Genomic DNA, 100,849 nt, shown 5'->3' with positions numbered 1-100,849 from the left:
TTTTGCCTCTTTGCCGGAGCGCCCGTAGCTCAGCTGGATAGAGTACCTGGCTACGAACCAGGGGGTCGTAGGTTCGAATCCTGCCGGGCGCGCCACTAACCGCAAAGAAAATAAAAAGGCCTTTGATCTTGCATCGAAGGCCTTTTTGTTTTGCCGCGCAGATTCACCCGCGCAGATTCACTTATGCGCGATTCGGTTTCAGTGGGCTGCCTCTTCTTTTGTCGATTGCGGCTTTTCGTCGGCGTCGTCGAATCCCCAGTCTCCAAACAAATACCAATCTTCCCCCAGCGACTCCGCCGGATGCATCGTGCGCCCGGAGCCATTGCCGCAGGCCATGGAATCGGTTGAGCAGTAGCGGTCGCAGCCCCAGCAGATGCGTTCGGGGTGCTTGGGGTGCAGGGGAAACTTCTTGGCCATGCTGTCTGCCTGACGTGTTCTTCTTGCGTTCAGGGTACTGCGCGGCGCCCATGCGTTTCATTGACCTGGCGCAAGCGCGGGGTCGTGATGCGCCGCAAGGGCCGATTCAGGTGGGGCGATTTGCATGGCTTGGTTTTTTCGTGTTATAAACACGCCTCTTTCGGGGCGCCCGTAGCTCAGCTGGATAGAGTACCTGGCTACGAACCAGGGGGTCGTAGGTTCGAATCCTGCCGGGCGCGCCAACTTATTCGAGATCACGCCAATACCGCGTGGTGTCAAAAAATCGCAGTCATGCGTACATGAATAGCGGCTTGATGAATTTCATCAAGCCGCTTTTCTTTTGTCCGGCAACCATCAAATGCGTCGTCGGTCCACCGCCGTCAGGGAAGTGCCGGATTTGAGGAGCTGGTAGGTCTGTCCGCCCAGCCACGTGACTTTTTCGCCGGAACTGGTGCGGCAGATGCAATGCGTTTTTGGGTCGAAGCGTGGCGTTCCCAGGGCGGAATACGCGCATGGGTCGGAAACGAAGCGTTCAATGCGATACAACGTGCCATCCGGCGATGTGGCGAGCACGTCGGTCAATCGTCTTGCGGTGCCGAGCATATTCAATACCTCCATGCGCGGGCCGTCAGGTGTCGGCGCCAAAGTCGTTTGAACAATTCATGGCACAGGCGCGATGGCATGCGTTGCGCGCTGCGCTAATGAAAGTGTCCTCCAAACAATGAATCATCGAGCTGGTCTGGCGATACGCCCAGGGCCTCCGACACGCGGTCAAGGATGACCTGCCGGGGCCGCGGGCGCGGCCGTTCCAATTCGATATAGATGGAGTGATCCACGCCCAGCCGCGCCGCCATGTCCGCGGTGCTGATGTTCAGATGCTCACGCCAGGCTCGTATCAGGCTCCAATCGTTGCCGGTTTTCAGATTGACTACAGCAGGCGGCAGATGCGCTTGCGCCCCGGCAAGCTTCTTGCGCAAGGGGGGCGGCGCGCTCGCCGGCTTTTCTTGGCCCAAGGCGTCGCCGCGCTTGCGCGCGTCGCCCCGGGGTGTCGTGTTTGCCGAAACGGCAATGAAAATCGCGCCGCCGTTCAATTGGCGGTATCTGTCATTGCCTATCCAGCAAAGGGTTTCGCCGTTGTCGAGCTTGCATTCGCAATCCAGGTGAGTATTGCTGGGCATGCCTTCAAGCTGGGCGATGGTTTCCGTCGTCGTGGCATGGCGCACAACACGGTGCAGCACCCCATCCGGCGAACGTACGAAGACGTCAGGAAGTCTCCAGGAAAACGGAATGATCATCTCCACAATCGAAACCCATTACACCACTGTATCGCCCTGGTGCGATGGTGAGATTTGGGGTTTCCCCTCGACTGTCGCGCCGTGTCATCAGACGGTGCCAGTGCCTGGCCGGATCCTCACGAATCCTCGCCTTGGCCGGACGCCGGCGGCGCCATCCCCGCGGAGAACGCGGCCGCGAGCACCCGGGGCATCACGTCGGCGGCGGCGCCGCGCAGGTTGTGATGCGCCAGCGCGTCCAGCGGCGTGGCGGCGGGGGTTGACCTGCACGATCTTGGCGCCGCCGGCCAGCGCCAGGCGGGGCAGTTCGGCGGCGGGGTACACCAGGGACGAGGTGCCTATGCTGAACAGCAGGTCGCACTGCTGCGCGGCAAGCGTGGCGTCGCGCCATGCCTGGGCAGGCAGGCTTTCTCCGAACCACACGACGCCCGGCCGCACGGGCGCGCCGCATGCGGCGCACAGGGGCGGGGCGATGCGCCGGCCGGCGTCGGGCTCGTCGGGCGTGGGCGAGGCGAAGGCCTGGGGCGCGGCGCAGCGCGAACAGCGGGGCGCATGCAGGCTGCCATGCAGATGCGTGACGTCCTGGCTGCCGGCGCGTTCGTGCAGGTCGTCCACGTTCTGGGTGATGACGGCCAGTTCCGGCACGTGGTGCGCGAGGGCCGCGATGGCATGGTGGGCGGCGTTGGGCGCGGCGCGCAGGACCTGCGCGCGGCGCCATTCGTACCAGCCCCACACGATGTCGGGATGCTCGCGGAAGGCCTCGGGCGTGGCCAGCGCCTGGGCGTCGAAGCGCGACCACAGGCCCGTCAGGGCGTCGCGGAAGGTGGCGATGCCGCTTTCGGCGGACACCCCCGCGCCCGTGAAGACGACGACGCGCCGCGCGGCGCGCAGCGCCTGCGCCAACGCGGGAGCAATATCGTGATGCGTGTTTTTCATTTCCAACCTTGCAGACAGTCCACTACGCTGCCCGTCCCGCCAAGGACCTGTCAAGGGCGGCGTGTGGCCATTACCCGGGTCATGAGTGGGGCGGCGCGTGCGCCTGCGTCCTGAATGGTGGATACTGCTTTTTCAATCTGGGATTTCAATCTGGGATTTCAATTCGCCTTGGAGATGTGCAATGCCCGAATCGATCACCGGCCTGGAACGGCTGCGCAGCTTTATCGCCATCGCGACGCGCTTGGCCTCGCCGCAGGCGCTGGCGCAGACCCCCGAGCTTGCCGCCGCCTTCGCCGACCTGGTGGGCCACGATGACTGGCTGCCCGAGGCCTGTACCGTGCCGCACCCGCAGTACTACCAGCAATACCTACTGCATTGCGATCCGCTGGAGCGTTTTTCGCTGGTGAGCTTCGTCTGGGGGCCGGGCCAGTTCACGCCGGTGCACGATCACGAAGTCTGGGGCTACGTGGGCATGCTGCGCGGGGCCGAGATCAATCAGCGTTACATGCGCGCCGCCGACGGCCGGCTGGCCCCCGCAGGAGAGCCCACGACCTTGCGGCCCGGCGACGTCGAGCGCCTGTCTCCGGCCGAGGGCGACATCCATCGCGTTTCCAATGCCTATCCCGACCGAGTCTCCATCAGCGTGCATCTGTATGGCGGCAATATCGGGGCCGTGTCGCGCCACGTCTTCGATGTGGAAACCGGACAGGCCAAGCCCTTTGTCTCCGGCTACTCGTCGGCCACGCTGCCCAATTTGTGGGACAGGTCCGCCGCGGTCCGCGCCGCGCTGGGGTAGCGTCGCCGACGCCATGAAACGCTGTTCCCGCGCCGCGTCTCATGCTATGTTCGCGTCCTAAATATTAGGAAAAATCACGAATGGACAAGACGCTGCTCAAAGGCCTGATGGTGTTGGAAGCGGTGACCGATGTGGACAATCCGCCGCGCACCATCGATGCGCTGGCCGCGCGGGTGGGGCTGACGCGCAGCAATACGCATCGCACCTTGCAGACGCTGATCCACGCGGGCTACGTCATCAAGGACGATGACGGCGGCGGCTATCGCGGCGCCGTGCGCCTATTCGAACTGGCGGCGCGGCAACTGGCGCAACTGGACGTGCGCAAGCTGGCCGCGCCGCACATGCGCACGCTGGCGGACCAGACCGGCGAAACCGTGCACCTGTCGGTGCTGGACGGCTTTGATGTGGTCTACGTGGACAAGATCGACAGCCCGCAGCCCATCCGCGCGTATTCCATGGTGGGCGGACGGGCGCCGGCCTACGCGGTCGCCACCGGCAAGGCGCTGCTGGCCTATCAGGTCGAAGGCTACGTCGAGCGCTATGAGGACCAGCTGGTCCGCCACACGCCGTCCACCATCGTGTCCATGGCCTTGTTGAAGGACGAACTGCGCAAGATTGCCCGCGCGGGCTACGCGGTCAATCGCGGCGAATGGCGCGAAGGGGTGGGCGGGCTGGCCGTGACCGTGTTCAACAGCCTGGACCAGCCCGTGGCGGCGGTCGGCATCTCGGGCCCGCTGGACCGCCTGAGCGCCGCTAGGATGAAGCAGCTTGCGCCGGATGTGGCGGCCTGTGCGCAGTCCATTTCGCAGGGGATGGGATATCGCCGGGGCTTTCTGGATCAGTAGCGGGCGCGGCGCGCAGGTCGGCCGCGATACGCACGGCCTGGTCGCGCGCCAGGCGGGCATTCACGTCCATGGACGTGGTCCAGAAGTAGGTGCCGCCTGCCAGGCTGCCCAATACGGAAAGGCCCGCCAGGACCCGGCCGCTGGCATTTTTGACGCAGCCGGTGCCGTAGTCGAGCGCCAGCCCGCCGTGAGGATCGGCCTGGGCATGCCCCTCGCGTAGCAGGCCGGACACGAGCGGATCTTGCGTACGCTGCGCATCCACTGAGAAGCTGGTCGCGTTGATGAGATATCGGCTGCGATGTTCGATCTGGCCGCGCGGCGTGCGCAGGCGCGTGACGAAAAGGCCGCTGGCGGCGTCGTGGACGCTGTCGCAATAGCCCGCGGCAACAGCGAGCTGACCCGTGCCGAACAAGGCCTGCAGCTTGAGCGCGTTGCGCATCGGGAAGGTCGCACGGCGCGCCATCCAGAGCGATCGCCACTGCGACTGGAAACGGCGCCGTTCGCCATCCGGGATCAGATGCCAGATCTGGTCCACCGCAGCATTGGTGGCCGCCGCCACCGCCTGCCACGGCCGCGGCGCCGCGGCCGAGCGCTGAATTTCCTCTTCGAGCGCGGACCGCGCATCGCGGTCCGGTCCGAGCAGGTCATCGTCTTCCAGCGATCCGTTCAGCGCCAGCACCTCGTCCCGCAGCGCCTGCCAGACGACGTCCAGGGTCAGCGCGCCGCCGTGGCGGGCGGCCAGCGCCACCGCGCCGTCGCGGCTCAGGCGCTGCAGGGCGTCGGGCGCGCGGTTGTGCGGGCTGCGCACCGAAGGCAGGCGCCCATTGCGCGAGGCGCACAGAATGGGGCCGCGGTGGCCGGCCTGCTGCAGGGCCGCCACGGCGTCCACCGCGCTCAGGCTGGTGCCGACGACGCACACCGACGCATCGGGCGCGATGCCGGCCGTCAGGGTGCAAACCGGATACGGGCTGTTGAAATAGCCGGGCGCGTCTTCCAGCGAGGGGAACGCCTGCGACGGCAGATTGCCGTTGCACAGCACGACGCGGCGCGCCAGCAGCGGTTCGCCGGCGTCGGGTTCGACGCGCACGCGTCCGTCGGCCAGGGGCGCCACGCGGCCGACACGGCTGGGCACGTGCGCCAGGGTCGCGCCCAGCGCCTGCGCAAGCTGGCGGCAGCGCGCGTAAACCGCGCGCATGTAGGCGCCGAACAGCGGCCGGGGCAGGAAGTCCGCAGGGTCGATGGACCCGACGCCGTACCCCGCCAGCCAGCCCGGATCCTGTTCACGCAGCCAGTCGACGAAGTCCAGCCTGCGGTCCGCGCGCGCCGACATGTTGCCGGCCGGGATGTTGAGCAGGTTGCTGCGCAGGTCGTCCTGGTAGGCAGCGCCCGGCCCGGGCTCGGGCTGGGGCTCGAAAAGGTGGATCGTCAACGCGCCCGCGCCCGGCGCCGCCTGGAGCGCCAGCAGGAACTGATACAGGAAGCTGACGCCGACCGAGCCGCCGCCCACGATGGCCAGGTCGGTTGCGGCCTGCCGGCCCGCCGAGGGGGGCGGCATCATTTCGCCGCCGACAGGCGCACCACGTCCGCCCATCGCGCGACCTCCTGCTTGAGCATGCGGCTGGTGTCGGCGGGCGAGGTGGCGATGGCGTCCGCACCCAGCTTCAACGCGGCCTGCTGTACGGAATCCATCGCGGCGGCCTTGCGCATGCCGGCCGACAACTTCTCGACGACCGCGGGCGGCGTGCCCGCCGGCGCGAGCAAGGCGTAGGTGGTGGCAACCGAGTAATCCTTTACGCCCTGTTCCATCAGCGTGGGGAGGTCGGGCAGGGCCGTGGCGCGCTTGGCGGTCGTGACGCCCAGCAGGCGGATCTTGCCGCTGGCCACCTGCGGCAGCAGCGCGGGCAGCGTTTCGATGACCATATCGATCTGGCCGCCCAAAAGATCCGTGATGGCCGGCCCGCTGCCGCGATACGGCACGTGCATGAGCCGTGTGCCGGTCACCGCCTGGAAGAGTTCCCCCGCCATGTGCTGCGAGGTGCCGGGGCCGGCCGATCCGAACGTGATCGACCCGGGCTTGCTCTTGGCGAGCGCGATCAGCTCCTGCACGTTCTTGGCCGGGATTTTGCTGCTGTTCACCGCCACGGCCATCGGCATGCTGGTGGCCATCGACACGCCGACAAAGGCGGTGCCGAAATCGTAGCCTGGCTTGTCGGGCATGGCCGCGTGGATGGCATGACTGCCCACCGCGCCCATCAGCAGCGTGTAGCCGTCGCCGGCCGACTTGGCGACGAACTCCGCGCCGATTTCGCCGCCCGCGCCCGCCTTGTTTTCCACCACGACGCTCTGGCCCAGATAGTCACCCAGGTGCTGCGCGTAGATGCGCGCCGCGGCGTCGGTCGCGCCGCCCGGCGGAAACGGGACCACCATGCGCACCGGTTTCGTGGGCCAGGTGTCGGCGGCCGCCGGTTGGGCTCCCAGCGCCAGCACCGTGCTGGCCAGGGCAATACGCCAAAACAGTTTCATGCAAGTCTCCTCGGTGGGGCGGGCCGGCATGCGTGGGCCTTTCCCTGGGACGGGGAGGCCGTGCTGCGGTCCTTTTTATAAATCCTAAAATATAGGATTGAAATTTCAATAAATGGTTTACCTAGAATTCCACACGGTGCTATGCTGGTCAACAATTAACCGATGGACTAAGGGATTGCACTAGGAACACGCCAGGAAATGCCGGTTTTCGCCCTCACAGGGCTGGATCATGCCATCCTTCATCGTCGATACTTAGATTGTTTTTCGCATCCCAAATATTGAATTTTCATAACGAGAGGTCAGACATGACACCCAGTTCGGCGCTGGCCGGCATCACGGTGCTGGAGATTTGCAACGTTGCAGCGGGACCCTTTTGCGGCATGTTGTTGGCGGACATGGGCGCGGACGTGATCAAGGTGGAAAACCCGGAGGGCGGCGACACGCTGCGCAGCTGGCCGCCCATTTCCGACGGCTACAGCGAAAACTTCGCCTCGCTCAACCGCAACAAGCGGTCCGTGACGTTGAACCTGAAAGACCCCGGCGATCTCGCCCTCGCGCGTGAACTGGCGCTGCGCGCCGACGTGCTCATCGAGAACAACCGCCCGGGCGTGATGGACCGCCTGGGCCTGGGCTATGTCCAGTTGCGCGAGGCCAATCCCAGGCTGGTGTACTGCTCGATCTCGGCCTACGGCCAGTCGGGTCCGCGCGCGCAGGAAGGCGGCTTCGACCTCACCATCCAGGCCATGAGCGGCATCATGAGCGTGACTGGCGAGCCCGGCGGAGAGCCCGTCAAATGCGGCGTGCCGCTGGCGGATTTCTCGGCGGGCCTGTACGGCGCCTTCGCCATCGCGTCGGCGCTGCGCGCGGCCCAGGCCAGCGGCCAGGGCACGCACATCGACGTGCCGATGCTGGGCGCCACGCTGGGCATCGCGGCCTTGCAGACGTCCGAGTTCTTCGGCAGCGGCAAGGACCCGGTCAAGCTGGGTTCGGCGCATCCGCGCAACGCGCCGTACCAGGCGTTTCGCTGCAAGAACGGCTACTTCGGCATGGCCGCGGGCAACCAGGCGCTATGGAAGGCCGTATGCGCGACGGTGGGACGCGATGACCTGCTGGCGGATCCGCGCTTCACGGACACCAGCGCGCGCGCCCGCAATCAGACCGCGCTGCGCGACATCCTGGAGGCCATCTTTGCCGAACACGATGCGCAAGCGTGGCTGGCGCGCTTTCGCGCGGCCGGCGTGCCTTGCGCGCCGATCAATACCTATTCGGAAGTGCTGGCCGATCCGCAGGTCGAGCACATGGGCTGGGTGCAGCCGCTGGAATTGCCCAATGGCGTGCAGACCCGCACGTTCGGGCTGCCGGTGCGATTCGATGGCGAAACCACGGCGTTGCGGCGCCGTCCCCCCGCGCTGGGCGAGCACAACGACGACGTGCTGGGACCGCTGCGCGCCGCTGCCAAGGGAGCGGCGGCATGAGCGGCGTCCTGCGTATCGACCGCCAGGGGCCGCGGCATGTGTTGACGCTGGCGCGGCCCGAGAAAATGAACGCGCTGTCGGCGGACCTGGTCGAGGCCCTGATCGCGGCGCTGGACGAGGCCGAGGCGCAGCGCGCCAAAGTCATCGTGCTGCAGGGCGAAGGCAAGAACTTCAGCGCGGGCTTTGACTTCGGCGACTGGCAGTCACAGAGCGAAGGCGACCTGCTGCTGCGGTTCGTGCGCATCGAAACCTTGCTGCAGCGGCTGGCGGCATCGCCGTGCCTTACGGTGGCGCTCGCGCACGGCCGCAATTTCGGCGCGGGCGTCGACGTGTTCGGCGCCTGCAAGTGGCGCATCGGCGCGCCGGACGCGACCTTCCGCATGCCAGGCCTGAAATTCGGCCTGGTGCTGGGCACGCGTCGCTTCGCGGCGCTGGTCGGCGCGGAGCGTGCGCGCACGATTCTTGAACAGGCCGCGACGTTCAACGCCGAAGACGCCTTGCGCGACGGATTCGCCAGCCGGCTTGCGCCGCCCCAGGAATGGGCGCAGATCGGCGAGCAGGCGCTGGAGACGGCCGCCGCCCTGACGGACGAGAGCCGCGCGCAGCTTTATGCGGCCCTGTCGCAGGAAGCGCCGGATACCGACCTGGCGCGGCTGGTGCGCTCGGCATCGGCGCCCGGTTTGAAAGACCGCGTGGCGGCATATCTGCAGGCGCGCTAGCCGCGCCCCATGGAGCAGGAGGGAAGACAATGGCTTCAGGATTCAACCAAAAGAACAAGCAATGCTCGCTGCAGGAACTGGCTGCGCTGGTGCCCGACGGCGCATCGATCGCGCTGGGGGGCAGCTTCCTGCATCGCGGACCGTTCGCCTTCGTGCGCGAGCTCATCCGCCAGGAAAAGCGCAACCTCGAACTCATCAAGCAATCGCCCGGTTATGACGTGGACATCCTGTGCCGCGCGGGCGTGCTGCGCCGCGTGCGCGCGGGCATCGTCGCAATGGAAGGCAACTTCGGCCTCGCGCCCTGGTATCGGCGCGCCGTGGAACGCCATGAGATCGAACTGGAAGAACACGCCTGCGCCAGCCTCACGGCGGGATTGCGAGCGGCCGCCTTCGGCGTGCCGTTCCAGCCCTGCGGGGGCCTGCACGGCAGCGGCCTGCCGGAACTCAATGGCTGGAAATGCCTGGACGATCCGTATGGCAGCGGCGAGAAGACCTGGGTGGTCCCGGCCATACGGCCGGATTTCGCCGTGATCCAGGCCTCCGAAGTCGACGCGCAGGGCAACGTGCGCGTGGCGGGCACGGCGCACTGGGATCGCATCATGTCGCGCGCCGCGGGCAGCGTGCTGGTGGTGGCCGAGAAGGTCGTGGACAGCGCGGTGTTCGAGGCCCAGCCCGAATCCACGCTGGTGCCGTATTTCATGGTGCAGGCCTACGCGGTGGTGCCGGGCGGCGCCTGGCCGGGGTCGTGCTGGCCCGCCTACGCCATCGACTATCCGGCGGTGGAGACCTACATGGACAAGAACAGCGATCTGCGGGCGCACATGGCCGCGGCGCCTGAAGCGCGGGAGGGGAATCATGGCTGAACAATGGTCGGGCTTTTCATACATCGTCACCAATCTGGCGCGCTTCATCCGCCCGGACGAGATCACCTTCAGCGGCGTGAATTCCACCATGCCCATGCTGGCCTGCCTGCTGGCCAAGCGTGCCTACGACTGGGACTTCGTCTACATCAACGTGGCCGGGGGCGTGAACCCGCGGCCCTCGCATATTCCGCTTTCCAGTTCGGATCCGGTGCTGGCCGAGCACACGGCCTCGATCTTCTCGAACGAAGACTTCTACGACCTGTGCACGCGGGGACGCATGGACCTGACGTTTCTTGGGGCCGCGCAGATCGACGGCGCGGGCTGCGCCAACAATTCCTGCATCGGCGACTGGCATGAACCCAAGGTGCGCCTGCCGGGCGGCGGGGGCGGGGCGGTGATGCTGCCCACGGCCCGGCGCGCCTGCACCTGGCGCACCGAGCATTCGCGCCGCACCTTCGTGCCCAAGCTGGACTTCATGACCTCCTGGGGCGGCTTTCATGGCGTGGTGACCCCGATCGCGGTGTTCGTCAAGCGCGAGGGCCGGCTGGCGCTGCAGTCCTGGCATCCGGAATCCAGCCTGTCCGAGGTGCGCGAGCGCACGGGTTTCGAGTTCGACGCCACGGGCGCCGGTCCGACTGAACCGCCCACGGAAAGCGAAGCCCGCGCCTTGCGCGAGCTGGACGCCGACGGGCAGTTCGAGCGCGACGCCGCCGTCGCGCTGCGCTGACGCCGCTTCCAGACCTAAGGGGAAACTTCATGACGAAAGCCGATGCCACGGTCGTGGCGGCGTTTGCACGCCTGTGGATGCAGCCGGACCGGGCGGCGCTGCCCGCCATCGTGACCGCCGAGGAAACGTTGACCTATGCGGACTTGCATCGCCGCGTGGGACAGGTGGCGGGCGGCCTGCGCGCCGCCGGCGTTGCCCAGGGCGATTACGTCGGCGTGGCGATGGAGCGGTCGCTGGCGCAGGTGGTTGCCATCCTGGGCGCGATGGCCGCGGGGGCGTGCCCGTGTCCGTTGGAACCCCGCCTGTCGGCCGACGAAACCGCCCGGCGGGTGGCCGCCGTGGGCCTGACCTGGATGCTGGCCGACGAATCCAATACGGCGGTCGTCCAGGCCTGCGGGCTGCCTGCCGCGCGCCTGCTGGACGCGGCCCAGACCGCGCAGGGCGAGTGTGACTGGACCGGGGCCGGCGTGGCCGCCGATGTGCCGGGCCTGCTGCTGTTCACGTCGGGCAGCACCGGCAACCCGAAGGGCGTGCTGCTCAGCCATCGGGGCCTGGCAAACAATGCGCGCGGCGTGCTGGCGCACACGGAACTGACGCCCGCCGACCGCCTGCTGCACGTCATGCCGCTGCACCACACCAACGCGCTGAACAACCAGATCTTCGCGCCGCTGCTGGCGGGCGCCAGCGTGGCGCTGGCCGGCCGATTCCGCGCCGAAGACATGCCCGGACTGCTGACCGCCTTCCGGCCCACCATCATCACCGGCGTGCCGACCATGTATGCGCGCATGCTGGACCTCGCCTTCGATCCGGACAGCCTCGCCGGGCTGCGTTTTGCGCGCTGCGGTTCGGCGCCCATCACCGAGGCCCTGCACCGGCGCATCGAAGCCTTCCTGGGCTGCCCGCTGGTCGTGTCCTACGGGTTGTCCGAGGCCACCTGCACGTCCACCATGAATCCGCCCGCGGCGCGGCGCGTCGGCTCGGTGGGCACGGTGCTGCAAGGGCAGGACGTCAGCCTGCGCCTGCCCGACGGCAGCCTTGCCCCGCCAGGCGCGGAGGGCGAGATCTGCATCGCGGGGGATAGCCTGATGCTGGGCTACCTGGGCGTGGACAGCGCCGACGCGGGGACGCCCACGTTGCTGCGCACCGGCGACCTGGGACGATTCGACGCGCAGGGATACCTGGCCATCACCGGCCGCATCAAGGACGTGATTATCCGGGGCGGCGAGAACCTCTCGCCTGCCCTGATCGAAGGCGTCGTGACGGGCCTGGCGGGCGTGGCCGCGTGCTGCGTGGTGGGCGCGCCCGACGAGGACCTGGGCGAGACCCCCGTGATCTTCGTGCAACGCAAGGGGGATGCCGCGCCCGACGCGGCGGGCATCCAGGCCGAGGTGCTGGCGCGGTTGGGCCGCATCTACGTGCCGCGCGAGGTGTTCTTTGTGGACCGCCTGCCCGAGAACGCGGTGGGCAAGGTGGACCGCAAGGCGCTGGCGCGGCAGGCGGCGGCGCGGGAAACGGTGTGACGCGGGGGGATGCCCGGCCCGGCGGGTGCGCGCGGGGCCGGGCGTCTTACTCGACCTTGCCGATCCGCTGGACCGCCACCTCCAGCGATGCAGAGTCCTTTTTCCAGTACGCGTCGAAGTCCGGCGCGTCCAGGTATTGCACGGGACTGCCGGTGCCGGCGATGCGGGCCTGCAGCGTGGGGTCATCCGCGATCTGCTTGACGGCCCGGCGCAGCGTGTCGATCACGGCGGGCGGCGTGCCCGCCAGCGCGAAGACGCCGGACCACTGCACGAAGCTCGCGTCATACCCGCGCGATTTCAGCGAGGGCACCTGCGGCAGGCTGTCCAGCTTGCCCTCGCCCCAATGCGCCAGCGGCCTGACACGCCCGGCCTGGATGAGCGGCATGACGCTGGACGGCCCGGTGGCCAGCGCATCGACCTGGCCGCCCACCAGCGCCTGCACCGCCGGCCCCGCGCCCGTGAACGGCACGTGCATCATCTTGATGCCGGCCGCGTTCTGCAGCATCTCCATCGGCACGTGCATCGTGCCGTAGATGCCCGAACTCCCATAGCTCAGCTTGCCGCCTTGTTTCCTGGCCGCCTCGATGAATTCGTCCAAGGTCTTGTAGGGCGCATCCGCGCGCACCACCAGCACGGTGGGATCGGCCGTGATGCGGGCGATGGGTACGAACTGGTCCAGTTGATAGGCCGGCTTGCGTTCCAGCAGGCGGTCGGCGGCCGGCAGGATGGAAATCGACGAGAGGCTCATCAGCAGCGTGTAGCCGTCGGGCTTGGCGCGGCCCGCCTGGCCGATGCCGATGGCTCCACCGGCGCCGCCCTTGTTCTCGATCACGATGGGCTGGCCCAGTTTGTCGCCCAGGGCCTGGGCGAGCGGACGGGCGATGGTGTCGGCGACGCCGCCGGGCGGGAAGGGCACCACCAGGGTCACGGGACGCTCGGGATAGCCGGCAGCCGATGCGGTCGCCGTCCCGAGGCATAGCAGGGCGGCCGCGGCCACCTGTTTGCAGCGCAGATTCATGTCTCACTCCTGTTGATATGCGGTGTGCTGCGCGGCGCCGGTTTCTTGTGACCGGCGCTCTTTCTACCCCGCTTCAGACGAACCGGTTTTCGATCCTGCCGATGCCGTCGATCTCGATCCGAACCGTGTCGCCGCTTTTCAGAAACTGCGGCGGATTCAGGCCCTGGCCCACGCCAGCCGGCGTGCCGGTGGCGATGACGTCGCCCGGATACAGGGTGATGCCGCGCGAGCAGGTTTCGATCAGCGTCGGGATGTCGAAGATCAGGTCTTCCGTGTTGCCGTCCTGGCGCAACTCGCCGTTCACCCAGCAGCGCACGCGTGTTTTCTGGCCGTCCAGCTCGTCGGCCGTGACCAGCCACGGGCCCATCGGGCAGAACGTGTCGAAGGACTTGCCCAGGTCCCATTGCTGATGGCGCATCTGCACGTCGCGCGCCGTGACGTCGTTGACGACGGTGTATGCGACCACATGGCTCATTGCCTCGGCGCGCGAGATGTTGCGCCCGCCCTTGCCGATGACCACCGCCAGTTCGGCTTCGTAGTCGATCTTGTCGGAGATGCCGGTGGGCAGCGTCACATCAGCCCACGGGCCGACCACGGTTTGCGGCACTTTGGTGAAGACGATGGGCCAGGATTCCGGGTTGGCGTCGTTGTCCTTGAATACGGAATCGCGCAGTTCCTTGGCATGCGCGTGGTAATTGCGGCCCACGCAGAACAGGTTGCGCGGCTGCGCCGGCAGCGGGGCTTCGTGTTGGACCTGGTCCCAGCGATAGGACGGACCCGTCTGCGCGGGCAGGGCGCGGCCCTCGGCCAGCCATTGCACGGCCGTCAGCGCGCCGGCGGCCGCCAGCGCCGGGGGAAAGTCCAGCGCGGTCACCGCGCTGCCGTCGTCCGTGACCACGCCCACGCGCCGCTCGCCGTTGACTCGAAATACCGCGATTTTCATGCTTGCTCCTATGGCAGCCGCGGCCGCCCTTGATGGTGTACCAAAAGATACCAATTTGACCTAATGATCGGCCCAATTGCGGGTTGTTGGGCAGGATAAACCAAAAATTGCCCTTGGCGAATGGGTTGTTTCCAGGCTGACGCGCCTATATTGGACTGATTTGGTATCATCGCGCGGTGATCCCACCCCGGAGTCCCCATGGACAAAGCCTCCGCCATGCGCGCGGTCATCATCGAAAACCTTCAATCCGGCGCGTGGCCGGCCGGCCATCGCCTGCCGACCGAGCGCGCGCTGAGCGAGCAGTTCGGCCTGAGCCGGTCCACCGTGCGCCGCACGCTCTCGCAATTGAAGGAAGAAGGCCTCATTTCGCAGCGCGTGGGCAGCGGCACCTATGCCAATCCGCCTTCCACGCTGGCGCAGACCGAGGCCCTGTTGCGCGGCGAGGTGCTGTCCACCAGCCCGGCCGAACTGATGGCCGCGCGCCTGGTGCTGGAGCCGGCCATCGCCGCGCTGGTGGTGCAGCACGGCACGCCCGCCGACTTCGCCGCGATGCAGCACGCGTGCGAGCAAGCCGAGGCCGCGACCAGCTTCGAGGCGTTCGAAGTGTGGGATGCCAAGCTGCACGCGCTGATGGCCACGGCCACCCACAATCTGTTCATTGAAAAGGTCTTTGCGCTGATGACCGCGGCGCGCTCGCAGGCCACGTGGGGCGCGCTCAAGCGCAAGAGCCTTACGCCCGAGCGGCGCGCGGCGTATCAGGCAGAACATCGCGAGATCGTCGAGGCGCTGCACGACCGCGACGCCGACCGCGCCATGGCGGCCGTGCGCCGGCACCTGCTGCACGTCCGGGACAACCTGCTGGGATAGGGCGCCGGCGGGCGCGCAGCAGGGGTCAGTTCACCTGCAGATGGCGCTGCAGCGTATCGATGAACACCTTTGCCCGCGCTGGCGTGAAGCGGTTGTCCGATAGCGCGTAGATGGTGGCCGGCGGCAGTTTCCAGTCCGGCAGGATCTGCTCCAGGGCCAGCTCCCGCAGGGTCTGCGACAACGCCAGATGGCTCGGCATCCAGGCAATGCCGAGCCCGGCCGTGGCCAGTTGCACGCCCAGCGCCGAACTGTTGGTGCCGATGTGGGCGGGGCCCCGGACGTTGAGCAGGCCCTCGCCTTCGCCCAGCGTCCAGTCAGGCAGGTCGCCCGTAATGATGCGCTCGTGCAGGCCCAGGTCTTCGGGGCAGGTCGGGCGCCCGAAGCGGTCCAGGTAGCTGCTGGCCGCGACGAGCACCCAGTGGACCTGGGCCACGTGCTTCTGGATCAGCGCGGAATCCTCGAGGTCGCCGGTGCGCAGCATGAGGTCGAACTGCTGGCCATTGCGCGCGATGTCGGACGTGCCCAACTCCACCTCGAACGAGATCTGCGGATAGGTGGCGCGCAGTTCCTTCAGCACGGCCGGCAGGATCGTCGTGAGCCCGGGCATGACCGACACGCGCAGCGTCCCGGCCAGGTGATTCAGGCTGGCATTGATGACCTCGTGCGCGGACAGGGCGCCTTGGACATGCGCGGCGCATTCGTCGAAGTATCGCTGGCCGATCGCCGTCAGGCTGACACTGCGCGTGGTGCGGTTCAGCAGTTTGTAGCCGAGCGTCTGTTCCAGCTGCGTGAGGCGGCGGGACAGGGTGGCCACCGGGATGCCGAGGCCGGCGGCGGTGGCGGACAGCTTCCCGCGCTTGGCGACTTCGACGAAGTAGTGGAGGTCCTGCATCGAGATATCGTTTCTGTTCATGGTGTGTTCCGGGCGCGAGCCGTCAGTGCCCGTTCATTGTCGGCGCGTTCGTCCCGGGCGATTGTTGCCATTGCGGCAACATCGTGCTCCCTCGCCAGGATCTACTGCCGCCGTTCGAGCCGACCTACGATTTGGGCGTCGTTCAAGCCTGCGCAGTCCCGGCGGATCCGCCGGGAAGCGCCCACCCCCAGAGGAGCCATCATGACCCAACGCATCAACGCCTTTGCCCAATCGCCCGAACTGTTCAAGAAGCTGGTCGAATTCACCATGCTGGCCAAGTCGGGCGCCATCGAAAAGTCGATCCTGACCCTGGTCGACATCCGCGCGTCGCAGATCAACGGCTGCGGCTTCTGCCTGGACATGCACGTCAAGGAGGCCAAGATCGCCGGCGAACGCGAACTGCGCCTGCACCACGTCGCCATCTGGCGCGAATCCAACCAGTTCTCGGCGCGCGAACGCGCGTGCCTCGCGTGGACCGAAGCCCTGACCACGCTGGGCGCGCACGGCGTGCCCACCGAGGTGTACGAGCGCGTGCGCGGCGAACTGTCGGAAAAGGAACTGTCGGACCTCAGCTTCGCGATCATGGCCATCAATGGCTGGAACCGCCTGAACGTGGGCTTCCAGACCGTTCCCGGCTCCGCGGACAAGGCCTACGGCCTGGACAAGGCCCAATTCAGCTAAGCAACCCAGCAACCCAGCAATCCAGCAACCAAGCAATCAAGGATCGATCATGAAAATCCTCGTCATCGGCGGCACGGGCCTGATCGGCGCCAAGCTCGTCAAACTGCTTACCGGGCGCGGCCATGAGGCCGTCGCTGCGTCCCCCGCGACCGGCGTGAACACCGTCACGGGCGAAGGCCTGGATGCCGCGCTGACCGGCGTGGATGTGGTGGTGGACGTCGCCAACTCGCCGTCCTTCGAAGACCAGGCTGTGCTCGATTTCTTCCAGGCCGCCGGCCGCAACCTGCTGGCCGCCGAGAAGCGCGCGGGCGTGCGCCATCACGTCGCGCTGTCGGTGGTGGGCACGCGCCGCCTGGCCGAAAGCGGCTACTTCCGCGGCAAGATCGTGCAGGAAGACCTGATCGAGGCCGGTGGCATTCCGTACACCATCGTCCACAGCACGCAGTTCTTCGAGTTCCTGGGCGGCATCGTGCAGTCGGGCGCGCAGGGCGACGACGTACGGCTGCCGTCTGCGTATGTGCAGCCCATCGCCTCTGACGACGTGGCCCTGGCCATGGCCGACGCGGCGCTGGGCGCGCCGGTGAACGGCATCGTGGAGATCGCCGGTCCGCAGAAGGTGCGCCTGGCCGAACTGGCCCAGCGCTACATGGGTAAAATCGGCGACGCCCGCACCGTGCACGCGGACGCCGGCGTGCGCTATTTCGGCGCGCTGCTGGACGACGATACGCTGGTGCCGGGACCCGGCGCGCGCCTGGGCGAGATCGACTTCGAAACCTGGTTCAGCCGTTCGGGCACAAGAAAGTAGCGGCGGGCACAAGGACCCTCATGAGCAAACTGCGGCCTCCTTCCCAGACCCTTTTGGACAAGTACCGGGGCGGCGACTTCCGTCCCCTGTACACCACCAGCGTGACGGTGCGCGGCGGGGAGGCGGCGCACGGTCGCGCCTCGGGCATCGCCATCTCGGACGACGGCGAACTGGTCGTGGAACTGCGCCTGCCAGTCGAACTGGGCGGCACGGGCGGAGGCACCAACCCCGAGCAGCTCTTTGCCGCGGGCTATGCCGCATGCTTCCATGGCGCCCTCAGCATGCTGGCTGAGCGGTCCGGCCTGTCGATTCCCGAGGCGTCGGTCACGGCCACCATCTCGTTCGGGCGCGATCCCGTGGACGGACTCTTCGCGCTGACCGCCGACATCAACATCCACCTGCCGGGGCTGGACAAGGCCATCGCCGAGGAACTGGTGCGCAACACCGAACGCCTCTGCCCCTATTCCAAGATGGCGCAGGGCGGCATCGAAAGCGTGGTGGCGCTGACGCAGTAGGGCGGCGGCGCAGGCCCGGCATCCTGTCGCGCCGTTGCGCGATGCACCGGCTCAAATGGGCATCAAACCGGCTTCAACCCGGCTTCAACCCGGCTTCAACCCGGCTTCACCAGCAGGCTGTCCAGGATCTGCAGATCCATCGCGCGGATCTGTTCGGTCATGTAGTCGATGAACACGCGCATGCGCACCGGCAAATGCTGGCGGCTCAGGAAGCACAGGTAATGCCCGCGGTCGTCGGGCGCGTATTGCGGCAGGCAGGCGACCAGCCTGCCGGCGCGCAGGTGGTCGCAGACCTGGTAGGCGGCCATCTGCGCGATGCCATGGCCGTCCAGCACCGATTGCAGCACCAGGTCGGCGTCGTTGAAGGTCAGCATGGCGGCCGGGGCGACCTTGCGCAGATGGCCCGACACCTTGAACTCCCATTCGTAGACCCGTCCCGACGCGAGCTTGAAGTTCACGCAGCGATGGCGGTCGATGTCGTCGACGGTGGCCGGCAGCCCGTGGCGCGCGGCATAGGCGGGCGAGGCGCACAGCAGCATCTGCATCGGGATCACCTTCTTGGCGATCACCTGGCTGTCTTCCATGCGTCCGTTGCGAAAGGACACGTCGACCCGGTCCGTCGTGAAGTCGGTGGGACCGTCGTCCAGCAGCAGCTCGACCGAGATGCCGGGATTGGCCTCGCAAAACCCTTTCAGCAGCGGCGCGACGATCTTGCGGCCGAAGCCCACGGTGGCGCACACGCGCAGCTGCCCCGAGGGCGGGCCTTCGCGCAGTTCGCGCATGTCGTCCAGGGCCTGGATGATGCGCTCGACGCCGGGATGGCACTGTTCGTAGAAACGCTGGCCCTCGGGTGTCAGCGACGTGCTGCGCGTCGTGCGCACGAACAGGCGCGTGCCGAGCTGGTCTTCCAGCTTCTGCACGCTGCGGCTGACGGCCGAGCGGCCGATGCCGAGCCGGTCGCCGGCCTTCGCGAAGTTGCCTTCGGCGGCGACGGCGATGAAGGCCATGACACCGGCGTAGCTGGTGGCAAAGCTGTCAGCCAGGGAATCCGGTCCGTTCGAAGAAGGGAGATCCGCGGGGGCGGGGGAGGGTGTCGACATGGTGGCGGCGCGGCAAGTAAGTTGATCCTACTGCTAAGACGTTGCGCCGGGCAATCCTGTGACATCGCGCGTAAAAAAAGGCCTTCCCGTGGGGGAAGGCCTGCTGGCGGGCCGGGATCCGGCCCGGGTGCACCATCCTTCGGCGCGCCCCTATTGGACCGGAGTCAGGGCGGGCGCCCCTCTTTTCTTGATCAGCACGACCAGGAACTTGGCGGGCCGGGTCTGGCTGGCGTTGCGCCCCACGGTGTGGATGTCGTCCGGGCCTTCGTAAAAGGTCTGGCCGGGCGTCAAGGTGACTTCCTTGCCGCCCTTGACCTGCATGACGATGCTGCCTTCCAGCACATAGACGAAGCCGTGGGCGTCGTGGCGATGGATCGGGTCGGCCGCGCCGGGCGGATAGTCCACGATGAGCATCACGGCATCCTTGCCGGCGATGTCCGGCAGGTCCTTGGCCATCAGCTCGGAGACGATGGGATCGGCTGGCCTGGCGGAGGGCGACGCGGGATGGGACGCGGCATCGTGGGATGCGGCATGGGCGGGCTGGCCGAGCAGCGCGGCGGCGGCGATAAAGGGCAATCCGAACTTCGTGATCTTTGACATGACCTGTCCTTGGCTGGAAGTGATGACGGGTCCATCGTAGAAGCGAGGAAGTCGGGGCGGTAGCACCGCGCAGGGGATCACCGTGTTGCCTGCCACGCACCAAAAGGACCGATGCGCCAGCGCGCCGCGTGTTACTGCCGCATGTCACTGCCGCATGTCACTGCCGCGCGAGGGCGGCGGCGATGCCGGCGAGCTTGTCCGGGTTGCGTTGCACCAGCACCCGGGTCAACTGCTTGCCATCGGTTTCGTAGGACTGCACGGATTCCAGCTCGCCGTCGATGAAGCGCAGCAGCGTCCATTGGCCGTTGACCTGGACGACCCTGACATCCAGGGCGTCGCGATAGCGGCGCTTGCCGGCGTAGAAAAGCTGCGCCAGCCGCTTGCCGCCCACCAGGCGGGCAAACGCGGAGACCTTGTCGCCGCCGTCCCCGATGAGCTCGGCGTCATCGCTCAGGAGCGCGAGCAGGCCATGGAAGTCGCTGCGCTGCATCGCGTCGGCGAATGCCTGCAGCAGCCGCTGCAGCGTTGCGCGCGGCACGGCTTCGCGCGGCGCGCCCTGGCGCAACTGCTGCCGGGCGCGGCGCACCATCTGGCGGACGGCGGCCGGGGTCTTGTCCAGCGTCTGCGCGATGTCTTCGTAGTCCGCGTCGAACACATCGCGCATGAGAAACGCCGCGCGCGCCTCGGGCGACAGGCGCTCCAGCATGAAAAGGAACGCGACCGACACGTCGTCGGCCTGTTCGTGGATCTGTTCCGGCGTGGCGGGGGCGGCCATCAGCATGGGCTCCGGCAGCCACACGCCCACGTATTTGTCGCGCTCGGCCTTGGCGGCGCGCAGATGGTCGATGGACAGCCGCGTGGTGGCGGTGACGAGCCACGCCTCCGGGTTGGCGATGACGCCGCGGTCGGCGCCGTGCCAGCGCAGCCACGCCTCCTGCACCACGTCTTCGGCCTCGGCCACGGCGCCCAGCATGCGGTAGGCGATCGCGTAGAGGCGGGGACGGTGCTGGTCGAAGAGGGCGACGGAGTCGGACATGGGGAGGGCCAGCGCCGAGGCAAGGGGGGGAAGGCAGGTATTTTGCCGCAGGGACCTAGCTGGGACAACCACGCGGGACCGCCCGGCCCGTCTCCAATGCCGTCCCGAGAGGGCTACAGCACGGTGTCATTCGAGCACAGGGGCGGCAGCGCCGGGTCCACTACGCGCTGTCGCGGGCCACGATGCGAAAGCCGATTTCCACCACCGATTGCGCGGGGCGCTGGCCGTTGGCGCGCAGGCCGATCATCTCGGCGGCCTGCGCGCCGATGGCGGCGCCGTCCACGTGCACCGAGGTGATGGCAGGCGACATCGAGGCGGCGATGTCCATGTCGCCGAAGCCGACCACGGCCAGTTGCCGGGGGACGTCCAGGCCCTGCACGGCCGCCTCGGTCAATACGCCGGCGGCCATCAGGTCCGAGCTGCAGAACACGGCGTCGATGCCCTGTCCCGAACGCTGCAGGGCGCGCAGTCCTTCGCGGCCCTGCGCGTGTGTCGTGGGCGCGGGCAGGTAGTGCACCAGCGGTTTGGGCAGGCCGGATTCCAGGGCGGCGCGCACCAGGCTTTCGGCGCGCAGCCGGGCGCGCGGGTCGTCGCCGCTCAGCACGGCCTGCCGGGTCTTGCCCGCATCGCGCAGGTAATGGCTTACGGCGGCGCCGATCGCCTCGTGCGACAGGCTCAGCAGCATGTCGATCGGCGCGTCGGTGGTGTCCCAGGTTTCGACGATGGGGATGCCGGATGCCTTGAGCAACTGCCGGCCCTGCGGCGAATGCATCACGCCCGTCAGCACGATGCCGTCGGGACGGCGTCCGATGATGGCGCGCAGCAGCGCGTCTTCGCGCGGCGAGTCGTACCCGCTCTGGCCGACCATGAGCTGAAAGCCCTTGGCGTCGAGGGACCGGGTCAGCTCGGTCAGCATGCCGCCAAAGAGCGACCCGGTGATCGAGGGCACCAGCACCATCACCAGGTTGCTGCGCGACAGGCGCAGGCTGCCGGCCATGAGGTTGGGCACGTAGCCCAGCGCCTGGATCGCGGCGGTGACTTTGTCCAGCGTGGCGGGAGACACCTGCTGCGGGGTGTTGATCGCGCGCGACACCGTGATCATCGAAACGCCGGCCGCCTGCGCGACCTCCCGCACGGTGACGCTGGCGCGTTCGGAGGATCGGGCAGGGGAGCCGGCAGAGGGGATTCGGGACGCGCGCATCGGGTAACGGGGAGAGGAAAAAAACCGGGTGAAACAAGCATCAAGCCTAACCGCTGTCCCCCGTTTTGCGGGGCGGGCTAGATCAGGGTTTATCCGGATGGTGACGGCGGTCGGCCAGGAAATATTCTAAAAAAGCCGTGATGTTAACGTTAACAGGAAAAAATGGTAACGTTAACGTAGACGTCCAAAATACAAACCAGACCGGAGACAAGCAATGACTCGCAACGCGCGCAAGTGGATAGTTGGATTGAGCCTGATGGCGGCGGCCGGCGTGGCGCACGCCTGGCCCGACAAGCCCGTCACCATGGTGGTGCCGTTCCCGCCCGGGGGCGCGACCGATTCGGTGGCGCGCGCGCTGGCCAACAAGCTGGGAGAGCAGCTCAAGCAGTCCTTCGTCGTGGAAAACAAGGCTGGCGCCACCGGCACCATCGGCGCCTCGCAGGTGGCCCGCGCCGCGCCGGACGGCTACACGCTGTTGGTCACGTCGCTGGCGCCCCTGGTCGTGGCGCCGCACCTCATGAAAGGCATTCCCTACGATCCGGCCAAGGACTTCACGTACCTCACCGTGGCCGTGCAGACGCCCAACGTGCTGGTGGTCAGCCCGCAGCTCGCCTCCAAGGTCAATAGCGTGCAGGACGTGCTGGCGCTCCTGAAGTCCAAGCCCGGCGGCATCAGCTTCGCCACGTCGGGCGCGGGCTCGTCGGATCATCTGACCGCGGAGCTGTTCTGGCAGAAGACCGGCACCAAGGGCCTGCACGTGCCCTACAAGGGCGGCGCCCCGGCCATCTCCGATCTGCTCGGCAACCAGGTGAACATGTCGTTCCAGAACGTGAACGCCGTGCTGCCGCACATCAAGGCCGGCAAGCTCAAGGCCATTGCGGTCACGGGCTCCAAGCGCTCGCCCGTGCTGCCCGACGTGCCCACGTTTGCCGAGGTCTCCGTCCCGGGCGTCGATGTCTACGCGTGGCAGGCGGTCGTGGCGCCGAAGAACCTGCCGGCCGACGTGCGCGACAAGCTGTCCGCCGCGCTCACCACCGCGCTGAAGGATCCGTCGCTCAGCAAGCCCTTTACCGACATCGGCCTGGAAATCGTCGCCAACTCGCCGGACGCATTCACCAAGTTCCAGCAGCAGGAAAGCGCGCGCTGGAAGCAGGTCATCGAGACCGGCGGCATCTCCGTGCAATGACGCAACGCGCCCGGCCGCCCCGGCCGGGCTATTTCAAGAAGCAATCATGACTCTCCACGCATCGCAAGCCTCACGCCAGACGCCCACGATTACCGACATGCGGGTCGTGCCCGTCGCCGGCCAGGACTCCATGCTGCTCAATCTGAGCGGCGCCCACGCGCCTTACTTCACGCGCAACCTCGTCATCCTGACCGACAGCGCCGGCAACACCGGCGTGGGCGAAGTCCCCGGCGGCGAGAAGATCCGCGCCACGCTGGAAGACGCGCGCGCGCTCGTCGCGGGCAGCTCCATCGGCAACTACCAGCACACGCTGAACCGCATGCGCCAGGCGTTCGCCGGGCTGGACAGCGCGGGTCGCGGGGCCCAGACCTTCGACCTGCGCGTGGCCATCCATGCCGTGACGGCGGTGGAATCGGCGCTGCTCGATCTGCTGGGCCAGCATCTGGGCGTGCCTGTCGCCGCGCTGCTGGGCGAGGGGGTGCAGCGCACGTCCGTGCAGATGCTGGGGTATCTGTTCTACGTGGGCGATGCCGCGCAGACGCCGCTGCCCTACCAGACGGCGCCCGACGCCGACGGCTGGCTGCGGGTGCGGCACGAGAAGGCGATGACGCCCGAGGCCATCGTGCGCCTGGCCGAGGCCGCGTATGACCGCTATGGCTTCCAGGATTTCAAGCTCAAGGGCGGCGTGCTGCGCGGCGAGGAAGAGGTCGAGGCGATCCGCGCGCTGCACGAGCGTTTCCCCGAGGCGCGCATCACGCTCGATCCGAATGGCGGCTGGCTGCTGAAAGACGCGGTGCGCCTGTGCCGCGATCTGCATGGCGTGATGGCCTACGCCGAAGACCCCTGCGGCGCCGAAGGCGTGTTCTCCGGCCGCGAGGTCATGGCCGAGTTCCGCCGCGCCACCGGCCTGCCCACCGCCACCAACATGGTGGCCACCGACTGGCGCGAGATGGCGCATGCGCTGTCGTTGCAATCGGTCGACATTCCGCTGGCCGACCCGCATTTCTGGACCCTGCAGGGCTCGGTGCGCGTTGCCCAGACCTGCCAGGCGTTCGGCCTGACCTGGGGTTCGCACTCCAACAACCATTTCGACGTGTCGCTGGCGATGTTCACGCACGTGGGCGCCGCGGCGCCGGGCAAGGTGACCGCGATCGACACGCACTGGATCTGGCAGGACGGCCAGCACCTGACCCGCAACCCGCTGCAGATCCGCGACGGCTACATCGACCTGCCGCAGACCGGCGGGCTGGGCATCGAACTGGACCTGGACGCCGTCGACAAGGCGCACCAGCTTTACCTGCAGCACGGCCTGGGCGCGCGCGACGACGCGACGGCGATGCAGTATCTGATCCCGGGCTGGCAGTTCGACAACAAGCGGCCCTGCATGGTGCGTTGAACGTCGGCGCGGCTCGCAAGCCTTGCGGGTCGGGTCGGGGCGGGGCCGGGAGGACGCTTACGTCGCCCGGGCCGCCTCCAGGGTGTGGGAGAGGCAATAGACTTCCGACCAGGCCGGCGCCTCGCCCGTGAACGCGCGCATCTGCGCCGAATTGAGGATTTCGCCGTCGCAGGCCGTCACGGCGTTGATCGCGTAGCCGTTGACGATGTAGATCCAGTCGGCCGCGCGGTCCTTTCCTCCGCGTATCTGCTGCTCGGCGGTGGCCGCCATGCGTGGCGTGTCCGTCACCAACAGATGCGCGCCGGTCAGTCCCGGCCGCGCCGCCGCGGCGGCCGCATGCGCCTTCAGGTACGCATGCAGCGCATCCTCCGACCCCGCCCGGGGCGACAGGCGCAGGGTCAGCGCATAGCGCGCCAGGCCGCCGCCGACGCTCTCCAGCACGCGGCACTGGCTGCGGATCATGTTGCGATGCTGCGGCATGAGCTTGGTGGACCAGGGGGTGGGCGCGTTGAGCCGGTCGAGGTAGCCGGGAGACACCAGCGTCGCGTAGGCGTCCAGTTCATACATGACGAAGAATCCCTCGCCTCCGTGCGCGCTGGTCCAGCGGGATCCGCGCAGGAATCCGGGGATCCCCATGCGCTCCGGAAAGTGCTCGTGGCTGTGCCAGTCTTCGAACTCCGCGCGCCAACCCGGCGACATGTCCCACCACATGGCGATGGCGGCTTTTCCAAGAATGGCCATGGTCACTTCTTGGTCCGCAAGGCGGCGATTTCCGCGGTGACCTGCTGCATGACGTCGGGACCGATTTCGCCCGCGAATTTGTCCACGACCGGTTTGACGGCGCCGCGCAGGCGGTCGACCGCTTCGGGCGTCAGGGCGTTGACCTGCATGACCTTGCGCAGGTCGTCGAGGGCGACTGCTTCCTTGGCTTGCGAGATGCGGCGTTCCTCGGCCTTGGCCTCGGCGGCCGCCTCCAGGATGATTTTGCGCTCCGCTTCCGACATGCCGTCCCACGTCTTGCGGCTCATCAGGAAGGGCATGCCCGTGTAGATGTGGCGCGTCAGCGACAGGTACTTCTGCACTTCGGCGAACTTGGCGGACAGGATCACGCCCACCGGGTTGTCCTGGCCGTCGATCGCCTTGGATTCCAGCGCGCCGTAGACTTCGCCAAACGTCATGGGCACCGGATTGGCGCCCAGGGTCTTGAACATGTCGATGTAGACGGGCGCGGCGATGACGCGCATTTTCAGGCCCTGCAGGTCCTGCACCTGCGCGATGGGGCGCTTGCTGTTGGTCATGTTGCGAAAGCCCAGGTCCCAGATTCCCAGTCCGACCAGACCGTGGTCGTACAGGCCTTTCAGGAGCCCCTGGGCGACGGGTCCGTCCGAGACCGCGTAGGCCTCGCGCGCGTCGTTGAACAGGAACGGCAGATCGAAGACCATGAACCGCTTGTCGATCCCGGCCAGCAGCCCCGTCGCCATCGACGTGAAGTCCAGCGTGCCGCCGCGCACCGCCGACAGATTCTGGGGGTCTCCGCCCAGCACCGCATTGGCGTAGATCGACACTTTCATCTTGCCGCCGCTTTTCTCCGCGACCAGATCGGCAAACTTCTGCGCGCCCTGGCCCAGGGGATGGTCCGCGGCCAGGCTGAAGGCGAACTTCATCGTGCGCGCCTTGATGTCCTGCGCAATCGCCGTTCCCGTCACGGCAAGGCAGGCCAGGATGGATGCGGCCGCATTCACGGCAATGCGCAGGGACATAGTCTTTGAAGTCATCACAAGCACCTTTCTCGGTTGTCGTTGGCAAAGGTCCGGTTGATGCGGCGGCGGAACCATGGGTTCAATATCCGGCTGCGAGCATAGGGCATAATTTTGAATCCCGTTCAAAATTTGAGCGAATTCAAAAATTGAACGATGAATTGAATGACGTCATGAGCGAAGCCGCGGGAGGGCGCGATGAGCGGGGCAATCGAAAAGACACTGGCGTTGCTGGAGTACCTGGCCGCTCACCCTGAAGGCGCGAACCTGGCCGATATCGCGGATGCCTTGCACCAGTTGCGCAGCGGATGCCATCGGACCCTGCACGAACTGATCAAATTCGGCTACGTGCGCCAGACGTCCGTGCGGGGCGAATATGCGTTGACGACGAAGCTTGCCTCGATGGGCCTCAGTTTCCTGAGCCGATCCGGCGTGATCGACATCGCTCAGCCGGTGATCGACCGCTTTGCCGCAACCACCGGAGAGCTGGTGCGCCTGGCCATCGTCGACGGCAAGCGCCTGACGCTGGTGGCCAAGGCCCAGGGCGCGAAATCCGGGCTTCTTTACGACCCGGACATGGGCATCGACCTTCGTCTGTCCTGCAGCGCCGCTGGCCACGCCTGGCTGATGACGCTGCCCGAAGACCAGGCCATCGCCTATGTCACCGAGCAGGGGCTGGGCAAGCCGCGCGATTTCGGTCCGAATGCGCCCACGTCGGTACGGGCGCTGCTGGCCAGCCTGGATACGCATCGCCGTCGGGGCTACAGCATCCTGCAGGATGTCTATGCCGCAGGCATGAGCGCGATGGCGGCGCCCGTCCGGCGTCCGGGGCAACAGACCACGGGCGTCCTGGTGGTGGCCGGCCCCTCGCAACGCCTGACCCTGAAGGCCATGGAGAAATCCGGGCCGGCGCTGCTGCGTGCGGCAAGCGAGCTGGCGCAGGCCGCGGATGCGTCGCCGCTGCTGCGCTCGGCGCGCGTGGGCACCTGGGGAAACGGCCCCGGCCCGGAGCCGGAAGGCGCGGCTTAAAGGGCCGGGGAGGCCGGGGCCTCGTCTCCGGAATTGCGCCCCTGCATCGGAAAGCGCGTCCTGAACATGGGCGAGGCCAGGCTGGCCAGCGCGAGCTCTTGCGCGGCCGCCAGGAGGTCCGGGCCCAGCGCCTCCATCCGCGCTTCCGTCAGCCGCATCGCGGGGCCCGCGATGCTCAACACGCCGATGGCGGGTTCGCCCTTGCGCTGCACGGGCGCGGCCATGGCGGTCATGCCGGGCGCAAACACTTCGTTGATCATGGCGTAGCCGCGCTTGCGGCCGGCCTGGAGCATCTTGGTCAGGGCGGCGATGGTGGTGGGGGCGTTGGGACCGTATTCCTCGGGTGACCCGAAGCCCTGCCGCGAGACGAGGTCCAGCGCGCGCTCGTCGCTCATCGTCAGCATCCAGGCGTGGCCCGAGGCGCTGCACGACAGCCTGGCTTCGGATCCCATCTCGGGGTCATAGCGCAAGCCATGGCGGGCGCCCTGCGCCTTGGCGACCCAGGTGAGGCGTTCGTCGTTGTCCACGATGGCCAGGCGCACCAGCTCTCCCGAGATCTCCGCGAGGCGGTCCACCAGCGGCTGGGCGATGTCGACGATGCCGGTGGCGGCCAGATAGCTCAGGCCGATCGATGCCACCCGCGCGGTGAGCGCGTAATCGCCGTGGTCCCGTATCTGGCGCACGTAGCCGCAGCGGCACAGATCGGTCAGCAGGCGGTGCGCGGCGCTCTGGGGAATTTCCAGTTGCTGGGCGAGGGAAGCGAGGGGCACGCCTTCGGGTCTGGAGGACAGGTACTCCATGACGGCGAGCGCGCGTTCAAGAACTCCGGCCATGTCATCTCAACAAGGTTGGGGGGGTGATGGGGTAATGGATGATAACCCTAGGTGGAAAACTATTCCACTCGGAATTACATTCCAGTACCGAGTCTTGCCAGACATCGAAAAAATTCCAATAAACACCGGAGACAACGATGAAGACCAGCATTTGCCGCATCGCATTGATGGCCGCGCTTGGCGCGACCGCCCTGACGGCCGCCGCGCAGGACATCCAGGAACGCACGATACGCTTCGGCCATCTGAACAACACCGATCATCCCGTAAGCGCGGGGGTGCAGAAGTTCACCGAACTGGTGGCTGCAAAGAGCGGCGGAAAGCTGAAGGTCAAGGAATTCCCGGCATCCCAGCTCGGCAATGAAATGCAGCAGCAGTCCGGGTTGCAAGGCGGGGTGCAGGAAATGTCCGCGCCGGCCTCGACGTCGCTGGCGGGCATCGTCAAGGAATTCGGGCTGATCGACCTGCCGTTTTCGGTCACCGACTTCGGCCAGGCCGACGCCTTGCTGGATGGGCCGCTGGGCCAGGCGCTGATCGCCAAGCTGCCTGAGAAAGGCCTGGTTGCGCTGGGCTTTTGGGACCTGGGCTTTCGCAACGTGACGAACTCGCGGCATCCCATCGGCAAGCCGGAGGACCTGGCGGGCCTGAAGATCCGGGTGATTCCCAACCCCGTGTTCCTGGAGACGTTCAAGGCCTTCAAGGCCAATCCGGTTCCCATGCCCTTCGCGGAACTGTACGGCGCGCTGGAATCCAAGGCGGTCGACGGCCAGGAGAATCCGTATTCGGTAATCCTGTCGAACAAGTTCTACGAGGTGCAGAAGTACGTCAGCGCGACCAACCATGTGTACGCGGCGAACATCGTGCTGGTCAGCAAGAAATTCTGGGACAAGCTGTCGCCCGCCGAGCAGAAGATCCTGCACGAAGCGGCCGACGAGGCCCGCGGCTACCAGCGCAAGGTCAGCCGGGCCGCCGCGCAGAAGGCCGTGGCGGAGCTCCAGGCCAAGGGCATCCAGTTCAACACCATCGAGCCCGGTGAAAAGGCCCGCATGCAGCAGGTCGTCAAGCCGGTCATCGAGCACTTCACCAGCAGCTATGACCCGGCGATCGTCAAGCTCTACAACGACGAACTCGCCCGCATCCGCAAGTAAACCGTACCCGGCCTCCCATCATGAAGATCCTTGTCCTGCACGGCCCCAACCTCAATCTGTTCGGCCGCCGCGAGCCGCACATCTACGGCACCACGACGCTGGCGGAGATCAACCAGCGCCTGGCGGCGCTGGCCGCGGAACTGGGCGTCCAGTTGGCCACGCTGCAATCGAACCATGAGGGCGCGCTGATCGATTTTCTGCACGAGAACATCGACGCCGCCCACGGCGCGCTGGTCAATCCCGCCGGGTTGACGCAGCACGGTGTGCCGCTGCACGACGCCATCAAGGCCATGCCGTTTCCGACGCTGGAAGTGCACATGTCGAACATCGCCGCGCGCGAGACCTGGCGCGCGCATTCGATCATTTCGCCCGCGGTGCGCGGCACGGTGCAGGGGCTGGGGCCGCTGTCCTACCTGATGGCGCTGCGCGGCCTGGTCGGTCTTTTGCAGGACGCCAAGGCATGAGCCGGCCCGCCCTGCATCCGCAATCGCGTCGAGGGGCCCGGACATGGTCGCCATAGACAGATTCATCGGCGCCATCTGCCGCGTGCTGGAATTTGCCATCGCCCTGCTGCTTGCGGCCATGGTCGTGCTGGTCTTCGGCAATGTCGTCGCGCGCTATGGCTTCAACTCGGGCATCACCCTGTCGGAGGAACTGTCCCGGTGGATGTTCATCTGGCTGACCTTCCTGGGCGCGGTGATCGCCCTGAAAGAACGCGGCCATCTCGGCATGGACATGGTCGTGGCCAAGCTGCCCACGGCCGGCAAGAAGATCTGTCTCGTGCTGGGGCAACTGCTCATGCTCTACATCGTCGGCCTCATGTTCAAGGGAAGCTGGGCGCAGGCGGTCATCAATGCGGACGTCAGCGCGCCCGTGAGCGGCTTGCCCATGGCCATCGTCTACGCGGCCGGGCTGGTGTTTTCCGTGATGGCGGGCCTCATCATCGCCGTGGATCTGTACCGAGTCCTGACCGGCAAGCTGCGTGATGCGGACCTGATCATGGTCCAGGAATCCGAGGAAGCCGTGCAGCTCAAGCAGATCCTGGACGATGCGGGCAAAGGCGCGCCAGGGAGAAGCGCATGACGATCGCTGTCTTCATCGGATCGCTGCTGGGCGTCATGGCGCTGGGCGTGCCCATTGCCTTCGCGCTGCTGGCAAGCGGCGTGGCGCTCATGTGGCATCTGGACATCTTCGATGCGCAGATCCTGGCGCAGAACGTCATCGGCGGGGCGGACAGCTTTCCGCTGCTGGCGGTGCCGTTCTTCATGCTGGCGGGAGAAATCATGAACGTCGGCGGGCTGTCCCGCCGTATCGTGGACCTGGCCCTCGCGCTGGTCGGACACGTGCGGGGCGGGCTGGGCTACGTCACGATCATGGCGGGCTGCCTGCTGTCGGCGCTGTCGGGATCGGCCGTGGCCGACGCCGCGGCCCTGACCGCGCTGCTGCTGCCCATGATGGTCAGCGCCGGACACAAGAAGCCGACCGCAGGCGGCCTGATCGCCGCCACCGGCGTGATCGGGCCGGTCATTCCCCCCAGCATCGGACTGGTCATCTTCGGCGTGGCGGCCAACGTGTCCATTTCCAAGCTGTTCATGGCGGCCATCGCGCCCGGCCTGATGATCGGGGGCGCCCTGTGGCTGACGTGGGCGTGGCTGGTCCGGCGCGAGAAGATCGTTCCGCCGCCGCGCAAGTCCGGCCGGGAGATCGTCGCCGCGTTGCGCAAGGCGGGGTGGGCGCTCATGCTGCCGGTCATCATCCTGGTCGGCCTGCGCATGGGCGTCTTCACCCCGACCGAAGCGGCGGTGGTCGCCGCCACGTATGCCTTGCTGGTGTCGACGCTGGTCTACCGTGAGCTCAAGCTCAATCAGCTGTTCGCGGTGTTCGTGTCCGCGGCCAAGACCAGCGCCATCGTCATGTTCCTGATCGCGGCGGCCATGGTCAGCGCCTGGCTGATCACTGTGGCGGACCTGCCCGCCAAGGTGGTGGACATGTTGCAGCCGTACATGGGCAACAAGATCCTGTTGATGGCCGCCATCATGGCGCTGGTCATGGTGGTGGGCACGGCCATGGACATGACGCCCACCATCCTGATCCTGACCCCCGTGCTGATGCCGGTGGTGCGCGCGGCGGGCATCGATCCGGTGTATTTCGGCGTGCTGTTCATCATCAACAACTCGATCGGCCTGGTGACGCCGCCCGTGGGCACCGTGCTCAACGTGGTGGCGGGGGTCGGAAAGATGAAGCTGGACGACGTGACGCGCGGCGTCCTGCCGTTCATGGCCGCGGAGTTCCTCGTCATGTTCCTGATGGTGGCCTTTCCTGCCCTGGTGATCGTTCCCGCGCGCTGGTTCGGCGGATAGCCGGCCAGGACACTCATGCTGCCCGGCGCGCCGGCCGCGCCGGCGGCGTCTCATAGGAGATTTGCCGCGATGTCCAATCTTGCCCAGTACCGGCGTCCTTTCTGGGACACCCAGCCCGGCTATCGCTTCGATCCGTACGGATCCACCCGTTTGCGCTCGCCGAACGAACCGCTGATCGTCGTGCCCCAGACGCTGTCCGAGATCACGGGGCCGGCGTTCGGCGCGGAGTTCGTCAAAAAGGGCGACAACGACCTGACGCGCGTGTCTTCGGCCGAAGCGATCGGCGAGCGCATTCTCGTGTCCGGCCGCGTGCTGGACGAGAACGGCAGGCCCGTGCCCGATGCGCTGATCGAGATTTGGCAGGCCAACGCCGCGGGCAGATACCTGCACAAGCGCGACCAGCACGACGCGCCGCTGGATCCGAATTTCAGCGGCGAAGGCCGGACCGTGACGGATGCGCTTGGCCGCTACCAGTTCAAGACGATCAGGCCGGGGGCGTACCCGTGGGGCAACCATTTCAACGGATGGCGGCCCCAGCATATCCATTTTTCGCTGTTCGGCCGCGCCTGCGCCACGCGTCTGGTCACCCAGATGTATTTCCCGGGCGATCCGCTGCTGGAGTTCGATCCCATATTCCAGTGCGTGCCCGATGCCAAGGCGCGCAACCGGCTGATTGCCGCGCTGGACTGGGAAACCACCGTGCCCGAGTACGCGCTGGGCTATCGCTTCGATATCGTCCTGCGCGGGCGCAACGCAACGCCCATGGAGTAACGCATGCTCTATCCCACCTGTTCGCAGACCGTCGGCCCCTATCTGCACATCGGACTGTCGGGGCTGAACCGCGATGACCTGACGCAAGGCCTCGGCGACCTGGGCGCGACGCCCGTCATCATCGAAGGACGCATCATCGATGGCGAGGGCAATCCCGTGTCCGACGGCATGATCGAAATATGGCAGGCCGATGCACGCGGCGTATACGGCCATCCGGACGACCCCAGGCATGTGCCGGGCGACGCCGGCCGGGCGGGATTCAGCGGTTTCGGACGCGTGCCTACGCAGGCGGACGGCGGATTCCGCATCACCACCATCAAGCCGGGGGGCGTGCCGGCGCCGGACGGCCAGACGCAGGCGCCGCATCTGGTCGTGTCCGTTTTCATGCGCGGCCTGCTCAAGCACCTTTCGACCCGCATGTACTTTCCGGACGAAGCGCGCGCCAACGAGCAGGACTGGATTCTTGCCAGGGTCCCGGCCAGCCGGCGCGCCACGCTGGTGGCGCAGCCGGCCGAAGGCGGCGCCCTGCGCTGGGACATCATCCTGCAGGGACCGGGCGAAACCGTGTTCTTCGACATCTGATCATTCCGCGCGCGCAGAGGCCTGTCGCATGAGCATCCCTTCCGGGCTGACCGAAGCCATCTACTCAGACAGCGTCATCCTGGCCCGGTTTTCGGGCGCCGGGACCGTCAGCCAGATGCTCGTCGTGGAGGCCGCCCTGGCGACGGCGCAGGCGCAGTGCGGCGTCATCCCGGCGGACGCGGCGCGGATCATCCATGGGGTCTGCCACAGTGGCGACGCGGCCGCGATGCTGGACCTGGACGCCATCGCCGCGGCCGCCGTGCAGGCCGGCAATATCGCGATCCCCTTCGTCAAGCAATTGACGGCCGCCGTCGCGCGCACTGATGCCGAGGCGGCCCGCTACGTGCATTGGGGCGCAACCAGCCAGGACATCCTGGACACCGCGCTGGTCCTGCAGCTGCTGCAGGTGGGCGCGAGGCTGGACCAGGGCCTGGCAAGCGCCACGCAGGCCTGCGCGCGCCTGACCGTCGCGCATCGCGACACCATCATGGTGGGGCGCACGTGGCTGCAGCATGCCTTGCCCACCACCTTTGGCGCCAAGACCGCGGGCTGGCTGGAGGCGCTGGCGCGCGGCCGGCAGCGGCTGCGGCAGGACACGTCGCAGATCGCGCTGCTGCAGTTCGGCGGCGCGGTGGGCACGCTGGCCAGCCTGGGGCCGGCGGCGGCCGACGTGTCGCGCGCCCTGGCCGCCGAATTGGGGCTGGGCGTGCCCGCGATGCCGTGGCATACGCATCGCGACCGTCTTGCAAACCTGGCGGCCTCGCTAGGGGTGTTGAGCGGCACGATGGGCAAGATCGCCCGGGATGTGTCGTTGATGGCGCAATCGGAGATCGCCGAGGTGAGCGAACCGTCGGCGCCCGGACGCGGCGGGTCCAGCACCATGCCGCACAAGCGCAATCCGGTGGGCTGCGCCGCCATCCTGGCGGCCGCGATCCGCGTGCCGCCGCTGGTGTCGACCATGCTGTCGGCGATGACCCAGGAACACGAGCGTGCGCTGGGCGGTTGGCAGGCCGAGTGGGACGCGCTGCCGCAGCTTGCCGCGTTGACCGGCGGCGCCTTGCGCCACCTGACCGGCGTGCTGGACGGCCTGGAAGTGGATCCGCGGCGGATGGCGCAGAATCTGGAGGCCACGGACGGTCTCATCCTGGCCGAGGCCTACATGCTGGCGCTGGGCGCTCGCCTGGGCCGCCTGCCCGCGCATGCCTTGGTCGAGCGCGCGTCGCGGGATGCGGTGGCCAGGGGGCTGGCCCTGCGCGACGCGCTGCGCGATGCCCTGGACAGCGATGCCGCGACGCGGGGTCTGCTGAGCGACGATGAATTGAACCGTCTTGCCGATCCGGCCAACTACGTCGGCCAGGCGCGCGCCATCTGCGACAGGGTGTTGGCGGATTGGCGCGCGGCAGGGGACGCGGGGCACGCGGCCTGAGCGCCGGCGGCCCGGTCCGCGCGGGGCGCGCTCAGGACTGCCGGCGCAACCGGGCCAGCTCGGCCGACAGCTCCGCCACCAGCGCCTGTGCGCGCGCCAGCGGGTCATGTTCCCGTGGATCGTGGCCCGGCGCGTCGTGTCCATTGGACGGCGCCGGCGATTCGCTGGCGGTGTCGTGCAAGCGGGGGTGCACGCTTTCATGTCCCATGCTGACGTCCACGTCGAACACGAGCTGTTCGGCGCGGTGCCAGGTGGTGAACCATTCCAGCGGCTTGCCATGCTGGTCCATGCCCTGGCCCTGCAGCATCAGAAGCGGCGTGCCCGCCTGCGTGTCGAGCAGGGCGGCGAGCTTGTCGTCGGCGGCGACGGCGCGGATCTGGTTGCGGCCGGCGCCGGGGCGCAGGCCGAATTGCCGCGTCAGCACGCCGTGCAGGGAGGCATCGACCAGATGCTCGGCGCGCAGGCCCGGCACGGCGTCGGCGGGAAGCCAGGTGCGCACGTAGGCCAGCGGCGCCTCGGCGACATGGCGCAGGCGTTCCAGCATCAGGAGGCGAGTGGTGCCGAAGAACTCGGCGACTTCGGCGGGGGGCGTTGCCGGCCCCAGGGCCAGCACGCGGGTCTGCAGCGATACGCCCGACTGGGCGAACTGTTCGTAGAGGCCGGTGGACCGCTGCACCAGCCGCCGGTGTTCCTGGGGCGCCGCCACGGTGGCGGGACGCCCGGATTCGCGCTGGATCAGTCCTTCGGCGGCCAGGGCCGCCAGGGCCTGGCGCACCACGCTGCGCGCCACGCCGAAGCGGTCGCACAGCGCGGCCTCGCTGGGCAGCACGGCGCCTGCGGCGAGCTTGTTCGAGCGGATGTATCCGCGCAACCGCGACGCCACCTGGGCGTGCAGCGGGATGTCTCCCGCGCGGTCAAGATCGGGCAATGCGTCGTGCGTGGCGGGCGCCATGGGAATCAACCTCCGGTTTGTGCCCGCGCAGTTTCCCATACATGCGTCCAGCCCGGGGCCAGATGCGCGGCGCGCTCGGCGGCCAGGATGAGGCTGTCTTCGCGCGCGATGCCCTTGCCCGCGATGTCGAAGGCGGTGCCGTGGTCCACGGACACGCGCACGACCGGCAGGCCGACGGTGATGTTGACGCCGTCGTCGCCGTACACGGACTTGAAGGGCGCATGGCCCTGGTCGTGGTAACAGGCGACCACGAACTTCCACTTGCCGCGCACGGCCTGCGGAAACAGCGCGTCGGCCGGGATGGGGCCGGCGGCCAGGATGCCGGCGGCGTTGGCTTCCGCCACGGCGGGCGCCAGGATGTCGGCGTCTTCGCTGCCGAAGATGCCGTTCTCGCCGGCGTGCGGGTTCAGCCCGGCGACGGCCACGGGCTCGTCGCCGCGTCCCAGGGCCGTGGCGAACGAACCGGCCAGGCGCAGGACGGCGCGCATGCGGGCCGGGTTCACGTCTTCGATGGCCTGGCGCAGCGAGACGTGCGTCGTGGCGTGGAAGATGTAGAGGTCGCCGGCGGACAGCACCAGCGAGAAGGTCTTGACGCCGAACTCATGGGCCAGCAGCTCGGTGTGGCCGGGCCACTTGTGGCCGGCGGCGTGCATGGCCGCCTTGTTCAGCGGGGCGGTGACGATACCGTCGATCTCGCCGGCGCGCGCCAGGGCGCAGGCCGTGGTGACGAAGCGCACCGAGCCGTCGCCGGCGTCGGCGCTGATTTCGCCCAGCTTGACGTGGGCCAGCGAGGGGCCGGCCTGCAGCACTTCGATCGTGCCCGGCGTGTTGGTGGCGTCGGCCGCGCGGTCCAGCTTGCGCACGATGGCGGGGTCGCCGCCCAGGTTGCGCACCGCGTTGGCCATGACGTCCACGTCGCCGACGACGAACAGGCGCGCCTTCTGGCGCAGTTCGTCGTGGCCCATGAGCATCTTGGCCGTGATTTCCGGCCCGATGCCTGCTACGTCGCCCAAGGTCACGGCCAGCAGGGGCAGCTTCGCGGTAGGGGTTTGTGTCATCGCTTGAATCTCCTGTCGCGGATCGCGCGCACCGCGCGAACCAGTACGTCTTCGGTGCCAAAGCCGCCGGCCTTGGTCACCACGGGCAGGCCTGCGGCCGTGCCTCCGGTCAGCGTGCCCAGGGGCACGCCGCCCATGACTTCATCCACCAGCGCAATGCCGTTGGCTTGCAGCGCCACCAGCACGCTGCGCGCGCCGTCGCCGCCGGTGGCGACCACGCCCGCGGCGCGGGAGGCGGCAATCAATTGCGCGGCGAGGCTCCCGAGGCGGTCGGCGACCTTATCGGAATCCAGCCCGTCGCGTTGGCCCTCGGGGGCCAGCAGCAGAATGGTGCCCGCCTCCAGCGGCGCCTGCCCGTGCGCCTGCAGCAGGGGCTGGCTCCAGGCCTGCCATTGCGCGTCGTCGGCAAGCTGCTCGAGCGACGGGCTCCAGGTGTCGGCACCGGCTGCCTGCAGCGCGGCGGCCTGCGCGCGCGCGGCGCTGTGCTGCGAGGTGACCACGACCACGACGGGCGCGGTCTGGTCGGCGCCGGCCCAGACGCGGGCCAGCGGCACGGCCAGGCCGCCCGCACCCACGGGCAGGGCGCGTTCGCCCAGCAGGCCGATGGCGCGCGCCAGCCGTTCCAGATCGGCGTCGGTGGCCGCGTCGACCACCACCGTATTGCCGGCCTGCGCGATGCGCGCGGCCAGCGATTCCGGCGTGTCGTCCGCCTCGGGCGCGACGTGGGCGCAGCCCAGCAGGGTGGGGATATGGCTTTCGGTCACCGGCGTGACCGGATCGGTGGCCGCCGACGTGTCGGTGACCGGCTTGCCGTTCACATACAGGATGCCTTGCTGGACGGTGCGGCCGGTGGCCGGGAACGCGGGGCAGATCACCGCGATCGCATTGTCGCGCCAGGCGTCGCGCGCGGCGTCGATCTCGGCCTTGAACGCGCCGCGCAGGGTCGAGTCGACCTTCTTGTACAGGCGCGACACGCCGGCCTCGCGCAGTTGGCGCACGTTGAGGCGGATCACCGCGGCCGCGTCGGACGCGGCCAGCGCGCGGCTGTGGGTGGTGACGGCCAGCACCTCGACGTCGTCGTGGGCCGGACCGGCCAGGGCCTCATCGGCGCCGCCGATCGACAGGTGCGTGTTCCAGCCGGCGCGCACAAATTGCACGGCGGTGTCTCCGGAGCCGGTCAGGTCGTCGGCGACGATGGCGATGGCAGGTTTCACAAGGCCTCTCCGCGCGCCTGGGTCAGGGGCGGGGCAACGGTGGCGTCGGCATCCTCGGACTTGAGCTCACCGGCGCGCTTGAGGAACCAGGAGGCCAGCACGGGCGCCAGGATGGAGCTGATCAGCACGCACGCGGCGACCTGCGCGGTGGCGGTGGACACGTACTGCTGGAAGTTGGGGTCGGCCGCCGCCACCACGGCGGGCGTGGCGATGGCGTTGCCGGCCGTGGTGCCGGCCGCGAAGCCCAGGCCGCTCTTGCCGCCGCGGCGCAGGATCATGCGATAGCCCAGGTAGACCAGGCCGCCGGTGATGGGGCTGATGATCAGGCCCAGGATCAGGCCGCTGACGCCGCCGCTGACGACCGCGCCCAGGTTGATGCCGGTGCCCAGCGCAAAGGCGAAGAACGGGATGACGATGTTGGGCACGGGCTTGAGCACGTCGCGCCACTTGGGATCGAGGTTGCCCACGACCACGCCCAGCAGGAAGGGCACCAGCGCCGCCACCAGGGCGATCATCGGGATGTCGGCCAGGCCCGAGGCGCCCAGGAACAGCAGGCTGAAGAAGGGGCCGTCGTTGACCGCGCTGGCCACATACGCGCCGCGGTCGCGGGCGTCGCCGTACTGGCCGGTGTAGGCCAGCCACAGGCCGCCGTTGCTGTTGTCGAACGCCGCGAGCAGCGCCAGGATGGACACGCCCCACACGCCGTCCAGGCCGACATAGCTGCCCAGGATGATGATGAGGGTGGCGGGCACCAGCGTCTTCATCAGCAGGATGGTGCCGGCGGTCGCGAGGATGGGGCCGCCGGTGCGGGCGTTGACGTGCGTGCCGGTTGCGAAGATCAGCAGCGCGATCAGCGGCAGCGCGCTGTTCTTGAACAGCGCCGTGGTGAAGCCGCCGATGGCCAGGGCCTCGGGGGCGAAGGTGCCGATCAGGGAACCCAGGATCAGCGGCACGAGCATCAATCCACCGGGGATTTTCTGCATGGTGCCAAAAAAGGGCGAGCGGGTAGTTGCGGTCGACACTATCGGGGTCTCCAGGACGATTTTTCTGGGGTGCAGACGTTCATGCGCGCGTCTGTCAGGCGGTTGAAAAAATCGTAGTGTACACCTGTACGTACATGCTGTACGTACAGGTGTTCGCCGTGCTGGAGTCCCGCATTCAGGGACGCAACGCCCTGTCAGAAGCGGTAGGCGCCGCTCAGCATCACGGTGCGGCGGGCGCCGTAGAAGCAGTCGCCGCGGTCCAGGCAGACGACTTCATACGTGCGGTCCGCGATGTTGTTGACGTTCAGTGCATAGCGCCACGGGCCGTTCGAATAGCTGACCATCGCGTCGAACAGGGTCACCGACGGCGTCTCGGGGGCGCCGCCGTCCCGGAACTTGGACAGGAAGCGCACGCCGGCCCCGACCGCGAAGCCCGGCTGGTTCGCGATGGCGAAGCGATACTTGCTCCACAGCGACACCATGTGCTTGGGCATCGCCTCCAACTGCGGATCGATGTCGGTGTAGATGTAGTTGGCGATCACGTCCACGTCCTTGGTGACGCGCCCACGCATTTCCAGTTCGACGCCGCGCGTGCGCGTCTTGCCGGCCTGGATCTGGTTGTTGGGATTGTCCGGATCGTTGGTCTGGCGGTTGCTTTCACGCAGGTCGTAGGCGGCCGCCGTGAATTCCAGGTCGGCGTCGACGGGCATGTACTTCAGGCCCACTTCCCATTGCTTGCCGCGCATGGGCTTCCAGCGCTGGTTGTAGAAGTCCGCGCCCGCGATCGGGGTGAAGGATTCGCTGTAGCTCACGTACGGCGACCAGCCGTTGTCGGCCGCGTACATCAGGCCGAAGCGCTTGGTGGTGGCCTGGTCGGTTTCCTTGTCCTGGCCGTCGGTCGTGCTTTCGACGCGGTCGCGGCGGATGCCGGCCAGCAGGATCCAGTTCTTGTCGAACGCGATCTGGTCCTGCGCGTAGAAGCCCAGTTGCTGCTGGCGCTGCTTGGGCGCGTCGGTCAGCGTGTAGTCCGGCGCATTGCCGTAGATCGGGTGGTACAGGTTGAGCGGCGAGCCCAGGCCGCTGTCCGCGCTGCTGGTTTCGCGGTAGCGCGAGTAGTCCATGCCCACGATCACGGTGTGCTGCGTGCGGCCCCAGTTCAGCTTGCCTTCCAGGTTCTGGTCGGCCAGCAGCGTGCGCATGCGGGGCTTGTTGATGTAGTAATAGCGGTCGACGGTGGTCTGTTCGGGGTCTATGTACGAGTCGCCGCGCCGGTCGCCATACACGTTCGGGTAGAGCGATTTGTAATCCACGCTGCTGACCGTATTGCGAAAGCTCTGGCGGAATTTCCAGGTGTCGTTGAACTGGTGCTCGAACAGCCAGCCCACGTTGAATTGCTCGGTGTCGTAGGCATCGAAGCCCGGCTCGCTGGCGAAGCGGCGCGTCGGAATGCGGCCGTTCGGATTGTGCGCGACGGTCCCGCTCCACGGCAGGAACGATTGCGTCGTGCCCGACTTGTCCTTCTGCCAGGAGGCCTGCAGCGTGAGCGACGTGGCCGCGCTGGGCTGCCAGGTGAGCGATGGCGCGAGGAACAGGCGGTCGTCCGGCGCGTATTGCACCTGCGTGTCGCTGTCGCGTCCCAGCGCGACGACACGGTACAGCCATTGGCCGTCTTCGGTCAGCGGGCCGGTGATGTCGGCCTGGATTTCACGGCGATTGAAGTTGCCCAGCTGTACGCCGATCTCGCCCTGCTGTTCGGCCTGCGGGCGCTTGCTGACCAGGTTGACGATGCCGCCGGTGCTGCCTTGGCCGTACAGCATCGACGAGGGGCCGCGCAGCACCTCGACCCGTTCCAGGCCATAGACCTCGGTGCGCGGGTTGTTGTAATTGAAGAACTGGCGCAGGCCATCCAGGTACTGCACCGGCTCCACGCCGCGCACGCGCACATAGTCGCCGCGGTTGTCCACGCCGTAGGCATTGGGGCGCACGCCGGCCGCATAGTTCATCGTGTCCTGCACGTTCTGGGCGCCCTGGTCGATGATCTGGTCGCGCGGGATCACCGTGATGGCCTGCGGCGTTTCCGACAGCGGCGTATCCGTCTTCGTGGCGGTCGCGCTGCGCCGGGCGACGTAGCCGTCCACCGGACCGGTGGCGGTTTCGCCAGTGCCCAGCACCTGCACGGCAGGCAGGGTGGCGGGCTGCTCGGGCTGGGCCTGCGCGGCGCCTGCGCTCAGGCAGGCGGCCAGCGCGGCGGCGGCGGGAACACGGGGGCGCAGCCGCGCACGCAATGCGGCTGGGGTGTGGTGGCGTTTCAACAGGATCTCCCCACTGGCGGCGTTCGGGTGCGGCCAGTTACGTATAGAAATAACAACGATAACTATTATTAATTGCGTCGATACGTCGAGCCAATAGGGCGGGCGGGACAAAATGTAAAAGAAGGCCCGGCGGCTGGGCGCCGCCGGGCGAATCGGCCTGGAAAGTCCCGTGAATTCAGGCGCTTGAGACGCCTGGCGTTGCGAGAGGCCGGTTGCGCGGGCTGTTGGCGGGACGCGACACTGCGGGACGCGCCGGGGCCGTGCAGGCCCCGCGCGCGGGGGTCAGGACTGGCCGGGGGAGGGGCTGACGGGTTGGGGTTGGGCCGCGCCGGGCGCGTCGGGCCGAAGTTCGCGCCGCAGGATCTTGCCCACGTTGGTGCGCGGCAGATCGTCGCGGAACTCGATGTAGCGCGGCACCTTGTAGCCGGTGAGCTGGCTGCGGCAATGCGCGATCAGCGTTTCGGCGTCCAGCGACGGGTCCTTGCGGATCACGAACAGCTTGACCGCCTCGCCGGAGCGTTCGTCCGGCACGCCGACCGCGGCGACTTCCCGCACGCCGGGATGCAGGGCCGCCACGTCCTCGACCTCGTTGGGGTACACGTTGAAGCCGGACACCAGAATCATGTCTTTCTTGCGGTCCACCAGGTACACGTAGCCCGATTCGTCGACGTAGCCGACGTCGCCCGTGCGCAGAAAGCCGTCCGGGTACATGACCAGCGCGGTCTCGTCGGGCCGGTTCCAGTAGCCCTGCGTGACCTGCGGGCCGCGCACGCAGATCTCGCCGGTGTCGCCGGCCGCCACTTCGCGGCCCGCGTCGTCGCGGATCGAGAGATCGGTCGAAGGCACGGGCAATCCGATCGAGCCGTTGAATATCTTGGTGTCCAACGGGTTGATGGTGACGGCGGGCGACGTTTCCGTCAGGCCATACGCTTGCGCGATGGACACGCCGGTCGCCGCGCGCCAACGGTCCGCGACCGACCGCTGCACCGCCATGCCGCCGCCCATGGTGAGCCGCAGGCGCGAAAAATCCAGGCTCGCGAACTCGGGGTGATTGAGCAGGGCGTTGAACAGCGTGTTCACGCCGGTAAAGGCCGAGAACGGCACCTTGCCCATTTCCTTGATCAAGCCCGCGATATCGCGGGGATTGACGATGAGGAGGTTGCTGGCGCCCAGCTTCATGAAGGTCAGGCAGTTCGCCGTGAGCGCGAAGATGTGATAGAGCGGCAGGGCCGTGACGATGCATTCCTCGCCGTCCTTGACCAGGGGCTTGACCCAGGCATGGGCCTGGCGCACGTTGGCGACGAGGTTGCCGTGCGACAGCATCGCGGCCTTGGCCACGCCGGTCGTGCCGCCCGTGTACTGCAGGAACGCCAGGTCGGCGGGGGCGAGGGCGGTAGGCGTGAATGGCATTGTGCGCGCGGCGCGCAAGGCGTCGCCCAGGCGCTGCGCACCGGGCAGGGACCACGCGGGCACCATGCGCTTGACGCGCCGGACGGCGAAGTCGACGAGCCGGCCCTTCACCGGGCCCAGCATCTCGCCGATGGAGGTGACCAGCACCCGTTCGACCCGCGTGGCGGGCAGGGCCTTTTGCAGGGTCGCCGCGAAGTTCTCCGCGACCACGATGGCGCGGGCGCCGGCGTCGGCAAGCTGGTGTTCGAGTTCGCGCGCGGTATAGAGCGGGTTGCAGTTCACCACGATGCAGCCGGCGCGCAGGGCGCCGAAGAGGCACACGGGATACTGCAGCAGATTGGGCATCATCAGCGCGACGCGGTCGCCGCGGCCCAGCCCGTTCGCGTGCAGCCATGCCGCGAAGCGGCGCGTCAGCGCGTCAAGCTCGGCGTAGGTGATCGACTTGCCCATGCTGATGTAGGCGGTCTTGTCCGGAAAGCGCCGGAAGCTATCCTCGATGACCGTCACCAGCGTCGTCTCGCCTTCGGTCTCGATCTCGGCGGGCACGCCGCTGGGGTAGCTCTTGTGCCAGATTCGTTCCATGTCTTGCGGCTCCGTTGGGGCGCCTGGCCCTAGTTGCCCAGCAGGGCTTTCTTGAGGGATGCCTGCGCGGGGCTGTCGCCCAGCCAGACGCGCAGCAGGGCGCGGGCGAAGGCCGGATCGTCGATGCGGCCGCGCGGCTTGCCGTTGCTGGCGATCGCAACGCCGCGGGCATCGAAGTCCAGGTCGATGACGTCGCCTTCGCGCGCGGCGCCGATGTCGGCCATCAGGCGCGACAGGCGCTCGGCGGATGCCCTGAGCGCGGCAAGGTCCTGCGGGGCCGTATTGTCGCGCAATCCGTCCTGCAGCGCGCCGTCCAGGCTTTTGCTGTCGACGTCCCGCAGCATCCGCAGGCGCATGCGGCGCGGCTCGGTGCTGTCGATGAGCGTGGCGGCGTCATGGGTCTTGGCCGTGACGTACAGCGCGGCCACGTAGACCTTCACGACGAAGCGGGTGCGCAGGCCCGCGCCGTTGAGCACCAGCGCAGGGCCTCCCTCGGCCAGTTGCTCGGGCACGCGCACGCCGGCGACCTCGGCGTCGGCCGCCACGGCGGGCGCGCCCGCCAGACTGGCCGCAAGAATCAGGCTCAGGGCGGCGGCGCGCCCTCCGGGGTTGAAACGCATTTGTCTCCTCCAGTGTTCTTCTGCTTGTAGAACTTCTTGTCTGCGATGTAGATCGTGCGTTCCACGACGGCGTAGACGACGTCGTCCTTGTCCTTCAGTTCGACCGTGTAGATGCGGGTCGTTTCGTGATGCGCGGCGAGCAGGCGGCGGATTTCGGCGATTTCCCCCGGCGGCAGCCGGAAATCGACGTACAGCGTGGTGTAGGCCGGCTTGCGAAAGCGGATGGACGCGGCCTTGTCCCACACGATGTGGTCGGGCCCCAGCGCCGACATCAGCATGGTGGGGTGGGCGCCGTCCGTCACGGCGAACAGCGAGCCGCCGTACATGGACCCCACGATGTTGCGGGTGCGGCGCAGCAGCGGCAGCTTGATGCGGATGTGCTGGAAGTCCGGCGACACGTGCATCACGCGGCCGCCGGTGGCGCGAAAGGCCGGATGCAGGTTGAAGCCCACCCGCATCAGGCGCGCGCGCCACTCGGGCGCCAGGTTTTTGAACCAGTAGGGCTTCACGCTGGCCGCCGCGCTGCTACATGGCTTCGAACAGGCCGGCGGCGCCCATGCCGGTGCCGATGCACATCGTGACCAGCCCGTACTTGCCGCCGGTGCGGCGCAGCCCGTGCGTGATCGTGGCGGTGCGGATCGCGCCCGTGGCGCCCAGCGGGTGGCCCAGCGCGATGGCGCCGCCCAGCGGATTGACCTTGGCGGGGTCGAGCTTCAGTTCCCGGATCACGGCGAGCGACTGGGCCGCGAAGGCCTCGTTGAGTTCGATCCAGTCCAGCGCGTCCTGCTTGATGCCGGCGCGCTCCAGCACCTTGGGAATGGCGGCGACGGGGCCGATGCCCATGACCTCGGGCGGCACGCCCGCGACGGCAAACCCGGCGAAGCGGGCGAGCGGGCTGAGGTTGAACTCGCGCAGGATGCGTTCGGACACCAGGATCACGGCCGCCGCGCCGTCGGACATCTGCGAGCTGTTGCCCGCCGTGACGCTGCCACGCGTCGAGAACACGGGCTTCAGGCGGGCCAGCGCCTCTGCGCTGCTGTCGGGGCGCGGGCCTTCGTCCACCTCGACGAGGCGGCGCGCGACGCGCACCGCGCCGCTGGCGCCGTCCGGCAGGTGCGAGACCACCTCGAAAGGCGTGGTCTCGGCGCGGAAATGGCCGGCGGCGATGGCGGCGCAGGCCTTCTGGTGCGAGGCCAGCGCGAACGCATCCTGGTCCTCGCGCGACACCTTCCAGCGCTCGGCGACCTTTTCGCCCGTCAGGCCCATGCCGAAGGCCATGCCGATGTTTTCTTCGTGGGCAAAGATGGCCGGGTTCATGGACACCTTGTTGCCCATGATCTGCGGCATGGCGCTCATGGATTCGGTGCCCGCGCCGATCATGATGTCGGCCTCGCCCGTGCGGATGCGGGCGGCGGCGTCGGCCACGGCCTGCAGGCCGGACGCGCAGAAGCGGTTGACGGTGACGCCCGCCACGCTCTGCGGCAGGCCCGCGAGCAGCAGGGCGATGCGGGCCACGTTCATGCCCTGCTCGGCCTCGGGCATGGCGCAGCCGGCGATCACGTCATCGATGCGCGCCGCATCCAGGCCGGGCACCTGCGCCAGCGCGCCGTTCAGCGCCGCGGCCAGCATGTCATCGGGACGGGTAGTGACGTAGGCGCCGTTGCGCTTGCCCACCGGCAGGCGCGTGGCGGCGACGATGTAGGCGTCTTGGATCTGCTTGCTCATATCCATTTCCTCATAGTTCAATTACGAGTATCAACGCGCCTCCCCGCGCACAACGGTCCCTCACAAGCGGGGCGGCGCGGATCCGGCTCCGCCGGTCCGCAGGCCGCGCCCCTGGGGGGAGCGCCGCAGGCGCACGGGGGGGCCTAATTTCTTAGAGGCTTGCCGGTTTCCAGAGTGTGGCGGATGCGCGCCTGCGTTTCAGGCGTGCGCAGCAGCGCCACGAATTCCTTGCGTTCCACCGCCAGCAGCCATTCCTCGTCGACCTTCGTGCCGGTCTCGATCTCGCCGCCGCACAGCGCGACCGCCGCGCTGCGCGCCACGCGGTAGTCATGCGCGCTGATCATGCCGCCTTCGCGCATGTTCACCAGCACCATTTCGAAGTTCGCAATGCCGTTGCGGCCCGCCACCGGAATGCCCTGCAGCCGCGCGGGCGGGGTGTAGCCCGCCTGCGCCGCGGCGCGCGCCTGGCCGATGGCCACGAACAGCAGTTCGCCCGGATGGAACAGCACGATGTCGTGCTCGCGGGCAAAGCCGGCCTCGATGGCTTCCAGGCCGCTCTTGGCCACCTGCGCCATGGCGATGGTCTGGAAGACCGGCTGCAGGTAGGGGAAGACCTCGCTCGGCGTGGAAGTCCTGGCCGCCAGCGCCGCGGCGCGCGCGGCGAATTCCTTGCTGCCGCCGCCTGCGGGGATGAGACCCACCCCCGCCTCGACCAGCCCGATGTAGCTTTCCAGCGCCAGCACGCGGTGCGAGGCGTGCATCAGGAATTCGCACCCGCCGCCCAGCGCCATGCCCTGCACGGCGGCGACGGTGGGGATCTGCGCGTACTTGAACGATTGCGAGGCGCGCTGGAATTTCTCGACCGTCGCCTCCAGCATGTCCCATTGGCCGGCCGCGCAGGCCTCGACCACCTGCTGCAGGTTGGCGCCCACGGCAAAGGGCGCGTCGTGCCAGATGACCAGGCCGTCGTACTCGCGCTCGGCGCGGGCCACCGCCTGCAAGACGCCTTCCAGCACTTCGGCGCCCAGCGTGTGGTTGCGCGAGGTGACCGACAGGATGGCGATGCCGGCATCGACCTTGGGCAGGTTCCACAGGCGCACGCCTTCGTTTTCCCAGATCGTGACGCCTCGGTCGTCCGGGGCTTCGCCGACGACGCGTTCCGGGAACAACTGACGCGCATACACGGGCAGCGTGGAGCGGGGGTGCAGCTTGCCGGTGCGCGCCGAATACGACCCCGCGGGCGCGTGCACGCCCTCGCGGCCGGGTTCCAGCACCCAGGCCGGCAGAGGCGCGTTGCTCATGGCGAGGCCCGCGGCGATGTCTTCGGCCACGGCGGCGGCGATGGCCTGCCAGCCGGCGGCCTGCCAGGTTTCGAAGGGGCCTTGCGACCAGCCAAAGCCCCAGCGCATGGCCAGGTCCAGGTCGCGCGCATTGTCGGCCACGTGTTCGAGCTGCACGGCGCTGTAATGGAAGATGTCGCGGAACAGGCTCCACAGGAACTGCGCCTGCGGGTGCGCGCTGGCGCGCAATGCCGCAAAGCGTTTGGCCGGGTCGCGTTCCTTGAGCAGCGCGGCGACCTCGTCGGCCAGCTTGCCCGTGCCAGGCGCGTAATTCTGCGTCTTCAGGTCCAGCACCTGGATCTCGCGGCCCTGCTTGCGGTAGACGCCCGCGCCGGTCTTCTGGCCGAGCGCGCCCTTGGCGATCAGCGCCGACAGCCATTCGGGCAGTGCGAAATACCTGTGCCAGGGATCGTCGGGCAGATTCTTTTCCATCGTGCCCACGACATGGGCCAGCGTGTCCAGCCCGACCACGTCGGCGGTGCGGTAGGTGGCGCTCTTGGGGCGGCCGATCTTGGGACCGGTCAGCGCGTCGACTTCGTCGAAGGCCAGGCCCAGGCGCGCGGTGTGGTGCATGGCGGCCAGGATGGAGAACACGCCGATGCGGTTGGCGACGAAGTTCGGCGTGTCCAGCGCGCGGATGACGCCCTTGCCCAGCGCCGACGTGAGCCAGGTTTCAAGCTGGTCCAGCACGGCCGGCTGCGTGTGCGAGGTGGCGATGATTTCCACCAGGCGCATGTAGCGCGGCGGATTGAAGAAGTGGATGCCGCAGAAGCGGGCGCGCAGCGATTCGGGCAGCGCGTTGGCCAGCGCATCGATGGACAGGCCGGACGTGTTGGACGCCACGATGGCGCCGGGCGCGACGTGGCCCGCGATGCGCTCGTACAGCGCCGTCTTCCAATCCATGCGTTCGGCGATGGCTTCGATGATGAGGTCGCAGCCGCGCAGGCGCTCCAGGTCGTCATCGTAGTTGGCCGGCGTGATCAGGGCCAGGCGCGCCGCGCCGGCCAGCGGCGCGGGTTCCAGTTTCTTCAGGCCGGCCAGCGCTTTCTTGACGGTGCCGTTGCGGTCGCCTTCGCGGGCGGCCAGGTCGAACAGCGTGACCGGCACGCCGGCATTGGCCAGGTGGGCGGCGATCTGCGCGCCCATGACGCCGGCACCCAGCACGGCGACGTGTTTGACGACGAACTTGCTCAAGGAAGTCTCCTGAAAAAGCGGGCAGGCGGCGTGCGGCCGCCCGCCCGTTCACGGCTAGAAGCGGGACGAGAGCTGCAGCCCGAAGATGTGGGCGTTGCTGTCGTACGTGCCCGCGACGAGGCCCTTGGTGGCCTGGTTGCCGGACGTGGTGTCGATGTCCGTCTTGCGCAGGTACAGGTAGGTGTAGCCGACGTCGATGGTGGTGTCTTTCGTGGCGGCCCATTGCACGCCGGTCGAGAACCAGTAGCGGTCGTTGTCGGGCAGGGAGGTAGGGCGGTCGGCGGCGTCATGCACCGGCGACTGGTCGAACGCCAGGCCGAACTTCCACTTCCAGGCGGGGGCGAACTTGTAGTTCGCGCCCACCGCGACGCGCCACGTATCGCGGAAGTTGAGCGGCAGCACGTCATCGCGCGCGCCCGTCCCCGAGTTCTTGATCTTCAGCTCGGGGATGCTGCTCCAGCCGGTCCACGACACGTCGCCCAACAGCTCCCATTTTTCATTGAGCTGGTGCGTGGCGCTCAGGATCAGCGTGTCGGGCAGGTCGACGTTGGCCTTGGCGTCGAACGACACCGACCGGCCGCCCGGGGCGATGTTGTCGATGTCGGTGTCGCCCGTGGCCGAGTGCTTGATCTTCGAGCGGTACGACAGGCCGATGCGCGTGTCTTCCGTGGGTTGCAGCATGAAGCCGACGTTCCAGCCCCAGGCATCGCCCTTCAGGTTCAGGTCCGCGTCGCCGGTCGTGGCCAGGGGCAGGCCGGCGATGGGCACCACGGTTTTCTTCTTGTAGTTGGCGTCGATGTGCTGCCAGTTCACGCCGAAGCCCATCGAGAACTTTTCGTTGACCTTGTAGGCGATGGACGGGTTGACGTTGATGGTCTTGATCTCGAACTTGTTGGAGTGGTATTGGCCCACCCAGCCGTCGTCGTACTCGGTCATCAGGCCGAAGGGCGCGCCGATGCCCAGGCCGACGTACCACTGCTCGTTCAGTTGCCAGGAGCCGTAGATGTTGGGCACGACACCCAGGTTGCCCGCGTCCCCGCCGTTGCCGCCGGTGGGCACCGAGCCGTTCAGGCCCGATCCTGGAATGCCGGGAACGCTGGGATTGCGGCTGTTGCCGTTGTCGGAAAACTTGAACGATGGCCTGACCAGGCTTACCCCGCCGGAGAAATTGAGACCCGGCAGATAGGTCAGGCCTGCCGGGTTGTAATACATGATGCTGGCATTCTCCGGGTTTGCCGCCGAGCCCGCATACGCGTTGCCCAGACCGCTGGCGTTCTGCTCCAAGAGCTGAAAGCCGGCGCCGTAGGACGTTGCGGACGCGCCCAAGCCGACCAATACGGCCGACAGAGTGCTCAGGGACAATGGACGTCTGCGCATGGTACTGCCTCCTCGAGTTGGATGTGTGTCTCTCTCTTCCACTGCCGAGTTGCCCCGGTCTAATCGGCGCTAGCCGCTGTGCTGCGGTGCTGCATGGTGCTGCTTTCCTGGTAATGCAAAGGGCCGCCCGTAAAAGGCGCAAAGCCCGTACCGAAAATCACGCCCGCGTCGGCCAGGTCGGCGTCGGCCACGATGCCGGCGGCAACGCGTTGCCGCGTGGCGTCGATGAGCGGCTGAATCAGGCGCTGCGCCAGGCCGGCCGGCGCGGCGGCGGGGTCCGCGCCGCGCTGCTTGACCGGCTTGCCGTCGCGCCAGGTGTAAAAGCCCTTTCCGCTCTTCTTGCCCAGTTCCTTGCGCGCCAGCCGGTCGGCCAGGCAGCGCGGCGGCTCGGCGCCGCCTGCAAGTTCCGCGCCCGCGGCGCGCGCGATGTCCAGCCCCACCGTGTCCGCCAGTTCCAGCGGTCCCATCGGCATGCCGAAGGCCACCATGGCGGCGTCCACGGTTTCCGGCGCGACGCCGTCGTCCACGCTGCGCATGGCGGCCAGCATGTAGGGCGCGAGCACGGCATTGACCAGGAAGCCCGGCGCGCTCTTGACCGGCAGCGCCAGCTTGTCGATCTGGCCGACGAAGGCGCAGGCGCGCGCCTGCTCGGCGGGATCGTCCCCGTCCGCGTGCACGACCTCGACCAGCGGCATCTTGGCGACGGGATTGAAGAAATGGATGCCCACCAGGCGCTGCGGCCGGGCCAGCCCCGCGCGCAGCGTTTCCAGCGACAGGCTGGATGTGTTGGTGGCCAGCAGCGCGCCGGGCTTCATGCGCGGTTCGAGCGACTGGTACAGGGCGCGCTTGGCCTCGGGCTGTTCGCTGATGGCCTCGATGACGACGTCCGCCAGCGGCACGCCGCGCCCGTCCGGGTCCGGCACGAGGCGGTCGAACGCGGCGCGCGCCAGCCGCGGATCTTTCAGGCGGCGGGCGTAGAGCTCGCCGGCGCGCTTGATGGCGGGTGCGATGCGCGCCATGTCCTGGTCCTGCAGCGTGACCGTCATGCCCTTGTACGCGCACCAGGCGGCGATGTCGCCGCCCATCACGCCGGCGCCCACCACGTGCACGTGGCGCGCGGGCGCGACGCCCGGCTGCTTGCCGTTGGCCTTCAGGCGCTCCTGCAGGCGGAACACCCGCAGCAGATTGCGCGCCGTGCCGGACGAAATGATGCGGTCGATGAGGTCCGGCGCCTTCAGCGCATTGCCGCCATGCTTTTCCCAGATGTCCACGATGGCGGGGGCCGCCGGGTAATGGCCCAGCGGATCCTTGGCCGCGATCTGCTTGCGCGCGCGCTTGGCCACGATGGCCTTCAGCGGCCAGCGGTTCAGCAAACCGCCCAGGCCGCGCGCGCGGCGGGCAGGTTTGCGCGACAGCACCGTCTGGCGCGCCGCGGCGAGCAAGAGGCGCGGCGGCACGCGCGCGTCGGCCAGGCCCAGCGCTGCCGCGCGGCGGGCATCGGCGCCGCGGCCGGTCAGCATCATGTCCAGCGCGGCGGGCGCGCCGATCACCTGCGGCAGGCGCAGCATGCCGCCCCAGCCGGGGAAAATGCCCAGCATGACTTCGGGCAGCGCCAGCGAGGTGCCGGGCTGGTCCGCGACCAGCCGGTAGCGGCAGGCCAGCGCAAGTTCCAGGCCGCCGCCCAGGCAATGGCCCTGGATCAGCGCGAGGGTGGGGTAGCGCACGCCGGCCAGGCGGTTCATGAGGTTCCAGCCGCGCGCCACCAGGCCGCGCGCCTGTTCAGGCGTGTCCAGGCTGGCGAATTCGTTGACGTCGGCGCCCACGATGAAGCCGGTGGCCTTGCCGGACTGGATGATGAGCCCCTTGGGCGGATCGGCGTCCAGCGCGTCCAGCACGACGGCGAGCTCGGCCAGGGTGTCGGCCGACAGCGCATTGACCGCGCTGCCGGCGCGATCGAATGTCAGCCAGGCCACGCCGTCGGGGTCGCGGTCCAGGCGCCAGTGGGAGAGCGTTTGCATCGTCGTCATGGGCGGTCCTCGTCCAGGGTTTCGACCAGCATCGCGCCGCCTTGGCCGCCGCCGATGCAGATGGCCGCCATGCCGCGCCTGGCGCCGCGACGCCGGAGCGCATGCAGCAGATGCAGCACGATGCGCGCCCCGGAGGCGCCCACCGGATGCCCGATGGCGATGGCGCCGCCATCCACGTTGAGTCGCGCCGCGTCCAGATCGCCCCATGCTGGCGTGCCGAAGTTTTCCTGGCAATAGGCCTCGTCCCGCCACGCGGCCAGGCAGCCTAGCACCTGCGCCGCGAAGGCTTCGTTGATTTCCCACAAGTCCAGGTCATTCAGGCCCAGGCCGTGGCGCTGCAGGATCGGGGTGGCGGCGTGCACGGGACCCAGGCCCATGATCGCAGGATCCAGGCCGGCCCATTGCGTATCCATGATGCGGCCGAGCGGACGCAGGTTCCACTTCTGCACGGCCTCTTCGGACGCCAGCACCAGCATGGCCGCGCCGTCCGTGACCTGCGAACTGTTGCCCGCGGTGATGTTGCCCCAGGGCTTGTCGAACACGGGCTTGAGCTTGGCGAGCCTGTCGGGCGTGGAGTCTTCACGCACGCCGTCGTCCTCTGCATGCAGCTTGCCCTGCGTGTCGATCAGCGGCGTGATCTCAGGCATGCCGGCCGCGCGGGCAGCCAGCGCGCGCTGATGGCTGCGCGCCGCGTAGGCGTCCATCGCGGCGCGGTCGATGCCGAACAGAGTGGCGACGTTTTCGGCCGTCTGGCCCATCGACAGGCCCACGACCGGGTCCGTCAGGCCCTTGAGCAGACCGATGACGGGCGCCAGGTGCTTCGGCCGGAAGCCGCCCAGCGCCTTGAGCTTGGCGCCCACGCCGCGCGCGGCATACCAGCGCGACAGCCAGCGCACCATGTCGTCGGAAAAGAGGACGGGCGCGCGCGACAGCGCATCGGTGCCGCCGGCCAGCACCAGGTGCGAGCGGCCCGATTGGATGTTGGCGATGCCGGAATCCAGCGCCTGCATGCCGGACGCGCAGTTGCGCATGACGGTCCAGCCGGGCACCTTGTCGCCGCACCCCAGGCGCAGCGAGATCACGCGGCCGATGTTCACTTCCTCGGGCGAAGGCGCGGCGCAGCCCACGATGACCTCATCCAGGTCGGTGGGCGCGTAGGGTTGGCGCAGCAGCAGGGCGCGGCCGGCCTGCACCGCCAGGTCCCCGGCGGAGAAGGGCCCGGGGCCCGTGCGCGCCTTCAGGAAGGGCGTGCGCGATCCGTCGATGACGTAAACCGGTTTGAATGCCATCCGTTCCCCCTCAGGCGACCTTGCGTTCGGCCGTGGGCCGGTCCGCGCCGGCGGCGCCCAGATCAAAGGGGAAATCATCCACTTTCACCACGGCATCGCGCAAGCGGTTGCGGCGCTTCACGACGGCGTATTCCTCCGCGGTGATGCCGCCGATGGCCACCGCCGCGTCGGCGATGTCGCGCACGTTGGCTTGCGGATTGCCGTCCAGCACGCCGCGTTTTTCGAGCTCGCGGATCTTGGCTTCGATCGGCTCGGCGTCCAGCGTGGCCGCCAGCGCCAGTTCGATCGCGCCCACCGGTTCGTCGGCGGTGTCGGGCAGGTGGCATCCGGCGGTCAGGCGGTCGCGCGTGGCGCTGGGGCTGATGAGCAGGCGCGCCACGTCCTGGCCGAGCTGGTCCGAGGGCGGGACCTGGCTATGGCCCCACGGGAACACGATGCGGCGCAGGATCCATGCGACGGGGCGGTTGGGGAAGTTGTCCAGGACGCCGTCAAAGGCTTCCTGCGCCTTGTACAGCGCGTCCTGGATGGACCAGTGCGCAAGCGGCGCGTCGGCGGCCTGGCGGCCTTCGTCCTCAAAGCGCTTGAGCGTGGCGCTGATCAGGTACATCTGCGACAGCACGTCGCCCAGGCGCGCCGACAGGCGCTCGCGGCGCTTCAGGCTGCCGCCCAGCACCAGCATCGAGGTGTCGGCCAGCAGCGCGAACGCGGCGCAATAGCGCGAGAGAAGCTGGTAATAGCGCTTCATGCCAGGCGCGACGTCGGCATTCACGGCGGCAAAGCGCGCCCCGGTCAGGGCGGTGCCCAGCGCGCGCAGCGTGTTGCGGACCACGAATCCCGCATGGCCCCAGAACGCGGCGTCGAAATCGTCGAGCCCCTGCTTGCGGTCCGGCGACTGCGCGGCCCGCATTTCCGCCAGCACGTAGGGATGGCAGCGGATCGCGCCCTGGCCGAAGATGATGAGGCTGCGCGTCAGGATGTTGGCGCCTTCCACGGTGATGCCGATGGGGATCTGCTGGTAGGCGCGGCCCAGGAAGTTGGACGGTCCCAGGCAGATGCCCTTGCCGCCGACCACGTCCATGCCGTCGTTGACGACCTGGCGCGCGCGTTCCGTGACGTGGTACTTCACGATGGCCGACACGACCGAGGGCTTTTCGCCCAGGTCCACGGCGCCCGCCGTCATGGTGCGCGCGGCGTCCATCATGTAGGTGTGTCCGCCGATGCGCGCCAGCGCCTCTTCGACGCCCTCGAACTTGCCAACCGGCATTCGGAACTGGCTGCGCACGCGGGCATAGCCGCCCACGGCGCGGGCCGTGAGCTTGGACATGCCGGTATTGGACGAGGGCAGCGAGATCGAGCGGCCCGCGGCCAGGCATTCCATCAGCATGCGCCAGCCCTGTCCGGCCATGGCCGGACCGCCGATGATGAAGTCCAGCGGCATGAAGACATCGGTGCCGCGGGTGGGCCCGTTCATGAACATCGCGTTCAGCGGGAAGTGGCGGCGGCCCGTGTCCACGCCAGGATGATCGTGCGGCACCAGCGCGCAGGTGATGCCCAGGTCTTTCTTGCCGCCCAGCAGCCCGTCCGGGTCGTACAGGCGGAACGCCAGGCCCAGCAGGGTGCAGACGGGCGCGAGCGTGATGTAGCGCTTGTCCCAGGTGACGCGCATGCCGATCACTTCACGGCCCTGCCATTCGCCCTTGCAGACGATGCCGCTGTCCGGAATGGCCGCCGCGTCGGACCCCGCCCAGGGGCTGGTCAGCGCGAAGGCGGGCACTTCTTCGCCGCGCGCCAGGCGCGGCAGGTAGTGGTTCTTCTGTTCCTCGGTGCCGTAGTGCAGCAGCAGCTCCGCGGGGCCGAGCGAGTTCGGCACCATCACCGACACGGCCAGCGCGGAGGACCGCGTGGACAGCTTGGTCACGATTTCGGAGTGGGCATACGCGGAGAACGCCAGTCCGCCGTATTGCTTGGGGATGATCATGCCCAGAAAGCCCTCGGCCTTCAGGTAGTTCCAGACGTCCGCGGGCAGGTCGAAGCGCTCTTGCGTGACGTGCCAGTCATTGACCATGCGGCAGGCGGTCTCGGCCTGGTTGTCCAGGAAGCGCTGCTCTTCGTCGGTCAGGCGCGGCCGGGGATAGGCCAGCAGGCGGCTCCAGTCGGGCCGCCCGCGAAAGAGCTCGCCCTCCCACCAGACCGTGCCGGCCTCCAGCGCGTCGCGCTCGGTGTCGGACATCTGCGGCAGCACCTTGCGATACAGGTTGAAGATCGGCGCCGACAGCAGCGCCCTGCGGAGGGGGCGCACGCCCAGCAGCACTGCGACCAGGAGCGCAATGACAACCAACGTGACGATGACTGCGACCATTTCTTTGTCTCCTCGGTTTTCTTCAGGTGTCTGGCGACCGTCTGGCGTTGCTTGCCGGGCTGCGGTCTGGTCGGACGGGGCAGGAGGCGGGTCAGGCGCCTCCGGGACTCGGGGCCAGGTGCGGCAAGGGCGAGCGCAGCCCGCCCAGCAGGAAACTCATCAGTCTCGGCAGCAGCAGTTCACGGTCGTTGGGTTGGTCGGGATCGTCGCCGCCCAGGCCGGTGACCGAGCGCAGGAGGTCGGTGCCCATGATGGCGTACGAAGTCGCGCCCAGCATGAACTGAAAGCGCCAGATGATCTCGGCGCGGGGCACGTCGGGCAGCGCGGCGAAGAGGGCGTTGCGGTAGCGCTCGAGCACGTCCGCGTACTCCTCGGCGAACAGCGCGCGGATGAAATCCGTGGGATCGGTCATCGTGCGTTCCAGGAGCGGCAGGAACGTGCTGCCGGCCTGCGCGGGATCGGCAGCCAGGCGCAGCAGGGTGCCGAAGAACGCATCCACGATCTGCGAGGGCTTCAGGGGCTTGCCGGCGGATTGCGCCTCCAGTTCGTCCAATAGACGCATGCGCTCGCGGTTCAGCACCTCGAGGCGGCGTTTGAGCACCGCCTGCACGAGTGACTCCTTGGAGCCGAAGTGGTAGTTCACCGACGCGAGGTTCACGCCGGCCGCGCCGGTGATCTGGCGCATGGACGTCGCTTCGTGCCCCTGTTGTGCAAACAGGGCTTCGGCGGTGTCCAGGATGGTTTCCCTCGTGGACGTGGATTTGATTTCTTGCATATGGTTGAATTCAAACGTTTGTTTTAAAGCATTATGCGTGAGGGAAGGACGAGAGGCGAGCCTCGGCTATCCCCAATAGGGTTTACCCCTAACCTCCCACGTCCCATGTGTCGGTTTTGCGGGACGAGCCCGCCGCATCGGGCGTAAGAACGAGACCCGGCCGGGATTAAGGATGAGGGGTTCCCTGAGCCGCTGGCTGAGAATTGGCCGAATGGCCTCGGACACCGGCCCTAGGATGAATGTGCTCTGGAACGCACGCGGAAAACACCGCAGTATCAGCGCGAGAACGTGAATGCATTGCCCCGGCTGCGTGCCGGGCGAGGCCCTACGCAGACACGGCGCGGCAGGCCAATCGCCCTGATACAGGAGCACGAGAAATGAAGACGTACAAGGTGGGATTGTTGGTTGACGGGTATGAGCAACCCGGCTGGATGCATGAGATGGTTGAGTGGCTCGTCCATAGCCAGGACTTCGAGCTTGCGGCCTTGCTGGTGATGGACGGCGAGGCGCCCGACAGCGCGCCGCGGCTGGGCGTGAAGGCGCTGTTCGGCACCCTGTCCCGTCTCGAGGGCAAGATGCTGCCGCAGAAGCAGCGCGCCATGCTGGCATGCCGGGACATGCGCGAACACCTGCCGCAGTCGGGCACATCGGTGATCGCACTCGCGCCCGGCGACGAGGACGCGCAGGCGCGCGCCGAGGTGCAGGCGCTGGGCCTGGATCTGGTGATCACGTTGGGCGCGTCGCTCGTCACGCGCACGCAGATGGCGAGCTGGTCGCGGCTGGGCGTGTGGCAGTTGAGCTATTCCGATATCGCGGTGTCGACGAGCCGTTTTGCAGGCTTCTGGGAAGTCTTTCAACGCGAAGACCACACCACCGTGAAACTGTGGCGCGTCGGCGAAAAAGAGGAAGACGACGAGCTGCTGGACCAGCGCAGTTTCAACACCGAGGTGTTCTGGCTGAAGAACCAGGCGCGCGCATTCAGTTTGGGAAATTTCATGGTGTACGACGCCCTGCAGGCGCTGGCCCGCGATCGGCCTGGCGTCGCGCCGCCGGCCATGCAGATCATGAGCGGGCCGCGCCGCGCCGATCCCGCGGAATGGGACAGCGCGGCATATATCGCGCGCCAGGCATGGTTAATGTCGGATCTGGTTGTGCGGCGCATCATGAAACGCAATGTCCGCTGGCGGATCGGTATGTTTCCCTCCGCGCGCCAACAGGCCGTGGTGTCCGAGGCCATGGTATTGCAGCCGCCTAAGGGCAGGTTTTTCGCCGACCCCTTCGTTTATACGCACGATAAAAAGCCGTATATATTTTTCGAGGATTATGATTTTACGTCCCGCAAAGGCACGATCTCGGTCGCGACCTACTCCGACGGGGCTTTCCGGCTGCTGGGCACTGCGCTGAACCTGCCGTATCACCTTTCGTTTCCGTATATTTTCGAACACGATGGCGTAACGTACATGGTCCCGGAAACCTGCGGAAATCGCAGTATAGAGCTATGGAAATGCACTGAATTTCCGCTGAAATGGGAGCTCGACGTTAATCTGATGACGAATATTTCTGCGGTCGACACCATTATTTTTAAACACGGAGAATACTGGTGGCTATTAACAAATATCGACCGAACCGACGGCCAGAGCCATTGCGATGAGTTATTTGCATTTTTCTCCGATTCGCCGCGCTCCACCACCTGGACGCCGCACGCCTGCAACCCGATCGTGCGCAACCCGATGCGTGCCCGCAACGCCGGAATCGTTGTGTCTCCTGGCGGAGACGTGATCCGATGCGCCCAGTACCAGGGCTTCTGTCACTACGGCAAGGGCGTGTCGCTGAATCGGATCGACGAGCTTACGCCCACCACGTACATCGAAACCGACGGCGAAATCCACTACGCAAACTTCCTGAGAAAACGCCATGCTTCAATGCACCATTGGCATCATCAGGGGGGGCACACGGTATTTGACTTCGCCTATATGGAGTAAATCCGCCGCCAGGCGGCAAAATAAAAAATGTTACCGTTATTTCGAATACAGGGACTGTTCACGGGCTGGATGTGTCTACGGATACAAGTTGACAGATTTCCCCCTCGATCCGGCTGTTCGAAGCCGCGTCCGGCCGATGCCCCGACGCGGCTTTTTTTCGTCTGTAACACGAGCCTGAAGCCCTATCCACGCCGCCCGGCGGCCCCTTTCCATAGGGGAGCCGGGGTCGCGCCCTGCGCGAGGCTGGTGAAAACCCTAGCGTAAAAAAGGACGAGAGGGGTTTCTCATCCATATTTACGAACGTGATTAAGGCTAACGATTGATTTCTGATTTTATCGGATTATATCGCCCGGAAACGTCTTGATTTTGACAAATCCGAACCATAAGATGGGTTCCATGCCATCCGTTATGTTGGCTACCAAAGTCGCCCAGCCCAAATGTCCCGGTTCAGCTTCATTAGATATTCCGGGATATGCGGACCACCCACCGCAGGGGCTGGAAAATAATAGTCTTCAGCACAGCGAAGATCCCTTCGAGGCCCGTCGAAAAACCGGGAGGACACCATGGCCAAGATGGTCCTGATTGAAGCCCATCCGCTCCTGCGGTTGGGTTTGTGGCAGATTCTTAGCAAGTTGGATGATGTGTGGGAGATCGAGGGAATGGGTCTTGCGGATGTATCCAAGGCCGACGGCGTACATGCGGGCGCCGATCTCCTGATCTACGGGTTGCCGGTGGATACCGATGAAGCATGGAGCGCCTTGCACGAGATTCAGCGCGTGCTGACGCCCAAGCGGATTCTGCTTTTGACGGACGTCATGCCCTTGCCCATGCCGGTGCAAGGCCTGCCTGGCGCCAGCGTGTACGGATGCCTGATGAAAACGGCTTCGGTCGAAATCCTCGAGGCCGCCATACGCTTGGTCATGGCGGGCGGGCAATGCTTTCCGAGCGAACAGGCGCTGCAGGCTCCGGCCTCTGCGGTATGCGCCTTGCCGTCGCGGGATGCGGACGAAGCCGGCTCCAAGGGCGCCATGCCCGTGAGCGCGGGCGCACAACTGCTCCAGATCACGCCGCGCCAATATGAGGTGTTGGTGCTGCTGGCCAGGGGCTATCCGATCAAGACCGTCAGCCGGATGTTGAATATCTCGGTAGCGACCGCCAAAACGCACGCGTGCACGCTGTATCAACGCCTGCATGTCAAGAACAAGGGCGAAGCCGTCTACGCGGCGCTGCAACGCGGCGCAACCTTGGAATGGCATGAACCGAATGGCCGCGAAGTGGACGCCGGGCAGATCTATGGGCGCAAGCTCGGGTAGTAGAAGGTTTGCGCTGCCTGCCCGGCAGCCTGGAACGCCCAGTTCCGATGCTGCCGGGGTTGCGCATAGCCAATACGGCTAAGGCATAGAAAGCAGGTGTCAAACGTCGCTGTCGCCTCGCTTTCCGCCACCTATCATCCTCCTGAACGAGATTCAGCGAACGTAGCCGCTGATAGCATGGGTTGTGTCCGCAAGCATGGATTGATAGGGCGAATCACTTAATCTCGCCAGCGCAATCCCAAGGCCGCGGACAGGATTCCCCCGAACCTGGCGATGCGCGTGGACCCGTGCGTTGCGCGGCATTGCGCCAGCGTCGTGGGAACCGTAATGGGCCATGCGTCACAAGGTTCTTCCCGGGATGACAACCGTACTGATCGAAGACTACGCTCTGCTTCGTGTCGCCATTCAGCATGTGCTGGAACGTGTGCGCAACGCCGACGAAATCCTGGCCATCTCGCCAGCCCATCTGCTCACCATGTCAAGCTCGATCAACAAGCCAGTGGAACTGCTGGTGGTGGGTTGCAGCGGGTCCGCCGAGCAGGACATCGGGCTCCTGTCGCAGGCCATGGCCTTTTTTATGCCCAGGTTGGTGCTGGTCCTGTATTCCGCGCTGGACCCGAGCGTGATGGCCGCCTGCGCGCGGGCGGGCGTGGCCGGTTACCTGCCCAAGGCCTCAAGTCCCGATGCCTTGGCCGCGGCCGTCAGCCTGGTGATCGCCGGCGGGGAATGCTATCCCCAGCCCGCCGGCAGGCCGCCCGGCACGACGCATTCGTCCGTGCAGGAGCTGCGCGAACTGACGCAGCGGCAGGAGGAAATCCTGCAGTTGCTCGTGCAGGGCAAGACCATGCGCGAGATCGGGCAGCAGGTGGGCATATCGGTCGCGACCGTCAAGAGCCATGCGCGCACGCTCTATTGGAAGCTGAACGCGCGCAATCAGGCCGAGGCGGCCTATATCGCGGTGCAGATGGGCCTGGTCAGAAACACCAACGGGCAACCGACGCCGGACAAGGGCGACGCAAGCTGATCGCGCAGGGTGCGAGGCAGGGCCTGTGCGGGTGGCGGCGCCGCCCGCACAGGCCCTGGCTTACTTCAGGCGCAGGCGTGAAGGCGCAGCCGCGCGTGTGAAGCAAACCGCAATTAAAAAGGCCGCCTGCGGCACTTCCGCAGGCGGCCCCGACTCGAAAAAAAAAAGCTTAAACGTCGCCTTCGCTCGCTTGCGTGCCCGCCCGCGCCGTACGGCCCTTGGACTTCGCGATCGCGGCGAACTCGCGTTCCGCGGCGCCCAGCACGGCGTCCACGTGCAGGTGCTCCATCGCATACCGGCGCGCGGCCGCGCCCAGGGTTTCGCGGATCTGGGCGTTGTAGCTCAGTTTTCGCACGGCCTCGGCCATGGCCATGGCGTCTTCAGGCGGCGTGAGCAGGCCGCAATGCGATACCACGCTGGCAAGCTCCGTGCCGCGCGCCGCGCCGCACACCACCGGCCGGCCGCTGGCCAGCATGCCGGTCAGCTTGGACGGCATGACCAGGTCCGCGGCGCCGGCGCGCTGCGGCAGCAGATGGATGTCCGCCGTGGTCAGCAGGGCGCCCAGCCGTTCTGCCGGTTGAAGGTCCAGGAAGATGACGCGGGTCAGGCCGCGGCACCGCTCCTCCAGCGCCGCGCGCTCGGGGCCCTGGCCGCAGAACAGGAACCACAGCCGGTCTTCGCGGTTCAGCCGGCGGGCCACGTCCGCGAGGATCTGCAGGCCTTGCTTGCCGCCCATGTTGCCGGAGTACAGCGCGACGATGGCGTTGTCCGGAATGCCGAGCTGGCCGCGGTAATCCCCGCCTTCGGCAAGCGGGGTGATCGCGTTGACGTCGATCCAGTTGGGCAGCAGCACGGCGCGGCCCGGGTCGATGCCCTTGGCCAGCGCCAGATCCAGCATCCGGTTCGAGATCGTGGACACGCGGTCGAAGCGGCGCATCAGCCAACGTTCGGCGCGCTTGACCAGCGAACGCAGGCCCGCGCCTTTGAGCAGGCCCAGCTCGAACGCCGCGTCCACCTCGAAGTCCTGGATGTGCAGCCACGCGCGCGCGCCGCACAAACGAGCCGCAAGCCACGCGCCGGGCGCGCAGAAGAGGGCGGGCTCGACCACCAGGATGATGTCAGGCCGGCGCATCGCGGCGCGCAGCAGCGACGGCAGGCTGGACAGCGCAAAGCTTGCCAGGTGCACCAGGCGCTTGGCGCCGCCTGGTCTTTCAGGCACCCACAAGGGCGCGCGCCGCACGGTCACGCCGCGGCGCGTCTCCTTCGCGTAACGCGATCCGCGGTAGCCCTCATGCACTTTCCACTGCGGATAGTAGGGCGGCGCCGTCACCACGCTGACCTCGTGGCCGCGCGCGGCCAGCCACTCGGCCAGTTCGGCCGTGTACTTGCCGGTGCCGGTCAGTTCGGGCGCGTAGTTGATCCCATAGATGAGGACTTTCATGTCGGCGTGGCGGTGCGGGGCCGGATGGGACGGCAAGGGTTGCCATGGCACACCATTGCGGACGGCATGTTGCGGAACACCGAGCTGCGCGCGCCGATCACCGCCTCGCGCCCGATCGTCACCCCTGGTCCGACGAACACGTCGGTCGCCACCCAGGCGCCTTCCTCCACGCGCACCGCGCGCTCGCGCAGCGGGAAATCCGGCCGGCCGGCGTCGTGGTCCGCGGCGCACAGGTAGCTGCGCTGCGACACCACGGCGTGCGCGCCGATGTGGATGGGTCCCAGGCTGTAGATCACGGCGTCGTCGCCGATCCAGGCGTAATCACCGATCTCGACCTTCCAGGGATAGGTCACGGTGGCCGTGGGCCGGATCAGCACCTTGTGGCCCACGCGCGCGCCGAAGCAGCGCAAGAGCCACCGGCGAAAGCCGTAGGCCACCTGCGGCGACCAGCGGAACAGGGTGCCCTGCACCATCCACCACAACTGGACGGTCAGCGCCGACCGCCCGCGCTGCCCCGGGGCCAGCGAAAACTGGTCCAGCCGTTGCAATGTGCTCATTTGGCGGCTCCCGCGACCGCGTCGCGCTGGGAGGCGGCCGCGCTGGCCTGCCGCGCCTTCAGGATTTCCTCGGTCTTGATGCGGATCTGCCAGTAGTACATGGCGCGCGCCACCGCATAGTCATAGCCGGCTTTGCCGTCCAGAAAGCCCAGCCGGAAGACGTAGGAATGCAGGAAGGCGATGGGGGCCTTGAACGGCATGGCCTGGAAGATGCGCTTGAGCAGGGCGCGGCCGCCCACGTTGGCCTCGCGCGGATCGTTCATCAGGCCCTTGGTGCGCAGGTTCGCTTCCCAGTCCGAATAGCGGTTGTGCTTGTCGAAATAGTGATAGAGCGAGTCGTGGTCGTTGTGCACCATGCGCTGGCGCAGCGCGAAGGTCTCGCCCTCGACCTGCGGCTGGTAGTGGCCTTCCACTTCCCACATGTTGGCGACGTCCAGGTCGTCATAGTCCAGGAAACGCGAGCGGTCGCGCGCCAGCAGCGCCAGCTTGTACACGCGGTGGCCGTGCTCGAGCTTCTTGCCGCAGAACACGTAGTCGAAGGGCACGAACGCGCCGCCGGCGCCCGCGGCAAAACGCGGAAGCACCTCGCGTATCTCGGCCGCCAGGCCCGGCGTCATCTCTTCGTCGGCGTCCACGTACAGCACGACCGGATGCGTGAACGGCAACTGTTCCAGGCACCACTGTTTTTTCTTCGGGTACTTGCCGTCCCACTGGAAATTCGACACGCGCGCGCCCATCGCCGTCGCGATCGAGCAGGTGGCGTCCGTGCTGTTGGAGTCCACCACGAAGACTTCGTCGAATTCCACCAGCGCCTTCAGGCACTTCGCGATGTTGCGTTCCTCGTTCTTCGTCATCACCACGACGGAAACCGGTATCTTCTGCATGATGCTGTCCTGTTCAGGGCGTTCCGCGCTGCATGAGCGGCTGGAAGAGCTCGATGACGTTGCGGCAGTGCCGCTCCAGGGAAAAGGCGTCCGCGCGTTCGGGGCCCTGGGCCGCCAGTTTCTCGCGCATTTCGCCGTCGTAGGCCAGGCGCCGCACCGCCTCGGCCAGCGCCTCGGCGTCGCCGACCGGCACCAGCAGGCCATAGCGGCCGGCATCCAGGATCTCGGCGGGGCCGTGCGGACAATCGGTCGAAATCACCGGCACGCCCAGGCACAGGGCCTCCACCAGCACGTTCCCGAAGCTTTCGCGCACCGACGTGAGCGCGAACGCGCCGGCGCCGGCGATCACCGGAAACGGATTGTCGATATGGCCCGCCAGCTTGACCCGCGTGCGCGACGGCTTCTCGTCGATGCGCTTTTGCAGGGCGGCATGCTCGGAGCCTTCGCCCAGGATCGTGAAGGCGATGCGGGGATCGTCCAGCAGGGCCGCGGCGTCGATCAGCGTGGCGTAGTCCTTGACGGCTTCCAGCCGGCCCACGGCCACCACGTGATACGGCGAATCTCCGTCGCCGGCCGGCTGCGGCCGCGCGCCTTGCCGCCGCACGTTATCCAGCGGCACGCCGTTGTAGATGGTGTGCACCTTGCCGCGCAGCGGCGGAAACATGCTCACCAGGTCTTCCTTGACGCCGCGCGACACGCCCACCACCGCGTCGTGCCGGCGGTAAGTCTGGCTCACCAGCCAGCATTTCAGGCGCCGCATCTTCGAGGCGCCGTAATGGATGGCCGGACTGCTGTGCTCGAACGCCACGGTCCTGAAATTGCCGCGCAGGATCGTCCTGGCCAGCACGACCAGCATGTTGCACAGCAGGCCGTGCGAGCACACGATGGCCGGCTTGTCGCGGCGGATATGCTGCAGAAGTTTGAAAAAGGCCACGGGCAGCATCAGCCGCAGCTTGGTGGGGGACTCGATGATGGGCAGGGCGCGGGTGACCTTGGGGTTGGCGATGGGGTACTCGCGATTGCGGGAGCGCAGCAGGAACAGGGCGGAGTCCACCCCCTGTTCCGGCAACGCATCCACAATGAAGGCGACGCATCTTCCGACGCCGCCGTGCAAGTCCGGTGCGACAAACAGGACATCAGGCATGGGGTATTACTCGCGGTGGCGCCCGGCGAACGACGTCCGGGCGGGGGCTGGGAACGGGCGGTTCGTTACGGGGTACGGGCATGATCTGCGCATTGCGCATCAGCGACAGCGCATAGCACAGCAGAAATCCGGTAAAGGCGGTCTTGGGCGCGTAGGCCAGCCCGCCCGACATCGAGTCGATGAAGATATAGATCGGCGCCGTCGCCAGGAGGTAGCGCCGGTGCATCTCCAGGCCGGGATGCTCGCGTCGCTTGAACAGGGTCAGCAGGATGAGCAGGGGCGGCAGCATGATCATGGTCGTGCCCACCACCCCGAACTTCATCAGGTAGAAGGCCCAGGAGTTGTGCGCGAACGTGCTCAGTTCGAAGCCGTTCTCGCCCATGACCCAGCTGCGGAAACCGGCTCCCTTGCCGAAGACCGGGCTTTCGGCGAAGTAGTCCATCTGGCCTTCCATTTCCTGGACGCGCGCGCCGTAACTGGAATCTTCGTCCAGCCGTTCGACGCTGAAGATGCGCTCGGTCAGCACGTCCAGGTAGCCGATGCTGGCGAAGATCAGCACCCCGGCGATGGTGGCGGGCGCGAAGATCAAGATCGCGCGGCGGCGGATCTCGGGGTTGCCCGCCAGCAACACGGCGATGATGACGGACACCGCCAACTGCAGGTACTGGCTGCGGTTCAGCGAGAACACCAGCGCCATCACCATGAACAGGGTCAGGAAATATGCCTTGGGGCCCGTCACGTTCAGCGTGCGCCGGAAGTACAGCAGCGACACCACGGCCATCGGGATGGCCCACACCCCCAGGCGCACGTTGCGCAGCGGATTGGACACGCTGAAGCCCTGCGCCTGCTCCAGCAGCATCAGCGTGGCCACCGCCAGGCCGGCGGCCACGATGTACTTCTGCAGCACCGCGTACGCCCCGGGACTGTCGATGTCCTTGTAGCAAAGGAACGGCGTGCACAGGAAGTAGAAGACGATGCGCAGGTCGCGCGCCACGTCGCCCGTCTGGATGCCGGGATGGTCGATCGACACCAGCAGCAGGTAGATCACCGAGATGGCCTGGATGCCCAGCAGCACGCCGAGCGCCCCGCGCGGCAGCGCGTAGGCGCCCGGGTCGGCCAGCCGCAGCGCCTTGACGCCCAGCATCGCGACGAACAGCAGGTCGAACGGCGACAGCTTGAAGCTGCCCACCCCCACGATGAACCGGTCGTCGTTCAGCGCCAGCGCGGTGAACACGAACAGGCCCAGGAGGTGGAGGGTGGAGAGTCGGCGGCGCGTGGTCATTGCAGTTCCGTGTCGTTGATGGCCGGGCCTAGTGCGAAGCCCAGTCGTCGCGTCCGAAGATCTTGGTCGTCAGCTTTTCCAGCAGGTAGGTCAGGTCCCCCTGCCGGGCATGCGCGGCCACCTTGGACGCGCGGCAGGACAGCTCGAACAGGCGTCCCAGGCCCGGCTCGGTGCGCCGGATGCGGCTGACGATCTGTTCGCGCTCTTCCAGCAGCACGTCCTGCATCAGCGCGGTCTTGGTCTCGTCGTGGGCGGTGTAGACACCCAGCGCGTCCGGCACGATCAGGTTCTTGCCCTCGCGCAGCAGGCGGCTCCACAGCTCCAGGTCCATGCAATAGCGCATGCTCTCCTGCAGCAGCCCGTACTTGCGCAGCAGGTCGCGGCGGAAGATGGCGGACTGGTTCGGGATCGAGGCTTTCACCACCGTCAGCGTGCCGCGGTTGACGGGGGTGTAGTGGATCTTGCGGAAGATGTGGTTGTCCGCGTCGGCGACGAAGAGGTTGCCGCTGACGATGGGCGCGCGGCCCCGCGCCGCCGCCGCGCCCAGCTTGCGCAGCGCGCCCGGAAAGTACAGGTCGTCGGAGTTCTGCCACCCCACGTAATCCCCGGTGGCGCGCTCGAAGCCCTTGTTGATGGCGTGCGACTGGCCACGGTCCGGGGTGCTTTCCCAGTACGTCAGGTAACGCTCGTACTTCTTGATGATGTCCACGCTGCCATCCGTGGAGCCGCCATCGATGATGATGTACTCCAGCCGCGGGTAGCCCTGGTTCAGGACGGACAGGATGGTGCGCTCCAGGAACTTGGCCTGGTTGAACGAGGGCGTCACGATGGTCACTTTGGGCAGCAGACCGCTGGCGATGGGCGCTGGCGGGCGGAGCTCGCGGACGAAGTCGATGAGCTGGCGTGAATACTCGTTATGGCGCTTGCGCATGTAGGACCTCAGCATGTTGGTTATCGGGTGGCCGCAGGCATGGCGCCCGGAAAGTCGGGGCGGGATTGACGGATGGCGAGGGCCACGCCGGCCAGCGTGATCGCCGCGTAGGCCATGCGGCCCCAAGCTGCGGCGTGTTCCCCCGCCACGTGTACCAGTCCCGCCATGACGCACAGCATCGCCAGGCCGCCCAGTCCGTTCAGGATCGCGACGGCGCGGGAGTTGCCGAGCCCCAGGAGGGAAAAGTGCGCCGCGGCATTCAGGGAAAGCAGGCCCGATGCCACGATCAGCAACTGGAATGTGCCCAGGTGGCCGCTGGCGACGTTGTCGCCCAGCAGCAGGTTCAGGAGCGGCTGGCTGACCGCCAGCACGGCCAGCGTGGCGCTGGCCGACAGCGCCAGGTTCCACAGCATCATGCGGCGGATCTCGCGTTCGGCGGCGCCGGGAAAGGGCGGCGAGACCGACAGGCGGGTCACGCGCGGCATCGCCTTCTGGAAGATGGCGACCGACGCCGTGTGGATGATCTGGCCCACCTGCACGCCCACGGTAAAGATGGCAAGCGCCGCAGGTCCCATCAGGCTGCCGACCAGCACCCGGTCGACCGAGCCGAAGGCCAGCGCGCTCAGGCTGTTCAGCCACGACCAGCGCGAGAACCGGAAGGCGGCCATCATGGCGCCACGGTCGCGCACGGGGCGCACGATGAAGCGATCGTAGGCGCGCGCGAACACGCGCATCTTCACGCTGCCCGCGATCAGAAGGCCGACCGCCTGCGCCAGCCCCGTCCATGTGGGCGAGGCCGTGTACCAGGCGGCCGCGCAGGCCAGCGCCATGGTGCCGGTGCGGCTGAAGACTTCGCACAGCGCGGTGGCCCGGAAGTCCTCGCGGCCCTTCAGGCAGCCGGAGAAGAGCTGGTCATACTGCTGGGTCAGGTAGATGGCGAGCGCGGGCATCGCCAGCATCGTCACCGCCACGCCGCCGAAGGTGGCCTCGGGCCAGCCCAGCCACAAGGCGCCCCACAGCAGCATGGCCGCCAGCGTCACGACGCCCAGCGCACAGCCGATCAACGACACGCTCACGCCGGCCGCGCGATAGGCGCCGCCGGGCTCGTGCATGCTTTCGGAGACCAGCTTGGTGGCGGTGACGGCCGCGCCCAGGTTCGCCGCGTTGCCGAAGCCGGCGAGCGCGATGATCATGGAATATTGGCCGAAGCCCACCGTGCCGAGCTGGCGAAAGAGGATGGGCAGCGCCACCAGCGCCGCGACGGGACCGATGCCGTACTCCACCAGCCCCCAGAAGGAAGCATTGCCGGCGATGTGTTTCTTCACGAATCCAAGCATCGGAAACCCTGTCTGTCATGCTGGCGCGGCCGTCAGGCCACCGGCAGCGGCTGTTGCGTGCGCTCGCGCAGGAAATGGCCGTAGGCGAGCGTGATGCCGTGCGTGAGGGAGATCTCCGGACGCCAGCCCAGCGCCTGCACGCGCGAGGAATCCATCAGCTTGCGCGGCGTGCCGTCGGGCTTGGACGTGTCGTACACGATCTTGCCCTCATAGCCCACCACGCGCGCCACGAGCTGCGCCAGGTCCGCGATGGAGATGTCCTGGCCGGCGCCGATGTTGTAGATGCCCTCGGCGTCCGGATGCTCCATCAGCATGACGCTGGCCTGCGCCAGGTCGTCCACGTACAGGAATTCCCGCAGCGGCGTTCCCGTGCCCCAGATCGTCACGGTTTGCGCGCCGGTCTCACGGCCTTCGTGGAACTTGCGGATCAGGGCGGGCAGCACGTGGCTGCTGTGCAGGTCGTAGTTGTCGTGCGGGCCGTACAGGTTGGTGGGCATGGCGCAGATGAAACGCGCGCCGTGCTCGCGCTGATAGGCTTCGCACAGCTTCAGGCCGGCGATCTTGGCGATGGCGTAGGGTTCGTTGGTCGATTCCAGCGGACCGGTCAGCAGCGCGTCCTCGCGGATCGGCTGCGGCGCCTCGCGCGGGTAGATGCATGACGAACCCAGAAACAGCAGCTTGCGCACCCCGGCCGCATACGCGGCGCGGATCACGTTGCACTGGATCATCAGGTTCTTGTACAGGAAGTCCACCGGGTGCGTCTGGTTCGCCAGGATGCCGCCCACCTTGGCGGCGGCCAGGTACACCACGTCGACCGGCGTGGTCGAGAAAAAGCGGTGCACCTGGTTCTGGTTCTCCAGGTCCAGTTCCGCGCGACTGCGCGTCAGCACGTTCTCGTAGCCGCGCCGGTGCAGTTCGCGGGTGATCGCCGCGCCCACCATGCCGCGATGGCCGGCGACGAACACGCGTTGGTCCAGGTTCGTCATGGCGGGCTACTCCTTGTAGGCGTAGATTTCGTAGCCGTTCTGTTCGACCAGCGCATCGCGCCGCGCATCCCGCAGGTCGGCTTCGACCATTTCCTTGACGAGTTGCGCAAACGTCGTGCGGGGCGACCAGCCGAGCTTCTCGCGGGCCTTGGTGGGATCGCCCAGCAGCGTTTCCACTTCGGTCGGACGGAAGTAGCGCGGGTCGACGCGCACGATGACCTGGCCGGCCTTGACGTCGTGCACCGGCGAGAACAGCACGGTCGCGGTTTCTTCCAGGCCCTCGCCTTCCCAGGCCAGCAGGATGCCCAGCTCGCGCGCGGCGGTGTTGATGAACTCGCGCACGCTGTATTGCATGCCCGTCGCGATGACGTAGTCCTCGGGCGTGTCCTGCTGCAGCATCAGCCACTGCATTTCGACGTAGTCGCGGGCGTGGCCCCAGTCGCGCAGCGCGGACAGGTTGCCCAGGTACAGGCATTCCTGCAGCCCGAGCACGATGCGCGCCAGGCCGCGCGTGATCTTGCGCGTGACGAAGGTTTCGCCGCGCTTGGGCGACTCGTGGTTGAAGAGGATGCCGTTGCAGGCATACATGCCGTAGGCTTCGCGGTAGTTCACGCTGATCCAGTAGGCGTACAGCTTGGCCGCCGCGTAGGGGCTGCGCGGATAGAAGGGCGTGGTTTCCTTCTGCGGCGTTTCCTGCACCAGGCCGTACAGCTCGGAGGTGGACGCCTGGTAGAAGCGCGTCTTGTTCTCCAGCTTCAGGATGCGGATCGCTTCCAGCAGGCGCAGGGTGCCCAGGCCGTCGGCGTTGGCGGTGTATTCCGGTTCCTCGAACGAGACGCCCACGTGGCTCTGCGCGGCCAGGTTGTAGATCTCGTCGGGTTGCACCGACTGGACGATGCGGATGAGGCTGCACGAGTCCGTCATGTCGCCGTGGTGCAGCACGAAATTGCGGGGCTGGTCGTGCGGATCCTGGTAAAGGTGGTCGATCCGCGCGGTGTTGAACAGCGAAGCGCGACGCTTGATGCCGTGGACCTCATAGCCCTTGGCCAGCAGAAGCTCCGCCAGATAGGCCCCGTCTTGGCCAGTTACGCCGGTAATCAGTGCCCGTTTTGGCATGGTTGTGTCCTTAAGACTTAGTGACTGCACGAAAGGAGCCGATGGCTGCGGTACCAATGTGCAAAGAGATTACTGTTGCACCAGCCGCTGAGATATCGGCCAAAAGGTCTAAGAGTCCAGCCTCTCGATACGGAAAAAAGGACTGGATTGATTCATCCAGCGCACCCAGGGCGGTGGCCGCCAGCATGGCCACCAGCGCGGGGCGCCGGTTGACGGAGACGTAGATCAGCCCGGTCAGGAAGGCGTAGGCGGCCAGGTGCAGCCGCTTGTCGCCGAACGCATCGGACATGTCCGCCGCCAGCCCGGGCAGGTTGCCGACGGTGACCAGGACGATGAAAAATAGGGCCGCCACGGGCAGGCAGATCTTTGCCATGCCCGGGCGCCAGAAAGGCTCCCGAGCCGCAGGGACCTCTTCGCCGCCGGGCCGCCCCAAGGCGAAGACGGCCCCCTCGGGGGGCAGCAAGCGAGCGGAGCGAGTGCGGCGTGGGGGCTTATCAACTTCAGACACGGCCGTAGATGTCCTGGAAACGGACGATGTCGTCTTCGCCGAGGTAGGCGCCCGACTGCACCTCGATGATCTCCAGCGGGATCTTCCCCGGGTTTTCCAGGCTGTGGATCTCGCCCAGCGGGATGTAGGTCGACTGGTTCTCGGTCAGCAGGTACTGCTTATCGCCGTTGTAGATGCGCGCCGTGCCCGACACCACGATCCAGTGTTCGGCGCGATGGTGGTGCATCTGCGACGACAGGCGCGCGCCGGGCTTCACGGTGATGCGCTTGACCTGGTAGCGCGGCCCCTGTCCGACCGAGTCGTAAGACCCCCACGGCCGCTGGACCTCGCGGTGGTGGTTGAGTTCGGCGCGGTGCTGGGTCTTGAATGTCTCCACCAGGCGCTTGACGTCCTGCGAACGCGACTTGTGCGCCACCAGGACCGCATCGGCCGTCTCGATGACCACGATGTCGTCCAGCCCCACCGATGCCACCAGCCGGCTGGTCGAATGGATGAGGCAGTTGCGCGAGTCCTCCACCATGACGTCGCCGGTGGTGGAATTGCCCTCCACGCTCTTCTGGGCGATGCCCCAGACGGCGTCCCAGGCCCCGACGTCGCTCCACGAGGCGGCCAGCGGGATGACCACGGCGCTGTCGGTGCGCTCCATGATGGCGTAGTCCATCGAGTCGCTGGGGCAGGCTTCGAACGCCGGGCCGTCCAGGTGGAACAGTCCGTTGTCGCCATGGCCGGTGGCCACGGCCGCCTGCGCGTGTTCAAGGATCTTGGGCGCCAGCCGTCCCAGCTCGGCCAGGAAGACCGACGCCTGGAAGGCGAACATGCCGCTGTTCCAGTAGTAGCCGCCGTCCTCGATGAAGCGCTGGGCGACCTCGGGCGACGGCTTTTCGACGAAGCGGCGCACGCGGCGCGCCGGGGCCATGGCGCCCGGCTCGTCGGCCTGGATGTAGCCGTAGCCGCTGAGCGGCGCCGTCGGCTTGATGCCGAACGTCACCAGCGCGCCCTGGCGGGCCGCGTCGTAGGCCTGGGTGAAGGCCGCGCTGAGCACCTCGCCGTCTTCCAGCACATGATCGGACGGCATGATGAGCATGACCGGGTCTTCGCCATCCTGCATCGCCCGCAGCGTGGCGGCGGCGATGGCGGGCGCCGTGTTGCGCGCGAACGGCTCCAGGATGACTTCGACATCCTTGATCCCCAGTTCCTGCGCCTGTTCCGCCGCGATGTAGCGGTGCGCTTCGTTGCAGACGAGCATGGGCCGCGCCTGCGCGCCCGCCGAACTCAGCCGCAGCAGGGTGTTCTGCAGCAGACTGCGGTCATCGGTCAAACGGATGAACTGCTTGGGCAGCAGTTCGCGCGACAACGGCCACAGGCGCGAGCCTGAACCGCCGCAAAGAATGACTGCCCGGTACGGGGGAGGGGGGTTGGTCATGGCGCTCACTCCTTGAAGTAGGCCTGGGTGTAGGGATGCACGCCGGGATCGGCGGCGATCGCTTCTCCGGGCAGCCAGCGGTAGCCGCTGTGCTGGGCCAGGGGAAGGCTTGCGGTATCCAGGGAAAGCTCGGCCTCGTACGCGAGGACGACGTAGTGGGTGGAGCGTCCGGCTTCACCCGCGAAGTTGGTGCCGTAGAAATGCTCGTAGACGCCGCGCGGCGTCCAGGCCAGATCGGGCAGCGACAGGCCCAGCTCGTCCTGGACGATGCGGCGCAGCGCCTCGCGCAGGGGCTCGTTCTTGCGGATCCGCCCGCCGGGCACGAACCACGCGCCCTGGGCGGGGGGATTGGCGCGCAGCCCGGTCAGGTAGTTGCCGGCGCCGTCGCGCAGCAGCAGGTCGATCGACACCAGGGGCAGCATCTCCACCGCCTGGCGGAAGTCCGAGCGGGCCAGCATGCCGCGGCGCGCCGAAGGCGCTTCATGCACGGGCCATCCCAACGGCTTAGTAGACATTGCGGCCCGTCCATCCCGAGATCGCCGTGCGGGCGATGATCAGCAGATCCATCCTGAACGTCCAGTGCTGGATGTAGTAGATGTCATGCTCGACGCGGTCGCTCATCTTGCGCAGCGTGTCGGTCTGTCCACGAAAGCCGTTGACCTGCGCCCAGCCGGTGATGCCCGGCTTGACGCGATGGCGCATCATGTATCGCTGCACCAGGTCCTTGTACATTTCGTTGTGCTCCAGCGCGTGCGGACGCGGGCCCACCACCGACATGTCGCCCCGCAGCACATTGAGGAACTGCGGCAACTCGTCCAGGCTGGTCCGGCGCAGGAAGCCGCCGATGCGCGTGACCCGGCTGTCGTTGCGCGTGGCCTGCGTCACCACGCCCTGTTCCTGGTGCACGGTCATGGTGCGGAACTTGTAGACGTGGAACACCTTGCCGTCCACGCCCAGCCGCGGCTGCGTGAAGAACACCGGGCCGCGCGAGGTCAGCTTGATCAGCAGGGCCACCGTCAGCATCACCGGCGCCAGGCCGATCAGCGCGCACAGCGCGAAGCTGCGGTCGAACGCCTCCTTGGCCCAGCCGCGCACACCCGCGGCGGGCAGGCTGTTGAGCTGGATGGCGGGCAGTCCCAGGAATTCGCCGATGCGGTGGCCCAACAGCTGGATCGACATCACATCGGGAATCCAGCGGATATCCACCAGGTCGTTGCGCAGGTGATACAGCACTTCGCGTAGTTCCTGGCCCGCCTCCATCGGAAGCACGATCCAGATCTCGCGCACCTTGTTCTCGCGCACGAAGTCGCTCAGGTTTTCCAGGCCATGCAGACGGCGGACCTGCGGCGGCAGGATCTCATGCGGTTCGGCGTAGATACCCGAGATCTGATAGCCGGCCTCGCGGTACTTCTCCACCCGGCGCCACATGTCGTGCCCCAGCGCGCCAAAGCCCACGAGCAGCACGCGCTTTTTGTCCAGGCCGCGATCGCGCGCCGCGCCCAGCGCCGTATAGACGGCGACGCGCACGCCGGCCAGCGCCAGCGCCGTCATGCCGAACCAGGTTGCAGCCCATAAGCGGGATATCGCGCCGGTCTGGTGCATGAGAAAACTGACGAAGATGCCAAGCGCGAACACGGTGGCCCACGCGGCGATGCTGCGCACCAGCAGGTCGGTCAGCAGGCGCCCGCGCCAGGACACGTACAGGCGGAACGCCGGAAAGATCGCGATCGCGCCCAGGCCGCACAGGTAGATCAGGAACAGATGAATCTGCGGAGGATCCGCCAGGGCTTCATCCGAGAATTTCAAGCCGGTGGCAGTCAGGCCGCAGGTGATGACGATCGCGGCGTCGAGCAAGCGATAGAGATAGCTTGTCCCGCTGAATCTTGCCGACGTGTCCGTTTGGGACGGGTCCATCGCGCACTCCTGTTCGGAAGGGAGCGCTTTGCGCCAAGCAAAAACTGTGCAGTGCCGCAAAGCATGTGGCTACCGACAAAATCTTATTGAGTGCGCCGCCTACCCGAAACCTCCAAACGGTGTAGGAGAAGGCTTAAGGCATCCGTCGAATGTGCGGGCCTAGGAAAAGAGTGTGGAATGTCGCAACCCGTTACGCATCGGGCTCCTTTCCAAGCAACGAAGTCATTCACTGTGGATTTGCCATGACTACATTTTTCGGAACGTTGAGCCGAGCCATAGCCGCTATCGCGCTCGTGTCCTCGCTGGGCGCTTGCGCCTTGTCTCCCGGTATGACTTTCAGCGCGAACCACCTCGCGGACCCGCTGGATCCGGACTCCAAGGCCGTCATCAAGGAGATCACGCCATCCCTCGTTCTCGAAGAGCAGCGCGCACGCGAGGCGCTGCTGGACAACGAAGGCGTCAGCCACCTGATCGGCAAGCCGGGACCCTACCTCATCGGGCCGGGAGATATCCTCTCCATCGTCGTGTGGGATCACCCCGAACTCGTGCTTCCGACGCAAACCTACGCCATCGGGTCTGCGGCAACGGAACTAGCCATCGGGGATACCGCCTCGGGCATTCCGGGCTATACGGTCTCATCCTCGGGATATATCCAGTTTCCGTATACGGGACTGCTGAAAGTGGCGGGGTTGACGGAACTTCAGGCTCGCAATCTCATAGTGAATAGTTCGAGCAAGTACATACAGGACCCGCAGATCACCGTACGCGTTCTGGGATTTCGCAGTAAGCGCATCTTTGTCGACGGCGAGGTGACGACGCCGGGCACGGTTGCGATCAACGATGTTCCCATGACCCTGTTGGAGGCGCTCAACCGGGCCGGAGGCATTCTGCCGACCGGCGACCGCAGCGCGGTCTATGTGATCCGCGATGGCCGGCGTACTCGCGTGAACCTTCCCGCGCTGATCGAGCGCGGCCAGGACCTGAACCAGGTAATGCTCAAGCCAGGGGACATCGTGAGAGTCACGCCGCGCGACGACAGCAAAGTATTCGTGATGGGCGAAGTGTTCATCCCCGGTGCTTCCGTCATGCGTGATGGACGCATGTCGCTGACCGAGGCATTGGGCCTGGCAGGCGGGCCGAACCAGATCACGGCCGATACCTCACAAATATTTGTCGTGCGCGGCACGGAGGAGGCAAAGCCTTTGGTCTACCACTTGAACGCCGCGTCGCCGCAGGCCCTGGCCGTGGGCGCCAAGTTTGAATTGCAACCCAAGGATGTCGTGTTCGTGGATTCGGCCGGCCTGGTGCGGTGGAACCGCTTCATCAGCAACCTGTTCCCGAGCGCGCAAACCGTACAGACCGTCCGGTCCATCGATTAGTAGTCCGCCTCAAAAACCGCCTTTGGGGGCGCCGCATCCGCGGCGGCGCCCTCTCCTGGAGAGCTGCATGTCGTTGCCCATCGAATCTTTCGAGCCGTCCGTCCCGGCCCGTCAACAGGAAACCCCCTTGTCGTCCCACGTGGATGCCATTTTCTCCAACCGATGGATGATCATTGGGATCACCCTGCTCGCGTTTCTCGGCGCTTTGGCGTATGTGATGGTGACGCCCAAAGTCTATTCGGCCGACATCATCGTGCAGGTTGAAGAGGAGCTTCCGAACGGGCAGGCGCGCAGCCTGCTGGGCGATGTGTCGTCGATGTTCGATACCAAGGCGGAAACGTCGGGTGAAATGGAAGTGCTGCGCTCGCGCATGGTCGTCGGCCCGGCCGTCGACAAGTTCCTGCTCTACATCCACGCCAAGCCGCGCTACTTCCCGGTGGTGGGCGAGTGGCTGGCGCAGCGCTATGAAAGCCTGCCGTATCCGTCCGGCTTGCCGCGCGGGGGCTACGCCTGGGGCGGCGAGTCCATCGCGATTTCGCAACTGGACGTGCCCGATGAATGGCTGGGCAAGCCGTTTCGCGTGACCACGCTGGGAGAAGGCCGCTACACGCTGAGCGACAAGCTGACCGGCGCCACCTTCACCGGCGCGGTGGGCAAGCCCGAGCGCTTCCTGCTGCCGGGCGGCGGGGCGATGGATGTGCACGTCGATGCGTTGTCGGGGCGGCCGGGCACCGAGTTCACGGTGTCGCGCAGTTCCCGCCTGGCGGCGATCGAGAACGTGCAGGCGCGCATGGGCATCTTCGAGCGCGGCCGCGCCTCGGGCGTGATCGGCGTCACGCTGGAAGGCAACGATCCCGCGCTGACCACGGCGGTGCTCAACCAGATCGGCCAGGAATATGTCCAGCAGAACGTGAACCGCAAGTCGGCGCAGGCCGAGAAGTCGCTGGCCTTTCTTGAGCAGCAGCTCCCGCAGCTCAAGTCCGAGCTGGATGCCGCGGAAACCAAGTACAACGCGCTGCGCAACAAGCGCGGCACGATCGACCTGAGCGAAGAGGCCAAGCTGATCCTCGCGCAATCGGTGGACGCGCAGACCCGGGTGATGGAACTGCGCCAGAAGCGCCAGGAACTCATCACGCGCTTTGCGCCGACGCACCCGAGCATCGTGGGCATCGACCGCCAGATCGCGTCCCTGACGGGCGACGTCAACCGCCTGGGCAACAACATCAGGCAGCTTCCCGACCTGGAGCAGGACGTGGTGCGCCTGGTGCGCGACGTGCGCGTGAACACCGAGCTCTACACCGCGCTGCTCAACAACACCCAGCAGCTCAAGCTGATCCGCGCCGGCAAGGTGGGCAACGTGCGCATCCTGGACGCGGCCGTGCAGCCCGACAAGCCGGTCCGCCCCAAGGCCGCGATCATCATCGGCGTGGCCACGGCCATCGGGCTGATCTTCGCGATGCTGTGCGCGTTCGTGCGCAACGCGCTGTTCGGCGGCCTGTCCGAGCCGGAAGACGTCGAGCGCCACACGGGCCTTCCGGTGCTGGCCGCCATTCCGTACAGCGATGTGCAGGACAAGCTGTGGCGCCGCAGCCGGCGCAAGAACGCCACCGTGCCGGCGCTGCTGGCCCAGAGCCAGGGCAACTCGCCGCCCATCGAAAGCCTGCGGGCCTTCCGCAACGTGCTGCAGGCGTCGCTGCGCCAGTCGACCAACAACATGGTCATGTTCACCGGTCCGGTGGCGGGCGTGGGCAAATCCTTCCTGTCCGCCAATTTTGCCTTCATCCAGGGCGGCGTGGGCAAGCGCGTGCTGCTGATCGATGCCGACTTCCGCAAGGGCCAGCTCAACCGCTACTTCGGCGTGCCGAAGGAGGACGGCCTGTTCGAAGTGCTGACCGGCACGATCCCGCTCAGCCGCGTCAGAAAGCACAGCGTGTCCGAGGGCGTGGACTTCATCGCCACGGGCGCCGTCACCTTCGATCCTTCCGAGCTGCTGGCCTCGCCGGTGTTCGGCGAAACCCTGCGTGAACTGGCGACGCAGTACGACATGGTGATCCTGGACACGGCGCCCGTGCTGTCGTCTCCGGACGCGGCCGTGGTGGGCACGCATGCCGCCGCGGTCATGGTGGTGGTGCGGTCGGGCATGAACACGGTGGGCGAGATCCGCGAGACGGCCAAGCGCCTGATCCAGGCGGGCGCGCCGGTGGACGGTGTGCTGTTCAACGGTCTCAAGCTGCTGCCCGAGCGCTTCGGCTTCCGCTCCAAGTACGGTGGTTATCGATACTCCCGCGCGGCGTACTACGGCGATTTGAAACAGAACGGTCCCAAGTGAACGCCACCCGGAGAAACTGGCATGCATGGAACTTTTGGGTGGGAAACGCCGCAAATCCTGGATGCGGTTTTCAAGGCTTATGACATACGCGGGACGGTGCCGGACGAGTTGGATGCAAGGTTTGCCCACAGCCTGGGGATGGCGGTGGGCACCAAGGCCCGCGAGCAGGGGGCGCGGTCGATCGTGGTGGGCAGGGACGGCAGGCTGAGCAGCGTGGAGCTTTCCGCGGCGCTGCAGGCCGGGCTGCGCTCGGCCGGCATGCACGTCATCGACATCGGCATGGCGACCACCCCGATGGTGTATTTCACGACGCGGCTGATGGACACCGGCACCGGCATCGCCGTGACGGGCAGCCACAATCCCCCCGCGCACAACGGTTTCAAGATCGTGATGGAAGGCGGGTCGCTGTATGGCGAGGGCCTGACCGCCCTGCGCGATGCCATGCGCCTGCCGATCGAGGCGGCGGCCACGCCCGGCGGCCGCACGCAGATGCAGATCACGCCCTGCTACGCGGCGCGCCTGGTGGGCGACATCCGCATGGCCCGTCCCATGAAGATCGCCATCGACTGCGGCAGCGGCGTGGCGGGCGCGGTGGCGCCGGCGCTGTTCCGCGCGCTGGGCTGCGAAGTGACGGAGCTGTTCTGCGAGGTGGATGGGTCCTTCCCCGGCCACCATCCCGATCCGGCCGACCCGCACAACCTGCAGGACCTGATCTATTGCCTGCGTTATTCGGACTGCGAGGTCGGCCTGGCATTCGACGGCGACGGCGACCGCCTCGGGGTGGTGACAAAATCGGGACAGATAATCTGGCCGGATCGCCAGCTCATCCTCTTTGCGCGCGACGTGCTGGCGCGCAACCCGGGCGCCGAGGTCATTTATGACGTCAAGTGCAGCCGCCACGTGGCCCGCGCCATCACCGAGGCGGGCGGCAAAGCCACCATGTGGAAGACGGGACATTCCCTGATCAAGGCCAAGATGCGCGAGTCGGGAGCGCTACTTGCTGGGGAGATGAGCGGCCACATTTTCTTCAGGGAGCGCTGGTATGGCTTTGACGACGGCATCTATGCCGCCGCCCGCCTGCTGGAGATCCTGTCGTCGGCGCCGGACCCCTCGGCTTTGCTGGAAAGCTTGCCGCAGTCCTGCGCCACCCCCGAATTGAAACTGGAAACCACCGAAGGCGTCGAGCTGGTGCAGGCGCTGCGCGATCAAGGGGAATTCCCCGGTGCAGTGTCGATCAACGAGCTCGACGGGATCCGTGTGGACTACGCCGACGGCTTCGGCCTCGCGCGTCCGTCCAACACCACGCCGACGGTGGTACTCCGGTTCGAAGGAGACAACGTGGCCGCACTGGCTCGTATCGAGGAGGACTTCCGCAAGGCGTTCAAGCGCATTGCACCTCACATTCGTTTACCGTTCTAAGGAGCATCACGCGATGGGAAAGGCTCAACAGGCGATTGAGGCGTTAAGGGCAGACTCCGGGCTGGCGGACAGCCCGGAGTGGGTGGCTTTCGCGCAGGCCGCGCAAAGCGCCGAATTGGACGCCAGCGCGCTCAAGGTGATCGAAGCGGCAGGGTTGTGCGTGGACCTGACCATGCAGCGCCAGTCTGCGGCGCTGGACAGCGCCGGACAGGCGCTGCTGCAGGCGCGTGGACTGGACGAGGCGCGACGCGCGCTGTTTGCCGGGGAGCCGGTCAACTGGACCGAAAACCGGGCGGCATGGCATACCGCGTTGCGGGCCGGGCGCACGCGCGAACAGCCGGAAGGGCAGGACGCGGACTCCGTCTGCGAGTATTCGCGCATGACCGACTTCGTGCGGCGCGTGGACCAGACGGCCGATTTTTCCAACGTCCTGCACATCGGCATCGGCGGCAGCGACTGGGGGCCGCGCCTGGCGGTGCAGGCCTTCGGCGGACCGCTGCAGCGCCGCCAGATCCGCTTCGTGTCCAATATCTGCGGCCATGCCTTCCATGACGCTGTGGCCGGGCTGGACCCGCGCCGCACGCTGGTGGTCGTGTCGTCCAAATCGTTCACCACGTCCGAGACCCTGCACAACGCCCGCGCGGCGATCGCGTGGCTCAAGCAGGGCGGCGTGGCCGACGTGTCCGACCACCTGGCGGCGGTGACCGCCAACGCCCCGGCCGCCCGTGCGCTGGGCGTGCCTTCCAGCCAGGTCTTCAAGATGTGCGACTGGGTGGGCGGACGCTATTCCGTGTGGTCGGTCGCCGGCCTGTCGATTGCGCTCACCGTGGGCGCCGACGTGCTGATCGGCATGCGCGCCGGGGCCGAGGCCATGGACCAGCACTTCAAGCAGGCCCCGTTCGCCTCCAACGCGCCGGTGCAGCTGGCGCTGGCCGGGCTGGTCAATTGCAGCGTGCTGGGATTCAATTCGCTGAACGTCGCCGCCTATAGCGCGCGCCTGCTGCATCTGGTGACCTACCTGCAGCAGCTCGAGATGGAATCGCTGGGCAAGCGGGTCGCGGGCGATGGCGCCGCGGTCGGCGTGCCGACGGCGCCCATCATCTGGGGCATGCCGGGCACCGACGGGCAGCACACTTTCTTCCAGTGGCTGCACCAGAGCGAGGAAGGCGCGCCGGTGGACTTCATCGCCAGCCTGCAGGGCCATGCCGACAGTCCCGACGCGCACCGCATGCTGCTGGCCAACTGCCTGGCGCAGCGTCAGGCGCTGCTGCGCGGCAAGAGCCTGGAGCAGGCGCTGCTGGACGTGGCGCACATCGACGACCAGGAGCGCGCGCTCAGCCTGGCGCACCACATGGTGCACCCGGGCGGACGGCCTTCGACCCTGATCGTCCTGCGCCAGCTCGATCCGCGCGGCCTGGGCGCGCTGCTGGCCCTGTACGAGCACAAGGTGTTCGTGCAGAGCGTGGTCTGGGGCATCAACCCGTTCGACCAATATGGCGTGGAACTGGGCAAGCGGCTGGCCAGCGGCATCGAGCGCGAGCTGGCGGTGCCGGTGTCGGCGGGCGTGGTCGATTGGGGCCACGATGCGTCGACGTCGTACTGGATCGACCGCTACCGCAGCCACGCGCAGGCGCCGCGTCCCCGCCATGCGTGGGTGCCGGGCATGACGGCCCATCTCTGACGGAGCGCGGACATGCCGGACACGCACGTGCTGGTGACGGGCGGCGCAGGCTACATCGGCACGCATACCCTGGTGGCGATGCTCGCGGCAGGCCTGCGGCCGCTGGTGCTGGACAACTTCAGCAACGGCAGCCGCGAGGCCGTGCGCCGCGTGGAGCAGCTTTGCGGCGCACCCATCCCGTTGATCGAAGGCGACATCCGCACGCCGGGCCTGGTGGCCTCGGTGCTGGCGGATGCCGCGGCCCGGGGCAGGCCGGTGCAGTCCGTGCTGCACCTGGCCGGCTGCAAGGCGGTGGGCGAGTCGGTGGCGGACCCGCTCAAGTACTACGACAACAATGTGCAGGGGTCGCTCGTGCTGCTGAGCGCCATGCGCGAGGCCGGCGTGTCGCGGCTGGTGTTCAGCTCGTCGGCGACGGTCTATGGTGAACCGCAGTACCTGCCGTTCACCGAGGCCCATCCGCTGGCGCCGACCAACCCCTACGGCCGGACCAAGCTGATCGTCGAGGACATGCTGCGCGACCTGTGCGTGGCCAGTCCGGCGTTCAGCGTCGTCACGCTGCGCTACTTCAATCCCATCGGCGCCCACCCCAGCGGCCTGATCGGTGAAAGTCCGCGCGACCTGCCCAACAATCTCTTTCCATTCATCACGCAGGTGGCGGTGGGACGCCAGCCCTTCCTGCGCGTGTTCGGCGACGACTACGACACCGTTGACGGCACCGGCGTGCGCGATTACCTGCACGTCATGGACCTGGCGCGCGGACACGTGCAGGCGCTGGCCTATGCCGACGCCCATCCCGGCTTTGTCGCCGTCAACCTGGGCACGGGGCAGGGCACCAGCGTCCTGGAGCTGGTGCGCGCGTTCGAACGGGTCAACGGCTGCAAGATCCCGCTGCGTGTCCTGCCGCGGCGCGCGGGCGATGTCGAGCGCATGTGGGCCAACCCCGCGCTGGCGGCGTCGCTGCTGGGATGGCGCAGCACCTACGACGTGGAATCCATGTGCGCGGACGGCTGGCGCTGGCAACAGGGCAACCCGCAGGGGTACGAGGTGGAACCGGCCGCCGCATGATGCGCACACCGAGCGCGCACGCCGCAAAACCCCAACGCCATATCGGATGACTTCCAGCCGATGCGCCGGAGCGGTTACAGTTGACGGAAATATTGCGAAGCAGCATTGCCCGGCGCACCGGCCGGGGGCTTCGCATCGTCAGCGAGGCAAACTCCATGTTCGAGATCCATCCCTCCGTCCGATCCGCCGGCCCCCTTTCGGGAGCTCGGCAATGAACGGCCCCACCTACCTGCCCACCGCGCACTGGAACCTGGACAGCATCGTGTCCGGCCTGCGCGAGGCGCGCGTCGCCTGGCGCGGCCCGCGCGGACGCCTGCGCGACGACGCCGGCGCGCGTGAATTCCCGTCGCAGGAAAGCCTGCGCCAGATCGTCAAGAGCCTCTGTGGCGCCTTGTTCCCCATGCGATTGGGGCCCATCGACCTGCGCGAAGAGGTCGAGGACTTCTACGTGGGCCACACCATCGGCGCCGCGCTGGATGCCTTGCTGCACCAGGTCGGGCTGGAACTGCAGTATGTGAACCGCGACGACCCCACGCTGCTGGCGCACACGCAGCAGCGCGCCATCGACATCGTGCGGCAGTTCGGCGCCGAGCTGCCCGCGCTGCGCGCGGCGCTCGACCTGGACGTGATGGCCGCCTACCAGGGCGATCCCGCGGCGCACAGCGTCGACGAAGTCCTGTTGTGCTATCCGGGCGTGGTGGCCATGATCCATCACCGCCTCGCCAACGTCCTGTACCGCCTGGGCGTGCCGATGCTGGCGCGCATCGTGGCCGAGATCGCGCACGCGGATACCGGCATCGACATCCACCCCGGCGCCACCATCGGCCGCAGCTTCTTCATCGACCACGGCACCGGCGTGGTGATCGGAGAGACCGCCATCATCGGCGACCGCGTGCGGCTCTACCAGATGGTCACGCTGGGCGCCAAGCGCTTTCCGCCCGGCGAAAACGGCGAACTCAAGAAGGGCCTGCCGCGCCACCCGCTGATCGAGGACGATGTGGTCATCTATGCGGGCGCGACGATCCTGGGCCGGGTGACCATCGGCAAGGGCTCGACCATCGGCGGCAACGTCTGGCTCACGCGCAGCGTGCCGCCGGGCAGCAACGTCACGCAGGCCAGCCTGGTCAGCGACATGCCGGATTGCGGCCTGGGCGGCTGAACACCGCCCGCCACCACGTGGAGAATCGAGGATTGGATACCGCACATTCGGAGCTGGCCGCGCTGCGCGGCTTCATCGACCGCCACCCCCGGCTGTTCGTCCTGACCGGAGCAGGGGTCAGCACCGATTCCGGCATCCCCGATTACCGGGACACCGACGGCGAGTGGAAGCGCCAGCAGCCCATGACGCTGCAGACCTTCATGGGCGGCGAGCTGGCCCGGTCGCGCTATTGGGCGCGCAGCATGGTGGGCTGGCGCCGCTTCGGGCAGGTGCGGCCCAATGCCTCGCACCTTGCGCTGGCGCGCCTGCAGGCGCGCGGCCATGTGTCCATCCTGGTGACGCAGAACGTCGACGGCCTGCACGAGGCCGCCGGCAGCCACGACGTGGTGGACCTGCACGGGCGGCTGGACGCCGTGCGCTGCATGAATTGCGACTGGCGCGGCGGCCGCCACGACTGGCAGGACGCGCTGCACGCGCTGAACCCGGACTGGATGAAGTTCGAGGCCAGCGATGCGCCCGATGGCGACGCCGATCTCGATGGCCACGACTTTTCGCGCTTTGCCGTGCCGCCCTGTCCGCGCTGCGGCGGCATCGTCAAGCCGGATGTGGTGTTCTTCGGCGAAACCGTGCCGCGCGAGCGGGTGGACCGGGCCAACGCGGGCCTGGAGGGCGCCGACGCCGTGCTGGTGGTGGGCTCGTCGCTGATGGTGTATTCGGGCTACCGTTTCGTGACCGCCGCCTCGCGCAACGGGATTCCCATTGCCGCCATCAACCTGGGCCGCACCCGCGCCGACAGCCTCCTGACCCTCAAGGTGGAGCAGCCCTGCGCGCTGGCGCTGGAGTCGCTGTAGCGCGCGGGCGCCCGGCCGGGTGGGGCGGGAAGTTGTTGACCGGTCTAAGCAAGTGCTTGCCGGGCAACGTTTTTTTCGGCCGGTTACAGACCTTTCCATAGGGTTGTCCACAGGAACTGGGGATAACTCCTAGGGATAACCCCATATTTTCAGGGGTGGCGTATCCGCTTCTGTCAAGCCTCTGTCACGTTTCGATGCCTTCCGATGCGTCCCCGAGCAGCGCCTTGCGCGCTGCGTGCCAGCTTCCTGCGTCCGGCGCGTACAGCAGTCCGCCGCTGCGATGGGTGGGCTTGTAGGGGGAGCCGTCGAAATGCGCGGCGTAGCCGCCCGCTTCCCGGTGCAGCAGCCAGCCGGCGGCGTGGTCCCATGCGGTGAGCTGGTTGTACAGCGAGACATGGCAGTGGCCGGCCGCGAGCATGCGGTACTCGTGCGCGGCGCACCGCAGGCTGGCCGTGCTGCCAAGGCGCGAGAGGTTGCCGTTGACGGTGGTGCGCAGCGGCTCGGGCAGGGCGCCGGTGGCGATGAAGCCGTCCATGTCTTCGGGGGGCGCGGGAGGCGCGACGGTGAGGGGGACCCGCCGGCCGCCTTCATATTCGAGCCAGGCGCCTTCGCCGCGCACGGCCAGCGCGCTGTCGCGGCTGACCGGGTCGTAGATCACGCCGGCGATCACGTCGCCGCGATGGCAGGCCGCTATCATCATGCCGAAGAGCGGCAGGCCGGCGACGTAATTGCGCGTGCCGTCGATGGGATCGATGAGGAAAGCCAGGTCGGCGTCGACCAGCATGTTCAAGAGGGCGGGATTGCGCGCGGAGGCTTCCTCGCCGATCAGCACGGCGCCGGGATGCAGCTTGCCCAGGCGCGATGCGATCAGGCGTTCGGCGGCTTCGTCGGCGTCGGTGACCAGATCGCGCACGGAGCTTTTGCCGCGCACCGACCCTTCGGGCAGGTTGCGAAAGCGGGGCATGACCTCGGTTTGCGCGGATTCCGCCAGGATGGCCGCCAGCTTGCGGGTGTCCTCAAGGGTGAAGGTTCTGCTCATACGGACTCGTCCAGGGAACGCGCAAATCTACCATGCCTGGAGCGTATCCGAATGAAGCGCGCGCGCGTATCGGCCACATGGCGTGGTCGATACGCGCGCGCCGGACATCATGCGCCCAGGTCGACGCAGAGGTACTTGATCTCCAGGTACTCTTCGATGCCGTACTTGGAGCCTTCGCGGCCCAGGCCCGACTGCTTGACGCCGCCGAAGGGGCCGACCTCGTTGGAGATGAGGCCGGTGTTGATGCCGACGATGCCATATTCCAGCGCCTCGGACACGCGCCAGATGCGGGCGTAGTCGCGGGTGAAGAAGTAGGCGGCCAGGCCGAAGATGGTGTCGTTGGCCATGCCGATGACTTCGTCTTCGGCGTCAAAGCGGAACAGCGGCGCCACCGGGCCGAAGGTCTCTTCGCTGGCAAAGCGCATCGACTGGGTCACGTCGCGCACGACGGTCGGTTCGAAGAACGTGCCGCCCTTGGCGTGCGGCTTGCCGCCGGCGATGACCTTGGCGCCGTTCGCCGTGGCGTCGGCGATGTGCTCCTGCACCTTTTCCACGGCGTTGCGGTCGATCAGCGGGCCCTGCGTCACGCCGTCTTCAAAGCCGTCGCCCACCTTCATGGCGTTGACCTTGGCGACCAGGCGCTTGGCGACTTCTTCGTAGACGCCGGCCTGCACGTAGATGCGGTTGGCGCACACGCAGGTCTGGCCGGCGTTGCGGTACTTCGAGGCGAGGATGCCGTCGACCGCCTTGTCCAGGTCGGCATCGTCGAACACGATGAAGGGCGCGTTGCCGCCCAGTTCCAGCGACAGCTTCTTGATGGTGGGGGCGCATTGCTCCATCAGCGTGCGGCCGACTTCGGTCGAGCCCGTGAAGCTCAGCTTGCGCACGACGTCGCTTTCGCACAGGGCCGCGCCGATGTCGCGCGAGCTGCCGGTGATGACGTGGAACACGCCGGCCGGCACGCCGGCTTCCTCGGCCAGCACCGCCAGCGCCAGCGCGGTCAGCGGCGTCTGCTGCGCGGGCTTGACCACCATGGTGCAGCCGGCGGCCAGCGCGGGGCCGACCTTGCGGGTGATCATGGCGGCGGGGAAGTTCCAGGGCGTGATCGCGGCGGTGACGCCGATGGGCTGCTTGAGCGCCATCAGGCGCTGGCCGGCCTTGGGGCTTTGCAGGATGTCGCCGTCGATGCGCTTGGCTTCTTCGGCGAACCACTCCAGGAACGAGGCGGCGTAGGCGATTTCGCCCGCGGCTTCGGTGACGGGCTTGCCCTGTTCGGACGTCATGATGGCGGCCAGGTCCTGCTGGTTCTGCATCATGAGCTGCGCCCACTTCAGCAGGATCGCGGCGCGTTCCTTGCCGGTCTTGGCGCTCCAGGCGGGCAGCGCGGCCTGGGCGCTGGCGATGGCCTGTTCGGTTTCCTTGCGGCCCAGCTTGGGCACCGACACGATGGTCTTGCCGGTGGAGGGGTTGTCCACGGGAATGGATGCGCCGCCGTTGGCGCCTACCCACTTGCCGTCGATGTAGCAGGCGTCGCGCAGCAGGTCGGGACGCGAGAGGGGATGGGTCAATGCTGTCATGTCGGGAGTCTCCTTGAAAGGCGCGGCGAGCCAAGCGACTGCGGGCGCGGCAGGCGTGCGGCCTGGTTATCAAGCCGCCTTGCCTGCTACGCCCGCAATCGTTGTTCCTGCCGGCCGAATAACCGGTTATTCAGGGCCTGTCGCCTCAGGCGGCCAGCGCCTCGGACAGGATATCCAGCGCGCGTGCGAACTGGGCGTCGGGAATGGTCAAGGGATACAGGAAGCGCAGGACGTTCCCATACACACCGCAGCTTAGCAAAATCAGGCCTTTCTCGATGGCGCGCTGTTGCACGCGCTTGACCGCTTCGGCGTCGGGCTTGCCGGCCGCGTCGTTCAGTTCCAGCGCCACCATCGAGCCCAGGCCGCGCACGTCGGCGATGCCGGGCACCTTGCCACGCAGCCCTTCCAGGTGCGCGCGCAGCTTGTCGCCCAGTTGGGTGGCGCGTTCGCACAGCTTTTCCTCGGCGATCACGTCCAGCACGGCATGCGCGGCGGCGACCGCCAGCGGGTTGCCGGCGTAGGTGCCGCCCAGGCCGCCCGCGGCGGGACCGTCCATCACGTCGGCGCGGCCGACCACGCCGGAGATCGGCAGGCCGCCGCCCAGGCTCTTGGCCATGGTGATGAGGTCGGCCTGCACGCTGTGGTGTTCCATGGCGAACAGCTTGCCGGTGCGGCCAAAGCCCGTCTGGACTTCGTCGGCGATCAGCAGGATGCCGTGTTCGTCGCAGACTTTGCGCAGCGCCGTCATCAGTTCGGGCGGCGTGATGTTGAAGCCGCCTTCGCCCTGCACGGGCTCGATGATGATGGCCGCGACGCGCTTGGGATCGATGTCCACCTTGAACAGCAGGTCCAGCGCCTTGAGCGAATCGGCCACGCTGATGGACTGCGTGGCGTTGGGGAACGGCACGTGATAGATGTCGCCGGGCATGGGGCCGAACGACAGCTTGTAGGGGGCGACCTTGCCGGTCAGCGCCATGCCCAGCATCGTGCGGCCATGGAAGGAGCCCGAGAAGGCGATGACGCCAGAGCGGCCCGTGGCCGACCGGGCGATCTTGACGGCGTTTTCGACGGCTTCGACGCCGGTCGTGAAGAAGGCGGTCTTCTTCAGGCCGTCGATGGGGGCTAGGCGGTTGATGCGCTCGGCCAGCGAGATATAGCCTTCATACGGCACGATCTGGTAGGCCGTGTGCGTGAAGTTGTCCAGTTGCGCGGCGACCGCGGCCTTGACCTTCGGGTGCAGGTGGCCGGTGTTCAGGACGGCGATGCCGCCCGCGAAATCGATGTATTCCTTGCCCTCGGCGTCCCACAGCGTGGCGTTTTCCGCGCGCACGGCATAGAAGTCGCACATGACGCCGACGCCGCGCGGCGTGGCCAGGGAACGGCGGGTATTCAGATCCTGATTCTTCATCTCGGTCTCGATGAGAGTGATGGGCGGTAAAGCACCTATTTAATGCTACGATGGCCCCACTTGTGGGAACCACTTTGATAAATCAGGTAGAACCAATTGCGGTCCATTGTCGGTGATCTGCTGCTGCTGCGTCTGGCCGACGGCGCCAGCGAGCCCATGAACAAGCGGCTGTACCGTGGCATCCGCGAAGCCATCCTGGATGGATCCATTGCCGCGGACTCGCGCCTGCCCGCCACGCGCGACCTGGCGGCCGAGCTGGGCATCGCCCGCAACACCGTGGTCCACGTCTACAGCCAGCTTCTGGCCGAAGGCTATACCCGCAGCCGGCAGGGCAACGGCACCTTCGTCAACGCGTCGGTGCCCGATTCCTACCTGGCCAGCGGCCGGCGCGCGCGCCAGGCGCAGCAGGCGCAGGCGCGTCCGGCCCTGTCGCCGCGCGGCGCGGCCATCGTGGACGGGGCGTCGGCCTCGCCCTACCAGTGGGGCGCCTTCATGCCGGGCGTGCCCGACCTGACCGAGTTCCCGCACAAGAAGTTCGGCCGCATCCACAGCGCGCTGTGGCGCAATCCGTCGCCGGACCTGCTGAGCTATTCGTACGGCGGCGGCCTGCCCGCGCTGCGCGAGGCGCTGGCGCAGCATCTGGCGCTGACGCGGTCGATCGACTGCGACCCCGAGCAGATCATCATCACCGAAGGCTCCCACCAGGCCATCGACCTGACCACCCGCATCCTGGGCGAGGCGGGCGAGACCGCGTGGGTCGAAGACCCGGGGTATTGGGGCGCGCGCACCATCCTGCAGGCCAACGGCCTGCGCACCGTGCACCTGCCGGTGGACGAGGAGGGCATGCGCCTGCCCGATACCCCCGGCACGCCGCCGCGCTTCATCTTTGTGACGCCGTCGCACCAGTACCCGCTGGGGCCCGTCATGTCGCTGGCGCGCCGGCGCCAGTTGCTGGCGGTGGCGCGCCAGAGCGCAAGCTGGATCATCGAAGACGACTACGACAGCGAATTCCGCTTCTCGGGCCGGCCCATCGCCTCGCTGCTGGGCCTGGAGCCCGATGCGCCGGTGATTTACATGGGCACCTTCAGCAAGACGCTGTACCCGGGTCTTCGCGTGGGTTACCTGGTGCTGCCCAAGGCCCTGACCGCGGCGTTCCAGGCCGCGCACGCGGAGCTGTACCGGGAAGGGCACCTGATGACGCACGCGGCGCTGGCGATCTTCATTTCCGAAGGCCACTACGCGGCCCACATCCGACGCATGCGCATGCTGTACGGGCGGCGCCGCGCCATGCTGGTCAACCTGATCGAACGGCGGCTGGGGCCGGACTGGCTGTACCGCGACGCCAGCATGGCCGGCCTGCACCTGGTGCTGACGCTGCCGCCGGACATGGACGACCTGCGCGTGGTGGAGGTGGCGCGCAGCAAGGGCGTGCTGACGCGGGCGCTGTCGCGCTACTACGTCAACGACGAGGGGCGGCGGCCTGGCCTGCTGCTGGGCTACGCCTGCGTGCCCGAGCACGACATCGCGCGCAAGTTCGAGGTGCTGCTGGAAAGCCTGGCGGAAGTGGCGCGAAAGCCAGCGTTGGCCGCGGCGATGGGTGCGACCGGTGTCTGACACCCTTGTGGCACCGGCGTGGATTGAAGATGGGTTCTGCGGGTGTCAGACACCTACCTAATGCCCGACTACACGCCCGGCAGCCGCAGCGCCGATGCGAAGGCCGCGGCGTTGCGCATGCCCTGGTCTTCGAAGTTGGTGTTGAACACGGCGTGCGCCTGGGCCGACTGTGACGCCAGCCGGGTGAACCGGGCCACCAGTTCGGCCAGCTCTTCTTCCGAGTATTCGTACTGGAATCGTCCCGACGACGCCGGACCCGACGCGTTCCAGGTCGCCGCGTTGCGCCCGTGCAGCCGCAGCAGCGTCAGATCCGGATGCGTGCTTTCCCAGACCGCGGGCACGGTGTTGTCAAAGCCTTGCGGTGCGTCCACGACCGTATGCACCACGCCCAGGTCGCGTTCGAAGGCCAGCGTGTCCGCGGTGGCGGCGGGGCCGTCGAACCAACTGCGGTGCCGGAACTCCACGGATACCCGGTGATCTTCCATGCGCCGCGCGCAGTCCGCCACGCGCGCCTTGCCGCGGGCGTCGCGCCGTATCCAGGGCGGAAACTGGAAATGCACCGCGCCCAGCTTGCCCGGCAGCCGCAGCGGTTCGAGGGCAAGCTGGTAGCGCCGCCAGAGTTCGTCACGCAGGTCGGGCGGCAGTTGGTCGTGGTAGAGCACCGGCTCCGGCCAGTCCGCCAGCTCGCGCCGGATGTCGCCGGGCAGGGCCGAAAGCGGCGTCTGGTGACCGGTGAACAGCCGGAAAGCCTTGATATTGAAGACGAAGTCGTCCGGCGTCCGGGTGGCCCACAGGTAGGCGTTTTCCGGCGTGGGCAGCGCGTAAAAGCTGGAATCGACCTCCGCCAGCGAAAAGCGCGACGCGTAAAAGCGCAGCCGCGCTTCGGCGCTGCGCGCCTCAGGGGGATAGAAGCGGCGCGAGGCCAGCAGGGTGGGGTCGGTCCAGGAGGCGGTGCCGGTCAGGATGCGGGGGGAATCAACCATGGCGCCGGGGCGTATCAGACGAAAATCCAAAATTTCTGTATAAATATACAGTGTTCATCCGGAGCCAGCCCCTGGCTCCTTCCTTTTTTGCGGCCGTAGCGCTGCGGCACCGCGACATGCCAGACCAAGCTCATCTCACCGAATCCTCCGACAACGAACGGCCCGTCGGCCGCCCGGCCGAACGTCCCGACCCGCTGGCCGACCTGAACCCCGCCCAGCGCGAGGCGGCCGAGTTCGGCGTGGCCGGCGCGCCGGGCGATGACGGCCCCTTGCTCGTGATCGCGGGGGCGGGGTCCGGCAAGACCAACACGCTGGCCCACCGCGTCGCGCATCTCATCCTGAACGGCGCGGATCCGCAGCGCATGTTGCTCCTGACCTTCTCGCGCCGCGCGGCGCTGGAAATGGAACGGCGCGTGGGCTCGGTGCTGCAGCGGGTGATGAATCTGCGGTCCTCGCAACAGGCGCCGTCGCTGCCGTGGGCGGGCACCTTCCATGCGATCGGCGCGCGGCTGCTGCGCGATTGCGCGCAGCGCATCGGCCTGTCCGAGGCCTTCACCATCCACGACCGGGGCGACGCCGAAGACCTGATGGGCATGGTGCGCCATGAACTGGGGCTGTCTTCCACCAAGTCGCGCTTCCCGCTTAAGGGCACCTGCCTGGCTATCTATTCGCGGGTGGTGAACAGCCAGACGCCGGTGGGCGATGTGCTCAAGACCGCCTTTCCGTGGTGCGCCCAATGGGAAGACGAACTGAAGACCCTGTTCCGCGCGTACGTCGCGGCCAAGCAGGACCAGCAGGTGCTGGACTACGACGACCTGCTGCTCTATTGGTCCGAAATGATGTCGGACCCGGAAATCGCTGCTGACGTGGGCGCGCGCTTCGATCACGTCCTGGTGGACGAATACCAGGACACCAACCGCCTGCAGTCGGCCATCCTGCTGGCCATGAAGCCCGACGGCCGTGGCCTGACGGTGGTGGGCGACGATGCCCAGTCCATCTATTCCTTCCGCGCGGCCACGGTGCGCAACATCCTGGACTTTCCCAACCAGTTTCCCGCGCCCGCGCGCGTCATCACGCTGGATCGCAACTATCGCTCCACCCAGCCCATTCTGACCGCGTCCAACGCCGTGATCGCGCAGGCCACCGAACGCTACGCCAAGGACCTGTGGACCGATCGCAAATCCTCGCAGCTTCCCGAGCTGGTGACGGTCAGCGACGAAGCCGGGCAGGCGCGCTGGGTGGCCGACCAGGTGCTGGCCCAGCGCGAGGGCGGCGCCACGCTCAAGTCGCAGGCGGCGCTGTTTCGCACCGCCAGCCACAGCGCCGCGCTGGAACTGGAGCTGACCCGCCGCAACATCCCCTTCGTCAAATTCGGCGGGTTGCGTTTCCTGGAAGCGGCGCACGTCAAGGACCTGCTGTCGATCCTGCGCTGGGCCGAGAACCCGCGCGGCCGCATGGCGGGCTTCCGAGTCGCGCAGCTGATGCCCGGCATTGGGCCGGCGACGGCGGGCAAGCTGATGGACGCGATGTCCGCGTCCGCCGAGCCGCTGCGCACGCTGCGCGAATTCAAGCCGGGGGCGGCAGCCCAGGAAGAGTGGGGCGCGTTTGCCGACACGTACGCCGCGCTGTGCGACCCCACGTTGAAGTGGCCCGCCGACGTGGACCTGGCCTTGCGCTGGTACAGCGGCCAGCTCGAACGCCTGTACGACGACGCGCGCGTGCGCAAGACTGACCTGGACCAGCTCGTGCGCATCGCCTCGGGCTATCCGTCGCGCGAGCGCTTCCTGACCGAACTGACGCTGGACCCGCCCGACGCCACCAGCGACGAATCCGGCGCACCGCTGCGTGACGAGGACTACATGATCCTGTCCACCATCCATTCCGCCAAGGGCCAGGAATGGAAGGCGGTCTACGTGCTGAATGTGGTGGACGGCTGCATTCCGTCCGACATGAGCACCGGCAGCGCCGAGGAAATCGAGGAAGAGCGCCGCCTGCTGTACGTCGCCATGACGCGGGCCAGGGAACGGCTGCAGCTGGTCGTGCCGCAGCGCTTTTATGTGCACCAGCAGACCGGCATGGGCGACCGCCACGTCTACGGGTCGCGCACGCGCTTCATCACCAACGCCATGCTGCCGCTTTTTGACCACCTGCCCAAGCTGCCCGATCTGCCCCCCGGGCGGGCCGAACCGCGCGAGCCGCAGGCCCCGCGCATCGACGTGGCCAAACGGGTGCGCAACCTCTTCTGAACCCGCGGTCCGCGGGCGGGCTGGGCTATCATCGGCCGACAAACACATGCTGTGCGGCAGGGATCGATTTGTCCGAGGATGTCTATGTCTATTGAAGAGCAGCCCGCCGACGCGCCCAAGGGCGAAGTCGTGGCGTCGATCGCCTACGTGAACGGACGGCGTGACCGTGAAGTTCCCATTGAACAAGCCGGCCAGTACGTCAGCCAGCGACAGGGGCAGAGCATGCTGTGGATCGGCCTGCGCAATCCCCATCCGGACACGCTGGCCAAGGTGGCGCGCGAGCTGGGCGCCTGTGACAAGAACCAGGAAGAAATGCTGGAAGCGCACCGGCGCCCGAAGATCATCGACTACGGCAACATGATCCTGATCGTCGCCGCCACGGTCGAGGTCGAGGCCGAGCGCCCCATCTTCGGCGAGACGCAGTTCCTCATCGGCGACGGCTTCCTGGTCACGGTGCGGCGCGGCGCGACCGCCGGCCACAGCCCCTTGCGCGAGCGCCTGGAGGCCTCGCCCGACCTGCTCAAGCGCGGCAGCGACTACGTGGCGTCCGAACTGCTGGACTGGCTGGTGGACCGCTATGTCGCGGCGGCGGTCAAGATCGAAAGCGTGGTGGAAGGCGCCGAGCAGAAGCTGCTGATCCGCGGCGCCAAGGACGCCGACATCCGCAGGCTGTACCGGCAGCGCCGGGACCTCCTGCGCATCCACACCGTCGTCTCGCCGCTGGCCGAGATCTGCCGCCGTCTGGCGCGCGTGGAGATGTCCGCCGTCGATGAACACGCGCGGCCTTATTTCGGCGAAGTGGCCGACCGCGTGCTGCGCGTGGACGAGCTGTTCAATTCGCTGCGCGAGTCGCTGGCCTTCGCGTTTGAAGCCAGCCTGATGATCGGGCAGGCCGCGCAGAACGACACGACGCGCAAGCTGGCGTCCTGGGCCGCCATCCTGGCGGTGCCCACCGCCATCGCCGGCATTTATGGCATGAATTTCGAGTTCATGCCCGAACTGAAGTCGCCGTGGGGGTATCCCATCACGCTGGGCGTGATCACGTCGGTATGCTCGGTGCTGTATTGGCGGTTCCGGAAATCCGGCTGGCTTTGAGCCGCCCGGTGTCTGACACCCTGAGGCGACGAACGTGGGTTTGCGGCGGTGTGCCATGGGTGTCAGACACCCCCGAACGCCACCGGTGCCCCCGATACCGCAGCCGGCTTGTGGCAAACTCCCTGCGTTCTTGAATATGGAGTCCGGCCGGTGCGTGGCAAACCTCCCTTTCGCGGCGGCGGCAAGCTGACCGCCCTTGTCGTTGCCCTGATCCTCGCGGCGGCCGGCGCCCTCATCAACTGGCTGCAGCCGCAGGATCCCGCTACGCAGCGCCCGGCCGGGCGCGCGCAGGCGCCCGCGTCCCCGGCGCCGGGCAAGGCCCCGGGCGCGTTGGCTGGCGGGGTGCCGCAGGGCAGCTATACGCTGACCGGCACGATCGTCAACGTGGCGGACGGCGATACCGTGACGCTGCGCGCGCCGGACGGCCAGCGGCGCATCCGCATGGACAGCATCGACGCGCCCGAAGAGGGCCACGGCGCCGACCAGCCCGGCCAGCCCGACGCCGAGGCCGCGCGCAAGCACCTGGCCAGCCTCGTGGCCGGCAAGACGCTCACCGCCCAATGCTATGAACAGGACCAGTATGGCCGTGACGTCTGCGCGCTGATCCTGGAGGACGGCCGCTCCGCCAACCGGGTACAGGTCGAGGCCGGCTACGCCTGGGCCTACACGGCCCGCAAGGGTGATTACCTGCGCGACAAGGCCATGCCCGACCTGCAACGCCAGGCCAAGGCGGCCGGCCGCGGGCTGTGGGCGCGCCCGGACGCCACGCAACCCTGGAAATGGCGCTATGACTGCTGGCGGCAGCGCCAATGCGGCTGAAAGCGGCCAGCCGGGCCGTCGCCGCCAGCCAGTCCCGCGCCGGCCCTAGGTGGATGCCAGGGTACTGGCGGGGCCCCGCGTTTGCTATCCTCTGACGCTACGAAACGAACGGAAGGTTTCCATGGGTGTAATGAAGCGGCTCTGGGCGTCGGCCATGCTGCTGTCGCTGTCGCTGGCGTTGGCGGGCTGCTCGCAGGAAAGCCCCATCAACAGCCCGTATCCATCCGGCGCAGAAAGCCAGAACACGCTTTATTCCGCGTTCGTCAAACGCTCTCCCAAGTACCTGGACCCGGCCAGCTCCTATTCCGGCGACGAAACCCCCTACACCTACAACATCTACGAGCCGCTCTACGGGTATCACTACCTGAAGCGGCCCTATGAACTGGTGCCGCGCGCGGCGGCCTCGATCGACCCGCCGGTGTACCTGGACGCCCAGGGCAACACGCTGCCCGCGGACGCGCCCGGCGAGCAGATCGCGCAAAGCATCTACGACATCAAGATCCGGCCCGGCATCCGTTTCGCGCCGCATCCCGCCTTTGCCCGCAAGCCGGACGGCAGTTATGCGTACTACCCGCTGGCCCCCGGCGAACTGGACGACAAGTTCTACATTCCCGATTTCCCGCTGACGGGCACGCGCGAGCTGACGGCCGACGATTACGTCTATGCCTTCCGCCGCCTTGCCAGCCCGCGCGTGGTGTCGCCCATCTATTCGCTCATGTCCGAGCACGTGCAGGGCCTGAAAGACTACGGCGACCGCCTGCGCAAGCGCGACCAGGAATTGCGGCGCGACATGCCCGGCGGCGCCGGCACGCTGCCGTGGCTGGATCTGCGCGAAGACGACGGCTTCAAAGGCGTGGAGGCCCTGGATCCGCACACGCTGCGCATCCGCGTCGATGGCAAGTATCCGCAGTTCAAGTACTGGCTGGCCATGACGTTCACCGCGCCCATCCCGTGGGAGGCCGACCGCTTCTACAGCCAGCCCGGCATGGCCGCGCACGACCTCTCGCTGAACACCTGGCCGGTGGGCACCGGGCCGTACATGCTGGTGGAGTCGCTGCAGAACCGCCGCCACGTGCTGGGCCGCAATCCCAACTACCACGGCGAACCCTATCCCTGCGAAGGCGAGCCCGGCGACCAGGCGGCGGGCCTCCTGGCCGATTGCGGCAAGCCCACGCCCTTCATCGACCGCGCGGAATTCAGCGTCGAAAAAGAAGCCATTCCGCTGACCGGCAAGTTCATGCAGGGCTACTACGACGTGCCGCAGATCGAGCGCGGCGAATACGGCGTGGCCATGCTGGTGGCCGCCGGCGACAGCCAGGACAAGGCGCGCAAGTATCAAGAGCACGGGATCAAGCTGCCCACCACGGTCGAGACCGCGAACTGGTACATGGGCTTTAACTGGCTGGACCCGGTGGTGGGCAAGGGCGACACGCCCGAACAACAAGCGCGCAACCGCAAGCTGCGCCAGGCTATCAGCATCGCCTTCGACTGGGAAGAATACGTGGCGGTGTTCGAAAACAGCCAGGCGTCCGTGGCCTACGGGCCGGTGCCGCCGGGCGTGCTGGGCTACCGCGAACCGCCCGAGGGCATCAATCCGGTGGTTTACGACCTGGTCGACGGCAAGCCGGTGCGCAAGTCCATCGATGTCGCCCGGAGGCTGCTGGCCGAGGCCGGCTATCCCGACGGCCGCAATGCCGAGACAGGCGCGCCGCTGGTGCTGTATTTCGATTCCATGTCCGGCGGCGGGTCCAACCCGCAGTTCGACTGGATGCGCCGCCAGCTCGCCAAGATCGGCGTGCAGCTGGACGTGCGGGCCACCGACTACAACCGTTTCCAGGACAAGATGCTGCGCGGGTCCGCGCAGCTCTTCCTGTGGGGCTGGAACGCCGACTACCCCGACGCCGAGAACTTCCTCTTCCTGCTCTACGGCCCGAACGCCAAGGCCAAGGGCGGGGGCGAGAACGCCGCCAACTATTCCAGCCCGGAGTTCGACCGGCTGTTCGAGCAGATGAAATTCCTGGACGACGGCCCCGAAAAGGCCGCGCTGATCGCCGAGATGATCGCCATCGTGCAGCGCGACGCGCCGTGGATGTTTGGCTACTTCCCGATGTCCGGCGGCGCCTACCAGCAGTGGGTCGGCAACGCCAAGCCCACGCAGATGGTGCGCAATACCCTGCAATACATGAAGATCGACCCGGCGCTGCGGCAGCAGAAGATCGACGAATGGAACTCGCCCATCTGGTGGCCCATTGGCGTCTTCATCCTGCTGCTGGTGCTGGCGATCTGGCCTTCGTACGTGGCGCTCAAGCGGCGCGAGCGCCAGACGGCGTTCGTGCCGCCCGAACGCAAGGAGTATCAATCATGATCGGCTATGTGATACGCCGGCTGTTGTATGGCGTGCTGATTCTGATCGGCGTCAATCTCTTCACCTTCATCCTGTTCTTCGCGGTCAACACGCCGGACGACATGGCGCGTCTGGCCATCGGCGGGCAGCGCGTCAGCCAGGACGCCGTCGAAAAATGGAAGGCCGAGCGCGGCTACGACAAGCCGCTCTTTTTCAACGCCCAGGCCCAGGGCGCGGGGCGGCTCACCGAGACCGTGTTCTACCAGCGCTCGGTGCCGCTGCTGGTCATGGACTTCGGCTCGTCCGACGGCGGCCGCGACATCGGCCGCGAGATCAAGACGCGCATGGGGCCCAGCCTGGCGCTGGCGGTGCCCACGTTCTTCCTGGGGCTGTTCGCCAGCATCGTCTTTTCGCTCACGCTCGTTTATTTCCGCGCGACGCGGCTGGATTTCTGGGGCGTCGTGCTGTGCGTGATGCTGCTGTCGATATCAAGCCTTTTCTACATCATCGCGGGGCAGTGGCTCTTCGCGAAGCTGCTGCGGCTGGTGCCGTTCTCGGGCTATTCGGGCGGACTGGACGTGGTCAAGTTCCTGGCGCTGCCGGTGCTGGTCGCCATCGTGTCGCGGCTGGGACCCGAAGCGCGCTTCTACCGCACCCTGTTCCTCGAAGAAATCGGCAAGGACTACGTGCGCACCGCGCGGTCCAAGGGGCTCGCGGAGCGCGTCGTGCTCTTCCGCCACGTGCTGCGCAACGCCATGCTGCCCATCCTGACCAGCACGGTGGCCGCGCTGCCGCTGCTGTTCATGGGCAGCCTGATCGCGGAGTCCTTCTTCGGCATTCCCGGGCTGGGCAGCTACACCATCGACGCCATCAACGCGCAAGACTTCTCCATCGTGCGCGCCATGGTGTTCCTGGGCGCGGCGCTCTACATCGTGGGGCTGATCCTGGCCGACATTTCCTACACGCTGGCCGACCCCCGCGTGCGTTTCGAGTAGCCGCCATGCCCAAGTTCGTCTTCCTCTGGACCGATATCGCGCTGTGGCTGATGGTGGCGGGCGCGCTGGCTTACATCTGGCGCGTGCGCCGCAGTGCCAACCTGCGCGCCACCTGGGCGCGCGTGGCCCGCGATACGCCCGCCATGTGCTCGGTCGTCATCCTGGTCGCCTTTTCGGTGGTCGGCCTGCTGGACTCGGTGCACTATCGCCCGCTGCTGCCGCCCGCGCCGGGCGCGGCGGCCGACGCCCCGCCGGTCTACGCGCCGGCCGTGCAATCCGCGCTGGACGGCCTGTTGGCCGGTACGGTGCTGACCCGGCCCGAGAAAACCTATTCCGAACCGCTGGCCGCCCACCAGTTCACCAAAGAGACCATGCTGGTGAACGACAAGCCGGTGCGCGATTTTCCGCGCCTGCGCGGCGCCGCCCTGCACCTGACCGATCCCGGCCAGGAGCGCGCCGGCGACATCGCCATGCGACTGGGGTGGGGGCTGGCCGCCGGGCTGGGGGTCGCGCTGGCCGGCGCGGTCATCCTGTTCGCCTGCCTGGCGCGCGCCACCGGCTCCGCCTCCCATGCCGCCGAGGAACTGCTCGCCGGCCGCGCCGACATCCCATGGCGCGCCATGGCGATCACCTTCGCGCTGCTGTGCCTGGCCGTGGGGGCGCTGGCGGGCCTGTCCAGCGGCTACCATGCTCTGGGCACCGACCGCATCGGCAACGACGTGCTGTGGCAGGCGCTCAAAAGCATCCGCACGGCGCTGGTCATCGGCAGCCTCACCACGCTGGCGATGCTGCCGCCGGCCATCGTCTTCGGCATCGCGGCGGGCTACTTCAAGGGCAAGGTCGACGACGCCATCCAGTACCTGTACACCACCATCACCTCGATTCCCGGCGTGCTGCTGGTGGCCGCCTGCGCGTTGATGATGCAGGTGTACATCGACAACCATTCGGACCTCTTCGACACCTCGGCCGCCCGCGCCGACCTGCGGCTGTTCCTGCTGTGCATGATCCTGGGCCTGACGGGCTGGGCGGGGCTGTGCCGCCTGCTGCGGGCCGAAACGCTGAAGCTGCGCGAACTGGAATACGTGCAGGCCGCGCGCGCCTTCGGCGTGTCCCACTGGCGCATCATGACGCGCCACCTGCTGCCCAATGTGGCGCATCTGGTGCTGATTACCGTGGTGCTGGAGTTCTCCGGCCTCGTGCTGTATGAGGCCGTGCTGTCGTACCTGGGCATCGGCGTGGATCCCAGCATGAATTCCTTCGGCTCGATGATCGACGGCGCGCGCCTGGAAATGTCGCGCGACCCCATGATCTGGTGGAACCTGATGACCGCTTTCATCTTCATGCTGGCGCTGGTGCTGGCCGCCAACCTGTTCGCGGACGCGGTGCGCGACGCGTTCGATCCGCGCACTCGGCGTTTCAAGCCCAGCCGCCTGGCGCGCCTGGGCTTCATGGGCCGCCGTCCGGGCACGATGCTGGCGGCGGACGCGCGCGCCTCCAAGACCGGGGAGGCGCCATGAGCCACGACACGCCATTGCTGACCGTGCAGGGCCTGGACGTGGACGTCGCGGGCGAAAGCGGCATGACGCATGCGGTCAAGCGCCTGCAGCTGGCCATATCAAAGCGCGAGACCTTCGCGCTGGTCGGCGAATCCGGCTGCGGCAAGAGCATGACCGCGCTGGCGCTGCTGCGCCTGTTGCCGGACGCCGGCCGTATTGTCGGCGGGCAGATCGACCTGGACGGCGAAGACCTCAACCGCCTGCCCGAAAGCGCCATGCGCGGGGTGCGCGGCGGACGTATCGGCATCATCTTCCAGGAGCCGTCCACCAGCCTGAACCCCGTCATGCGGGTCGGCGACCAGATCATCGAGACGCTGACCGCGCACACGCCCCTGCGCGGGGCCGCGGCGCGAGCCCGCGCCATCGACTGGCTGCGCCGGGTCGGGATCCCCGAGCCCGAGCGCCGCATCGACGATTATCCCTTCCAGTTCTCCGGCGGCCAGAAGCAGCGCGTCATGATCGCCATCGCGTTGGCGGCCGAGCCCGTGCTGCTGATCGCGGACGAGCCGACCACCGCGCTGGACGTCACGGTGCAGGCGCAGGTGCTGGACCTGCTGGCCAGCATCCAGCAGGAGATGGGCATGGCCGTCCTGCTCATCACCCACGACCTGGCGGTGGTCAAGAACGTGGCGCACCATGTCGCGCTGATGCGCGGCGGCGAGATCGTCGAAAGCGCCAGTGCCGAGGAATTCTTCCACGCGCCGCGGCATCCTTACGCCCGCCAGCTCTTCGAGGCCATTCCCACGTTCGACAAGCGTGGCGTGCCGCTGACCGAACAGGGACGCGCGGCCGCCGCGCAGGAAGGCCGGCAGGGCGCGCAGCCGCGACCCGCGGGCGTGGTGCTGGACGTGCAGGACCTGAAGGTCCACTACCCGGTGCGCAAGGGGCCGCTGCGCCGCATCGTGTCCTGGGTCAAGGCCGTGGACGGCGTGACGTTCACGCTGCGGGCCGGCGAAACGCTGGCGCTCCTGGGCGAATCCGGCTGCGGCAAGACCACCACGGGCAAGGCGCTGCTGCGCCTGATCGACGGCGCGCACGTGGCCGGTCGCGCCATGCTGCAGGGGCAGGACCTGTTGTCCGCCGATCGTCGCCAGCTCCAGCGGCTGCGGCAGGACATCCAGATCGTGTTCCAGGACCCGTACGCGTCGCTGGACCCGCGCATGCGCATCGGAGAAATCCTGGACGAGGGGCTGGCATCGCTCAAGCGCGACATGAGCAGCCAGGCCCGTGAGAAGCACGCGGCCCAGCTCATCGAGCGGGTGGGGCTGCCCGCCAACACGCTGACGCGCTATCCGCATGAATTCTCGGGCGGCCAGCGCCAGCGCATCGCCATCGCGCGTGCGCTGGCCGTCGAACCCAAGGTCCTCATCTGCGACGAGCCCACGTCCGCGCTGGATGTCTCGGTGCAGGCGCAGATCCTGGACCTGCTGCGCGAATTGCAGGCCGAGCTGGGCATCGCCTACCTGTTCATCACGCACAATTTCGGCGTGGTCGAGTACCTGGCGGATCGCATCGCGGTCATGGACAAGGGCCGCATCGTCGAACTGGGCCAGGCCGAATCGGTCCTGCTGGCGCCGCGCCAGGAGGTCACGAGGCGGTTGCTGGCCGCGGTGCCGCGGCTGCATTTCGGCCCGCCGGAAACGGCCTGAACGGACCGCCTGGCGTCGTTTCGTCCGACTTCCAGCGGGGCGGGGCGGTTTGCCCGTCGTCGCTGCCGGCGCCGTTTGCCGCCGTTGCGCGGTGGGGCCGTCTGGTGCGGTGGGCTTGTGATTCGGTCTTGTGCTTCGGCCCTGTGCTTCGGTCTTGTTTGAGCATGCGGCCGGCAGCCGGCCGGCCGTCATGCGCCAGATCTTGTATTCTGGACGCAGAACTCCATATTGATGCCATGGCCCTCAAAGTTTTTGACCTCCAGTGCGACCACAACCACGTCTTCGAAGGTTGGTTCGGCTCGCAC

Annotated in this window: 88 protein-coding genes and 2 tRNA genes (1 of these 90 cut by a window edge); 42 read left to right on the top strand and 48 right to left on the bottom strand. The window is 67.3% G+C overall.

Features of this window, described 5'->3' with window-relative positions; translation table 11 throughout:
* Positions 1 to 18 precede the first annotated feature (18 nt).
* A tRNA-Arg gene (locus BMW75_RS19225) sits at positions 19 to 95 on the top strand.
* Between the two features lie 103 nt (positions 96 to 198).
* On the opposite strand, the gene BMW75_RS19220 is transcribed toward BMW75_RS19225, so the two are convergent.
* Positions 199 to 417, bottom strand: a complete 219-nt coding sequence (locus tag BMW75_RS19220; RefSeq protein WP_092581444.1) for a DUF3079 domain-containing protein — start codon at positions 415 to 417, stop codon at positions 199 to 201.
* A gap of 165 nt (positions 418 to 582) precedes the next feature.
* Between BMW75_RS19220 and BMW75_RS19215 the strand changes: the two genes are divergently transcribed.
* Positions 583 to 659, top strand: a tRNA-Arg gene (locus tag BMW75_RS19215).
* 112 nt (positions 660 to 771) lie between these two features.
* On the opposite strand, the gene BMW75_RS19210 is transcribed toward BMW75_RS19215, so the two are convergent.
* The 3 genes from BMW75_RS19210 to BMW75_RS19200 form a co-directional block, all read right to left on the bottom strand.
* Positions 772 to 1,020, bottom strand: coding sequence for a hypothetical protein (locus BMW75_RS19210; protein ID WP_172805879.1), 249 nt, complete (start codon positions 1,018 to 1,020; stop codon positions 772 to 774).
* Between the two features lie 95 nt (positions 1,021 to 1,115).
* Entirely contained in the window at positions 1,116 to 1,718 is a 603-nt protein-coding gene (locus BMW75_RS19205; protein WP_092581443.1) for a helix-turn-helix domain-containing protein, read from the bottom strand.
* Between the two features lie 81 nt (positions 1,719 to 1,799).
* A complete protein-coding gene (locus BMW75_RS19200; protein ID WP_092581442.1) occupies positions 1,800 to 2,645 on the bottom strand; it encodes an NAD-dependent protein deacylase in 846 nt (281 codons plus the stop codon).
* 181 nt (positions 2,646 to 2,826) lie between these two features.
* On the opposite strand from BMW75_RS19200, the gene BMW75_RS19195 reads away from it, so the two are divergent.
* Positions 2,827 to 3,441, top strand: a complete 615-nt coding sequence (locus BMW75_RS19195; protein WP_092581441.1) for a cysteine dioxygenase family protein — start codon at positions 2,827 to 2,829, stop codon at positions 3,439 to 3,441.
* Between the two features lie 80 nt (positions 3,442 to 3,521).
* Positions 3,522 to 4,286 carry an IclR family transcriptional regulator gene (locus BMW75_RS19190; protein WP_076520062.1) on the top strand — a complete coding sequence of 255 codons (765 nt, stop codon included), beginning with the start codon at positions 3,522 to 3,524 and terminating at the stop codon, positions 4,284 to 4,286.
* On the opposite strand, the gene BMW75_RS19185 is transcribed toward BMW75_RS19190, so the two are convergent.
* Complete coding sequence (locus BMW75_RS19185; protein ID WP_092581458.1) at positions 4,195 to 5,844, bottom strand: FAD/NAD(P)-binding protein; 1,650 nt, start codon at positions 5,842 to 5,844, stop codon at positions 4,195 to 4,197. The genes BMW75_RS19190 and BMW75_RS19185 overlap by 92 nt on opposite strands.
* Positions 5,841 to 6,809 (bottom strand): Bug family tripartite tricarboxylate transporter substrate binding protein, encoded by a 969-nt coding sequence (locus BMW75_RS19180; protein WP_092581440.1) that lies wholly within the window; start codon positions 6,807 to 6,809, stop codon positions 5,841 to 5,843. Before BMW75_RS19180 ends, BMW75_RS19185 begins: the two co-directional genes overlap by 4 nt.
* A gap of 305 nt (positions 6,810 to 7,114) precedes the next feature.
* On the opposite strand from BMW75_RS19180, the gene BMW75_RS19175 reads away from it, so the two are divergent.
* From BMW75_RS19175 to BMW75_RS19155, 5 genes are read left to right on the top strand one after another with little or no spacing between them, the layout of a single operon-like run.
* The gene (locus tag BMW75_RS19175; protein ID WP_092581439.1) at positions 7,115 to 8,284 is read left to right on the top strand and encodes a CaiB/BaiF CoA transferase family protein; all 1,170 of its coding nucleotides are present in this window, start codon (positions 7,115 to 7,117) and stop codon (positions 8,282 to 8,284) included.
* Complete coding sequence (locus BMW75_RS19170) at positions 8,281 to 9,003, top strand: enoyl-CoA hydratase/isomerase family protein (RefSeq protein ID WP_092581438.1); 723 nt, start codon at positions 8,281 to 8,283, stop codon at positions 9,001 to 9,003. Before BMW75_RS19175 ends, BMW75_RS19170 begins: the two co-directional genes overlap by 4 nt.
* A gap of 29 nt (positions 9,004 to 9,032) precedes the next feature.
* The gene (locus BMW75_RS19165; protein WP_092581437.1) at positions 9,033 to 9,866 is read left to right on the top strand and encodes a CoA transferase subunit A; all 834 of its coding nucleotides are present in this window, start codon (positions 9,033 to 9,035) and stop codon (positions 9,864 to 9,866) included.
* Positions 9,859 to 10,593, top strand: a complete 735-nt coding sequence (locus BMW75_RS19160; RefSeq protein WP_076520067.1) for a CoA-transferase subunit beta — start codon at positions 9,859 to 9,861, stop codon at positions 10,591 to 10,593. The genes BMW75_RS19165 and BMW75_RS19160 overlap by 8 nt, the downstream gene beginning before the upstream one ends.
* A gap of 29 nt (positions 10,594 to 10,622) precedes the next feature.
* Complete coding sequence (locus tag BMW75_RS19155) at positions 10,623 to 12,113, top strand: class I adenylate-forming enzyme family protein (protein ID WP_092581436.1); 1,491 nt, start codon at positions 10,623 to 10,625, stop codon at positions 12,111 to 12,113.
* A gap of 46 nt (positions 12,114 to 12,159) precedes the next feature.
* Here BMW75_RS19155 and BMW75_RS19150 read toward each other — a convergent pair whose 3' ends face one another.
* Together BMW75_RS19150 and BMW75_RS19145 are read right to left on the bottom strand one after the other, a co-directional pair.
* Positions 12,160 to 13,131: a Bug family tripartite tricarboxylate transporter substrate binding protein gene (locus tag BMW75_RS19150; protein WP_092581435.1), complete on the bottom strand. Its 972-nt coding sequence runs from the start codon at positions 13,129 to 13,131 to the stop codon at positions 12,160 to 12,162.
* 73 nt (positions 13,132 to 13,204) lie between these two features.
* Complete coding sequence (locus BMW75_RS19145; RefSeq protein WP_092581434.1) at positions 13,205 to 14,074, bottom strand: fumarylacetoacetate hydrolase family protein; 870 nt, start codon at positions 14,072 to 14,074, stop codon at positions 13,205 to 13,207.
* 198 nt (positions 14,075 to 14,272) lie between these two features.
* On the opposite strand from BMW75_RS19145, the gene BMW75_RS19140 reads away from it, so the two are divergent.
* A complete protein-coding gene (locus BMW75_RS19140; protein ID WP_092581433.1) occupies positions 14,273 to 14,941 on the top strand; it encodes a FadR/GntR family transcriptional regulator in 669 nt (222 codons plus the stop codon).
* 25 nt (positions 14,942 to 14,966) lie between these two features.
* Here BMW75_RS19140 and BMW75_RS19135 read toward each other — a convergent pair whose 3' ends face one another.
* A complete protein-coding gene (locus BMW75_RS19135; RefSeq protein ID WP_092581432.1) occupies positions 14,967 to 15,854 on the bottom strand; it encodes a LysR family transcriptional regulator in 888 nt (295 codons plus the stop codon).
* 201 nt (positions 15,855 to 16,055) lie between these two features.
* Between BMW75_RS19135 and BMW75_RS19130 the strand changes: the two genes are divergently transcribed.
* Genes BMW75_RS19130 through BMW75_RS19120 form a run of 3 tightly spaced genes read left to right on the top strand, consistent with a single transcriptional unit; the run spans position 16,056 to position 17,855 of the window.
* Positions 16,056 to 16,535 (top strand): carboxymuconolactone decarboxylase family protein, encoded by a 480-nt coding sequence (locus tag BMW75_RS19130; RefSeq protein ID WP_092581431.1) that lies wholly within the window; start codon positions 16,056 to 16,058, stop codon positions 16,533 to 16,535.
* Positions 16,536 to 16,584: 49 nt separating this feature from the next.
* Positions 16,585 to 17,340: an SDR family oxidoreductase gene (locus BMW75_RS19125; protein ID WP_092581430.1), complete on the top strand. Its 756-nt coding sequence runs from the start codon at positions 16,585 to 16,587 to the stop codon at positions 17,338 to 17,340.
* Positions 17,341 to 17,360: 20 nt separating this feature from the next.
* Entirely contained in the window at positions 17,361 to 17,855 is a 495-nt protein-coding gene (locus tag BMW75_RS19120) for an Ohr family peroxiredoxin (protein WP_092581429.1), read from the top strand.
* Positions 17,856 to 17,950: 95 nt separating this feature from the next.
* On the opposite strand, the gene BMW75_RS19115 is transcribed toward BMW75_RS19120, so the two are convergent.
* From BMW75_RS19115 to BMW75_RS19100, 4 genes are all read right to left on the bottom strand, one after another.
* On the bottom strand, positions 17,951 to 18,955 hold the full coding sequence (locus BMW75_RS19115; RefSeq protein WP_092581428.1) for a LysR family transcriptional regulator: 1,005 nt from the start codon (positions 18,953 to 18,955) through the stop codon (positions 17,951 to 17,953).
* A 150-nt stretch (positions 18,956 to 19,105) separates the two neighbouring features.
* Positions 19,106 to 19,555: a cupin domain-containing protein gene (locus BMW75_RS19110; protein ID WP_092581427.1), complete on the bottom strand. Its 450-nt coding sequence runs from the start codon at positions 19,553 to 19,555 to the stop codon at positions 19,106 to 19,108.
* Positions 19,556 to 19,712: 157 nt separating this feature from the next.
* Entirely contained in the window at positions 19,713 to 20,591 is an 879-nt protein-coding gene (locus BMW75_RS19105; protein WP_092581426.1) for an RNA polymerase sigma-70 factor, read from the bottom strand.
* A gap of 160 nt (positions 20,592 to 20,751) precedes the next feature.
* Complete coding sequence (locus BMW75_RS19100) at positions 20,752 to 21,792, bottom strand: LacI family DNA-binding transcriptional regulator (RefSeq protein ID WP_092581425.1); 1,041 nt, start codon at positions 21,790 to 21,792, stop codon at positions 20,752 to 20,754.
* 214 nt (positions 21,793 to 22,006) lie between these two features.
* Between BMW75_RS19100 and BMW75_RS19095 the strand changes: the two genes are divergently transcribed.
* Together BMW75_RS19095 and gudD are read left to right on the top strand one after the other, a co-directional pair.
* Complete coding sequence (locus BMW75_RS19095) at positions 22,007 to 22,978, top strand: Bug family tripartite tricarboxylate transporter substrate binding protein (RefSeq protein ID WP_092581424.1); 972 nt, start codon at positions 22,007 to 22,009, stop codon at positions 22,976 to 22,978.
* 46 nt (positions 22,979 to 23,024) lie between these two features.
* Positions 23,025 to 24,374, top strand: a complete 1,350-nt coding sequence (gudD, locus tag BMW75_RS19090; RefSeq protein WP_092581423.1) for a glucarate dehydratase — start codon at positions 23,025 to 23,027, stop codon at positions 24,372 to 24,374.
* A gap of 57 nt (positions 24,375 to 24,431) precedes the next feature.
* Here the strand turns inward: gudD and BMW75_RS19085 are convergent, their stop codons facing one another.
* Together BMW75_RS19085 and BMW75_RS19080 are read right to left on the bottom strand one after the other, a co-directional pair.
* The gene (locus tag BMW75_RS19085; protein WP_092581422.1) at positions 24,432 to 25,115 is read right to left on the bottom strand and encodes a hypothetical protein; all 684 of its coding nucleotides are present in this window, start codon (positions 25,113 to 25,115) and stop codon (positions 24,432 to 24,434) included.
* A 2-nt stretch (positions 25,116 to 25,117) separates the two neighbouring features.
* Positions 25,118 to 26,149: a TRAP transporter substrate-binding protein gene (locus BMW75_RS19080; protein ID WP_254792066.1), complete on the bottom strand. Its 1,032-nt coding sequence runs from the start codon at positions 26,147 to 26,149 to the stop codon at positions 25,118 to 25,120.
* Positions 26,150 to 26,329: 180 nt separating this feature from the next.
* Here BMW75_RS19080 and BMW75_RS19075 point away from each other — a divergent pair, with 180 nt between their 5' ends.
* A complete protein-coding gene (locus BMW75_RS19075) occupies positions 26,330 to 27,160 on the top strand; it encodes an IclR family transcriptional regulator (RefSeq protein ID WP_092581420.1) in 831 nt (276 codons plus the stop codon).
* Here BMW75_RS19075 and BMW75_RS19070 read toward each other — a convergent pair.
* Entirely contained in the window at positions 27,157 to 27,993 is an 837-nt protein-coding gene (locus tag BMW75_RS19070) for an IclR family transcriptional regulator (RefSeq protein WP_092581419.1), read from the bottom strand. The genes BMW75_RS19075 and BMW75_RS19070 overlap by 4 nt on opposite strands.
* A 137-nt stretch (positions 27,994 to 28,130) precedes the next feature.
* Between BMW75_RS19070 and BMW75_RS19065 the strand changes: the two genes are divergently transcribed.
* From BMW75_RS19065 to BMW75_RS19035, 7 genes are all read left to right on the top strand, one after another.
* Positions 28,131 to 29,138 (top strand): TRAP transporter substrate-binding protein, encoded by a 1,008-nt coding sequence (locus BMW75_RS19065; RefSeq protein WP_092581418.1) that lies wholly within the window; start codon positions 28,131 to 28,133, stop codon positions 29,136 to 29,138.
* Between the two features lie 20 nt (positions 29,139 to 29,158).
* Positions 29,159 to 29,602: a type II 3-dehydroquinate dehydratase gene (locus tag BMW75_RS19060; RefSeq protein WP_092581417.1), complete on the top strand. Its 444-nt coding sequence runs from the start codon at positions 29,159 to 29,161 to the stop codon at positions 29,600 to 29,602.
* Positions 29,603 to 29,645: 43 nt separating this feature from the next.
* Positions 29,646 to 30,221 (top strand): TRAP transporter small permease, encoded by a 576-nt coding sequence (locus BMW75_RS19055; RefSeq protein WP_092581416.1) that lies wholly within the window; start codon positions 29,646 to 29,648, stop codon positions 30,219 to 30,221.
* Complete coding sequence (locus BMW75_RS19050; protein WP_092581415.1) at positions 30,218 to 31,498, top strand: TRAP transporter large permease; 1,281 nt, start codon at positions 30,218 to 30,220, stop codon at positions 31,496 to 31,498. Before BMW75_RS19055 ends, BMW75_RS19050 begins: the two co-directional genes overlap by 4 nt.
* A gap of 69 nt (positions 31,499 to 31,567) precedes the next feature.
* On the top strand, positions 31,568 to 32,269 hold the full coding sequence (gene pcaH, locus BMW75_RS19045; RefSeq protein ID WP_092581414.1) for a protocatechuate 3,4-dioxygenase subunit beta: 702 nt from the start codon (positions 31,568 to 31,570) through the stop codon (positions 32,267 to 32,269).
* A 3-nt stretch (positions 32,270 to 32,272) separates the two neighbouring features.
* Entirely contained in the window at positions 32,273 to 32,851 is a 579-nt protein-coding gene (gene pcaG, locus BMW75_RS19040) for a protocatechuate 3,4-dioxygenase subunit alpha (RefSeq protein ID WP_092581413.1), read from the top strand.
* A gap of 28 nt (positions 32,852 to 32,879) precedes the next feature.
* Positions 32,880 to 34,277 carry a 3-carboxy-cis,cis-muconate cycloisomerase gene (locus BMW75_RS19035; protein WP_092581412.1) on the top strand — a complete coding sequence of 466 codons (1,398 nt, stop codon included), beginning with the start codon at positions 32,880 to 32,882 and terminating at the stop codon, positions 34,275 to 34,277.
* 31 nt (positions 34,278 to 34,308) lie between these two features.
* Here the strand turns inward: BMW75_RS19035 and BMW75_RS19030 are convergent, their stop codons facing one another.
* The 15 genes from BMW75_RS19030 to BMW75_RS18960 form a co-directional block, all read right to left on the bottom strand.
* Positions 34,309 to 35,229: a GntR family transcriptional regulator gene (locus BMW75_RS19030; RefSeq protein WP_092581411.1), complete on the bottom strand. Its 921-nt coding sequence runs from the start codon at positions 35,227 to 35,229 to the stop codon at positions 34,309 to 34,311.
* Between the two features lie 5 nt (positions 35,230 to 35,234).
* Positions 35,235 to 36,287, bottom strand: a complete 1,053-nt coding sequence (gene pdxA, locus BMW75_RS19025; RefSeq protein ID WP_076520082.1) for a 4-hydroxythreonine-4-phosphate dehydrogenase PdxA — start codon at positions 36,285 to 36,287, stop codon at positions 35,235 to 35,237.
* Positions 36,284 to 37,501 carry a D-threonate kinase gene (dtnK, locus tag BMW75_RS19020; RefSeq protein ID WP_092581410.1) on the bottom strand — a complete coding sequence of 406 codons (1,218 nt, stop codon included), beginning with the start codon at positions 37,499 to 37,501 and terminating at the stop codon, positions 36,284 to 36,286. Before dtnK ends, pdxA begins: the two co-directional genes overlap by 4 nt.
* Positions 37,498 to 38,484, bottom strand: coding sequence for a 2-keto-3-deoxygluconate permease (locus tag BMW75_RS19015; RefSeq protein WP_369825617.1), 987 nt, complete (start codon positions 38,482 to 38,484; stop codon positions 37,498 to 37,500). The genes dtnK and BMW75_RS19015 overlap by 4 nt, the downstream gene beginning before the upstream one ends.
* 194 nt (positions 38,485 to 38,678) lie before the next feature.
* Positions 38,679 to 40,796: a TonB-dependent siderophore receptor gene (locus BMW75_RS19010; RefSeq protein WP_371467370.1), complete on the bottom strand. Its 2,118-nt coding sequence runs from the start codon at positions 40,794 to 40,796 to the stop codon at positions 38,679 to 38,681.
* A gap of 282 nt (positions 40,797 to 41,078) precedes the next feature.
* The gene (locus tag BMW75_RS19005; protein ID WP_092581408.1) at positions 41,079 to 42,788 is read right to left on the bottom strand and encodes an AMP-binding protein; all 1,710 of its coding nucleotides are present in this window, start codon (positions 42,786 to 42,788) and stop codon (positions 41,079 to 41,081) included.
* Positions 42,789 to 42,817: 29 nt separating this feature from the next.
* Entirely contained in the window at positions 42,818 to 43,408 is a 591-nt protein-coding gene (locus BMW75_RS19000) for a chalcone isomerase family protein (RefSeq protein WP_092581407.1), read from the bottom strand.
* Positions 43,372 to 43,917: a DUF4442 domain-containing protein gene (locus BMW75_RS18995; RefSeq protein WP_092581406.1), complete on the bottom strand. Its 546-nt coding sequence runs from the start codon at positions 43,915 to 43,917 to the stop codon at positions 43,372 to 43,374. The genes BMW75_RS19000 and BMW75_RS18995 overlap by 37 nt, the downstream gene beginning before the upstream one ends.
* Positions 43,918 to 43,933: 16 nt before the next feature.
* Positions 43,934 to 45,133, bottom strand: coding sequence for an acetyl-CoA C-acyltransferase (locus BMW75_RS18990; RefSeq protein WP_092581405.1), 1,200 nt, complete (start codon positions 45,131 to 45,133; stop codon positions 43,934 to 43,936).
* 143 nt (positions 45,134 to 45,276) lie between these two features.
* On the bottom strand, positions 45,277 to 47,667 hold the full coding sequence (locus tag BMW75_RS18985) for a 3-hydroxyacyl-CoA dehydrogenase/enoyl-CoA hydratase family protein (RefSeq protein WP_092581404.1): 2,391 nt from the start codon (positions 47,665 to 47,667) through the stop codon (positions 45,277 to 45,279).
* A gap of 54 nt (positions 47,668 to 47,721) precedes the next feature.
* Positions 47,722 to 49,044: an OmpP1/FadL family transporter gene (locus BMW75_RS18980; protein ID WP_175493223.1), complete on the bottom strand. Its 1,323-nt coding sequence runs from the start codon at positions 49,042 to 49,044 to the stop codon at positions 47,722 to 47,724.
* A 59-nt stretch (positions 49,045 to 49,103) separates the two neighbouring features.
* Positions 49,104 to 51,071 (bottom strand): 3-hydroxyacyl-CoA dehydrogenase NAD-binding domain-containing protein, encoded by a 1,968-nt coding sequence (locus BMW75_RS18975; RefSeq protein ID WP_092581402.1) that lies wholly within the window; start codon positions 51,069 to 51,071, stop codon positions 49,104 to 49,106.
* On the bottom strand, positions 51,068 to 52,360 hold the full coding sequence (locus tag BMW75_RS18970; protein ID WP_092581401.1) for an acetyl-CoA C-acetyltransferase: 1,293 nt from the start codon (positions 52,358 to 52,360) through the stop codon (positions 51,068 to 51,070). Before BMW75_RS18970 ends, BMW75_RS18975 begins: the two co-directional genes overlap by 4 nt.
* Before the next feature lie 10 nt (positions 52,361 to 52,370).
* Complete coding sequence (locus BMW75_RS18965) at positions 52,371 to 54,719, bottom strand: acyl-CoA dehydrogenase (protein ID WP_092581400.1); 2,349 nt, start codon at positions 54,717 to 54,719, stop codon at positions 52,371 to 52,373.
* A 91-nt stretch (positions 54,720 to 54,810) separates the two neighbouring features.
* Positions 54,811 to 55,494 (bottom strand): TetR/AcrR family transcriptional regulator, encoded by a 684-nt coding sequence (locus BMW75_RS18960; RefSeq protein WP_092581399.1) that lies wholly within the window; start codon positions 55,492 to 55,494, stop codon positions 54,811 to 54,813.
* A gap of 377 nt (positions 55,495 to 55,871) precedes the next feature.
* Between BMW75_RS18960 and BMW75_RS18955 the strand changes: the two genes are divergently transcribed.
* The 3 genes from BMW75_RS18955 to BMW75_RS18945 all read left to right on the top strand — a co-directional run bounded on the left by BMW75_RS18955 (position 55,872) and on the right by BMW75_RS18945 (position 59,813).
* On the top strand, positions 55,872 to 57,476 hold the full coding sequence (locus BMW75_RS18955) for a glucosamine inositolphosphorylceramide transferase family protein (RefSeq protein ID WP_092581398.1): 1,605 nt from the start codon (positions 55,872 to 55,874) through the stop codon (positions 57,474 to 57,476).
* Between the two features lie 563 nt (positions 57,477 to 58,039).
* Positions 58,040 to 58,789: a response regulator transcription factor gene (locus BMW75_RS18950; protein WP_092581397.1), complete on the top strand. Its 750-nt coding sequence runs from the start codon at positions 58,040 to 58,042 to the stop codon at positions 58,787 to 58,789.
* A 358-nt stretch (positions 58,790 to 59,147) separates the two neighbouring features.
* Entirely contained in the window at positions 59,148 to 59,813 is a 666-nt protein-coding gene (locus tag BMW75_RS18945) for a response regulator transcription factor (RefSeq protein ID WP_092581396.1), read from the top strand.
* A gap of 169 nt (positions 59,814 to 59,982) precedes the next feature.
* Here BMW75_RS18945 and BMW75_RS18940 read toward each other — a convergent pair whose 3' ends face one another.
* From BMW75_RS18940 to BMW75_RS18880, 13 genes are all read right to left on the bottom strand, one after another.
* The gene (locus BMW75_RS18940; RefSeq protein WP_092581457.1) at positions 59,983 to 61,254 is read right to left on the bottom strand and encodes a glycosyltransferase WbuB; all 1,272 of its coding nucleotides are present in this window, start codon (positions 61,252 to 61,254) and stop codon (positions 59,983 to 59,985) included.
* Entirely contained in the window at positions 61,251 to 61,811 is a 561-nt protein-coding gene (locus BMW75_RS18935; protein WP_076520099.1) for a putative colanic acid biosynthesis acetyltransferase, read from the bottom strand. The genes BMW75_RS18940 and BMW75_RS18935 overlap by 4 nt, the downstream gene beginning before the upstream one ends.
* Positions 61,808 to 62,695: a glycosyltransferase family 2 protein gene (locus tag BMW75_RS18930; protein ID WP_092581395.1), complete on the bottom strand. Its 888-nt coding sequence runs from the start codon at positions 62,693 to 62,695 to the stop codon at positions 61,808 to 61,810. Before BMW75_RS18930 ends, BMW75_RS18935 begins: the two co-directional genes overlap by 4 nt.
* Before the next feature lie 13 nt (positions 62,696 to 62,708).
* The gene (locus BMW75_RS18925) at positions 62,709 to 63,839 is read right to left on the bottom strand and encodes a glycosyltransferase (protein WP_092581394.1); all 1,131 of its coding nucleotides are present in this window, start codon (positions 63,837 to 63,839) and stop codon (positions 62,709 to 62,711) included.
* Positions 63,832 to 65,121, bottom strand: a complete 1,290-nt coding sequence (locus tag BMW75_RS18920; RefSeq protein ID WP_092581393.1) for an O-antigen ligase family protein — start codon at positions 65,119 to 65,121, stop codon at positions 63,832 to 63,834. Before BMW75_RS18920 ends, BMW75_RS18925 begins: the two co-directional genes overlap by 8 nt.
* A 28-nt stretch (positions 65,122 to 65,149) precedes the next feature.
* A complete protein-coding gene (locus BMW75_RS18915) occupies positions 65,150 to 66,067 on the bottom strand; it encodes a glycosyltransferase family 2 protein (RefSeq protein ID WP_231952114.1) in 918 nt (305 codons plus the stop codon).
* A gap of 5 nt (positions 66,068 to 66,072) precedes the next feature.
* Complete coding sequence (locus BMW75_RS18910) at positions 66,073 to 67,377, bottom strand: lipopolysaccharide biosynthesis protein (protein ID WP_254792065.1); 1,305 nt, start codon at positions 67,375 to 67,377, stop codon at positions 66,073 to 66,075.
* 44 nt (positions 67,378 to 67,421) lie between these two features.
* Positions 67,422 to 68,375 carry a GDP-L-fucose synthase family protein gene (locus BMW75_RS18905; RefSeq protein WP_092581391.1) on the bottom strand — a complete coding sequence of 318 codons (954 nt, stop codon included), beginning with the start codon at positions 68,373 to 68,375 and terminating at the stop codon, positions 67,422 to 67,424.
* Positions 68,376 to 68,381: 6 nt separating this feature from the next.
* Complete coding sequence (gene gmd / locus BMW75_RS18900) at positions 68,382 to 69,491, bottom strand: GDP-mannose 4,6-dehydratase (RefSeq protein WP_076520106.1); 1,110 nt, start codon at positions 69,489 to 69,491, stop codon at positions 68,382 to 68,384.
* 10 nt (positions 69,492 to 69,501) lie between these two features.
* Positions 69,502 to 69,864 (bottom strand): VanZ family protein, encoded by a 363-nt coding sequence (locus BMW75_RS18895; RefSeq protein WP_092581456.1) that lies wholly within the window; start codon positions 69,862 to 69,864, stop codon positions 69,502 to 69,504.
* A 127-nt stretch (positions 69,865 to 69,991) separates the two neighbouring features.
* Complete coding sequence (locus BMW75_RS18890; protein ID WP_092581390.1) at positions 69,992 to 71,422, bottom strand: mannose-1-phosphate guanylyltransferase/mannose-6-phosphate isomerase; 1,431 nt, start codon at positions 71,420 to 71,422, stop codon at positions 69,992 to 69,994.
* 5 nt (positions 71,423 to 71,427) lie between these two features.
* Entirely contained in the window at positions 71,428 to 71,880 is a 453-nt protein-coding gene (locus BMW75_RS18885) for a GDP-mannose mannosyl hydrolase (protein ID WP_092581455.1), read from the bottom strand.
* A 46-nt stretch (positions 71,881 to 71,926) separates the two neighbouring features.
* Positions 71,927 to 73,336, bottom strand: a complete 1,410-nt coding sequence (locus tag BMW75_RS18880; RefSeq protein WP_076520109.1) for an undecaprenyl-phosphate glucose phosphotransferase — start codon at positions 73,334 to 73,336, stop codon at positions 71,927 to 71,929.
* 242 nt (positions 73,337 to 73,578) lie between these two features.
* On the opposite strand from BMW75_RS18880, the gene BMW75_RS18875 reads away from it, so the two are divergent.
* The 7 genes from BMW75_RS18875 to BMW75_RS18845 all read left to right on the top strand — a co-directional run bounded on the left by BMW75_RS18875 (position 73,579) and on the right by BMW75_RS18845 (position 83,219).
* A complete protein-coding gene (locus tag BMW75_RS18875) occupies positions 73,579 to 74,715 on the top strand; it encodes a polysaccharide biosynthesis/export family protein (protein WP_092581389.1) in 1,137 nt (378 codons plus the stop codon).
* A gap of 67 nt (positions 74,716 to 74,782) precedes the next feature.
* The gene (locus BMW75_RS18870) at positions 74,783 to 77,044 is read left to right on the top strand and encodes a GNVR domain-containing protein (RefSeq protein WP_092581388.1); all 2,262 of its coding nucleotides are present in this window, start codon (positions 74,783 to 74,785) and stop codon (positions 77,042 to 77,044) included.
* A gap of 21 nt (positions 77,045 to 77,065) precedes the next feature.
* Positions 77,066 to 78,463: a phosphomannomutase/phosphoglucomutase gene (locus BMW75_RS18865; RefSeq protein ID WP_092581387.1), complete on the top strand. Its 1,398-nt coding sequence runs from the start codon at positions 77,066 to 77,068 to the stop codon at positions 78,461 to 78,463.
* Positions 78,464 to 78,476: 13 nt separating this feature from the next.
* A complete protein-coding gene (gene pgi / locus BMW75_RS18860) occupies positions 78,477 to 80,144 on the top strand; it encodes a glucose-6-phosphate isomerase (RefSeq protein ID WP_076520113.1) in 1,668 nt (555 codons plus the stop codon).
* A 12-nt stretch (positions 80,145 to 80,156) separates the two neighbouring features.
* On the top strand, positions 80,157 to 81,209 hold the full coding sequence (galE, locus tag BMW75_RS18855) for a UDP-glucose 4-epimerase GalE (RefSeq protein ID WP_092581386.1): 1,053 nt from the start codon (positions 80,157 to 80,159) through the stop codon (positions 81,207 to 81,209).
* A 211-nt stretch (positions 81,210 to 81,420) separates the two neighbouring features.
* Positions 81,421 to 82,368, top strand: a complete 948-nt coding sequence (gene epsC, locus BMW75_RS18850; RefSeq protein WP_076520115.1) for a serine O-acetyltransferase EpsC — start codon at positions 81,421 to 81,423, stop codon at positions 82,366 to 82,368.
* Between the two features lie 32 nt (positions 82,369 to 82,400).
* Entirely contained in the window at positions 82,401 to 83,219 is an 819-nt protein-coding gene (locus BMW75_RS18845; protein WP_092581385.1) for an NAD-dependent protein deacetylase, read from the top strand.
* A gap of 184 nt (positions 83,220 to 83,403) precedes the next feature.
* Here the strand turns inward: BMW75_RS18845 and BMW75_RS18840 are convergent, their stop codons facing one another.
* The 3 genes from BMW75_RS18840 to BMW75_RS18830 all read right to left on the bottom strand — a co-directional run bounded on the left by BMW75_RS18840 (position 83,404) and on the right by BMW75_RS18830 (position 87,243).
* Positions 83,404 to 84,258: an inositol monophosphatase family protein gene (locus BMW75_RS18840; protein ID WP_092581384.1), complete on the bottom strand. Its 855-nt coding sequence runs from the start codon at positions 84,256 to 84,258 to the stop codon at positions 83,404 to 83,406.
* 107 nt (positions 84,259 to 84,365) lie between these two features.
* Positions 84,366 to 85,835, bottom strand: a complete 1,470-nt coding sequence (locus BMW75_RS18835) for an NAD-dependent succinate-semialdehyde dehydrogenase (RefSeq protein WP_076520118.1) — start codon at positions 85,833 to 85,835, stop codon at positions 84,366 to 84,368.
* A gap of 145 nt (positions 85,836 to 85,980) precedes the next feature.
* A complete protein-coding gene (locus BMW75_RS18830; protein WP_076520119.1) occupies positions 85,981 to 87,243 on the bottom strand; it encodes a 4-aminobutyrate--2-oxoglutarate transaminase in 1,263 nt (420 codons plus the stop codon).
* A gap of 96 nt (positions 87,244 to 87,339) precedes the next feature.
* Here BMW75_RS18830 and BMW75_RS18825 point away from each other — a divergent pair, with 96 nt between their 5' ends.
* Entirely contained in the window at positions 87,340 to 88,857 is a 1,518-nt protein-coding gene (locus tag BMW75_RS18825) for a MocR-like pyridoxine biosynthesis transcription factor PdxR (protein WP_371467355.1), read from the top strand.
* 68 nt (positions 88,858 to 88,925) lie between these two features.
* On the opposite strand, the gene BMW75_RS18820 is transcribed toward BMW75_RS18825, so the two are convergent.
* Positions 88,926 to 89,840, bottom strand: a complete 915-nt coding sequence (locus tag BMW75_RS18820) for a DUF72 domain-containing protein (protein WP_092581383.1) — start codon at positions 89,838 to 89,840, stop codon at positions 88,926 to 88,928.
* A 116-nt stretch (positions 89,841 to 89,956) separates the two neighbouring features.
* Between BMW75_RS18820 and BMW75_RS18815 the strand changes: the two genes are divergently transcribed.
* The 8 genes from BMW75_RS18815 to BMW75_RS18780 form a co-directional block, all read left to right on the top strand.
* Complete coding sequence (locus BMW75_RS18815; RefSeq protein WP_092581453.1) at positions 89,957 to 92,086, top strand: ATP-dependent helicase; 2,130 nt, start codon at positions 89,957 to 89,959, stop codon at positions 92,084 to 92,086.
* Positions 92,087 to 92,170: 84 nt separating this feature from the next.
* A complete protein-coding gene (locus tag BMW75_RS18810) occupies positions 92,171 to 93,181 on the top strand; it encodes a magnesium and cobalt transport protein CorA (protein ID WP_092581382.1) in 1,011 nt (336 codons plus the stop codon).
* A 150-nt stretch (positions 93,182 to 93,331) separates the two neighbouring features.
* A complete protein-coding gene (locus tag BMW75_RS18805; RefSeq protein WP_092581381.1) occupies positions 93,332 to 94,000 on the top strand; it encodes a thermonuclease family protein in 669 nt (222 codons plus the stop codon).
* Positions 94,001 to 94,121: 121 nt separating this feature from the next.
* Entirely contained in the window at positions 94,122 to 96,365 is a 2,244-nt protein-coding gene (locus BMW75_RS18800; protein ID WP_175493222.1) for an ABC transporter substrate-binding protein, read from the top strand.
* Positions 96,362 to 97,339 (top strand): ABC transporter permease, encoded by a 978-nt coding sequence (locus BMW75_RS18795; RefSeq protein WP_092581379.1) that lies wholly within the window; start codon positions 96,362 to 96,364, stop codon positions 97,337 to 97,339. The genes BMW75_RS18800 and BMW75_RS18795 overlap by 4 nt, the downstream gene beginning before the upstream one ends.
* Before the next feature lie 5 nt (positions 97,340 to 97,344).
* A complete protein-coding gene (locus tag BMW75_RS18790; RefSeq protein ID WP_092581378.1) occupies positions 97,345 to 98,856 on the top strand; it encodes an ABC transporter permease in 1,512 nt (503 codons plus the stop codon).
* Positions 98,853 to 100,544 carry an ABC transporter ATP-binding protein gene (locus tag BMW75_RS18785; RefSeq protein ID WP_092581377.1) on the top strand — a complete coding sequence of 564 codons (1,692 nt, stop codon included), beginning with the start codon at positions 98,853 to 98,855 and terminating at the stop codon, positions 100,542 to 100,544. Before BMW75_RS18790 ends, BMW75_RS18785 begins: the two co-directional genes overlap by 4 nt.
* Positions 100,545 to 100,780: 236 nt before the next feature.
* On the top strand, positions 100,781 to 100,849 hold the 5' end (the start) of the coding sequence (locus BMW75_RS18780) for a DUF1178 family protein (RefSeq protein ID WP_092581376.1). The gene runs 390 nt beyond the window's last position; 69 of the gene's 459 nt are visible here — the first part of the coding sequence; its start codon is at positions 100,781 to 100,783; the stop codon falls past the right edge of the window.

It is taken from the genome of Achromobacter sp. NFACC18-2 (genome assembly GCF_900108985.1).
In the GTDB taxonomy this organism is placed as follows: domain Bacteria; phylum Pseudomonadota; class Gammaproteobacteria; order Burkholderiales; family Burkholderiaceae_B; genus Achromobacter.
This window is presented reverse-complemented; position numbering and strand designations above follow the sequence as displayed.

What these genes read in the sequence shown, in the direction of transcription:
- BMW75_RS19155 (WP_092581436.1), top strand. Translation starts at nt 10,623, where the DNA reads ATGACGAAAGCCGATGCCACGGTCGTGGCGGCGTTTGCACGCCTGTGG.
- pdxA (WP_076520082.1), bottom strand. Translation starts at nt 36,287, where the DNA reads ATGACACAAACCCCTACCGCGAAGCTGCCCCTGCTGGCCGTGACCTTG.
- pgi (WP_076520113.1), top strand. Translation starts at nt 78,477, where the DNA reads ATGGGAAAGGCTCAACAGGCGATTGAGGCGTTAAGGGCAGACTCCGGG.
- BMW75_RS18870 (WP_092581388.1), top strand. Translation starts at nt 74,783, where the DNA reads ATGTCGTTGCCCATCGAATCTTTCGAGCCGTCCGTCCCGGCCCGTCAA.
- BMW75_RS19000 (WP_092581407.1), bottom strand. Translation starts at nt 43,408, where the DNA reads ATGCGTTTCAACCCCGGAGGGCGCGCCGCCGCCCTGAGCCTGATTCTT.
- BMW75_RS18890 (WP_092581390.1), bottom strand. Translation starts at nt 71,422, where the DNA reads ATGACCAACCCCCCTCCCCCGTACCGGGCAGTCATTCTTTGCGGCGGT.
- BMW75_RS19005 (WP_092581408.1), bottom strand. Translation starts at nt 42,788, where the DNA reads ATGGAACGAATCTGGCACAAGAGCTACCCCAGCGGCGTGCCCGCCGAG.
- BMW75_RS18960 (WP_092581399.1), bottom strand. Translation starts at nt 55,494, where the DNA reads ATGCAAGAAATCAAATCCACGTCCACGAGGGAAACCATCCTGGACACC.
- BMW75_RS18945 (WP_092581396.1), top strand. Translation starts at nt 59,148, where the DNA reads ATGACAACCGTACTGATCGAAGACTACGCTCTGCTTCGTGTCGCCATT.
- BMW75_RS19030 (WP_092581411.1), bottom strand. Translation starts at nt 35,229, where the DNA reads ATGGCGCCCGCCACGCACGACGCATTGCCCGATCTTGACCGCGCGGGA.
- BMW75_RS18980 (WP_175493223.1), bottom strand. Translation starts at nt 49,044, where the DNA reads ATGCGCAGACGTCCATTGTCCCTGAGCACTCTGTCGGCCGTATTGGTC.
- BMW75_RS19140 (WP_092581433.1), top strand. Translation starts at nt 14,273, where the DNA reads ATGGACAAAGCCTCCGCCATGCGCGCGGTCATCATCGAAAACCTTCAA.
- BMW75_RS18895 (WP_092581456.1), bottom strand. Translation starts at nt 69,864, where the DNA reads ATGGCAAAGATCTGCCTGCCCGTGGCGGCCCTATTTTTCATCGTCCTG.
- BMW75_RS18885 (WP_092581455.1), bottom strand. Translation starts at nt 71,880, where the DNA reads ATGCTGGCCCGCTCGGACTTCCGCCAGGCGGTGGAGATGCTGCCCCTG.
- BMW75_RS19080 (WP_254792066.1), bottom strand. Translation starts at nt 26,149, where the DNA reads ATGACTTCAAAGACTATGTCCCTGCGCATTGCCGTGAATGCGGCCGCA.
- BMW75_RS18970 (WP_092581401.1), bottom strand. Translation starts at nt 52,360, where the DNA reads ATGGCATTCAAACCGGTTTACGTCATCGACGGATCGCGCACGCCCTTC.
- BMW75_RS19095 (WP_092581424.1), top strand. Translation starts at nt 22,007, where the DNA reads ATGACTCGCAACGCGCGCAAGTGGATAGTTGGATTGAGCCTGATGGCG.
- BMW75_RS19120 (WP_092581429.1), top strand. Translation starts at nt 17,361, where the DNA reads ATGAGCAAACTGCGGCCTCCTTCCCAGACCCTTTTGGACAAGTACCGG.
- BMW75_RS19195 (WP_092581441.1), top strand. Translation starts at nt 2,827, where the DNA reads ATGCCCGAATCGATCACCGGCCTGGAACGGCTGCGCAGCTTTATCGCC.
- galE (WP_092581386.1), top strand. Translation starts at nt 80,157, where the DNA reads ATGCCGGACACGCACGTGCTGGTGACGGGCGGCGCAGGCTACATCGGC.
- BMW75_RS19175 (WP_092581439.1), top strand. Translation starts at nt 7,115, where the DNA reads ATGACACCCAGTTCGGCGCTGGCCGGCATCACGGTGCTGGAGATTTGC.
- BMW75_RS18950 (WP_092581397.1), top strand. Translation starts at nt 58,040, where the DNA reads ATGGCCAAGATGGTCCTGATTGAAGCCCATCCGCTCCTGCGGTTGGGT.
- BMW75_RS19015 (WP_369825617.1), bottom strand. Translation starts at nt 38,484, where the DNA reads ATGCAGAAAATCCCCGGTGGATTGATGCTCGTGCCGCTGATCCTGGGT.
- BMW75_RS19035 (WP_092581412.1), top strand. Translation starts at nt 32,880, where the DNA reads ATGAGCATCCCTTCCGGGCTGACCGAAGCCATCTACTCAGACAGCGTC.
- BMW75_RS19130 (WP_092581431.1), top strand. Translation starts at nt 16,056, where the DNA reads ATGACCCAACGCATCAACGCCTTTGCCCAATCGCCCGAACTGTTCAAG.
- BMW75_RS19135 (WP_092581432.1), bottom strand. Translation starts at nt 15,854, where the DNA reads ATGAACAGAAACGATATCTCGATGCAGGACCTCCACTACTTCGTCGAA.
- BMW75_RS18955 (WP_092581398.1), top strand. Translation starts at nt 55,872, where the DNA reads ATGAAGACGTACAAGGTGGGATTGTTGGTTGACGGGTATGAGCAACCC.
- BMW75_RS18790 (WP_092581378.1), top strand. Translation starts at nt 97,345, where the DNA reads ATGCCCAAGTTCGTCTTCCTCTGGACCGATATCGCGCTGTGGCTGATG.
- BMW75_RS19150 (WP_092581435.1), bottom strand. Translation starts at nt 13,131, where the DNA reads ATGAATCTGCGCTGCAAACAGGTGGCCGCGGCCGCCCTGCTATGCCTC.
- BMW75_RS18840 (WP_092581384.1), bottom strand. Translation starts at nt 84,258, where the DNA reads ATGAGCAGAACCTTCACCCTTGAGGACACCCGCAAGCTGGCGGCCATC.
- BMW75_RS19160 (WP_076520067.1), top strand. Translation starts at nt 9,859, where the DNA reads ATGGCTGAACAATGGTCGGGCTTTTCATACATCGTCACCAATCTGGCG.
- BMW75_RS19065 (WP_092581418.1), top strand. Translation starts at nt 28,131, where the DNA reads ATGAAGACCAGCATTTGCCGCATCGCATTGATGGCCGCGCTTGGCGCG.
- BMW75_RS18815 (WP_092581453.1), top strand. Translation starts at nt 89,957, where the DNA reads ATGCCAGACCAAGCTCATCTCACCGAATCCTCCGACAACGAACGGCCC.
- BMW75_RS18920 (WP_092581393.1), bottom strand. Translation starts at nt 65,121, where the DNA reads ATGACCACGCGCCGCCGACTCTCCACCCTCCACCTCCTGGGCCTGTTC.
- BMW75_RS19185 (WP_092581458.1), bottom strand. Translation starts at nt 5,844, where the DNA reads ATGATGCCGCCCCCCTCGGCGGGCCGGCAGGCCGCAACCGACCTGGCC.
- BMW75_RS18930 (WP_092581395.1), bottom strand. Translation starts at nt 62,695, where the DNA reads ATGCAGAAGATACCGGTTTCCGTCGTGGTGATGACGAAGAACGAGGAA.
- BMW75_RS19070 (WP_092581419.1), bottom strand. Translation starts at nt 27,993, where the DNA reads ATGGCCGGAGTTCTTGAACGCGCGCTCGCCGTCATGGAGTACCTGTCC.
- BMW75_RS18810 (WP_092581382.1), top strand. Translation starts at nt 92,171, where the DNA reads ATGTCTATTGAAGAGCAGCCCGCCGACGCGCCCAAGGGCGAAGTCGTG.
- BMW75_RS18785 (WP_092581377.1), top strand. Translation starts at nt 98,853, where the DNA reads ATGAGCCACGACACGCCATTGCTGACCGTGCAGGGCCTGGACGTGGAC.
- BMW75_RS19110 (WP_092581427.1), bottom strand. Translation starts at nt 19,555, where the DNA reads ATGTCAAAGATCACGAAGTTCGGATTGCCCTTTATCGCCGCCGCCGCG.
- BMW75_RS19085 (WP_092581422.1), bottom strand. Translation starts at nt 25,115, where the DNA reads ATGGCCATTCTTGGAAAAGCCGCCATCGCCATGTGGTGGGACATGTCG.
- BMW75_RS19170 (WP_092581438.1), top strand. Translation starts at nt 8,281, where the DNA reads ATGAGCGGCGTCCTGCGTATCGACCGCCAGGGGCCGCGGCATGTGTTG.
- BMW75_RS18795 (WP_092581379.1), top strand. Translation starts at nt 96,362, where the DNA reads ATGATCGGCTATGTGATACGCCGGCTGTTGTATGGCGTGCTGATTCTG.
- BMW75_RS18915 (WP_231952114.1), bottom strand. Translation starts at nt 66,067, where the DNA reads ATGCTGAGGTCCTACATGCGCAAGCGCCATAACGAGTATTCACGCCAG.
- BMW75_RS18935 (WP_076520099.1), bottom strand. Translation starts at nt 61,811, where the DNA reads ATGAGCACATTGCAACGGCTGGACCAGTTTTCGCTGGCCCCGGGGCAG.
- BMW75_RS19180 (WP_092581440.1), bottom strand. Translation starts at nt 6,809, where the DNA reads ATGAAACTGTTTTGGCGTATTGCCCTGGCCAGCACGGTGCTGGCGCTG.
- BMW75_RS18905 (WP_092581391.1), bottom strand. Translation starts at nt 68,375, where the DNA reads ATGACGAACCTGGACCAACGCGTGTTCGTCGCCGGCCATCGCGGCATG.
- BMW75_RS19115 (WP_092581428.1), bottom strand. Translation starts at nt 18,955, where the DNA reads ATGTCGACACCCTCCCCCGCCCCCGCGGATCTCCCTTCTTCGAACGGA.
- BMW75_RS19165 (WP_092581437.1), top strand. Translation starts at nt 9,033, where the DNA reads ATGGCTTCAGGATTCAACCAAAAGAACAAGCAATGCTCGCTGCAGGAA.
- BMW75_RS18880 (WP_076520109.1), bottom strand. Translation starts at nt 73,336, where the DNA reads ATGGACCCGTCCCAAACGGACACGTCGGCAAGATTCAGCGGGACAAGC.
- BMW75_RS18925 (WP_092581394.1), bottom strand. Translation starts at nt 63,839, where the DNA reads ATGCCTGATGTCCTGTTTGTCGCACCGGACTTGCACGGCGGCGTCGGA.
- BMW75_RS18820 (WP_092581383.1), bottom strand. Translation starts at nt 89,840, where the DNA reads ATGGTTGATTCCCCCCGCATCCTGACCGGCACCGCCTCCTGGACCGAC.
- BMW75_RS19105 (WP_092581426.1), bottom strand. Translation starts at nt 20,591, where the DNA reads ATGTCCGACTCCGTCGCCCTCTTCGACCAGCACCGTCCCCGCCTCTAC.
- BMW75_RS19145 (WP_092581434.1), bottom strand. Translation starts at nt 14,074, where the DNA reads ATGAAAATCGCGGTATTTCGAGTCAACGGCGAGCGGCGCGTGGGCGTG.
- BMW75_RS18830 (WP_076520119.1), bottom strand. Translation starts at nt 87,243, where the DNA reads ATGAAGAATCAGGATCTGAATACCCGCCGTTCCCTGGCCACGCCGCGC.
- BMW75_RS18865 (WP_092581387.1), top strand. Translation starts at nt 77,066, where the DNA reads ATGCATGGAACTTTTGGGTGGGAAACGCCGCAAATCCTGGATGCGGTT.
- BMW75_RS19060 (WP_092581417.1), top strand. Translation starts at nt 29,159, where the DNA reads ATGAAGATCCTTGTCCTGCACGGCCCCAACCTCAATCTGTTCGGCCGC.
- BMW75_RS18835 (WP_076520118.1), bottom strand. Translation starts at nt 85,835, where the DNA reads ATGACAGCATTGACCCATCCCCTCTCGCGTCCCGACCTGCTGCGCGAC.
- BMW75_RS19190 (WP_076520062.1), top strand. Translation starts at nt 3,522, where the DNA reads ATGGACAAGACGCTGCTCAAAGGCCTGATGGTGTTGGAAGCGGTGACC.
- BMW75_RS19125 (WP_092581430.1), top strand. Translation starts at nt 16,585, where the DNA reads ATGAAAATCCTCGTCATCGGCGGCACGGGCCTGATCGGCGCCAAGCTC.
- BMW75_RS19055 (WP_092581416.1), top strand. Translation starts at nt 29,646, where the DNA reads ATGGTCGCCATAGACAGATTCATCGGCGCCATCTGCCGCGTGCTGGAA.
- BMW75_RS18800 (WP_175493222.1), top strand. Translation starts at nt 94,122, where the DNA reads ATGGGTGTAATGAAGCGGCTCTGGGCGTCGGCCATGCTGCTGTCGCTG.
- BMW75_RS19050 (WP_092581415.1), top strand. Translation starts at nt 30,218, where the DNA reads ATGACGATCGCTGTCTTCATCGGATCGCTGCTGGGCGTCATGGCGCTG.
- BMW75_RS18875 (WP_092581389.1), top strand. Translation starts at nt 73,579, where the DNA reads ATGACTACATTTTTCGGAACGTTGAGCCGAGCCATAGCCGCTATCGCG.
- BMW75_RS18990 (WP_092581405.1), bottom strand. Translation starts at nt 45,133, where the DNA reads ATGAGCAAGCAGATCCAAGACGCCTACATCGTCGCCGCCACGCGCCTG.
- BMW75_RS19200 (WP_092581442.1), bottom strand. Translation starts at nt 2,645, where the DNA reads ATGAAAAACACGCATCACGATATTGCTCCCGCGTTGGCGCAGGCGCTG.
- gudD (WP_092581423.1), top strand. Translation starts at nt 23,025, where the DNA reads ATGACTCTCCACGCATCGCAAGCCTCACGCCAGACGCCCACGATTACC.
- pcaH (WP_092581414.1), top strand. Translation starts at nt 31,568, where the DNA reads ATGTCCAATCTTGCCCAGTACCGGCGTCCTTTCTGGGACACCCAGCCC.
- BMW75_RS18940 (WP_092581457.1), bottom strand. Translation starts at nt 61,254, where the DNA reads ATGAAAGTCCTCATCTATGGGATCAACTACGCGCCCGAACTGACCGGC.
- BMW75_RS18975 (WP_092581402.1), bottom strand. Translation starts at nt 51,071, where the DNA reads ATGACGACGATGCAAACGCTCTCCCACTGGCGCCTGGACCGCGACCCC.
- gmd (WP_076520106.1), bottom strand. Translation starts at nt 69,491, where the DNA reads ATGCCAAAACGGGCACTGATTACCGGCGTAACTGGCCAAGACGGGGCC.
- BMW75_RS18965 (WP_092581400.1), bottom strand. Translation starts at nt 54,719, where the DNA reads ATGGTCGCAGTCATCGTCACGTTGGTTGTCATTGCGCTCCTGGTCGCA.
- epsC (WP_076520115.1), top strand. Translation starts at nt 81,421, where the DNA reads ATGAACGGCCCCACCTACCTGCCCACCGCGCACTGGAACCTGGACAGC.
- BMW75_RS19075 (WP_092581420.1), top strand. Translation starts at nt 26,330, where the DNA reads ATGAGCGGGGCAATCGAAAAGACACTGGCGTTGCTGGAGTACCTGGCC.
- BMW75_RS19220 (WP_092581444.1), bottom strand. Translation starts at nt 417, where the DNA reads ATGGCCAAGAAGTTTCCCCTGCACCCCAAGCACCCCGAACGCATCTGC.
- BMW75_RS19210 (WP_172805879.1), bottom strand. Translation starts at nt 1,020, where the DNA reads ATGCTCGGCACCGCAAGACGATTGACCGACGTGCTCGCCACATCGCCG.
- BMW75_RS19100 (WP_092581425.1), bottom strand. Translation starts at nt 21,792, where the DNA reads ATGCGCGCGTCCCGAATCCCCTCTGCCGGCTCCCCTGCCCGATCCTCC.
- pcaG (WP_092581413.1), top strand. Translation starts at nt 32,273, where the DNA reads ATGCTCTATCCCACCTGTTCGCAGACCGTCGGCCCCTATCTGCACATC.